Here is a 111,106-nt window from a genome sequence, read left to right on the forward strand (position 1 = left end):
ATAGTGCGGATTCCCGTGTGAAAGTAGGTCATCGTCAGGCTAATATCAAAGTCAAAACCCCCAGCTCGCGAGAGTTGGGGGTTTTTGCTTTGGGGAATTGAATTCAGCAGTCAATTCGAGGCTTGGTTTAAACACTCAAATTCCAGCGCCCCAATTCCTCGTGCCAGTGTTTGCCTGTGTGGCTGTGGATCAGTGCAAAGTCCTTGACGTGGAAGTGCAGGGGGCGAATCGCCGCTTCGGCGATCAGGTGATGATGGCTGTAGAGCAGCGTCATATGGGGAGTGCCCCCAGGGTGGGGTGGGAAGCCTTGCCGTGTCAACTCTTGCACCAAGTTCCTGCGGAAGGTGGCGAAGGGGCTTTCTCGCTTTTTGTCGCTGAACACAAAGGCACCGCTGCCCTGGAAGCTCAATGCGTGGTCGAGCTCTAGTGCGAAACTCGGCGTCCGAATGCGCGCAGCGGCTTGGAGGGCCGCCTCGATGTGCTGAACTGGGATTTGCTCCACATAGTCCCCCAGCACTTGCAAGGTGATGTGCAGGCGCTCGGCTTCGATCAACTCCTCTGTGAATCGATGCTGCTGGCGCAGGCTCTCCGCCCTTTGAAGAATGCGTCTGGCATCTTCTGGCGCAGGGAAGATGGCGAAGAATAGCTTGTGTTTGAAGCTATGTATTCCCTGCGGCCTGACCAGGGGTTTGACGGGTCTTGCAGCTTCAGGATCAAAGCCAGGCAGATTCAGCTGCGAGGGCATGGTGATGTGAATCGATGGTGGGTCAGCAGGCGGACAGTTCCATCTCGGGGCTCAGTTTCAGGGCGCCGTGATGCGACAATTCTGTCAGCAGTTCCTCCGTCCAAGCCCCGGTATCGAGGCGGGAGAAGTAGGCCCGCCACAGGGCCTGATGCACCGGTGTCTTGATCAGCCCATCAACAAAGCTGTGGCGTGGCTGTGATCCGACTTCCAACAGACGGAACATGATCAAGGCCTTGGCCGCGTGCCGCGCGTGCCGCATGGGATTTTTTCTGAAGTAGTCCAGTTTTTTGTGGGCGCGCTGCAGTGCGCCGGCAAGATCGTTGAAGGCCGGGCCGTGGCCTGGGATGACCAGGCGCGCCGGTAGGCTGGCGATCAGATCGAGGCTGGCCTCGACCTCGGCAAAGCCTTGTTCGGCCGCCAATTCTTCGCCCTTGATGGCGGGGAAGACGATGCCGAAGCCGTGTTCCCACAGCGCGTCGGCCGAGACCAGGACGCCCGACTCGGGCTCAAACAAGATGACGGAATGCGGGTCATGCCCGGGGGCTGCCATCACCTGCCATTGGCGCTCGCCTTGCTTGATGAGGGACCCTGGGTGGAGGATTTGATCAGGCTTGAAACGCGGGCACTGCTGGCCGGTGGATTCGTAGCTGAGTTTTTGCTGATCCCAGTTCAGCGCCGCGTCGAACTCGCCTGGCGGGATTGCGATCTCGCAGCCAAAGCGCTGGCTGAGCAAGGCGTTGCCACCACAATGATCGGAATGCAGGTGAGTATTTGCTATCAGGCGCAGGCTTGGCTGTGGGCGAGGGCTCAGGGCATGTTGAACCAGGGCCAGGGTTTGCTCCTGATGGCTGCCGTAGCCGCTGTCGACCAGGACGGCGCCTTGGTTCTCGTCATGCAGAAGCAGGGAATTGGATGAGAGCCAGCCGCGCTCCAGCAGGGTGATGTCTGGTGGGAGCAAGCTCGCTTGGCCTAAGGTCGGGATGCTGCTCATTCCACTCAGTTGCTGCGCAATTCGCGCCGCAGGATTTTCCCCACATTGCTCTTGGGCAGCTCGTCGCGGAACTCGATGTATTTGGGGCGCTTGTAGGCGGTCAGCTGATCGAGGCAGTAAGCACTGAGGTCTTCCTCGGCCAGGGCCGGGTCGCTCTTCACCACAAAGAGTTTGACGGCTTCGCCGGAGCGGGCATCGGGCACGCCCACCGCCGCGCATTCCAGCACGCCGGGGTGCAGGCTGATGAGCTGCTCGATCTCGGTCGGATAGACATTGAAGCCCGAGACCAGAATCATGTCTTTTTTACGGTCGACGATGCGCACATAACCCTGTGCGTCCATGATGCCGATGTCCCCGCTCTTGAAGAAGCCGTCCGCGTACATCACCAGGGCCGTCTCGTCCGGCCGGTTCCAGTAGCCCGCCATCACCTGGGGGCCGCGGATGCAGATTTCACCCCGCTCGCCCAAGGCCACATCGCGGCCCTCGTCATCGCGAATGGCGATCTCGGTCGACGGTACGGGCAGGCCGATGGAGCCATTGAAGTTCTTCAGATCCAGGCGGTTGATGGTGGCCACCGGCGAGGTCTCCGACAGGCCATAACCTTCCACCACCGGGCAGCCGGTGATGCGCAGCCACTTCTCGGCAGTGGCCTGCTGTACCGCCATGCCGCCGCCGTTGGAGATCAGCAGCTCGCTGAAGTCCAAACGGGCAAACTGCGCGTCATTGGCCAGGGCATTGAACAAGGTGTTCACGGCCGGGAAGATGTGGACTTTGTGGTTTTGCAAGGTGCTGATGAAGCCCGGGATGTCGCGTGGGTTGGGGATCAGCAGATTCATCAGCCCCAAGCGCGCGCCGAGCATATAGCAGGCCGTCAGGGCGAAGATGTGATACAGGGGCAGGGCACAGACGGTGGTCAGGGGTTTGTCGCCCAGCTCTGTGAGCGTGGGCGCGAACCAGGCCTCGCTTTGCAAGATATTCGCCACCACATTGCTGTGCAGCAGGGTGGCCCCTTTGGAAACGCCGGTGGTGCCGCCGGTGTACTGCAGGAAGGCGATGTCCTTGGGGCCCAAGGTTTCCTTCTTGAGGTTCAGGCCGCGGCCTTGTTCCAGGGCCTTGTTGAAGCGGGTCACGTTGCGGCCGCCATCCAGGGGCAGGCGGAATTCCGGCACCATCTTCTTCACGTGGCGAACGGCGAAGTTCACCAGCGGGCCGCGCCACCAACTGAGCTGATCGCCCAGCGAGGCCAGCACGACGTGGCGCAGCTGGGTCTGTGCAATGACCTCGGCCAGTGTGGCGGCGAAGTTTTCCAGCACGATGATGGCCTCGGCCCCCGAGTCCTGCAGCTGATGGGCCAATTCGCGCGGCGTGTAGAGCGGGTTGGCGTTGACCACGATGAAGCCGGCCCGCAGGATGGCGGCAATCGCCACCATGTACTGCAGCACATTGGGCATCATGATGGCCACCCGCGCACCCTTGGTCAGGCCTTGGTTTTGCAGCCAGGCGCCGAGGGCGCGGGACTGCTCATCGACCTGGCCATAGCTGAGGCGCTGGCCCATGCATTCCGCCGCATCGCGGGCGGCGTATTTGCGGAATGACTCTTCCAGCAGCTCAACCAGAGAGCCGGTAGCGCTGAGGTCTATCTCAGCGGCGACGCCAGGTGGATAGCTTTGCAGCCAGGGTTTGGCGGCCGAGCTTCTCGGTGACGGGCTTGTCTGGGCTTGGTCGAGGATTGCTTGCGTGTGCGGCACCATGGCTCCGATCTTTTCTTGTTCGGGCGATGGCGAAGCCATCTCCGGGCATGGTGGCCGGGCAGGCCGGTTGACGGCTAGGGTAATTGCCCTAGGGGATCGTCACCTGCGGGACAGCTCTTACCCGCCAGCCTGGTCAGCGCCTCCGGTGCAAACAAGGCTTGGGCCAGCAGCGTTTCGCGCTGCCGAATCGTTTGCAGAAATTCCTGCGCGCCCTGCATGGCCTTGAAGGTGTCGAAGCCGCTTTCCAGGAAGTTCTGCAGCTCCGGCAGGCCGGCCGCCGTGGCCGGACCCCGCATCATGCGCAGGGCCTGGCGTAGCAAGGGCTTGCGGGTCAGCTGCTCCAGGGATGCGCCAACATCCAGCGTTAGCGCGATCTGCCTCATGCGGCTCTCCGCCTCGCCGCAAGCCTGCCAGGCCTGGGCGTAGTGCAGCGGGTTCAGCCGCTCGCTGCCCAGCAGCTGGGCCATGCGGGTGTCCAGTGTTTCGGACAAGGCATGCAGATGGGCCAGCTTGGCGACCGTGTTCACCACCTCGCTGGGGAAGATGCGCACCAGGGCCGGCACCACGCGCGCGAACTGCGCGTCACGCCGGCTGAAGTCGCCCGGCCCGTACAACTCCTGCAGAAAGAAGCGGGTGGCTTGCGCATAGCGGCTGCTGGCCAGCAGATCGGCATAAGTCCTGGCAAAGCGCTGCTGCTGGTAGTGCTTCAGCGCCTCGACCCGCGTCGCCAGCGAGGGCTGGCACTCGCGCAGGCTGCGCTGCCTTTCGACCTCTTGCAGCTGGGTCAATATGCCGTCGGCAGAAGCATCTAATTCCATGGCTTGGGCGTCAAAGTGGTGAAGCCATTGTGCCCGCCCCTCCTACACTGCCGGCATGAACAACGCATGGATGCTCAGATCGCTGCTCTTGCTGCGCCTTGTTTTCAGTGCGGCCGTCCTGGCCTTTTGCTGGCAGGGCGGCCGGCCTGGCTTGGGTGTTTTGCTGGCCTTGCTGCTGTTCTTTGCCTACCCGATTGTCTTGCTGCCCAACTTCCTGGCCCTGCGCTGGATCAATCGTGGCAGGGGCGCGGGGCACGCTCAGGCGCCGAGCTGGGCCCAGCTCTTGCGGGCCTGGTGGCGGGAGCTGCCGGTCAGCGAGCATGTGCTGTCCGGGCTGCTGCCCTTTGCCGAGCATGCGGTGCCCGACTTCCTCCCCGCCAATGCCGCGACTCGCCGCGGTGTCTTGCTGGTGCATGGCTTTGCCTGCAATCGCGGCCTGTGGGCCGCCTGGATGCGGCGGCTGCAGGCCGAGGGCCATCCCTGCATGGCGCTGAGCCTGGAGCCGCTGTTTGGCTCCATCGACCACTATGCCGAGCCCATCGAGGCCGCCGTTCAGCGCCTCAGCGCCGCCTGTGGCGGGCAAGCGCCGGTGCTGGTGGGGCACAGCATGGGGGGCATGGCGATACGGGCCTGGTGGCGCCGCCATGGCGGGCCCGATCGGGTGCGGCGTGTGATGACCCTGGGGACGCCGCACGGCGGCACCTTGCTGGCGCAGTTCTCGCCAGCGACCAATGCGCGCCAGATGCGGCCGGACAGCCCCTGGCTGCGCGAGCTGGCCGCACAGGAGGCGGCCGAGCTGGGCGCCCAGTTCGACTGCTACTTCAGCCGCTGCGACCAGATGGTGTGCCCGGCCCAGACCGCCGTGCTGCCGGGATCGCAAGCCATGGAGCTGCAGGCCATCGGCCATCTGGCCATGGTGTTCGAGCCTCGGGTCCTGGATGATCTGCTGCAGCTCTTGCTCCGGCCCGAGCATGAAAAAACGCCCTGAGCGCGGGGCGCTGCAGGGCGTTGAAGGAGACGCCTGGGGGATTAAGCCTTCTCGTCTTCCTTCAAGACGCCGCGGCGGATCTGGTCCAGCTCGATGCTTTCGAACAATGCCTTGAAATTGCCTTCGCCAAAGCCCTCATTGCCCTTGCGCTGGATCAGCTCGAAGAAGATGGGCCCGATCACCTCCTTGGTGAAGATCTGCAGCAGCAGCTCGTTAGGTGCGTCCAGATGGGCCGCGCCGTCGATCAGGATGCGCAGGCGGCGCAGCTCGTCCACCGGCTCGCCATGGCCGGGCAGGCGCTTGTCGATCAGGTCGAAATAGGTGTCTATGGTGTCCTGGAACACCACGCCCGTGTTCTTCATGCCCTCGACGGTGCGGTAGATGTGGTCGGTGCCCAGGGCCACGTGCTGGATGCCCTCACCGCTATACAGATGCAGGTACTCGGCGATCTGGCTCTTGTCGTCGCTGCTCTCGTTGATGGGGATGCGGATCTTGCCGCAGGGGCTGGTCATGGCCTTGCTCTTCAGGCCGGTCAGCTTGCCTTCGATGTCGAAGTAGCGCACCTCGCGGAAGTTGAACAGGCGCTCGTAGAACTCCGCCCATTCCTTCATGCGGCCGCGGAAGACGTTGTGCGTCAGGTGGTCGATATAGGTCAGGCCATGGCCTTGCGGATTGGCGTCCACGGCCTTGCCATCGGCGCCGAGCAGGGGCACGAAGTCCACGTCATAGATGCTGATATTGCCGATGGCGCCTTGGGGCGCGTCATCCTTGCCTTGCCAGCGGTCCACGAAGTAGATCAGCGAGTCGCCGATGCCCTTGATGGCCGGGATGTTCAGCTCCATCGGGCCGGCCTTGTTGTCAAAGCCCCAGGCGCCTAACTCCAGGGCGCGGTGGTAGGCCTGGGCGGCGTCCTTGACGCGGAAGGCGATGGCGCAGATGGAGGGGCCATGCAGGCGCGCGAAGCGCTGGGCAAAGGAATCGGCCTCGGCATTGATGATGAAGTTGACACCGCCTTGGCGGTAGAGCGTCACGTTCTTGTGGCGGTGCCTGGCCACGGCGGTGAAGCCCATGGTTTCAAACAGCTGGCCCAGTTCGGCGGGGTTGGGGGCGGCGAATTCGATGAACTCGAAACCGTCGGTGCCCATGGGATTGTCCCAGGGAGTGAATGCCATGCTTGTCTCCAGACTTGTTTGCGATAGGTCAAGACTGTAGGCGGCAGGGGGCGCAGGAATCATGCGAACTCGGGCGCAGGCCCGGCGCCGTGCGCAGGAATACTGCGAGAATTCAGGCCATGGGAAGCGAAGTACAGCTCGATACGATTGATAGGCGCATTTTGAGGGCGTTGCAGCTTGACGGGCGCGTCACTTACGACGCCCTGGCCGAGCAGGTCAATCTCTCGGCCTCGGCGGTGCTGCGGCGGGTGCGGCGTCTGGAGGAGTCGGGCGCCATCGCCGCCTATGTGGCCCTGGTGCCGCCCGAGAAGGTGGGCCTGGGCCTGACGGCTTACATCAATGTGCGGCTGGAGAAGCTGACCGAGAGCCACAAGCGCAATCCCATGGACCTGTTCCGCGCCGCCGTGCAGACCTGGCCCGAGGTGGTGGAATGCGCGGCCCTGACGGGCGAGATGGACTATCTGCTGCGCGTTGTTGTGCAAGACATGGCGCATTACGCCCGCTTCATCACCGAGACCCTGCTCAAGCACCCCAGCGTGCAGGACTGCAAGACCAGCTTTGTGCTGGAGCGGTTGAAGAACACCACCGCCGTGCCGGTGTGATGCGAAGTTAGCGCCGGCGCAAGACCACGGCCAGCTCAAACCAGCCCTGGCTGTGCGCATGCGTGGCGTAGGGCGGTGCCGGCCAGTCCCATTGCGTGGCGGGGAAGAGAGCACGCATGGCGTTGATATCGCCGTGGTAGGGCGGGCCTTCGACAAAGCCCTGGGCGCTGCTGTCGCGCCGGGCCTGCATGAACAGCGCCAGCAGCGATCCGCCCGGCTTGAGCCAGCGGTGCAACTGCGCGGCGTAGCGTTGCCATTGATCGGGGTGCAGGGCGCACAAGCAGGTCTGCTCGTAGACGATGTCCAGCGGCTCGGGCGCCTGCCATTGCAAGACATCGGCCTGCTCCACCGCGCCGGGCAAGCGGCCCAGATTGGCGCGGGCTATTTCTACCGCAGCGGGCGTGTAGTCCAGGCCAAGCGCGGTCACACCGGCCTGGCCCAAGGCCACCAGCTCATGGCCGCGCCCGCAGCCGGGCACGACCACCCGCGGGCCTGGCTTGATCAGGCCCTCGGCCAGCCAATCCAGCAATTGTGGGTGGGGGCTGCCGCGGTCCCAGGCGGTTTGTCCGCTGGCAAAGCGCTCGCGCCAGAAGTCTTGGTTAGGGCCTGCCATGTTTGCCTCGCTTGAAATCGTGGGGTGGGCCAGTGTCGCATCAAGCTCAGGCTTGCAGCCGCCGCAATACATCGCGCAGGCTCAAGAGATTGCTCACCACATAAGGCATGTCGTTGAGCCCATCCAGAAAGCCGCGCATATAGGCGATCAAGGCATAGGCCGCGCCGGCGCTGAAGGCGGGCGAATGGGTGAAGTCCCAGAGCATGAAGGCCAGGGCCGCCACGCTGGCGCCTTCGGTGATGGCCCAGACGCCGGCCTGGCCGTCCGAGAGCGCCACTCGCCAACGCCGCAGCAGGCTGAAATGCCGGCGCAGGCGCGGCGCTTGCGCAGAGGCCAGGGCATCGACCTCGCGTTCGATCTGGCTGTTCAAGGCTCGCTGCAGGCGGGCCGCCTTGCGGCCGTTCCAGTAATTGGCCGCGCCCATGGGCAGCAGGACGCAGGCCGCGATCCAGCCCGCCTCTCTGTCATAGCCAAACACCATCACCAGCGAGCCGATCACCGCCAGCAGGTTTTGTGCGATGGCCGGTAACTCGAGCTCGAAAAACCCCACCACCTCACGCGCCAGGCCCACGCGGCCGGCAATGCGGCTGAGGCTTTCGCCGCGCTCCGACTGCCCCACGGCCGTGTGCTGCGCCAGCTCGGCATAGATGCCGCTGAACACACGGGTGTCGTAACACTGGCGGGCCCAGCCGAAGAAGAGCTGGGCCAGCCAGACCAGGACCAGGCTGAGCAGACCCCAGGGGGAGCGCTCCAGCAGGGCGTCGATGGCCAGGCCGGTCAGGGCGGGCAGGGCCAGCAGACAGACCTTCTCGGCCACGGTCAGGCCGTAACTCAGGCTGATGCTGGCGCGATGGGCGCGGAAGATTTGACTCGGTCGCATGGCTAGGTTTGGGGATGAAAGTGCGGCATGGTCGGCTGGCTCGAGGCGAGCAAGTGCCAGCCTGTCCGACGACGGGCCAAGCCGAGCGAGCCGAGATGGGGGCGGCGGCGGAGTTTGGGGAATTCGAGCTCAGTCGAATTCGTGCAGAAGCGTGAGTGTCGCCTCGGTGCTCAGATTGAGCAGCTCGGCAATCTCGCTCACATCATCGGGGATGGCCTCGTCGTCCCAGCCATCGGCCGTGTGGCGAGCCAGGCGTACGGCCAGCTTGACGCAGCGCACCTGCGGATCATGGGCGCGCTTGTCGTCGGTGATGTGTTGCAGCAGCTCGGGCAGATGCCACTCCGCCATCAAGGCCTGCTCCAGATCGCTCAGCTCGATATTCAGCACGGCGCGCTGCACCTCGGCGCTGCGCAACTGGCGGTCGGCGAGCTGGCGCTGGCGTATGTCCTGCGCCAGCTCGGGGGCATGCACCCATAGCAGCATCTCGGCAAAGTCGTGCAGCAAGGCGGCGCTGTGAATCACCGGCGCGTCTGGGTCCAGGCGATGGACGGCAAAGCCCAGCGCCAGGCGTGAGGCGCGCTCGGCGCGGCGCAGCACCCGCTGCAGGCCTTGCAAGGCCCAGGGCTGGGCGGCCAGCCTGTCCTCGACGACGGGCTGCGGGCCGAAGGCGCGGAAGAAGGGCGTGATGCCCATCAGCACCAGGGCGGCGATGACGGTCTCGGCATCGGTTTGCAGGCGGGCCGAGGGCTGCGTCGCGCGCTGCTGGGCGATATGGGCCAGGACCTTCAAGCTCATCAGCGGGTCGCTGGCAATCATCTCGCCCAAGTTATTGGCATCGGCCGCATCCTCATTGCTGCGCAGCAGCTCCAGATGGTCCGCGGTCTCGGCCAGCACGGGGATCTCGGCCGTAGCGAACTGCGCCACCCAGGCGGCCAGATCGGGCAAAGGCGCCCGCAGGGCGAGGGTGGGCAGAGGGCTTGCGGAAGAGGCGGTCATGGCGGCAGAGGTGAGTCGGCAACTGCGGGTGCTGGGCAGGCTCGGAGCATGGATGTGCATAGCTTCGCTGAGATGGATGGGCGCGGTCGGTGAAAAAGCCGGGTGGAAGCTGGGCAATCCAGGCGGCCTGCTTGGCTTGGGGCCCTGCCGCCTCAACTGGGTCGGCAGGGCGGCTTCATCACAGGCGCTTCACCCCGGGCAAGCTGCCAAACAACTGGCCGTCCACATACAAAGCCCCCTCGGGCGCGGCGGCCTCACCGTAGAACTCCAGCTCGGGGCGGCGGCCCCGGCGGCCGCTGCGCAGACTCAAGCGGCAGGCCCAACAGGTCAGGGCGGCGCTGGCCCACAGCAGGCTGCGCACCAGGCGCAGGCGCCAGGCCTCATGGCTCAGTTCACAGGCCTCGGCGCCGTCGTGTACGCCGTGCAAATCTCTCACTCTCAACATGATTACTCTCCTTTACGGCGCGCCTTGGGCGCCGTCTTGTCAGGGCCCGCCGTCCGGCGAGCCCAGGGTTTGAATTTGCTTTTGCAGATCGCGCTGGGCGCTCTGGCGCTGCTTGCCCTTGGTCTGCGGTCCGCCGTGGCGGCCGGCCAGGCGCATCAGCGCCGGGGCGACCAGGGGATTGCGAGGTTTGAGCAAGCGCTGGGCTTGGGGGCGGGGTGAGACGAATTGAGGCATAAAACAACTCCTGGCACGGGCGTGCCTGTGCGGTTTGGGCAATGCGGCAGCGCGACTGCGGCGCGGCAGCGGAAAAATACGGGTATCAGCACTCGCTAGGCCCTGGCCTGCCTGGGAGTACTTCTGATGCAAGCCCCGTGGGGCTGGGGAGCGGCGTCCGCCCAAGCTGCGCTGGAGACAAAGATGCAGCGGGTCGGCGGACGGTCAAGCCCCGCTCAGCGCAAGGCCGGAGGGGCGGTGGTGCAGGGGGAGAAACCTCGTTGCAACGAGTTTCGTCACAACTTGCGCAGATGATAAACATTTGTTTATCAAGCGCAAGTTGTTTTTATCCAAAAAGATAAAGAATGCCAGAAACCGGCATGCCGGACCGGGTTCAGCGCTTCTTGGGTTTGAGTGGCGCGATGCCTTGTTGCAGGCGCCGCCAGTCGTCCAGCTCGTCGGGGGCGGCCTTGGCCGGCTGCGCCGCAGCGCCGATGGCCACGGGCCTCTCGGTCTTGCCGGCCCGGGCCGGCGGGGTCGGGCTAGCGCTTGCTGCGGGCGGCGTCAGCACCTCGCCCAGCAGATCCAGCAGACGGCTGCGGGCGCGCTGGGGGTGGCGGCGGTAGTAGGTGAGCACCAGGCCGACGATAAAGCGTTCATCATCATCCTGCGGCATGCTGGGCGTCTGGTCTGCCGCCGCGGCGAGCGCCCCGTCCTGGCCGGATTTGGCCGCGCCATGCGGCTGATCCATCCAGTAGGGCGGCTTGTGGAAGAGCTGCTCGAACTGGCGGGCCAGGCGCTCGCCGATCTGGCGCGAGCGGCTCTTGATCTGGCTCCAATAGCTGGGCTGGATTTGCAAACGCTCGGCGAAGCGCCGCTCCAGCCCACGCAAGGTGGCGGGATCGGGGTGCTTGACGGAGACGGCGACGAATTCTTCAAACAGGAGCATCGCATTGTCCAAACGGAGCTGGGCGACGTCCACGGGCGCGGATGACATGGGCGAATGATAAAGCCTTGTTGATCCGCCCCTTTTCTCTGGCGCTTGGCTTGCCCTTACTTCAGCGGGATGGGCGTGGCCCGGTCCACCGGCACGGCGGTCACGCTGTTCTGTGGCGAGCCTTCGATCACGCGGTCGGAGTAGGTCAGATAGACCAGGGTGTTGCGCTTGGCGTCCACCATGCGGACCACGCGCAGGCGCTTGAACACCAGGCTGGCGCGCTCGCTGAACACCTCTTCCTGCCGGGGCAGGGGCTTGCTGAAGCTGATGGGGCCGGTCTGGCGGCAGGCGATGGAGGCTTCGGACTTGTCCTCGGCCAGGCCCAGTGCGCCCGAGATGCCGCCCGTCTTGGCTCGCGAGACATAGCAGCTGACGCCCTGCACCTTGGGGTCGTCGTAGGCGTCGACGACGATTTTGTGGTCCGGGCCAATCAGCTTGAACACGGTGTCGACCTCGCCCACCGCGTCGGCCTGGACTTGGCGGCACAGCAGCAGGGCGGTCAGGAACAGAATCTTTTTCATACGTGGCGTCCAAGGCTGAATCAAGAAACGCCAGTATCAGCCAGATGGTGCGGCGCCGGCGCTTGCCTTTATGCTTGCGCCATGATCAAAAAACTGCCCGCCGCCTTGCCCATCTGGACTCTGATTGCCCCGGTGCTTGCTGCGGGCTTGTTGTTGGGGCTGGGGGCCGCCAATTTGTCGGCCTGGCTCTTGGGCCTGGTGTCTCTGGCCTTGGTCGCCGCGGTGCTGGCCGCCGTCCACCACGCCGAGGTGGTGGCGCACCGGGTGGGTGAGCCGCTGGGCTCCTTGTTGCTGGCGGTGGCGGTGACGGTGATCGAGGTGGCGCTGATCGTCTCCCTGATGCTGGCCGGCGGCGAGGGCAGCAATGCCCTGGCGCGCGACACGGTGTTCTCGGCCATCATGATTGTCTGCAACGGCATCGTCGGCCTGTGCATCTTGCTGGGCGGCGTGCGCTACAAAGAGGTGGCCTTCAAGGTCGAGGGCACCAGCCCGGCCCTGGCGGTGCTGGTGGCGCTCAGCGTGCTGACCCTGGTGCTGCCCAGCTTCACCACCAGCTCGCCGGGGCCGACCTTCTCGAACGCGCAACTGGCCTTCGCCGGCGCGGCCTCGCTGCTGCTTTACGGCGTGTTTGTGTTTGTGCAGACCGTGCGACATCGCGATTACTTTCTGCCCGCCGACGGCGCGGACGGCGACGCCCATGCACCGCCGCCCTCCACGCCGGTGGCCCTGCTCAGCCTGGTCTTGCTGATGACTTGCTTGGTGGGCGTGGTGGGCCTGGCCAAATTGCTGGCGCCGGCGATCGAGGCCGGCGTGCGCCAGGCCGGCGCTCCGCTGGCGGTGGTGGGCGTGATCATCGCGCTGCTGGTCTTGCTGCCCGAGACCCTGGCGGCGGTGCGGGCCGCGCGGGCCAACCGCCTGCAGACCAGCTTGAACCTGGCCCTGGGCTCGGGCATCGCCAGCATAGGCCTGACGGTGCCGGCCGTGGGCGTGCTGTCTTTTTTCCTGCCCCAGGCGCTGGTGCTGGGCCTGTCGCCAACCCATATGATCCTGCTGCTGCTGACCTTTGGCGTCGGCACCCTGACCCTGGGCACGGGCCGCGCCACCGTGCTGCATGGCGCCGTGCACCTGGTCTTGTTCGCCGTCTTCCTGTTCCTGGCCGTCGTGCCCTAGGCCAGCTTCTTGGCCGTGCCCAGATAGGTCTCGATCACGCGCGGGTCGCGGGCCAGCTCGGCGGCCGGGCCTTGCAGGCCGATCTCGCCGGTCTCCAGCACATAGCCGTAGTCGGCCACCTCCAGCGCGGCGCGGGCGTTCTGCTCAATCAGCAAGATGGACACCCCGGTGTCGCGCAGGCGCGCGACGATGCGGAAGATCTCCTTGACGATCAGCGGCGCCAGGCCCAGCGAGGGCTCGTCCAGCATCAAGACCTTGGGCTGGGCCATCAGCGCGCGGCCCACGGCCAGCATCTGGCGCTCGCCGCCCGACAAGGTGCCCGCTAGTTGCTCGCGCCGCTCCTGCAGGCGGGGGAAGAGGGCGAAGACTTTTTCCAGGCCCTCGCGCCAGTCACGCTGGCCCAGGCGCATGGGGCGGTAGCCGCCGAGGACGAGGTTGTCCTCCACGCTCATGGTGGTGAAGAGCTCGCGCTTTTCCGGCACCAGGGCCAGGCCCTTCATCACCCGCTCCTCCAGGCCCAGGCGGCTGATGTCCTCGCCCGCCAGGCTGATACGGCCCTTGGCCGGCAGGACGCCCATCAAGGCGTTCAGCGTCGTGCTCTTGCCCGCGCCATTGGGGCCGATGACGGTGACGACCGAGCCCTCGGGCAGGCGCAGGCTCAGATTGCTCAGCACCTCGGCGCGGCCGTAGCCGGCGTGCAGGCCTTGGACTTCCAGTAAATCGTTCTTCATGCTTCAGTGCTCCGTCCCGAGGTAGGCGGCCCGCACGATGGGGCTGGCCTGGATCACCGCCGGCTCGCCCTCGATCAGCTTGGTGCCGAATTCCATCACGACGATGCGGTCGGTCAGGCCCATCACAAATTCCATATCGTGTTCCACCAGCAGCACGCTCATGCCCTCCTGGCGCAGCTGGCGCAAGACATCGCCCAGGGCCTGCTTTTCCTTGTGGCGCAGGCCGGCGGCGGGCTCATCGAGCAGCAGCAGGGCGGGGTCGGTGCACAGGGCGCGCGCGATCTCCATCAGGCGCTGCGGGCCCAGGGCGAGGTTGCCGGCCAGCTCGAACATCTGCTCGCCCATGCCTATGCGTTGCAACTGGCGCTCGGCCTCGGCGAACAGGCGTTTTTCTTCCTCGCGGTCCAGGCGCAGCAGGGCTTGCAGCGTGTCCTTGCCGCTGCGCAGATAAGTGCCCAGGGCGACGTTCTCCAGCACCGTCATATCGGCAATCATCTTCACATGCTGGAAGGTGCGCGACATGCCCAGGCGGGCAATCTCCCGCGAGGGCTTGCCGCCCACGGCCTGGCCGCGGAAGCTGACCTGGCCGCTGCTCAGCGGCAGCAGGCCCGAGATCAGATTGAAGGTGGTGGACTTGCCCGCGCCGTTGGGGCCGATCAGGCCGATGATCTCGCCGGCATGGATCTGGAAGGACACATCGTTCACCGCCACCAGGCCGCCGAACTGCTTGCGCACCTTGTCCACCTCCAGCAGCAATTCCTTGGCGGCGGGCTTGGGGCGGGTGGCCAGGGGGGCGGCGTCCTGCCAGTCGCGCTGGCGCTGCTCGGCCGGGAACCAGCGCGCCAAGGCCGCCGTGGCATAAGGCCAGATGCCTTTGGGCGCGTACTTGATGATGAGCACCAGCACGATGCCCAGCACGATGATCTCGAAATTGCCGCTGCTGCCCAGCAGGGCGGGCAGGATTTCCTTCAGCTGGTCCTCGATGATCTTGAACACGCCGGCGCCGACAAACGCACCCCATACCGTGCCCACACCGCCGACCACGGCCATGAAGAGGTATTCGATGCCCATCTTCAGGCCGAAGGGGCTGGGGTTGACGGTGCGCTGCAGATGGGCGAACAACCAGCCCGAGACCGAGGCCAGCAGGGCCGCCAGCACAAAGATCACCACCTTGTAGCGGAAGGTCGAGACGCCCATGGCCTCGGCCATGGTGGTGGCGCCGTTGAGGGCGCGGATGGCGCGGCCCGGGCGCGAGTCCAGCAGATTGCACAAACCCCAGGCCGCCAGCAGGGCGATCACCCAGATCAGGTAATAGATGGCCCGGCCGTCCTGCAGGCTGATGCCCAGGGCATGGATGGGTGGCAGGCCCTGGATGCCGTCGTACTTGCCCAGGAACTCCATATTGGCCATCGTGTAGTTCAGGCTCAGCGCCCAGGCGATGGTGGCCAGGGGCAGGTAGTGGCCCGACATGCGCAGGGTCAGCAAGGCCAGCATCAGGGCGATCACGGCGGTGATGGCCAGCCCGACGAGCAGGCCGACCCAAGGCGAGAGCGCGTAATGCGTGCACAGCACGGCGGTGGTGTAGGCGCCCAGGCCCACAAAAGCAGCCTGGCCGAAGGAGGTGAGGCCGCCGACGCCGGTCAGCAGCACCAGGCCGGCACTGACCAGGGCGAACAGGCCGATGTAGTTGAGCTGGGTGATCCAGAACTCGGGCACCGGCAGGACCGGCAGGGCGAACAGCAGGGCCAGACCCGCCAGGGGAGCGATTTTTCTCAAGTTCATTGCGGGCTCTCGTCTCAATGCTCTTCTGAATGCGGATTGCGCAGCGAGCGCCACAGCAGCACGGGCAGGATGGAGGTGAACACGATCACCTCCTTGAAGGAGCTGGCCCAGAAGGAGCTGAAGGACTCCAGCAGACCCACCAGCACGGCGCCCAGGGCGGCGCCGGGGTAGCTGGCCAGGCCGGCGAAGACGGCGGCCACAAAGCCCTTGAGGCCGATCAGAAAACCGCTGTCGTAAAAAATCGTGGTCGTGGGACTGATCAAGACGCCCGACAGCGCGCCGATAAAGGCCGCCATCGTGAAGGACAGGCGCCCGGCCGAGCTGCTGGAGATGCCCATCAGGCGTGCGCCCAACTGGTTCACGGCCGTGGCCCGCAAGGCCTTGCCGTAGAGGCTGCGCTCGAAGAACAGCCACAGCATCACGATCAGGGCCAGGGAGCTGAGGATGATGATCAAGGTCTGACCCGAGATCAGCAGCGGGCCCAGATTGAAAGACGCGTCCCAGAAGCTGGGGTTGCGCGAGCCCTCGGCGCCAAAGAACACCAGGCCCAGGCCGGTCAGGGCGAAGTGCACGCCCACCGAGACGATCAGCAGCACCAGCACCGAGGCGTCGGCCAGAGATTCATAGGCCAGGCGGTAGAGCAGGGGGCCCATGGCGGTGACGATGGCCAGGGTCAGCAGCACCTGCAGGACCAGGGGTAGCTGCTGCGGCGCGGCCCACAAGGCCAGGCCGCCGATCAGCGCGGGCGCGATGGCCGCGCGCAGCACACGGCCCAGCACATGGGCCACAGGCTTGCCGGCACGCACGCCGGCGACCAGGTCCAGCACGGCGACCAGGGCCGTCATGCTCAGCAGGAAGGCGATGGTGCCCGGCGTCTTGCCCAGTTGCAGGCCGGCCAGGGTCAGGGCGCCAAAGGCCACGAACTCGCCCTGGGGGATGAAGATGATGCGTGTCACAGCGAACACGAGCACCGTGGCCAGGGCCAGCAGCGCATAAATCGCGCCATTGGTCAGACCGTCGAGCATCAGGATGCTGGCGATTGAAAAATCCATGGAAAGACCTGTCTCCGGGTGATGGGGCGGGCGGCGTTTGACCCACTCTAATCAAAAACTCGGACTAAGCTCTTGGTGCAGCGCCGCATTGACAAAACGCAAAACTTCCGTCCGACCGGTCGGGCGAAAATACTTTGGGCCCTTGTTTGCTCCGGCGTCGTCGGGTTCGGGGGCCGGCTCCGGGCCGGATGCTAAGCTTTCGCTCCCTATGCCCGGACACGCCCCCACCCTAGAGCTCGACGGCTCCCTCGCCCGCATCACCCTGCGCCGCCCGCGCCTGGCGAACCGCCTGGAAATCGAGGATTTGCAAACCCTGCGCGAGCAATTGCGCCAGATCAACGCCAACCCCCAGATCCGTGTCTTGCTGCTGCGGGGGGAGGGGCGGCATTTCTGCAGCGGCTTCAATATCGCTGCCGTGCCCGGCGTCGATGCGGGCGCCCTGTTCGAGGCCTTGTCGGACGACTGGGAGGCCGCCCGCCCCATCACCGTGGCCGCTATTCAGGGCGGTGTCTACGGCGGCGCCACCGATCTGGCCCTGGCCTGCGACTTCCGCCTGGGTCTGGCCCGCAGCGAGATGTTTGTACCCGCGGCCAGATTTGGCCTGCACTTCTATCGCGGCGGCTTGCAGCGCTACGTCAGCCGCCTGGGCCTGCAACAGGCCAAGCGGGTGCTGCTGGCGGGCGAGACCCTGCGTGGCCCCGAGATGCTGGCCTGTGGATTTCTTGATCGCCTGCTGGAGGAGCCGGCCGATCTGGAGGCCGCCACCCAGCAAATGCTGGATCAGTTGCTGGCCATGGCGCCGCTGGCGCTGCTGGGCATGAAAAAGCATCTCAACGCCATCGCCCGGGGTGCTTTGGACCTGCAGGACTTGCAGGCCGATATCGCCCAGGCCAATGCCTCGGCCGATCTGGCCGAGGGTGTGGCCGCCTGGCGCGAGCGCCGAACCCCCCGGTTTATGGGGCGATGAGTGCAGTTTGACGGGGTTTTGGGGCTGGCCTCAGGGAATCCCCTGCCATGCCTGCGGGCAAGTCGCCCAAAGCCGTTCCCGATGCAAGCCCAGAACGTGGGAAAATAGAGGAGTTGGCACATGCGTCATGTTCCCCAGTCGAGGAAAGCTGGGCAACTGATCGTTTTGGCACTCTCATTAACTCACTATCAGGACCAACGTGGCCAAGGACAGTACTAAAACGACCATCGAAGCCGATGGTCTGCGCTACCGCTCTAAAGCACCGGGCTCGCCGTTTGCAGCGACCTCATCCTTTGGTGCAGCAACCATGTCGTGCTTTTTGTGCGGCAAACATCGTCCGCGTGCGATGCTCAAGTCCAAGAAGCTCTTGGGCAAGTCTCAACCCGTTTGCGCCCCTTCCTGCAAGGAACTGGACGAACAACTGGCCAAGCCTTGATTCAGCCCTGAATTGAGCATTCCAGCAAAACAGGCCAGCGCGTGAGCGATCTGGCCTGTTTTTTTGCCGGCGCCGCTCGTCAGCTCTGCCTGAAGCAGCGGCCGCACACCGAGCGGTAGCGCGCATTGCCGCCGATCTCGACCTGCTGGCCTTCGGTCACTTTGCGGTTATTGGCATCCACTCGCATATTCATCGTCGCCTTGCGGCCGCAGTCGCAGATGGTTTTCATCTCGTCCATCTCGTCGGCCAAGGCCAGCAGGCTGGCCGAGCCGCTGAACAACTCGCCTTGGAAGTCGGTGCGCAAGCCGTAGCAAATGACCGGCACATTGTGCAGATGGGCCAACTCATGCAGGGCCCAGACCTGGTTTTTTTGCAGGAACTGCGCCTCATCGATCAGGATGCAGGCGACCTTGCCCCCGGTCTGGAACAGGGCCAGAAAATCGGTGTCGGGCTGAAACAATTCGGCCTCGCGCTGCGGCCCCAGGCGTGAGGTGATCTGGCCGCGGCCATAGCGGTCGTCCACCTGGGCGGTGAACAGGCGCACCCGGTGGCCACGCTCCTCGTAGTTGTAAGCGACCTGCAAGAGCGCGGTGGACTTGCCGGCATTCATCGCCGCATAACGGAAAAACAGTTTGGCCATGATCGATTGGCGTTGGGCTGGGTGTCTGGAAGCATGTGCCTTGCGGGTCGGGTTGCCTGCTGCAAAAAGAGGCAATTCCGGCCGCTTGAGCCGCTGGCCGGCGACGGGTCCGCCGAATCCCCCTGTTTAAGTGGCCGGCGGCCCGCGATTGTGACAAAACCTGGGACAAGCGAGCTAGTCAAAGATCGGATCGCGAGCCTACTATTCGCGGGAGGGATGAATGTAGTCAAGGCAATCTGCGCCACTTGTGCCCCTCGCGCCGGTGGTCTGTTCCGCGAACCAGTGACATCAATGACCAAAGACACCTACACCGCCGTGAGCGACAACGGCCTGCGTTATGAGTCCAAGCTCGGTGGCTCTCCCTTCCTCGGCAGCGGCCACACCCGATCCTGCTTCAAATGCGGCAAGCACCGCACGCCCAGCAATCTGCAATCCAAGCGTGTGCTTGGGCGTACCGAGGTGGTGTGCAAGCCCGCCTGCGCCAAGCCCAAAGACGCGGCCTGAGGGCAGCGCTCCCGTCCGATTTCTCGCGCTCGGTGCGCTTGGCGCACGCGACTGAGATCTATTTCGCCAACGATGCCTTGGCCGCCCACTGCGCGGCCTTTTTGCCGTGCCGCTTCACCTAGACTCGCGCGCATGAAGCTTTTCCCCTTCCCTTATTTCGTCCGCTCCGCGCCGCCTTTCGCAAGTCTGTTACAGCCTTTGGCGCTGGCCCTGGCCGCTCTGCTGGGGGGGGCGGCAGCCCAGGCCCAGTCCTTTAGCATCGTCATCAACCCCGGTGATCAGGCCGAGCAGTCGCGCTACTCGGTGTTCAGCGACTGGAAGGCCGGCCTGGAGCAAGGCCTGCGCCGCGAGCGCGGCCTGGGCCTGCAGATCAGCCAGTCCGGCGACGCCACGGCCGACCTCAGCGCCACCCGTGCGCGCCTGAACGATTTGGTGGTGGGCCCTGCCCATGTGGTGGGCAGCGCCATCCGCTATGGCTATCTGCCCCTGGCCACGGTGGAAAAGCCGGTGCAGGCGGTCTTGGTCGCGCCGCAGAGCAGCCCCATCCACAGCCTGGCCGATGCGGCCGGCAAACGCCTGGGCCTGCCCCAGCAGGACAGCGTCGTCACCTATCTGCTGCGCGGCGAACTCAATGCCGCCAACAGCACGCTCAAAAAGCATTTCAGTGCCGTGGTGGAAAGCCGTTACCAGGATGCTTTGCTGGTCTGCCTGCAGATTCGCCGCTGCGATGTGGTGGCGGTGGAGCGCAGCGTGTTCGAGCGCTGGCAGGCCGGCGGCGAGCCGCTCAAGGCCGTCATGCAGAGCAAGGCCGTGCCCGGCCTCAGCGCGGCGATCAAGCCGGGCGTCCTGTCCTCGGTGGAGGGCTTGCGCAGCACGCTTAACGCGGCCACGGGCAACTCGCCCCTGGCCCATCTGAAGCTGCAACCGGTGGCGGCCGAGGCCTTCGAGTATGTGTCCACCCTGGGCTATTTCACGCCGCGCGCCCTGCCCGGCGCGACGGTGGTGGACGCCGCCGCCGTGGCCAAGTTGCTGCAAGGCGGCGCCCAGTTGTTCGACACCCGGCCCGAGAGCGAATACAAGGTCGGCCATATGGCCGGCGCCAAGCTGCTGCCCTATGGCGAGAAGAGCGCCAAGGAGGCGGACTTCAAGGCCGAGGACGACAAGTTCGAGCTGGCCAAGCTGCCGGCCGACAAGAGCCAGCCACTCGTGTTCGCCTGCAATGGGGCGGAATGCTGGAAGAGCTTCAAGGCCAGCCATGCTGCCCTGAAGGCCGGCCATAGCAAGGTGTTCTGGTTCCGTGGCGGCTTCCCCGAATGGCGGGCGGCGGGCTACAAGATCGAAACCACGCCCTGATCCGCGCTCGGCTCAGGCGAGCCCGGCCCTGACGATGCGTTTGACGCCGGCCTGGCCCAGCCTGTCCAGCAGGGCCTGATCGGCGCGGGCATCGGTCACCAGGCAGTCGATGTGCTGGCTGCTGCAGACCTGCACCCGGCTGCTGCCGCCCAGCTTGTTGGCATCGGCCAGCAGCAGCGTGCGGCCGGCTTGGGCAATCATGGCGCGGGCCACGGCGGCCTCCTGCCAGTCATAGTCCATCGCGCCTTGCTCGGGATGCAGGGCGGTGGGCGAGGCGATGGCCCAGTCCAGACGGTAGCGGGCAATCTCGGCCAGCGTGGCTTCACCGCAGGTGGCGGGCACATCGCGGGCCATGCTGCCGCCCAGCAGATGGACTTGCAGACCGGCGTGGCCTCGCAGGCTGCTGGCCACGGCTATGGAGTTGGTGACGATGAGCAAATCGCGCGCGTTTTGCAAGGCCTGGGCCAGGGCATGGGTGGTGGAGCCGGCGTCGATGAAGCAGGACTGGCCGGGGGCGATCAAGCCGGCCGCGGCGGCGGCAATGGCGCGCTTCTCGGGCAGGAACAAGGCCGTGCGCTCGGCATAACTGGCTTCCGGGGCGGCGCTGCAGGGCACGGCGCCGCCATGCACCCGGCTGAGCTTGCCGCTGTGCTCCAGCTCGATCAGGTCGCGGCGTATGGTTTCTTTGGAAACCCCCAGTTCGGCCGCGAAAGCGTCGGTGGTCAGGCGCTGGCGCTGGTGCAGCAGGGCGATGATTCTTTCGTGCCTTTCGGGCGTCCACATGGGGGCTTTGTGCATGGCGGGCGGGCTGACTCGGGTGTCCATCGTCCGGATTAGAAGGGCGGCTCGATGACAAGGCCGTGACGGTCTGTGGTTTTCTGTGTGCGTGTGTGGACGCCTCAGGCTGGATCGTCGCCCAGCAAGCAGGCGATGCTCGTCGGCTGCAAAGGCGTGCGCATGCCGCGCTCGGCCGTCTGCGCCGGCCAGCCCAGCACATCCTGGGCGATGGGCCCGCAGATGCGGCCCTGGCAGGCTCCCATGCCGCAGCGGGTCTGCAGCTTGGCGCTGCGCCAGTCGGCAAAGGGCTTGAGCTCGCCCAGGCTGACATCTTCGCAGCGGCAGATCAGGGTGCGGGCCTCGGCCAGCTTGAAGAGCTCGGGCCGCAGATCGAACTGTTCGGCCACGAGACGCGCGTGCCGCCGCGCCAGGCGCAGGGCGCGTGTGCTTGTACGGCCGTCCTGACCCAGCATCTGCCGCGCCGCCAACTGGCCCTCCAGCAAGGCCTTGCCCACCCCGCCCACGCCGGTGCATTCACCCGCTGCGTAAATGCCGGCCCGGCTGCTTTGCTGGCGGGCGTCCACCTTGATCGCGCCGTCTTCGATGGTGCAAGCCAGCAGCGCGGCTAACTCGGTATTCGGTTGGAGCCCAAAGCCCAGGCCCAGGGCCTCGCAGTCCAGGGTCCAGCTGGCCTGGCCATCGCTGATCTGCACGGCTTCCAGCTTGTGCTCGCCCAGGGCCTGGCTCACCCAGCAGCCGGTCTTGTAGGGCGTGCCGCGCAGACGCCAGGCCAGGCCGGCGGCCTGAGCCCAGTGCTGCGAACCCAGGCGCAAGCCAAAGCCCAGCAGGGCGCTGCGCGGCGCCTGTTCGATGATTTGCAAAACCTGGGCGCCGGCGGCCCGGGCGGTGTCGGCCGCCGCCAGCAGCAAGGGGCCGCTGCCGGCCAGCAGCAGGCGCCGGCCACGGATGGGCCAGCCGTTCTTGATCAAGGCCTGCAGGCCGCCGGCGCCGTGCACGCCGGGCAAGGTCCAGCCCGGCAGGGGCAGCAAGCGCTCGCGGGCGCCCAGGGCCAGCAGCAGCTGCGGCGCGGCGACCTGCCGGCCTGGGGCCAGCGGCTCTTGCAGACTGCTCAGCAGAAGACGCTGCTCCTGGGCCGAGCTGGCCTCGACGGCGATGACCGCGTGGCCGGGCAGAAAGCGCAGCAAGGGGCTGGCCAGGGCTTGTTCCAGGCGCTGGCGCCAGGGGGCGGCGATCTGCGCGCGCCAGATCTGGCCGCCGGCGCGCAGGCCCTGGTCCAGCCAGATGACGGAGCGGCCGGCTTTGACGAACTCGCAGACCGCGGCAATGCCGGCCGGGCCCGCGCCCACCACCAGCAGATCGGCTTTCAGAACCTGCGCCGTGCTCATGCCGCGCTGACGATCTGCATGCCCTCGGCCACCGCCGTCAGGCAGGCCAGGCGATGCTTGATGCCGTCGATCTGCACGCGGCATTCCTGGCAGACGCCCATGCCGCAGAAGGCGGCGCGGGGCTGGCCGCTTTCGGAGCGGCGGGTGGCGCCGAGGCCGGCCTGGGCCAGCGCGGCGGCCACCGTGATATCGGCCGCCACCTGCAAGGCCAGGCCGTTGATGTGCAGGGTGATGGGATTCATGTTTTGATCGAGAGGGACAAACGCCGTGGCGACCAGGCCTCGGGCGCCAAGGTACAAGGCTGTTGCAGGCTCAGCTGCACCAGCAGCTCGGCCGTGGCCAGGGCGGTGCTGATGCCCAGGCCCTCATGCCCCGTGGCCAGCCAGACGCGCGGCAGGCTGGGGTGGGCGCCGATCAGGGGCAGGCCATCGCGGCTGGCGGGGCGCAGGCCGGTCCAGCTGCGCAGCAAACTCATCTGCGCCAGTTGGGGCAGATAGCCGCAGGCATGGGCCAGCATCTGGCGCAGCAGGGGCAGATCAATCGCGGCATCGGTCTGGCCGATCTGGCGCGAGGAGCCGATCAAGAGCTGTCCCCCGGGCCGCGGCTGCACATTGAAGGACACCGTGTCCCGGTCCAGCAGATGCGCTTTTTTGATATAGCCCAGCTCCACCAGCTGGTGCTGGATCAGGCCGGGGTAGCGCTGGGTGATGGCCAGCTGCCCCTTCTTGGCGATCAAGGTGCCGGGCGGCAGCCAGGCCTGGCTGGCCAGGCCGGCGCCGAGCACGGTCAGCGCGCCCCAGAGCCGGCGGCCGTCTTGCAAAATCACTTCGCCGGCGCGGCCAAAGCCCTGCACCTGGCTCTGGATGATCTCGGCCCCTGCCTCCTGCAGCCAGGCGGCCACCACCTTGGGCGGGTAAAGCCGGGCGTCATCGGGCACGCGCAGGGCGCCGGCCAGGCCGGGGCGCAGCAGGGGCTCGGCGCGGGCCAGGGCTTGCGGGTCCAGCAGCTCGGCGCGCAAGCCGCGGGCTTGCAGCCATTGCTGCTTGCGCTGGGCCAGGGCCAGTTCCTCGGCATCGGCGGCAATCCACAGCGTGCCGCAGCGCTCGTGTTCGGCCAGGCGCGGGTGGGCCTCGGCGGCGGCCAGCCATTCGCGCCAGAGTTCGCTGCCGCGCCGTGTCAGTGCGAATTCGGCGTTTGCCCCGGCGTCGCCGTCCTGCCCCTCGGCGTCGACCACCAGCAGATGGCCCATGGAGGCGCCGGTTGCGCCGCCGCCCAGTGGGCCGGGCTCGATGACGGCCACGCTGAGGCCTTGGCGGGCGAACTCGCGCGCGCAGGCCGCACCCACGATGCCGCCGCCAACGATGAGCACATCGGCCCTGCGCTGAGCTCTCAAGCGGGAAGGCCCCAGGCAAAGGGATCGTCCGGCTGCAGCAGCAGCTGGGCGTCCAGATTGACGAAGGCGCGGCCGCTGATCTGAGGCAAGACCTGACCCTGCTCACCCCACTGGTAGCTGGCGCCGAAGCAGCTGCCGATGACGCTTTCCTGCTGCCAGAGCTCGCCTGGCGCCAGCTTGCCATCGGCCGCCAGGCAGGCGATCTTGGCGCTGGTGCCGGTGCCGCAGGGCGAGCGGTCATAGGCCTTGCCGGGGCAGAGCACGAAGTTGCGGGCGCTCTTTGTCGGGTCGTGAGCGGGGTTGCGCGAGGGCGCGATCAGTTCGATGTGGTCGATCTCGGCGCCGCCATCGCCGCGCACGCCGGCCGCGCTCAAGGCCAGGCGCAGGCGCCAGGCCAGCTCGGTGAGGGCCTCGGCATTGCTGACCTCCAGGCTTTGGCCATGGTCCTCGCAGAGGAAGAACCAGTTGCCGCCCCAGGCCACATCGCCATGCAGCCGGCCGTGGCCGGGCACATCGACGGCGACGTTTTTTGCCGCACGCCAGCTGGGCACATTGGCCAGCGTCACCTGGCCGTCGGCGGCCAGCGTCGCGCTGATGGGGCCGACCGGGGTTTCGATCTTGTGCCTGCCGGGGCCGATGCGGCCCAGATGGGCGAGGGTGGCGATCAAGCCTATGCTGCCGTGGCCACACATGCCCAGATAGCCGACGTTGTTGAAGAAGATCACGCCGCAGGCGCTGTCGGCCTGCTGGGGCTCGCAGAGCAGGGCGCCGACCAGCACCTCCGAGCCGCGCGGCTCATTGACCAGGGCGCGGCGCCAGTGGTCGTGCTGGCTTTGCATGTGCTGCAGGCGCTCCTGCATGCTGCCGTGGCCCAGCTCGGGGCCGCCGGAGACCAGCACGCGGGTGGGTTCGCCGCCGGTGTGGGAGTCGATGATGCGGATCGGGGTTGTGTTCATGTTTTCAAGCGATGACGGCCTGGGCAAAGCCGCGCAGATAATCCATCAGCGCCTCGGAGGCCAGCGCGGCCGCGTCCGGCTCGCCCTGGGCAATCGCCTGGGCCAGCGCCAGATGCAGTTGGGCGCCTAAGGCCAGATCGCCCTGGTGCTGGTAGGCATACCAGAAGCGGCGGCATTGGATGGCCATGGGGATGACGGCGGCGACCGCCGCGGGGTTGCGGCAGGCGGCGTGGATGACACGGTCCAGGGCCTGGTCGGCCGCCATATAGCCGTGCAGCTCGCCGCTCGCGGCGGCGGCCGCCATGGCCTCGGCGCAGGCCAGCAGCTCCTCGCGCTGATGCGGGGCGGCGCGGCGGGCGGCGGTGGCGGCGATCAGGCGCTCCAGTGCGCGGCGGGCCTCGATCAGGTCCAGATGCTCGGCCAGGCGGATCTCGCTGACTTGCAGGCCGCGGCGCGGCTGCTGGGTGATCAGGCCGCAGCTCACCAGGCGCATCAAGGCCTCGCGGGTGGGCGTGCGGCCCAGGCCGGTCAGGGCTATCAGCTGGGCTTCCACGATCGGCGCGCCGGGCTTGAGCCGCAGGGTGGCGATCATGGACTCCAGCGCGTCATAGGCCTGGTCGGCGTAGCGGCGCCGGCCGGCGTCCGCCGCCTCGCCGCTCTCATCCTCGCGGACCTGGGTCAAAGACTTCTTGCTCATGGCCGCATCATCGCAGGCGCCGGGCGCGCCAAATCAAAACAGGCCGCTCAGATCGGGCCGGGTCTCGATGCCGTGTTGAATGATGGCGGCCACCTGTTCGCGTTCCGCACCGGCCAGGGGCAGGCGCGGGCGCCGCACAAACTCATTGCCCACACCGACCATGGCCTCGGCCAGCTTGATGTTCTGCACCAGCTTGGCGTGCACATCCAGATGCAGCAGGGGCGTGAACCATTGGTAGATCTTCAGCGCTTCGTCGTAACGCTTTGCCTGCATCAGTCGGTAGATGGCCACGGTCTCGGCCGGGAAGGCATCACACAAGCCGGCCAGCAGGCCGTCGCAGCCAATCGCCAGGCCTTCAAAGCTGAGGTCGTCCACGCCGATGAAGAGCTGGTAGCGCGTGCCCAGGGTGTTGCGCAGATCGGTGATGCGGCGGATGTTGTCGGTCGATTCTTTGATGGCGACCAGCCAGGGGCAGTCGGCCAGCTCGGCGAAATGTTCGGGCCGTAGATCGACGCGGTAGGACACCGGGTTGTTGTAAACCATGGTGGGCAGGGCGGCGGCGTTGGCGATGGTGCGCACATTGGCCATCGCCTCGCGGGCATCGGCACCGTAGAGCAGGGCCGGCATCAGCATCAGGCCTTGCACGCCCAGCTTGGCCGCGCCCTCGACATAGCGCAGGGCGGCGCGGGTGCTGGACTCCGACACATTGGCCAGCACCGGCACCCGACCCTTGGCGACGCGCAGGGCGATGGCGGCGACCTCCAGTTTTTCCTCCAGCGTCAGCGTGCTGGCCTCGCCCAGCGAGCCGCAGGTGACCAGACCGTCCACGCCGCTCTCGATCTGGAACTCGAAATGCCGCTCCATCGCGGCCACATCCAGATCTTCATTGGCATGGAATTTGGTGGTGACGGCGGGGAAGACGCCCGTCCAGCGGGGCAGGGTGGAAGTCGCGGACATCGGAATTTCCTGTATACAGTTAATATATTAAGACGATAGTCTTGCGCTGAGCGCTTGTCAACACCAGCTATCGCTCCGCGTGCCGAGTGCAGGCCGGGCCGCCGGGCTGGGCCCCGCCTTGGCGACTGGTGCGCATGCCGGGGCGTTTGGCCGCCGCAGGGTGCGTCGGTCGAAGTTTGGCGCGCATACAATCCGCAGTTCTTTCGCCTGCCTTGCCGCTTGTGTGGCCTTGCAGCGTCTTCATTCCAAAGGGATCCGACGTGTTTATTTCCAATGCCTTCGCTCAAGCTGCCGCCGCTCCCGGCGGAGCCGAGTCCAGCCTGCTGAGCATGCTGCCCCTGGTGCTGATGTTTGTGGTGCTCTATTTCGTGATGATTCGTCCCCAGATGAAGCGTCAAAAAGAGCACAAGGCCATGATCGAAGCCATCGTCAAGGGCGACGAGGTGGTGACCTCCGGCGGCCTGCTGGGCAAGATCAGCAAGGTCGGCGAGAGCTATCTGACGCTGGAAGTGGCACCGGGTGTCGAGTTGCAAGTGCAGCGCGGCGCCGTCGTGCAAGTGCTGCCCAAGGGCACCGTCAAGTAAGCAGCCACTGCTTGCTGCCGCGGCTGCTTGATTCGCAAGCGCGGCAGCGCTGATTCCCGTCAATCCAAGACCGACGACCCCGTCTGCCGGCCACGCGCCGCGTCCCGATCTGCCCGAGCCGGCATGCAGCCCGAGTGCTGCCGCCGGCCGTGGCCCGGGGCCTGAGAGGAAGCACCATGAACCGTTACCCGCTGTGGAAATATGCGATGCTGGTGATCGCACTTCTGTTCGGCTTTATCTACACGCTGCCGAACTTCTTCGGCGAGGCCCCGGCCGTGCAGGTTTCCAGCGCCAAGGTCACGCTCAAGGTGGACGAAGCCCTGCGTGCGCGGGTCGAGAAGGCCTTGCTTGAGGCCCAGATCAAGCCCGATTTCGTCGAGCTGGACGGCAGCTCCGTGCGGGTCCGCTTCAGCGAGCTGGATCACCAGATCAAGGCCAAGGACGCGATCAACAAGGCGCTCAACCCCAACGAGGCCGAGCCCAGCTATATCGTCGCCCTGAACCTGCTGTCGCGCTCGCCCAAATGGCTGGCCAATTTGCATGCCTACCCCATGTATCTGGGTCTGGATCTGCGCGGCGGCGTGCACTTCCTGATGCAGGTCGATATGAAGGCCGCGCTGAGCAAGAAGGCCGAGTCCCTGACCGGCGATGTGCGCCTGCTCCTGCGTGAAAAGAATATCCGCCACTCCGGCATCAGCCGCGATGGCAATGCCGTGGTGATCGCCTTCCGCGACGCCGCCACCCTGGCCCAGGCCGAGGCCTTGCTGCGCGAAAAAGCGCCCGAGGCGCAGTGGACGCCCGTGGCCGATGCCACGGCCGGCGCCGAACCCCGCCTGAGCGGCGCGCTCAAGCCCGCCTCCATGATCGCGGTGCAGGACGCGGCGCTGAAGCAGAACATCACCACGCTGCACAACCGGGTCAATGAGCTGGGCACGACCGAGCCGGTGATCCAACAGCAAGGCCTGGACCGCATCATCGTGCAACTGCCCGGCGTGCAGGACACGGCCAAGGCCAAGGACATCATCGGCCGCACCGCCACGCTGGAGGTGCGCATGGTGGATGACAGCGCCGAGGCCCAGGCGGCCCTGGCCGGCAGCGGCCCCGTGCCCTTCGGCACCGAGCGCTTCATGGACCGCGGCTTCGGCCCCATCATCGTCAAACGCCAGGTGGTCTACACCGGCGACAACCTGACCGATGCCCAGCCCGGTTTCGATGAAAACCACCAGCCCTCGGTGGACCTGACGCTGGACGCCAAGGGCGCACGCATCATGAAGGACGTGTCGCGCGACAATATCGGCAAGCGCATGGCCATCATCCTGTTCGAAAAGGGCAAGGGCGAGGTCGTGACCGCACCGGTGATCCGCAGCGAGATCGGTGGCGGCCGCGTCAAGATCAGCGGCGCCATGACCACGCAGGAAGCCAATGACACGGCCCTGCTGCTGCGCGCCGGCTCGCTGGCCGCGCCGATGGAAATCATCGAAGAGCGCACCGTCGGCCCCAGCCTGGGCAAGGAAAACATCGAGCGCGGCATCCACAGCGTGGTCTGGGGCTTTGCCGCCGTGGCCGTGTTCATGTGCGTCTACTACATGCTGTTCGGCCTGTTCTCCTCGCTGGCCCTGGGCTTCAATCTGCTCTTGCTGGTGGCGCTGTTGTCCCTGCTGGGCGCGACGCTGTCGCTGCCGGGTATCGCGGCGATTGCGCTGGTGCTGGGCATGGCGATCGACTCCAATGTGCTGATCAACGAACGCATTCGCGAGGAGTTGCGCGCCGGGGTGTCGCCGCAGGCCGCCATCAACCTCGGTTATGAGCGCGCCTTCGCCACCATTCTGGACTCCAACGTCACCACCTTGATCGCCGGCGTGGCCCTGCTGGCCTTCGGCTCCGGCCCGGTGCGCGGTTTTGCCATCGTGCACTGCCTGGGCATCCTGACCTCGATGTTCTCCTCGGTGGTGTTCTCGCGCGCCCTGGCCAACCTCTGGTACGGACGCCAGAAGAAGCTGAAATCCCTGTCGATTGGGCAGATCTGGAAACCCACGGCCGAGGGCGAGCAGCCCGTGGCCAAGGCCTGACGAATTTAGGACGCCAAGAATCATGGAACTCTTCCGCATCAAACGGGACATCCCGTTCATGAAGCACGCGTTGGTCTTCAACGTGATCTCCTTCCTGACCTTTGCCGCCGCCGTCTTCTTCCTGGTCACCCGGGGCCTGAATTTCTCCATCGAGTTCAAGGGCGGTTCGGTCATCGAGGTCGAGTACTCGCAGGCCGCCGATCTTGAGAGGACTCGCCATGTGGTCGAGAAGATGGGCTTCGGCGAGGTGCAGGTGACCAATTTCGGCAGCTCGCACGATGTGATGCTGCGCCTGCCCCTGCGCGAGGACATCAAGCAGACCGAACAGGTCGGCCAGGTCTTTGCCGAGCTGTGCAAGGCCGAGTCCGGCAGCGTCAGCCAGCGCCAGATGGTCAGCGACAAGGGCGAGGCCATCAGCAAGCAGGTCTGTACCACGGCCGCCAATGCCGAACCCGTCAAGCTGATGCGCAGCGAGGTGGTGGGGCCGGCCGTCGGTGAGGAGTTGGCGCGCGACGCGGCCAAGGCCCTGGGCGCCACGGTGATCGGCATCATGATCTACTTGGCCTTCCGCTTCGAGTGGAAGTTCTCGGTCGCCGGCATCATCGCTAACTTGCACGATGTGGTGATCATCCTGGGCTTCTTCGCCTACTTCCAATGGGAGTTCTCGCTCACCGTGCTGGCGGCCATCCTGGCGGTGCTGGGCTACTCGGTGAATGAGTCGGTGGTGATTTTTGACCGGGTGCGCGAGGGCTTCCGCAAGTTCCGCAAGTTCGACACCCCCCAGGTGATCGACCACGCCATCACCAGCACCATGAGCCGCACCATCATCACCCACGGCAGCACCCAGCTGATGGTGCTGTCCATGCTGATCTTCGGCGGCCCCACCCTGCATTACTTCGCGGTGGCACTGACCATCGGCATCCTGTTCGGCATCTACTCCTCGGTGTTCGTGGCCGCGGCCATCGCGATGTGGCTGGGTGTCAAGCGCGAGGATTTGATCCAGGCCCCCGTGAACAAGGAAGACCCGGACGATCCGAACGCCGGCGCGGTGGTGTAGAGTCAGTCCGACTCCAACGTTCGGCCCGCCCTTGACCCCATGACCGACACTGCCCGCAACAAGGCTCTTGCCTCTCAGGCGCGGCGGATCTATGTCGAAGCTTTGGTGCGCGGCATGGCCGGTGTGGTGCAGACCCTCAACGAAGCCGCGGCCTTGTTGCTGCAGCAGCCCTCCGAACATCTGGTGATGATGGCGCGCCGCGACGGCGTGCAGGCCTGGAACCGGCTGGGCCCGGCCTGGTCGGTCGGCGTGGTCAGCGGCCTGCGCCATGCGGCCGTCTACGGCATTCTGGACCCGTCCCGCGCGACCGCCCATGCCGCCAAACCCGGCGTTGGCGAGGCCACAGGTGGCAGCGCCGGTCTGAGCCTGGTGGACGACGACACCATCGAGCGTGAGATCACCGCCTCCCGTCTGTCCTTGGCCATGATGGACAAGGCCACCTGGGAGTTCACCGATCTGCGCACCCGTATGCAGGTGCTGGAACGCCAGGACGATCTGGCCAGCAACGATTTGCTGCGCGCCAATGTGGTGGCCAAGCTGATTCTGGATGCCTGGTCCGGCAGCGGTCTGGGCGTGTCCGAGTGGCAGATGCTGCGCCTGTCCTTGCACGAGGAGTTCTCCCTGCTGCTGGGCGAGGCCTATCACGAGGTCAACCGCTGGCTGATCTCGCAAAGCGTGTTGCCGGATGTGGATCTGCGCCCCTTCATCCGGCGCGCGCTGAACACGGTCGCTGCGGGCGGGCCAGGCCAGGCCGTGGCCGCCGGCGGCCTGTCCGCGCAAATCCGCGCCTCCTCGGGCCTGGCCGATGTGCAAGCCGGGGCCGCCGCCGCGCCCGCAGGCCCTGCAGCCCCGGTGCAAAGCCCCAGCAGCAGCCAGGCCGAAGAGGTCCTGCAGCTCTTGCAGCGCATCGTGGGGCGCCAGGTGCCGGCTTTCGCGACCACGGCCCCGCAGATGAATGTGCAGCAAGCTGGCGCCGAGGCCGAGTTGCCGACCCAATTCGCCAGGACCGGCTCGTCCGCAGGCCAGGCGGCAACCGAGCAGCGCCGGGCCGAGGCCGCGCCACGCCTGAATGCCGCCATCAAGCACGCCCAGCACGCCATGCAGGAACAAGTGGCGCCGCTGGATCTGAATCTGTCCAGCGATGTGGCCCAGTTGCCGCCGGTGCCGCAGCTGCTGGAAGATCTGCAGCAGCGCAACCACAGCGTCAAGCAGGTGCTGAAGCAGGCCGCCGACACCCCGGCCGAGCGCGCCACCATCGAGCTGGTGGCGATGATGTTCCAGAGCATCTTGATGGAAGACCATATCCCGGCCGCGGTGCGGGTCTGGTTTGCCCGTTTGCAGATGCCGGTCCTGCGGGTCGCGGTCAGCGAACCCGACTTCTTCGCCACCACCGACCATCCGGCCCGCCAGCTGATCGACCGCATGGGCTCTTGCGTGATGGGCTTCAGCAGCAACTCGGGCAATACGAATGCCGCCGGCGATCCGCTGGAGCGCGAGATCAAGCGGGTGGTGCAGGTGGTGGAGGCCTACCCCGACACCGGCCGCCGCGTGTTCCAGACCGTGCTGAGCGAGTTCGAAAAATTTCTGGACAATTATTTCGAGCACGAAAACCAGAACACCCGCCACGGCGTCTCGCTGGCCCAGCAGGTGGAGCAGCGCGAGACCCTGGCGATCCAGTACACCATCGAGCTGCGCAAGATGCTGGCCGAGGTGCCGGTGCAGGACGGCATCCGTGAGTTCCTGTTCCAGGTCTGGGCCGATGTGCTGGCCGTCACGGCCGTGCGCAGCGGCGCACAGTCCGAGGCCATCAAGCAGATGCGACGGGCGGCGGCCGATCTGATCTGGTCGGCCAGCGCCAAGGTTTCGCGCGAGGAGCGGGCCGAGGTCATCCGCCGCCTGCCGCCCCTGCTCAAGACCTTGCGCGAGGGCATGGGCCTGGCCGGTCTGCCGCTGGACAAGCAGGACGATCATGTGCGCAGCCTCAACAACGCCTTGGCGGCGGCCTTTACCGCCAAGACGGCGGTGATCCCGCGCGAGCGCCTGGAAGAGTTGATGGATCAGCTGGAAACACTGGAGGCCATGCTGCCCGAGCCGGATGCCGAGGGGGGCGGTGAGGTGCAGATCAACCAGTCCCTGGTGCGCGATCTATCGGGCCACGAGACCGAGGGTCTGGAGGTGGTGTCCGAAGGCGGTTCGGCGCCCACCCCCGCCATGCTGGCCTGGGCGCGTGAGCTGCAGGTGGGCGGCTGGTATATGTTGGACTACCGCCATCGCAACGAGGCGGTGCAACTGGCCTGGCGCGGGCAGCGCCGTCAGATGGCTTTGTTCGTGACCACCCAGGGTCGTGGCGTGCTGTTCCCACTGAGCCGCATGGCGGCCTTTTTGCAAGCCGGCCTGCTGCTGCCGGCGCAGGATGAGGCGCTGACCGTCAAGGCCACGCGCAATGCGCTGGCCAAGCTGGATGTGGATCCGGACCGCTTATTGAACTGAACGGCTCAGCCCATTCAGTGGATCAGTCGGTCTTCCGGCGCGACGAAGAGTTCGTCCAGGATCAGGGCATCGGGCTCCTGGCCGCGGCTCCAGAACACCATCAGCACGATGATCTTCAGGTCTTCCAGATCCAGGGGTTCGCCGGGCACGACCATGGCGCGGTCGATGACCATCTCGCGCATGGGCGGGGGTAGCACGCCGGCCGATTCCAGGAAGCTGATGAAGCCCACCGAGGGCTCGCCCAGATGGTTCAGCTCGGCCTGGGAGTAGACGCGCAGGCTGTGCGGGCCTTGCGTGCCCTGGTAGGCGTTGGCGCTGGCGGCCAGGCCGTCCAGCCAGCTCAAGGCTTCCTTGATCTCCTCGCTTTCAAAGCCTACCGCCGACAGCTTGCGCGTCAGCTGGGCATGATCCGGACAGGCATCAGGCCGCCAATAGGTTTCGTAGAGATAGACCAGCACGTCGAGCATGGCGGCATGATAACCCAGGCCTGTGGGCAGCCGGCCCGTCGGCAGGGGCGCCGAAAGCCCTTGGGCAGGGCGCAAACAGGGCCTTGCGGCGAGCTGGTCAGGCCCTGGCGCGGCGCTGGAACAGCTGCCCCGCCAGACGCGCGACCTCGCCCAGCAGCTCCAGCTCTAGCAGGTGGGCGCTCAGTTCCGCGGCCGGCCAGGCGCCGCGCGCCATCAGCTGATCCAAGGAGACGGGCTCGAAGCCCATCAAGGCCAGAACCTGGGCCTGGGCGGCTGGGATGCCATCTGTTTGTGGCGTTAGCTCGGCGTCGGAACGCGTCTGACGGGCGGCGGGCAGGGGTGGCAATTCGTCCAGTACATCGGCGGTGGTTTCCACCAATTTGGCACCTTGCCGAAGCAGGGCATGGCAGCCCCGGCTTTGCGGCGAGTGGATGGAGCCGGGGATGGCGAAGACCTCGCGGCCGGCCTCGCTGGCCAGGCGGGCGGTGATCAGCGAGCCCGACTGCAGGGCGGCCTCCACCACCAGGCAACCCAGGCCCAGGCCGGCAATGATGCGGTTGCGGCGAGGGAAGTTGGGTGCCAGGGCGGGCGTGCCCAGTGTGTACTCGCTGATCAAGAGGCCTTGCGCCTTGATCTCGGCGGCCAGGCCCTGGTGGCACTTGGGGTAGATCTGGTCCAGGCCCGTGCCCAGCACGGCGATGGTGCTGCCGCGGCCGGCCAGGCCGCCACGGTGGGCGGCGCCGTCCACCCCCAGGGCCAGGCCGGAGACGATGGTCAGGCCTTGTTCGCTGAGGGCTTGCGCAAAGGCCTGGGCATTGTCCTGGCCCTGGGCGCTGGGCTTGCGGCTGCCCACCACGGCCAGGGCGGGTCCGACCAGCAGCTCGCGCCGGCCTTCCAGATAGAGCAGCAGGGGCGGGTCGGCGGTGGCCAGCAGGGTGGCCGGGTAGTCCGCGTCGCCGAGGATCAGCAGGCTGCGGGCCTCGTCGTCCTGCAGCCAGCGCCAGGTGCGCGCCAGCAGGTCCTGCAGGTGCGCGGGCTCCTGGCTGAGGGCCTGGCGCTGCCTGGCGCTCAGCAGCGTTTGCAAGGCGGTGCCGGGCAACTCGAACACGGCCTGGGGCGAACCCAGGGCTTGCAGCAGGCGGTGGGCGCTCTCCCAGCCTATGCCGGGGGTTTCCAGCAGGCGCAGCCAGGCGGCCAGTTCCGTGTACTCAAGGTTTGAGTGCACCTTAGTTGTCCCTGATGCTTACCGGCCACCCGCTGCGCATGAAATGCCGTTCGGGCCGAGCGCCGGGCCGCTCCCAAGCCGGCCCGCCCGAGGCTGTATGCGGCTCAATGCCGCATACAGCCTCGTCCCCTCGGGGGACCGACCAGGCTCGCCCGCGTTCAGCGTGGCGAGATTGGGCGAGGGGCGCTTCATCTCAGGGTTGGCTGAACCGGTCGCCGGCCCTGACCGGCTCCTGCACCGAGATGATCAGCGCATAGGACACGCGCGAGTAGGTCTGGAAGACAAACAGCACGCCGTGCTTTTCATCGGGCAGCTGGATCTCTTCCTTGCGCTCGCCGGTACGGTCGACGGCCGTGCGGCCCTTCTGCCACAGGGCCAGCACATGGCCACGCTCCAGCCCGTCCTGGCTGCCGCGGTTGAGGGCCACGATCTGGTTCTGGCCGGCGTTGAGGCCATCGCCGTAGATGGAGACGATCTGGCCCGCGATATTCTTGCTGGGCGCGTGCGGCACATAGCGCAGGAAGCTGCGTTGCAGCACCGGCGCCAGCCGGTCGCCGACGCCGATTTCCTGGCGCACCGTCTTGATCTTCAGGGTGCTGGGCACGATCTCGGTCTTGCCCTTGGCATCGGTTCTTTGCTCGCCCGGCCGGGTCAGCTCGGCCGTGCCCAGGTAACGGGCCTCGTAGCCGAGGATTTCTTGGGTCGTTGGGTCGCGCAGCGGCTGGGTATTGCGGAACACGCGGTAATCGCTGGCCTGGCTGAAGTCGCCGCGTGCGTAGGCGATGTCGCCGTTGGACAGATTCACCCGGCCCTCGGGCGCCGCCACGATGCGGGGGGCTTTGGCCAGGGCGTCGGTGTCGAACACCACGGCGTCGTTGAGAAAAGGCTCGATCAGATTGAGCGGGATGGCCGCGATCGCCGCCAGCAGATTGTCGGAGGCGCGGATGCGCGGCGAGAGCTTGGCCGCGGCCCCGGTGCCGCCACTGCCGGCACCGGCCTGGCCAAATTCCTGGGCCAGTTGCAGGCGGGCCATGCCGTCTTGCTTGACCAGCATCAGGATCTGGCCGGGGTAGATCAGATGGGGGTTGGCGATCTGCTCGCGGTTCATGCCCCAGAGCTCGGGCCAGCGCCAAGGGCTTTTGAGAAAGAGCTGGGAGATGTCCCACAAGGTGTCGCCGGTCTTGACGGCATAGGTCTCGGGCGCGTTCGCGGCCAGTTCCGACAGCGGTACGCCGGCCTGGGCCACCCGTTCGGCCGTGGCGCGCTGGGCGTCGCTGACGGGCAGGGGTGCGGCTTGCGCGGTGGTCGTGACTGCCAGATTGAGCAGCAGGGGGATCAGGAGGGCGGGACTCAGCTTGGAGCGGGGCATCAAGGGCTCTCTACCGCAAGACATCGCGGCTTTTATGTGGGGCCGAGTCCTGCTTTGTTGATTCAGCAAGACCCTGGCTTGTTGGGTTTTGGGCAGCGATCCATGGGGCCGATCCGCTGCCGTCGTGCCGCTGCGCGGCAATTCGGCGAAAATCGGGCTCATGCGCGGCGATTCTGCCCCCAAAAAAGGGTGCTCGCAACGAACAAAGCGGGGGCTTTTGCGCTCTTGCAGTCTCTTACAAACTCATTCGCGTTGTGCCGAGTCCACATCGCCCCCTCCATGGCCATTCTGAATATTCTTCGTTATCCCGATCCCCGCCTGCACATCGTGGCCAAACCCGTGGCGCAGGTGGACGAGCGCATCCGCCGCCTGGTGGACGATATGCTGGAGACCATGTACGACGCCGAGGGCGTGGGCCTGGCCGCCACCCAGGTGGATGTGCACGAGCGGGTGCTGGTGATCGACACCTCCAATGAGCGCGACACCCCGCGCGTGCTGATCAACCCCGAGCTGGTCAAGACCAGTGCCGAGTTCACCGAGGGCGAAGAGGGCTGCCTGTCGGTGCCGCAGATCTACGACAAGGTGCCGCGTTATTCGCGCGTTACCGTGCGTGCCCTCAACCGTGAGGGCGAGAGCTATGAGTTCGAGGCCGAGGGCTTGCTGGCCGTCTGCGTCCAGCATGAGATGGACCATCTGATGGGCAAGGTCTTCGTCGAGTATCTGAGCCCGCTCAAGCGCGAGCGCATCAAGACCAAGCTGGCCAAGAAGGCCCGCGAAGACGCGCAACTGGCCCAACGCCGATGAGTTTGCGCGTCATCTTTGCCGGCACGCCGGAGTTCGCCGCCGCCGCCCTGGCCGATTTGCTCAAGGCCGGTTTCAGCGTGCCCCTGGTGCTGACCCAGCCCGACCGCCCGGCCGGCCGCGGTATGAAATTGCAGGCCTCGCCCGTCAAGGCCCTGGCCCTGCAGCAGGGCATCCCGGTGGCCCAGCCGCGCAGCCTGCGTCTGGACGGCAAATACCCCGAGGACGCGGCCGCCGCCCGCCAGGCCTTGCTGGACGCGCGGGCCGATGTGATGGTGGTGGCGGCCTACGGCCTGATCCTGCCACAATGGGTGTTGGACATGCCGCCGCGCGGCTGCCTCAATATCCACGCCTCCCTGCTGCCGCGCTGGCGCGGTGCCGCGCCCATCCACCGTGCCATCGAGGCGGGTGACGCCGAGACCGGCATCACCATCATGCAGATGGATGCGGGCCTGGACACCGGCGATATGCTCTTGATCGAGCGTTTGAAGATTGCCGCCGATGACAGCACGGCCAGCTTGCACGATCGCCTGGCCCGGCTGGGCGGCCGCATGATTGTGGAAGCGCTGGAGCTGGCGGCCTGCGGCGGCCTGACTCGCACGGTGCAGCCCGGCGAGGGTGTCTGCTATGCACACAAGATAGAAAAGGCCGAAGCGCAGATCGATTGGGCGCAAGATGCGGCGCAGATCGAGCGCCGCCTGCGCGCTTTTGATCCTTTTCCCGGCGGCCTGAGCCAGTTGGACGGCGAGGCCATCAAGATCTGGCGGGCCGAGCCGGCCGAGGGCAGCGGCCCCGAGGGTCAGGTCTTGCGGGTGGACGAGGCGGGCCTCGTCGTGGCCTGCGGCCAGGGCGCGCTGCGGCTGACGGAGCTGCAACGCGCCGGTGGCAAGCGTCTGTCGGCGGCGGCGTTTTTGCAGGCCCGGCCGATTGCTGTGGGAGCGGTCTTCAAAAACGCTTGAGATTTGCGCTCGCGCCATCATCTGGCTTGAGTGACTGGCAAAGGAGTATCCATGTTCAATCTGCTGAAAACCGCTGTTTTGATGGCGGCCATCACCGCCTTGTTCATGGCCCTGGGCGCGATGGTGGGTGGCCGCTCCGGCATGATGCTGGCCCTGCTGGTGGCGCTGGGCATGAACTTCTTCAGCTACTGGTTCTCCGACACCATGGTGTTGAAGATGTACCGCGCCCGCGAGGTGGACGCCGGCAGTGCCCCGCAGTTCTACGCCATGGTTGCCGAGCTGGCGCAAAAAGCCCAGCTGCCCATGCCGCGCGTCTACCTGATCGACGAGGACGCCCCCAATGCCTTTGCCACCGGCCGCAACCCCGAGCATGCGGCCGTGGCCGCCACCACGGGCATTCTGCGCACGCTGTCCGAGCGCGAGCTGCGCGGCGTGATGGCCCATGAGTTGGCCCATGTGAAGCATCGCGACATCCTGATCAGCACCGTCAGCGCCACCATGGCCGGTGCGATTTCCATGCTGGCCAATTTCGCCATGTTTTTTGGCGGGCGCGATAGCGAGGGCCGCAGCAGCAATCCGCTGGTGGGCATTCTGGTGGCCGTGCTGGCGCCCATCGCGGCCAGCGTGATCCAGATGTCCATCAGCCGGGCGCGCGAGTTCGAAGCGGACCGCGGCGGGGCCGAGATCTCCGGCGACCCCGCCGCCCTGGCCTCGGCGCTGGAGAAGATCCATCGCATCGCCCAGGGCATCCCCCTGGAGGCGGCCGAGCGCCACCCCGAGACGGCGCAGATGATGATCATGAACCCGCTGTCCGGCCGCGGCCTGGCCGGCTTGTTCAGCACCCACCCGGCCACCGAGGAGCGGGTGGCGCGCTTGATGGCGATGGTGAGGCGCTGAATTCAAGAGCGAGCGAGGGCTGCCGATATTGGTTGCATGAGATCACGCCATCTTTTCTTGCTGTTTGCCGCCGCCTTGCTGGGCCTGGCAGGCTGCGACCAATTGGGCATCGAAGACCCCGCCAAGATCCAGGCCGCCAAGGAGGCCGAGGGCAAGGCCGTCGGCAGCGCCTGCCGCCATGCCATGCGCGCCATCGAGGACTGCTACACCCTCAACCCCAAGGCCCACAAGGCCTCGGTGTTCGCCGGCTGGCGCGAGATGGACGAGTACATGCGCGAGAACAAGCTGGAGGGCGTGGTGCCGGTGGTGCCCAGGCCCGAGCCGCGCAAGCCGGCCAATGCCAATGCCGATGAGGCAGACGGTCATGGCGCCGACAAGCCGGCCGACAAACCCGCCGACAAGGCCGCCAGCAAGGAAGAAGGCAAGCCCGCCGCCAAGCCAAAGCATTGACCCCCAAGCAAGCTTGGCCGAACACCGCGCTGAATCGTCCCCGGTGACCGTTCAGCGCGGCGTTTTTGCATTTGGCGCCGCCTTTCCGGCAAGCGGTCGAATGCGCTTTGCCCGGGTGAGCGGCGCTGGCGAAGATGCCTGCACATCAACAAGCTTGCGCTGCAGGAGGCTCCCATGTTTCAACGCCGTTTCTTCTTGATCGCCGTCATTGCCGGCGCCCTGGCCGCCGCCGCACCGGCGCAAGCCTGGACCTGGAACTGGAACTCGGAGCAGGTGCGCGGTTCCGGCGAGGTGGTCAGCGAGGCGCGCGAGCTGGGCAGCTTTGACGCGCTCAGCATGTCCGGCGGTTTTGTGGTGACGGTGCGGCAAAGCCGCAATCCCAAGGTGGAGGTGCGCACCGACAGGAATCTGCAGCCCCTGCTGGAGACCCGTGTGATCGAGAACAGCAAGGGTCGCACTCTGGAGATCGCCGCCAAGAAAGGCTACAACCTCTCCGGCTCGGTGCGGCCGCACATCATCGTGGAGCTGCCCGAGTTGCGCGCCGTCACCATCGGCGGCTCGGGGGATATCCGGGTCGAGGCGATGAAGAGCCCGCGCATCGACGCCAGCGTGGGTGGCTCCGGCGACATCAAGTTCACCCAGCTGGAGACCGAGCAATTGATGCTCAGCGTGGCCGGCAGCGGCGATATCTCGGCCAGTGGCAGCGCCCAGGTCCTGAAGCTGTCGGTGGCCGGCTCCGGCGATGTGCATGCTCGGGAGATGCAGGCCGATGAGGTCAAGGCCAGCATCGCCGGCAGCGGCAGCGCCCAGGTGAATGCGCGCAAGACCTTGAGCATCTCCATCGCGGGTTCGGGCGATATCGGCTACGTCGGCAATCCCCAGCTCAGCAGCTCGGTGGCGGGCAGCGGCCGCATCAAAAAGCTGGACTGAATCGTCATCTTGCAATGCCTGGCTCGGGCCTGATGCAATCCCCTGGGCCGGAGCAGATTTGGGGCCCATAGGACAATCGCGTCCATGGGCCCTTCTTTTTCCCCTTCTCCTTCCTCCCTGCCGCGGCCGGCTACGCCGATGTGGCGCGACCCCGAATTCAAGCGAGGGGCCCGCGAGATGGCCGCCATCAGCCTGGGCATCTCGGCCTGGGGCCTGGTCACCGGCGTGGCCATGGTCAAGAGCGGCTTGAGCATCTGGCTGGCCTTGCTGATGAGTTTTGTGGTCTTTGCAGGCAGCTCGCAGCTGGCGGCCCTGCCTCTGATCGCCAGCGGCGCGCCGCTGTGGGTGCTGTGGGCCACGGCCTTTTGCGTCAATCTGCGCTTTGTGATCTTCAGCGCCCAGTGGCGCATGTATTTCGGCCATCTGCCGCTGCTGCGCCGCATGTCCATCGGCTACTTTGCCGCCGACCTCAACTACGTCGCCTTTCTGAAGCGCTGGCCCGAGGGCCGGCCCGCGCCCGAGCAGCAGCCTTATTACTGGGGCGGGGTGTCGCTGAACTGGCTGGCCTGGCAAGTGCCTTCGGTCGCCGGCATTTTGCTGGCCGAGCGCGTGCCCACCGAATGGGGCCTGGGCTTTGCCGGCGTGCTGGCCTTGCTGGGCCTGGCTTGTTCCCTGCTGCACGACCGCAAGTCCTGGGTCTCGGGGGCGGTGGCCGGCTGCGCGGCGGTGGCGGCCTACGGCCTGCCCCTGCGGCTCAATATCCTGGTGGCCATCGCGGCCGCCGTGGCCATGGGCTTGCTGATGGAGCACAGCTTTCCTGAGAAGAGGGGGCGGCCATGAGCAGCTGGGAGATTGTTTTGGGCATCGTCGGCATGGGCTTGATCACCTTGCTGACCCGCTGCTTCTTCCTGCTGCCGAAAAACGAGCTGCCCATGCCCGATTGGGCCAAGCAAGGCCTGCGCTATGCACCGCTGGCGGCGCTGGCGGCCGTCATCGTGCCGGAGATCGTGATGAGCCATGGCGAGCTGATCTCCACCTGGAAGGATGCTCGCCTCTACGCCACGGCCGTGGGCACGGCCTGGTTCTTCTGGCGGCGCGACATCCTGGGCACCATACTCAGCGGCACGGCGGTGATGCTGGCGCTGCGCATAGGCCTGGGTTGGTAAGCTGCGCATCCTTCTTGCTAGTCTTGGCCGGTATTTCTTTTTTCAAAACCAACCCGACTCACCACCACCATGAACGTCATCCGTTTCAATGATTTGATCAGCAGCGGCCAGGTGGCCGACAAGCGCGTCTTCATCCGCGCCGACCTCAATGTGCCGCAGGACGAGGCCGGCCAGATCACCGAAGACACCCGCATCCGCGCCTCCATCCCCTGTATCGAAGCCGCTCTGAAGGCCGGCGCGGCCGTGATGGTGACCTCGCATCTGGGCCGCCCCACCGAAGGCGAGTTCAAGCCCGCGGATTCGCTGGCCCCCGTGGCCAAGCGCCTGGGTGAGCTGCTGGGCCGCGAGGTGCCCGTCGTCAAGGACTGGGTGGACGGCGTGACGGTGGCGCCCGGCCAGTTGGTGTTGCTGGAGAACTGCCGCGTCAACAAGGGCGAGAAGAAGAACGACGAAGCCCTGGCCCGCAAGATGGCGGCGCTGTGCGACATCTTCGTCAACGACGCCTTCGGCACCGCCCACCGCGCCGAGGGCACGACTTATGGCATCGCGCAGTTCGCGCCCATCGCCTGCGCCGGCCCCTTGCTGGCGGCCGAGATCGATGCCATCGGCAAGGCCTTGAGCGCGCCCAAGCGCCCGTTGGTCGCCATCGTTGCTGGCTCCAAGGTTTCCACCAAGCTGACCATTCTGAAAGCCCTGTCCGAGAAGGTGGACGGCCTGATCGTCGGCGGCGGCATCGCCAACACCTTTATGCTGGCGGCCGGCCTGAAGATCGGCAAGTCCCTGGCCGAGCCCGATCTGGTGGGCGAGGCCCAGGCCGTCATCGAGGCCATGAAGGCGCGCGGTGCCGCCGTGCCCATCCCCGTCGACGTGGTGGTGGCGCAGAAGTTCGCCGCCGATGCCCCGGCCACGGTCAAGGCCGCCAGCGAGGTGGGCGATGATGACCTCATTCTGGACATCGGCCCGCAGACCGCCGCCTTGCTGGCCGAGCAGTTGAAGGCCGCCGGCACCATCGTCTGGAACGGCCCGGTGGGCGTGTTCGAGTTCGACGCCTTTGCCCAGGGCACCGAGACGATTGCCCGCGCCATCGCGGCCTCCAGTGCCTTCTCCATTGCCGGTGGCGGCGACACGCTGGCGGCCATTGCCAAATACGGCATCGAGGGTGATGTGGGCTATATCTCCACCGGTGGCGGTGCCTTCCTGGAAATCCTCGAAGGCAAGACCTTGCCGGCCTTCGAGATCCTGGCCAAGCGCGCTGCCGCAGCGGCCTGAGCCCCAGCCTTGCCGATGAGGCGCCGGAGTCGCTGGACTCCGGCGCTTTTTTCTTGCCGCATCGGCATACCTTCTTGCGTTCTTTGCATGGCTGTACGGGGTGTCCGCAGTCGTGGGCGAGGGTGGGCGGGGTAAATTCGACCCCCCGAGTTTGGGCCTGCCGCCTGGCAGGGCCCGACCCACCCGACGGAGACCCCGATGAGCGAGATCACCAAGAAGAACCAGTCCCTCACCCCGGCCGAAGCGGCCTTGCGCGAGGCCGCGCTGGACTACCACCGCTCACCCACGCGCGGCAAGATCGCCGTCACCCCCACCAAGGCCCTGGTCAACCAGCGCGACCTCTCGCTGGCCTACTCGCCCGGCGTGGCCTATGCCTGCCTGGCCATCGAGGAAGACCCTGGTCTGGCGGCCGACTTCACCTCGCGCGCCAATCTGGTGGCCGTCATCAGCAATGGCACGGCCGTGCTGGGCCTGGGTGATATCGGCCCGCTGGCCTCCAAGCCGGTGATGGAGGGCAAGGGCTGCTTGTTCAAGAAATTCGCCGGCGTCGATGTGTTCGACATCGAGCTGGCCGAGCGCGACCCCGACAAGCTGGTGGACATCATCGCCGCCATGGAGCCCACGCTGGGCGGCGTCAATCTGGAGGACATCAAGGCGCCCGAATGCTTCTATATCGAGAAGAAGCTGAAGGAGCGCATGAATATCCCCGTCTTTCACGACGACCAGCATGGCACGGCCATCATCTCAAGTGCCGCCCTGCTGAATGGCCTGGAGCTGGTGGGCAAGGACATCGCCGCGGTCAAGCTGGCCGTGTCGGGCGCCGGTGCGGCGGCCACCGCCTGCCTGGACCTGATGGTGGGCCTGGGCGTGCGGCGCGAGAACATCTTTGTGGTGGACTCCAAGGGCGTGATCCAGGACCAGCGCGAGGACGCCCGCGCCGGCAAGCTGGACGAGAGCAAGCAGCGCTACTGCCAGCTTACGTCGGCGCGCACCTTGGCCGATGTGGTGGCCGGTGCCGATGTCTTCCTGGGTTGCTCGGCGGCCGGTGTGCTGACGCAGGACATGGTCAAGACCATGGCGGCCAAGCCCATCATCCTGGCCTTGGCCAACCCCGAGCCCGAGATCCGCCCCGAGCTGGCCAAGGCCGTGCGCCCGGACTGCATCATCGCTACCGGCCGCTCGGACTACCCCAACCAGGTCAACAACGTCCTCTGCTTCCCCTATATCTTCCGCGGCGCGCTGGACTGCGGCGCAGCCAAGATCACCGAGGAAATGAAGCTGGCCTGCGTGCGCGAGATCGCCGCCCTGGCCAAGGCCGAGACCAGCGACGAGGTGGCGGCCGCCTATGCCGGCGAGGTGCTGGCCTTCGGCCCCGACTATCTGATCCCCAAGCCTTTTGATGCCCGTTTGATTTTGCGCATCGCCCCGGCCGTGGCCCAGGCGGCCGAGGCCTCGGGCGTGGCGGCGCGGCCGATCAAGGACCTGGAGGCCTACCGCCAGTCGCTGGAGCGCTTTGTCTACCAGACCGGCATGTTTATGCGGCCGGTGTTCGCGGCTGCTAAAGCCCATCCTGCACGGGTCATTTATGCCGAGGGCGAGGATGAGCGCGTCTTGCGTGCCGTGCAGGTGGCGCTGGACGAAGGCATCGTCAAGCCCACGCTGATCGGCCGGCCCGAGGTGATACAGGCCCGCATCGAACGGGCGGGCTTGCGCCTCAAGGTGGGCGGGGATGTGGCGGTGATCGACCCCGACAACGATGCCCGCTTCCGCCAGTACTGGGAGGCCTACCACCAGGTGATGGGCCGCCGCGGCGTGACGCCGGACATGGCCAAGGCGGCGGTGCGCCGCTCGGCCACCACCATAGGCGCGCTGGCCATCAAGCTGGGCGACGCGGACGCGATGATTTGCGGCATGGTGGGGCGCTTCGACAACCATCTGGAGCATGTCGGCGATCTGATCGGCCTCAAGCCCGGTGCCAAGACCCTGGCCACCATGAATGCGCTGATGCTGGAGCAGCACACCCTGTTCCTGACCGACACCTTTGTCAACGACAGCCCCGACGCCGAGCAACTGGCCGAGATCGCCGCCATGGCCGCCGAGGAGGTGCAGCGCTTCGGCCTGCCGCCCAAAGTCGCCTTTGTGTCGCACGGCATGTTCGGCTCCAGCAAGCGTCCCTCGGCCGTCAAGATGCGCCAGGCTTACGAGTTATTCGCGCAGGCCAATCCCGATATCGAGGCCGATGGCGAGATGCATGGCGATGCCGCCCTGTCGGAGTCGGTGCGCAATAGCTTTCTGCCCGACAGCCGCCTCAAGGGTGCGGCCAATCTGCTGGTGCTGCCCACGCTGGATGCCGCCAACATCCTCTTCAATGTGCTGAAGATCAGCAGCGGCCATGGCGTCACCGTGGGCCCCATCCTGCTGGGGGCGGCGGCGCCGGTGCACATCCTGACGCCCTCAGCCACGGTGCGCCGCATCGTCAATATGACGGCGCTGGCGGTGGCGGATGTGCTGGCGGCCAAGGAGGTGGGGGCGCAGGGTCAGTAAGCAGGGTCTTGGGGGCGCTCATCCGGCGCGGTCAGCGTCCCTCTTGCCTGCGCCGGCCAGCAGGGACTTGCGTCGTGCCAGTTGCTCGCGCGCGCTGGCCAGCAGGGCATGGATCTTCCTCTCGAACACCGAGCGCTCTGGAAATACCGTCCAGTACTCGGCCACCATGATCTTGTCCTTGTCCAGCTGCAGCAGTTCGATCTGCTCGCGGCTTTTCTCGGCGCAGAGAATCAGGCCTATGGGTGCGTTTTCGCCCTCCTGCCGTTCGTGACGGTCGAGCCAGCCGAGGTAAAGCTCCATCTGGCCCTTGTAGCCGGCCTCAAATTTGCCGAGTTTCAGCTCCTCCGCCACCAGGCGCTTGAGTTTGCGATGGAAGAAGAGCAGATCGAGATGGAAGTCTTCGCCATCGATGATCATGCGCTTCTGCCGTGAGACGAAGGTGAAACCGCCACCCAGTTCCAGGATGAAGCGTTCCAGCTCCCGCAGTATGGCGGCCTCCATATCCGCTTCCAGATATCCGTCATGCAGGCCCAGCACATCCAGCAGATAGGGGTCTTTGAAGGTGTCCAGCGGAATGGCGGAGGCCTCGGCCAGTTGGGCGTTGGCGATCTCCTTGCGTTCATAGGTTTTGCGGCTGATGAGCTGGCGCAGCTCACGCTTACCCAACTGCCGGGTAGCCACCTCGCCAAGATAGAACAAACGGGCCTGCTGCGTCTGCAAGGGCAGCACCTCGACCACATGCGCCCAGCTCAATTGTGTCGCCAGCGGCGACACAATTTCGAAATCCGGGAACAGCTCGGCGAACTGCATCATCCGCCGCAGGTTGCGGGCCTCGAAGCTGCGCCCATAGCTGGTGACCAACTGTGTCGCCAGCGACGCCACAATCTTCTGCCCGTATTCCGCGCGCTGCTGATTCAGGACTTCAAGCCTGATCTGCAGCCCGATGCGCCAGAACAGAAACACGGTCGTGCGATTGGCCTGCTGCGCCAGCGTGCGGCGGCCCTCCTCAATCAGGCGGCAGATCGTCGCGAAGAGATCATCCTTCGACGCAAGCAAGGCCGTCGCCTGGGTCTTTTCGGTTTTCGCCATTGCCTTCCTTCCACTGGGCTGCGGCCTATTCGGCCACGCCGGTCTGCCAGCTTGGTCTCGGCCGCTTTGGTAACTCGCTGTAATCGACTTTCCGTCGATTTGCGCTCCATAATCGCCCGCCTGTAACTTTATTCCAGCGAGAGCCCGCCATGTCCCGTGCCACCAAGATTGTTGCCACCCTCGGTCCTGCGTCCTCGTCGCCCGAGGTGCTGGCGCAGATGATCGCCGCCGGCGTCGACGTGGTGCGGCTGAACTTCTCGCATGGCAAGGCGCAAGACCATATCGACCGCGCCAAGCTGGTGCGCGATGTGGCGGCGGCGGCCGGCAAGTCGGTGGCCATCATGGCCGATCTGCAAGGCCCCAAGATCCGCGTCGGCAAGTTCGAAAACGGCAAGATCGAGCTGGTCAACGGCCGCCCCTTCATCCTCGATGCCGACCGCACGGAGCTGGGTAACGAAGACGTCGTGGGCCTGGATTACAAGGAGTTGCCGCGCGATGTGAAGCCCGGCGACACCTTGCTGCTCAACGACGGCCTGCTGGTGTTGACCGTGGAGGCCGTGCGCGGCGCCGCCGTCCACACCATCGTCAAGATGGGCGGCGAGCTGTCGAACAACAAGGGCATCAACAAGCAGGGCGGCGGCCTGACCGCCCCGGCCCTGACGGGCAAGGATATGGAGGACATCAAGACCGCCATGAGCTTCCAGTGCGAGTACCTGGCCGTCAGCTTCCCCAAGAACGCCACCGATATGGAGATGGCCCGCCAGCTCGCCAATGTGGCCGGCGAGCCCTATCGCCACAAGCCCGGCATGATCGCCAAGATCGAGCGCTACGAGGCCATCCCGCACCTGGAAGCGATTCTCAAGGCCAGCGACGGCATCATGGTGGCGCGCGGTGACCTGGCCGTGGAAGTGGGCAATGCCGCCGTGCCGGCCTTGCAAAAACGCATGATCAAGCTGGCCCGTGAAATGGACAAGGTGGCCATCACCGCCACCCAGATGATGGAGTCCATGATCGTCAACCCGGTGCCCACCCGCGCCGAGGTGTCCGATGTGGCTAACGCGGTACTTGATGGCACCGACGCCGTGATGCTGAGCGCCGAGACTGCCGCCGGCAAGTTCCCGGTCGAGACCATAGCGCAGATGGCCGCCATCGCCCTGGAGGCCGAGCGCGCCGAGTTCGTCACCCTGGACACCGACTTTGCCGGCCGCCAGTTCGCACGGATCGATCAGTCCATCGCCATGGGCGCGCTGTTCACCGCCCATCACCTGGGTTGCAAGGCCATTCTGGCGCTGACCGAATCGGGCTCCACCGCGCTGTGGATGAGCCGCCACCGCATCCAGGTGCCCATCTTCGCCCTGACCACCACGGCGGTCAGCCAGCGCAAGATGGCGCTGTACCGCAATGTGCGCCCCTTGCTGATGCCGAAATACGAGGATCGCGACACGGCCCTGGCCGCCGCGGAGCAGATCCTGGTCGACAAGGGCGTGCTGATGCCGGGCGACACCTATGCCATCACCTGCGGCGAGCCCATGGGTTATCCGGGCGGCACCAATATGCTCAAGGTCTGCCGGGTCAACTAAAGGCCTACATCATTGCAGCGCCATGCCCAGCCCAACAGCCGCCAATCCCGCCAGGCGTCGCTTGTTGAGCCTGCTGGGTTTGGTTTTGGCCGATCCAAGCCTGGCAGGCTCCAACCCGTTCACGGTCCTGCCCATAGCCATCAATGAGCAGGCCAATCAGCGCTTTCTGCAGGCGCTGCTGGCCTTGCTGGCGGCGCAGTTGCAGGTGCGCTGGGATCTGCACAGCCTGCCCTGGGCGCGGGTGCTGCGAGGGGCGGACGAGGGGCGGTTCCTGGCTCTGGGTTTGTCTCGCGACGCCGAGCGCGAGCGTCGGCTGGCCTTTAGTGCCCCCGTGTTCGCCAATCATTTGTGGCTGGTGGTCCGTCAGGGCGAAGAGCCGCTTCCGCGGCGGCTTGCCGATCTGCGCGGGCAAAGTCTGTGCGTGCCGAATCAGGTGCATTACGGCCCGGCCCTGGTGCAGGAGTTGGCGCGCTTGGAGATCCAGCTGCAGCCCGGGGTGGGGGAACTGGAGGCGCGGGTGGCCATGTTGCAGCGTGGCCGCTGCGCGGGCTTGCTAACCTCGTATCGCGGCGCCAGCGCAGCATCCATGCGTCAGCGCCTGAATCGCCTGGTGCCCGAGGCGAACCTGCTGGTGCTGGACGAGCCGGTCGATATCTCCCCCGTTCATATTGTGGCGGCCCGCAATTCCGAATGGGCGCCCTGGCTAGGTCGCATCGACCGGGCATTGGCAGGGCTGGAGGTGCCTCTGCGGGCATTGGTGGACAGCGAGCTGTGAAAGGTTCAGCCAGGCTCCACATGTGCGCAGCATGGCCGGCCATCGCCATGGGCTATCCGGGTGGCAGCAATATGCTGAAAGTCTGCCGCGTGGGCGGTTGATCGACTTTTTGTGCCTTGACGCGGGCCTTGCAGGGCGAGAATAGGGCCATTCTTCTGTAAAAGCCTCACGCTTTGGGGCTTGCGACCATGAACCCTGTGCCCGCATTGGCCGGACTCGCCCCCCTGCTTGGGCGGCGCCAACTGCTTGGCGCGGCCCTCGGCTTGGGGCTGGGGGCTGCCGAACTGAAGGCCCAGCCAGCCGAGCGCCTGCAAGTCCCGATTGGCTTGGGCGGCAAGGGCCGCCTGCCTTTTGTCGTCAAACTGCTGGAGCTGATCGGCCAGGCCGCCCATATCGAGTGGCAGCCCCAGTATCTGCCTTTTGCCCGCCAGGTCTTGATGGCCGAGCGTGGTCAGTCCCTGGCCTTCGGCCTCTCGCGCAGCGAGCAAAGAGAGGCGGTGCTGGAGTTCTCCGACGCCTTGTTTGCCAACCATGCCTGGATCGTGGTGCGGCGTGACAAGGTTTTCAATTACCGCAGCGTCGAAGACTTGCGGGGTCGGGTCGTCTGCCTGCCGCGCGGCATGCTGATGGGGGCCGAGTTGGAGGCCGCACGCGGGAGCGTGCTTCAGGTCAAGCAGACCGATGGAGATATGGCGGCGCGCGTGCGCATGCTCGTGGCCGGCCGTTGCGATATTTTGCTGGCCTCCTACCGCAGTGCCCGGCCCGAGTCATTGGCGCGCATGCTGGGCCTGCCGCCCGGCGGCGCGGCCGAGCTGAGCTATTTGCCCAGGCCGGCGGAGGTCAGCCCGGTCTATCTGGCCGCGGCGCGCGGCAGTGAGTTGGCCGCGCGGGTGCTGCCGCGCATCAACGCAGCCTTGCGCCAGCAGGCCAAGGCCATCGAGGCCTTGGTCAATAGCGATATCTAAGCCCCTGCCGTTGCGCTCGCTCTTGCGCTCTTGATCAGGGCCGCGATGCGCGGCGTCATCTGGGTGGGGCAGAGCTCCACGCCGGGATTGGCACGGGCGAAGACGCGGAACAACTCGTCGATAAAGCCGTGGCCCACGTCCTCGACCCCGCTGAAATTGATCTCGGCATGGCGGAAGGTGGCCAAGCGGGCGGCCACCCGGCGCGCCTGGGCGCGGCTGTCCAGGGGCTGGCCGGGGCCGGCCAGCAGTTGCAGGGCAATCACCGTCCGATCGAATTCGATGCCACTGCCGTCCAGGCTCCAGGCGCTCAGCACCTGGTCCAGGCTGCGCTGGGTGTCCAGGGCGATGGCCATATAGATGGAGCTGCCCTGGCGCGGCATGGGTCGGCCCGGCCGCCAGCCGCAGGACTCCCAGGCGCGGCGCTGGAAGGCCGTGCCATTGGCGTGGATGTCGAACACATCGGCCAGTTGCGAGCTGAAGAAGAGGCCGCGGCCGGTGTGCGCCTCGGGCTGGCTGCTCAGCCGGCCCTTGCTGAGCTCCAGCATGGCGTGTTGTGCGTCCTCGGTCCCGAAGGCCTGGCAGATCTTGTCGAACACGCCGCAACCGTCGTCCGAGACCAGCAATTGCACATGGCTGGGCGTTTGGCGCAGCGAGACGGTGACGCTGCTGCCGCCGCTGTGATCGGCCGCGTTATTGACCAGCTCGGTGAAGCCATGGCGAATCATCCGGCCCACATGGGCGGGCAGGGCGAAGTGGGGGGCGAAGTCGCGCTGCCAGGGCAGGTCTTCCTGCAGGCCGTACAAGGTGTAGCAGCGCGCCACCTGGCGCAAGGTGCCGGGGGCGTAGATGGGGTGGCGATCGCTGCCGCTGCGACTCAGCCATTGGGCCTCGACCAGACGGCGCAGGGCGGCCAGCGCGGCGCGCCGGCTGGCGCCGGTGCGCTCCTCGATATGGCTGGCCAGATCCAGCGAATGCTCGTGGGCCGCGGCGGTGATCCAAAGCGTCAGGTGATCGATCGAAAGGCGGGTGGACATCCAAGGCTCCGTGGCTGCGCATCCCGGCCCACGCGGCAAGCCCCGGGAAAAAAGTGCGTCGCGGCAGCCTAATCGCTTGCCTGGGCGGTAGCAATAGTCGTTGCCCCCGTCCGGGCGTCTGGAGCCGACACGCGCTGCCGCTAGAATCAAGCGAGTTACAGAGCGGTTACAGCGGCAGACGGGTGAGGTGCCGCCGCGGCCTGCGCCTGAAAAAGCATTTCAAACTCCCGGAGAACTTCATGGCTCTCGTTTCAATGCGTCAATTGCTGGATCATGCGGCCGAGCACGGCTACGGCATCCCGGCCTTCAACGTCAACAATCTCGAACAGGTGCAGGCCGTCATGGCCGCGGCCGACGAGGCCGGCGCGCCGGTGATCCTGCAGGCCTCGGCCGGCGCCCGCAAATACGCCGGCGAAAGCTTCATCAAGCATCTGATCCAGGCCGCCGTCGAGGCCTACCCCCACATCCCCCTGGTGATGCACCAGGACCATGGCCAGACCCCGGCCATCTGCCAGGGCGCCATCGATCTGGGCTTCAGCTCGGTGATGATGGACGGCTCCCTGCAGGCCGATGGCAAGACGCCGGCCGACTTCGCCTACAACGTCGACGTGACCCGCCAGGTCGTCGCCCTGGCCCACAAGGTCGGCGTCACCGTGGAAGGCGAGTTGGGCTGCCTGGGTTCGCTGGAAACCGGCGAGGCTGGTGAGGAAGACGGCATCGGCGCCGTCGGCAAGCTGGACCACAGCCAGATGCTGACCGACCCCGAGGAAGCGGCCCAGTTCGTCAAGGCCACCGGTCTCGATGCCCTGGCCATCGCCATCGGCACCAGCCACGGCGCCTACAAATTCACCCGCAAGCCCACCGGCGACATCCTGGCGATCTCGCGCGTCAAGGAAATCCACGCCCGCATTCCCAACACCCATCTGGTGATGCACGGCTCCTCCAGCGTGCCGCAGGAGCTGCTGGAGCAGATCCGCCAGTACGGCGGCGCCATGAAAGAGACCTATGGCGTGCCGGTGGAAGAGATCCAGGAAGCCATCAAGTACGGCGTGCGCAAGATCAATATCGACACCGATATCCGCTTGGCCATGACCGGCGCGGTGCGCAAGTTCCTGGTCGAGAACCCCGACAAGTTCGACGCCCGCGAATGGCTCAAGCCCGCTCGCGAGGCCGCCAAGGCGGTCTGCCTGCAGCGCTACCGCCAGTTCGGCTGCGAGGGCCAGGCCGGCAAGATCCAGGCGCGCAGCCTGGTCGATGTGGCCGCCGCCTATGCACGGGGCGAGCTGAATCAAGTCGTTCAGTAAACCCGGCCGCCGGCAATAGCGCCGGCCCCTCCGTGTGAGCCCAGCCCGCCCGCAGCCCGCGGCCGGGCTTTTTGCTTTGAATGCGGCCTAAAATCCCTCCTCTTTTTGCCCTCCCGCCCATCATGACCGCAGCTCTCCTGAATTCCTCGCTGACTTCCTTGCCCCTGATCGCCCGCGGCAAGGTGCGTGAAAACTATGCGGTCGGCGAGGATCGCATCCTGATGGTGGCCAGCGACCGCATCTCGGCCTACGACGTCATCATGGGCGAGCCCATCCCCGGCAAGGGCGCCTTGCTGACCCAGATGGCCTTGTTCTGGTTCCAGAAGCTGGACGGCATCGTGCCCAATCATCTGACCGGCGAAGACCCGCTGTCGGTGGTGGGCGAGGCCGACCGTGCGCAGGTCAAGGACCGCTCCATGCTGGTCAAGCGCCTCAAGCCCCTGCCCATCGAGGCGGTGGTGCGCGGCTATCTGGCCGGCAGCGGCTGGGCCGAGTACAAGCAGAACGGCCAGGTCTGCGGCGTCCAGTTGCCGGCGGGCCTGCAAAACGCCAGCAAGCTGCCCCAGCCCATCTTCACCCCGGCCACCAAGGCCGAGATGGGCGACCACGACGAAAACATCAATTTCGAGCGCTGCGTTGAAATCATCGGCCAGGACCTGGCCGAACGCGTGCGTGACATCTCTATCCAGCTCTACCAGCGTGCGGCCGATTTCGCGCTGAGCAAGGGCATCATCATTGCCGACACCAAGTTCGAGTTCGGCCTCGATGCCGACGGCACCCTGACCCTGATGGACGAGGTGCTGACGCCCGACTCCTCGCGCTACTGGCCGGCCGAGAGCTATGCGGTGGGCAGCAACCCGCCTAGCTACGACAAGCAATTCCTGCGCGACTGGCTGGAGCAGGCCCAGGTGGACGGCAAGCCCTGGGGCAAGGTCGCGCCGGCACCGGCCCTGCCGGCCGAGGTGATCGAGAACACGGCCGCCAAATACGGCGAAGCTCTGCAGCGCCTGACCCAATGAAGGCCATCAAAAGCCGCCTGCTGAAGCGTCTGGAGGCCGAGATCGCCGCCTCCAAGACCCTGGCCAAGACCTCCTGCCTGCGGGCCCAGCGGGCGCTGCTGTTTGCCCGCCACGGCCATATGGCCGAGGCGCGCGAGCAACTCACCGATCTGCATCAGCTGGCCTTCCAGCATCCGCATCCCGAGGTCGGCGCCTGGCTGCATTTCGCCGAGGGTCTGATGAGTTATTACACCGACTTCAGCAGCGCCGCGCAGGAGAAGATTGCCCGCGCGTATGCGATTGCCAAGTCGGTGGGGCTGAACAATCTGGAGGCCTTGAGCGCTGCCTGGCTGGCTCAGCTGGCCTATGTGCGCCATGATTTGCCCGAGATGCTGCGGCAGGCCCAGGCCTGTGACGAGGCCGCGGCGGGCACCGATTTCAGCGCCCGCTACCGCCTGTGCACCGTGCTGGGCCTGGCCCATCATTTCGCCAATCAGCAAGAGCAGGCCCGGCACTGGTATGCCAAGGCCCGCACCCATGCGCAGGCCGAGGGCGATGACGCGGCCCTGTCGGCCCTGATGTACAACATGGCGGAGATGCGCACGGCCCAGGCCCGGCGCGAATCCCTGGCCAGCCGCTTTGCACCGGGGGCGGTGGCGGGCTCGGGCCTGTTGCTGGGGGCGGATTCGATCAAGCATTACGACGAGGCCGTCGGTGGCTCGGTCAAGCCCGACCTGACGCCGGTGCTGCGGGCCCAGATCCTGACGGTGGAGGGCGACTTCGAGCAGGCGCGGCGCTTGTTCGAGTCTCATCTGCCGCAAGCGATGTCCACCGGCCTGGCGCGCCTGGGCAGCAGCTTGCTGGCCGATCTGGCCTGGTGCCGTGTCAACACCGGCCAAGCCGAGCACGGCCTGCAGCAGGCCAAGGAGGCGGAGATCGAACTGGATCCGCTCTGCGATGTGGACGACCGTGCCATCACCCACAGCCGGCTGGCGCAAATCTACGCCTTCCTGGGCGATGCCGCGGCGGCGGAGTGTCATGCGCAGAGCGCGGCCGCCGAGTGGCAGGAGTTCGCCTCGCAGCAAAGCGCCTGGGCCACGGCCCTGGCCGCCGCCCAGCTACAGCCTCGCTAAGGCTTGCTTAGAACTTATCCGCAAATAGCCGGGGTCGGCTGGCGGACGCTTTGAACGCATGGCTGCGTTACAAATCCTCGCGATACCGCCGGGTATCGCTGTGGTTTGCGCCTTGCCCTGCGCCCAAATCGCCTCGCCATCCTCAACCCTGCTATTTACGGACAAGTTCTTAGTTGAGCGCCATGCTCAGCTTGCGGCGGTACTGGTCCAGCAGCGGGTCGGAGGGCGGCAGCACCGTGTGGCCGGCCAGCTGCAGGCCGCTCTTGGCATCGTCCCCGCTGGCTTTGCCGGCCGGGGCCTTGGGCTGGGGCTTGGTCATCAGCTCAAGAATCGCCACATAGCTGAGGCGGGCCAAGCCTTCGTTCCAGCTCTTGTCGCGCATGATGATTTCCAGCAGATCGTCCATCGCGCCGGTGAAATCATGGGCGGCCCAGCGGGCCTGGGCGAGCGTGAAGCGGGCCTCGAAATCGCGCTTATTGCTTGCGATGGCGGCCTGCAGAGTGGCCGCATCAATGCCCTCGCTGGCGCGCTGGCAGGCCTTGAGCCAGTGGCCCAGGGCGGCAAAGCGGGCGTGGCGGGTGATGGTGTCGGCGGCCTTGGCGGCCACCGGCTCGAAGGCTTGTTGGGCCGCGGCCAGCTCGCCCAGCTCCAGCAAGGCCTTGATGTAGTCGAAACGGGCGACCTCATTGCTCGGGTCGGCCTCGACCGCGCGCTGCAGCTTGACCAGGGCGGATTCCACATCGCCTTCGGCCAGCAATTCCTCGGCCGCGGCCACTTCTTCCTGCGCCTCCAGGGCTTCGCCGCTGGGCACATGCTTGTCCAGGAATTCGCGGATCTGGGCCTCGGGGACATTGCCCACAAAACCGTCCACCGGCTGGCCGCCGGCGAACATCACGCAAAAAGGAATGCTGCGCACGCCAAACATCTGGCTCAGCTGTTCGGTGATCTGCGGCACCTCGTCGGCATTCACCTTGGCCAGCTTGAAGCGGCCGGCATAGGCCACTTCCAATTGCTCCAGCACCGGGCCCAGCACCTTGCAGGGGCCGCACCAGGGCGCCCAGATGTCCAGCAGCACCGGCTGCTGCAGAGAGCTTTCGATCAGCTCGGCTTGGAAATTCTGTAGGGTGATATCGATCATGCGGGCGTCAAGAGATGTAAATGCGAGGGGGCCAGGAGCCAAATGGCGCCGGCGGCCTACAATTCAAGGTTTTCCAGCCCCCGCAACCGGCGGGGAGGGTAGAGCGGTAGAGCGGATTGAATCAATGAGTGCAACTCCTGTGATCGGCGTGGTGATGGGTTCCAGCAGCGACTGGGACACCATGAAGAATGCCGCCGATATTCTCGCCGAGTTCGGCATCGCCTTCGAGGCCAAGGTGGTCAGTGCCCACCGCATGCCGGACGAGATGTTCGCCTATGCCGAGTCCGCTGCGGCACGGGGTTTGCAGGCCATCATTGCCGGTGCCGGCGGCGCCGCCCATCTGCCCGGCATGCTGGCGGCCAAGACCGTCGTGCCCGTGCTGGGCGTGCCGGTGGCCAGCCGCCATCTGCAAGGGGTGGACTCCCTGCATTCCATCGTGCAAATGCCCAAGGGCATTCCGGTGGCGACCTTTGCCATCGGCACCGCCGGTGCGGCCAATGCGGCCTTGTTTGCCGTGGCCATGCTGGCCAATCACAACCCGGCCCTGCGCGAGCAGCTGACGGCCTACCGGGCCCGCCAGACCGAAGTCGCCCGGGCCATGAGCCAGGATCTGGTCTGATGAGCGAGACGGTCTTGTTGCCCGGCACCGCCAGCCTGGGTGTGATGGGCGGCGGCCAGCTGGGCCGCATGTTTGTGCATGCGGCGCAAGCCCTGGGCTACCGCAGCGTGGTGCTGGACCCCGATGCCGACAGCCCGGCCGGCCTGGTCGCGCATCAGCATATCCGCGCCGACTATCTGGACGAGGCCGCCCTGGCCGAGCTGGCGGCCCAGTGCGGCGCCATCACCACCGAATTCGAGAACGTGCCCGCCCAGGCCCTGGCCCGGCTGGCCGAGCGCCGCGTCGTGGCGCCGGCCGGTGCGGCCGTGGCCATCTGTCAGGACCGCGCCGACGAGAAAGCCCATTTCAAGGCCAGCGGCGTGGCCTGCGCGCCCTATGCCGAGATCACGACGGCCGCCGACCTGGCCGCGGTCAGCGATGACTTGCTGCCCGGCATCTTGAAGACCGCCCGCATGGGTTATGACGGCAAGGGCCAGATGCGGGTGCGCAGCCGCGCCGAGCTGGTCGCCGCCTGGGATGAGCTGAAAAACGTGCGCTGCGTGCTGGAGCAGATGCTGCCCCTGGCCCTGGAGCTGAGCGTGATCAGCGCCCGCAATGCGGCCGGCGAGATCGTGCAATTCCCGGTGCAGCAGAACCTGCATATCGATGGCATTCTGGCCCTCACCCAGGTGCCGGCGCCCGCGGTCGGGCCCGAGCTGGCGGCCGAGGCCCTGGCGTCCGCCGCGCGCATCGCCGCCTCCATGAACTATGTGGGCGTGCTCTGCGTGGAGTTCTTTGTGCTGCAGGACGGCCGCCTGATCGTCAACGAGATGGCGCCGCGCCCGCACAACTCCGGCCACTACACGATGGATGCCTGCGATGTCTCGCAGTTCGATCTGCAGGTGCGGGCCATGGCCGGCCTGCCGCTGCGCCAGCCGCGCTTGCATTCGCCCTGCGTGATGCTGAACCTGCTGGGCGATCTGTGGTTTGGCACCGACGGCGCCGAGCGCAGCCCCGTCTGGGACCAGGTGCTGGCCCTGCCCTGCACCCATCTGCATCTCTACGGCAAGGCCAGTGCCCGGCCGGGTCGCAAGATGGGCCATCTGAACATCAGCGCCGCGACCGCCGCCGAGGCCGCGGCCACGGCCCGGGCCGCCGCCGCCCTGCTGGGCCTGCCCACGCAGTGGTGAGCGAAAAGCGCCACGCCATGCTGCTGGACGGCCAAGACCCCCAAGCCATCGCCCAGGCCGCCCAGGCCTTGGCGGCGGGCGAGCTGCTGGCCTTGCCGACCGAGACCGTTTATGGCCTGGGCGCGCGGGCCGATGCCGACGCCGCCGTGGCCAAGATCTTCGCCGCCAAGGGCCGGCCGGCCGATCACCCCTTGATCGTCCATGTGCTGGACGCCGCCGATGCGGCCCGCTTCGCGGCCGAGCTGCCGCCGGTGGCTTTGGCCTTGATGGCTGCTTTCTGGCCCGGCCCGCTGACCGTCATCGTCAAGCGCGCGCCCGGCATGGGCGCGGCAGCGGCCGGCGGCCAGGACAGCATAGGCTTGCGCAGCCCCGCCCATCCGGTGGCGCGGGCGCTGCTGGCGGCCGCGCGCGCGCTGGGGGTGAACGGCGTGGCCGCGCCCAGCGCCAACCGCTTCGGTCGGGTCAGCCCGACCCTGGCCCGCCATGTGCTGGATGAATTCGAGCCCGGCCTGCTGGTGCTGGACGGCGGCGAGTGCGAGGTGGGCATCGAGTCCAGCATCGTCGATTGCAGCCGCGAGCACCCGGTTCTGCTGCGCCCCGGCGTGTTGACGCCGGCCGAGATCGAGGCCGTCATGGGTCAGCCCCTGTGGGCGCCCGACGCGGCGGCGCCACGGGCCTCGGGCACCTTGGCCGCGCATTACGCGCCTGCGGCCACGGTGCGCCTGCTGGATCCCGCGGCCTTGCAAAAAGGCCTGGAAGCGCGCTCGCCCCAAGCGCGGGCAGGGCTGGCGGTATATTCACGCACGCTGCTCGCGCCGACCTCGAGCGTGGCGCAAGGCTTGCTCTGGCGCAAGATGCCGGAGGACGCGAGGGCCGCGGCGCATGAGTTGTTCGCCGTTCTGCGTGATCTGGATGCGGCGGGTGCTGGCGAGATTTGGATTGAGTTGCCCCCTGCCGGGGCGGCCTGGGACGGGGTCAGAGACCGCTTGTCCCGTGCCGCCGCGGCATTTCAGGCGGTGCCATGAGGATTGAGGGCTCCAGGTGGAGCGCTTGATCCGGTTTTTTGAGTCAGGACTTACGCAAAGCCGGTGCAGCAAGGCAGAGCGCCGAAGACAGTACACCTGGTACGGCGAGGCGCTCGAACGCAGCTGTGGCGGTTTTGCGTAAGTCCTATGAGTGTTCGGAGAGTTCATGAAGCGTTTCACAGCAGGCCCGCGTGGTTTTGCCCATCTTGCTCAATTCGTCCTGTCGCTGGCCGCCCTGGCCGGTCTGAGTGCCTGCGGTGGGGGGACTTCGCAGATCGAACCCTTCGCCCCCACCCGCATCATCACCTTTGGCGATGAGAGCAGCCTGATCAAGGCGGACGGCAAGAAGTACACCATCAATGCCGTGGACTCCATCACCGGCGCGATCGATTGCACGGCCAATCCCATCTGGGTGCAGCAACTGGCCCGCCGCTTCGGCCTGGTGTTCAAGGAATGCAACCCCAGCCAGATCGCCATCACCTCGGGTGTGATGTATGCCGAGCCCGAGGGCAATGTGGCCAGATTCCAGGCCCAGTTGGACAAGCACTTCGCCACCGGCGGTTTCGGCCCCAAGGATCTGGTCACCGTGATGGTGGGGGCCAATGACATTGTCGAGCTGTACAAACAGTATCCGGCGCAGAACAAGGACTCCTTGCTGGACGAGGCCCGTGCCCGCGCCCGCCTGCTGGCGGCCCAGGTCAACCGGATTGCCGATGCCAATGGCCGGATCGTCCTGGCGACGGTCTTCGACCAGGGGGCAACGCCCTATGCCTTGCAGGAGAACATCGACAAGCTGGACAGCAGCCGCACCGTGTTCCTGAGCGAGCTGACCAAGGAATTCAATGAGGAAATGCGGGTCAGTATTCGCAACGATGGCCGCTTGATCGGCCTGGCGCTGGCGGATGAGCAGATCAAGTTCGCCGTCAAATACCCTTCGAGTGAAGTGAGCAAGCCGGCCTGCCTGAACACCGTCTCGGTGGACAACTGCACCACCAACACCCTTGTGGACAGCTCGGCGAGCGCCTGGCTGTGGGCCAATGACAAGCTGCTGAGCCCCACGGGGCAAGAATTGATTGCCCGCGTCGCCCTGCAACGGGCCACCACCAACCCCTTCTGACCCGGCGCTTCGTTTTGCCCTAAAGGCCCGGCCGCGCCTCGCTGCCGGGCCTTTGCGTTCCCACCCCGCCCGTTTCCTGCCTCTGACTACACTTGTTCCATGACTGTTTTGTTGGCTCTTGATAGCTCCACCGAGGTGATGGCCATCGCCCTGAGCAGCCCCGCTGGCGAGTTCCATTTCGAGGCCGAAGGCGGGCCGCAGGCCTCGGTGCGGCTGCTGCCCGAAACCCAGGCCCTGCTGGCCCAGGCCGGCCTGCGCCTGGGCGATGTCGATGCCATCGCCTTCGGCCGCGGCCCCGGCGCCTTCACCGGCCTGCGCGCCGCTTGCGCCGTCGTGCAAGGCCTGGCTTTTGGCGTGGGCAAGCCGGTGCTGGCGATCGACAGCCTGATGCTGGTGGCCGAAGACGCGCGCCAGCAGGCGGCCGCGCAAGGTCAGGCCTTGAGCGGCCTGGTCTGGGTGGCGATGGATGCACGCATGGGCGAAATCTATGCGGCGGCCTTCCGCGTGCCGGCGCCGACCGGCCCGCTGCTCGAGGTTCAGCCCGCCGCGCTGTACAAGCCCGCGGCCTTGGCCGAGCTGTTGGATGCGCAGACCGAGGACTTTGCCCTGGCGGGCTCTGCCCTGGCCCTATTCGCCGAGGCCTTGGCCGCGCCCGAGGGGGGGCGGCCCCGCCGCGTCTGGCCGCAGACGCATTCGCGTGCGCGCGCCCTGGCCGCCCTGGCACGCCAGGCCTGGGCCCAGGGCGGTGCCATGGACGCGGCCCTGGCCATGCCCGTCTATGTGCGCGACAAGGTGGCGCAGACGACGCAGGAGCGTCTGGATGCGCGGGCGGCGCAAGCCACCGCGGGCCGGCCATGAGCGCCACGGCCGCCCAGCTCGCCATGCCTGCCGCGCCCTCGTCCGCGGGCCAGGCCTGTTTGCGGCCCCTGCGCCTGATCGATCTGCCCGCCATCATGGCGATCGAGAGGCGGGTCTATGCCCAGCCCTGGACCGAGGGCAATTTCATCGACTCCCTGGCCTCCGACTATCCAGGTTTTGGCCTGTGGTTGGCGGGCGACCCAGGCAAAGAGCCCTTGCTGGCGGCCTATTTTTTAGCCATGAAGGGCGTGGGTGAGATGCATTTGCTGAATATTTCGGTGCGCCCCGAGAACCAGGGCCAGGGCCTGGCCCGGCGGATGCTGGACGCCCTGGTGCGGCTCTGCCGCAGCGAGGGCTGCGAGCAGCTGTGGCTGGAGGTGCGCACCAGCAATACCCGGGCGCGCGAGGTCTATCGCCGTTACGGCCTGCAGGAGGTGGGCCTGCGCCGTGCCTACTACCCGGCCCACCAAGGCCAACGCGAGGATGCGGTGCTGATGAGTCTGCCGATTGATTTGATGGACCTGGGCCAGAACCCTGGCAGCGAAGAGGCCAGGCCATGAGCTGGGATGCACGTCAGATGGCCATGCTGGCGGCCATGGGCTTGCGGGTCTGGCCGCGGCAGCCGCTGCAGGCGCAGCCGCCAAGCCCGCCGCCGGATGAGGCGCAGCCCCAGGCCGCGGCAGAGCCGCCGCGGCCCATCCCGCGCCAGGCCCTGGCCCGGCCCAGTCTGCCGGAGGCCGCCGCCCCGCAGCCGCAAGCTCCACAGGAATTGGCCGCCCAGCGCCTGCCGGTGCTGGGCGAGGGGGTCTCGCAGATACGCTGCCTGGTGGTGCTGGACAGCGAGGACGGCCAGCCCCTGGACGGCGAGGCCGGCCTGCTGCTGGCCAATCTGCTGCGCGCCATGGGCCTGGACACCACGGGCGACACGCCCCAGGACCTGCTCTGCAGCCCGCCCAGAGCCCGGCTGCAAGCCGAGCTGGCCCAGCAGATCGAGCGACTGCGGCCGCGGCTCATCCTGACCCTGGGGCCGCTGTCCAGCCAGGCCCTGCTGCAAAGCAGCGAGCCCCTGGGCCGCCTGCGCGGCCGGGTGCACGACTACCGCGGCATTCCCCTCGTTCCCAGCTATCACCCGGCCTATCTGCTGCGCCAGCAGGCCGACAAGCCCCGCGCCTGGGCCGATCTCTGCCTGGCCCTGGCGGCCTTGGACGGCAAGCTCACGACATGACCTCCCCCAGCCCTCTGCAAGCCCTGATCCAGCAACACATCCGCGATGCCGGCGGCTGGATAGGTTTCGACCGTTTCATGAGCCTGGCCCTGTACGCGCCGGGCCTGGGTTACTACAGCAATGAGCGGCAGAAATTCGGCCTGATGCCGCAGAGCGGCTCCGACTTCGTCACCGCGCCCGAGCTCTCGCCCCTGTTCGGCCAGGCCCTGGCCGCCCAGCTGGCCCAGGCCCTGGAGGCCACCGGCACCCGTACAGTTTGGGAGTTTGGGGCCGGCACCGGCGCGCTGGCGGCCCAGTTGCTGCAAAGCCTGGGCGAGCGCATTGACCGCTACTGCATCGTCGACCTGTCCGCCAGCCTGGCCGCCCGCCAGGCCGAGCGCCTGCAGGCCCTGGGCCCGCTGGCCGACAAGGTGGAATGGGTGCAAGCCCTGCCGCCGTTTTTTGAAGGCGTGGTCATCGGCAACGAGGTGCTGGACGCCATGCCCGTGCAATTGCTGAGCTTTGATGGCCAGCGCTGGATGGAGCGCGGCGTGGCCCTGGGCGGCGAGCAGGAGGCGCAATTCGTCTACGCCGATCGACCCACCCATTTGCGGCCCTCGCTGATCTGCGACAGCGATGCCGCGCATTTCCCGCCCGGCACCGTCACCGAGATCCACAGCCAGGCCGAAGCCTTTGTGCGCACCCTGGCGGCCCAGCTCAAGCGCGGCGCCATCTTTCTGATCGACTACGGTTTCCCCGAGGGCGAGTACTACCACCCGCAGCGCGCGGGCGGCACCCTGATGTGCCATCACCAGCACCGGGCCGACCCCGATCCGCTGGTGCTGGTGGGCGAGAAAGACATCACCGCCCATGTCAACTTCACCGGCATCGCCCTGGTGGCCCAGGACGCGGGCCTGAGCGTGCTGGGCTATACCAGCCAGGCCAATTTCCTGATCAACTGCGGCATCGTCGACCTGATGGCTGCGGCCTCACTGCCGCAACGCAGCATGGCCCACAAGCTGATCGCCGAGCATGAGATGGGCGAACTCTTCAAGGTCATAGGCCTGGCGGTGGGGCCGGAGTTCGAGGCCCTGGGCTTTGCCCAGGGGGATCGAAGCCACATGCTTTGACATGCGCACGTCTTCAACCCGTACGCACAAGCCAGCCGTGGAGACTTGGCTTGGCGCGCGGATGAGGCTAACTGCGAGCCATCAAACTGACGCAACTATTTGCCCAAGAATCTTGGACTCATGTGAGCCTGGGCTGCCGAAACTTTCGCCTTCGGCATTTGATCGCTTGAATGTGGCCATCGCAGAAATAAGAGACGAAACACTATGTTCAGTTGTTGCGGATAGAGCTGGGGCCAGACCGTCAAGCTGACCATTAGATTGGATGGATAACCAATTGATTGAATTTTCTCGGGTTGTGGAAAAAGTTTGGTCAATTCGAATTTCGTCCGCCGTCGTCGGAAGAACCTCATTTGAGACCTGCCAATTCTCTGACGAATTTTTGAGAATTGAACGAGCCATGTCAGAGAGGTTGAATTCCTGAGTGAGTTTGTCCAAAACCTCGTCTGCGCTCAGTCCATCATATTTTGACTGTTCCTGATGCGACAAGAAGTCGTCTCCTGCTGACATGGAATAGAGATTGCCGCCGACGAGAGCAGGTGGCTCCCAAGGTTCTGGTTCGAGCTTTTGTTTGTCTGAGCCGCCGCCTTCCCAAATCACGCCATTCCAGGGTTGCCAGCCGCCATTGCCACTGGACGTCAAGCCAAGATACTGTTGAAAATTCTCAGAAAAACCAGCGTAAGGGGTGCGAATTGCCTCGGAAATTGCACCTATTGAACCCGAATTTCCAACAGGACTGCTGTCAGGTGGTGTTGGCTCGTCTGGAGGAACGTACTTTGGGGGTGAGCCGGTAGTCGCAGCATCCTTGCAGGCCTTAATAAATCCAGGGTCCTGTGAAAAGAACTGGCTTGTGCTTTTGATGACAAATTGGTCGAGAGCCATTCCCTTTAGTCCTTGCCAAGTGGCTGCCATTTCCGCTGCCAGAATGACATTGCTCAATTCCAGTTGACCCTTTACGCCTGCAACCCCCATGGCCACACCATTTGCACCAGCTTCGTTTGCTATGGTGTAGGCGGTATATGCTGCCATACCTTCGCTGGTAAAACAGACTGAGTTTCGATCCTCGAATGTTTGTGCGCGGCTCCAGGCTGCCTTGTATGTGGAGGTATTGCTGGCATGGCCTAACTCGTGAGAAATAATCTCATTGAGCGCACGGTCAATTGAAATATTTTTTTGTCTTGCAAGAATTGCGGCGTCGTTTTCATTAATGTAGATCACTCCGCCCTTTATTACTCCTCTCTCGGTGTCTAGGGCTGTATTGCTTTGGAAGGCGGTGGTGCTTTTAAAAAGCAACGTTCGCAGTTTTTAGCCCCGTGTATATGGCGGCTGCTGTGTTGGATCTCATTGATTTAACCTGATTTTTGATGCGATCTTCGAATGTGCTCATGATTAATTGGCGTCAATACTTGTGTGATTGAAGGGTGAAATTTTTACTAAGTTCTATTTCCCGAAAGATAGGTAAAAAGAGCTTGTGCAGCTATTTTTGATGGTAAAACCTAATTCTGTATTTTTTACCCCAATTGGATTGATGATTGTGTATTGGTTGGGTGGGGTGACAGTGTATTTCTTCTCTCCTCCGTACGTGTGGGGAATTGGTGGTGGATGTCGAGTGCTGGGTGAGTCTGCTATTTTTTCAATTTCAAACTTGGTGAGGCATATGCCATCTTTTGGGGTTGCATTAAATGAAAATGTATTTGTTTCATCGGAGTCGATTGGTGATGATGTTGAAATTTGTATTTTCTTAATGGATGTGCTTGCGAAATTTTCGTAATTGGTGTTACAAAACTTGTAGCTTGGAATGAATGGTATATTCTTGATATTGAATTCTCCGCAAGAATTTGTTGAGTTAATTGAATTTTTCTTGCTGTCAAGATCGAAATGTTTTTCAATTGATTCTCTGTTGGGGATATCTTCTGAGTTGAATTTGTTTAGCAAGAATTTAATTTCTTGAATGAGGTGTTCTTTTTTGTGGTCAAGCTTTTGTTGATTTGCAAATGTGCGCTGTTGGCAGGTGAGTGCAATCAAGAAAATGCAGATAAACTTTAAATGTGTGATTGGTTTCATTCTGAATATATTGGTGTGTTGTATTTTCCAGAGAGTGAACGAGCGACATTTGAGAATTTGGCGGTAGGCGGAATTCAATCGCGCAGACGATCAACGCTCTTTTAGACTCTCATCCACATGTTTCTGCACCGGACTGAGCAAAAAGTCGATCACTCGTCGCTTGCCTGTCTTGATCTCAGCCGTCAGATTCATGCCGGGCGCCAGCTTGATGCGCTTGCCGTCCACGTTGAGCTTGGTTTGCTCAAGCACGAGAGTGGCAGGGAATATCGCTCCGCGCTTCTCGTCATTGACCGCATCCGCACTGATGCTGCTGACCGTGGCGCTGACCGTGCCGTAGCGGGTGTAGGGGAAGGTTTCCAGCTTGACGGTGACCGCTTGGCCCTCTCGGACGAAGCCCATGTCTTTGTTCTCCAGCACGACCTCGGCGGTGACTGCCGCGTCGTCAGGCACCAGCACCAGCAGCACCTGCGCTTCGGTGACCACGCCGCCGGAGGTGTGCACGGCCAGTTGCTGCACAGTCCCTGCAACCGGCGCGGTGAGTTGGGTCAAAGCGTTACGCTTGTCGGCCTTGATGCCTTCTTCACCCAGTTGCCTCGTCTTCAGTTCGGCTTGCGCTGAGCGGTCGCGTAGAAGGCGTTCGGTTTCCGCGCGATAGGCGAGGCGCGACTGCTCGCTTTCTTTCAAGGCAGCCTGCGCCTCACTTCGTCTGGCCAAGGCGGTGGCCAGGTCTCGCTCCAACTCGACGCGCTCACGCCGGCGGTCTTGTTCGGCGTGGCCGGCCATAAAGCCTTGCTCGGTTAGCGACTTGAAGTCGCTTTCACGTTGCTGGGCCATGGGCAAGGTGGTTTGCAGCTTGCCCACCAATTGCTCGGCGGTCGCAATCTCGGCCCGGCGGCGGGCGGCCTCGGCGTCAAACTTGGCGAACTTGGCGCTGATGTCGGCCCAATCGCTTTGCAGCTGGATGCGGCTGGTGGCGAGATCGGCTGGATTCAGCGCGCGGTTCTCGGTGAGTAGCGGCGGTACGCCGCTGGCCAAGCTTTTGAGCAGGCTTTGCGAGCGCAGCAGCTCGCTCCAGGCGGCACTGCGCTCCTCAATCACCCGATTGGCGTCGGCCTGGGTGGCGGTGGCGTCCAGCGAGATCAACAACTGCCCGGCCTTGACGCGGTCACCATCTTTCACGTGGATGGCTTTGACCACGCTGGTTTCCAGCGGCTGGATGGTCTTGCTGCGCTGGCTGATGATGATGCGGCCTTGGGACACGGCCACGATGTCGATCTGGCCGAAGATGGACCACAGCAGCGCGATGACGAACAGGCTGCAGATAGCGATTGCTGCCCGGCGTGGAGCCGGATGCGGTGGCGTCTCCTGCAAGGCCAGGGTCGCCGGCAAAAAAGCGCGCTCGTCAGCCAAACGTTTGGGGCCAGCGAGTTGATCGCGAACCGCCCAGGCCGCCTTGAAGGTCGCGCCATAGCGCGCCAAAAGCTCGCTGACGGGGTGACGGCGGGACGGGCTTGTTTCAGCAGCGGTCGTCATGCTGGCGCGCCTTCAGATTGGCCCGCGTTCTGCTGCATGCGCCACAGATGAGCATAGAGGCCTTGTGGTTTTGCAAGCAGTTGCTCGTGGCTGCCTATCTCGACAATGCGGCCTTTGTCCATGGCGACGATGCGATGTGCTTGGCGCACCGCGCTGAGGCGGTGGGCGATGATGAAGACGGTGCGGCCTTGGCAGATGGCGCGCATATTGCGTTGGATGATGGCCTCGCTTTCGTAGTCCAAGGCACTGGTGGCTTCGTCGAAGATCAGGATGCGGGGTTGGCTGAACAAGGCTCGCGCGATGGCGATGCGTTGGCGCTGCCCACCCGAGAGGCTGGAGCCCTGTTCGCCAACTACCGTGTCATAGCCCTCGGGTAGCTCGGCGATGAAGTCGTGGGCACCCGCTTGCTTGGCGGCATGGATCACCGCCTCCAGCGGCGCTGCTGGGTCGGCCACGGCGATGTTCTCTCGCACGCTGCGGTTGAACAGCATGTTCTCTTGCAGCACCACGCCCACCTGGCGGCGCAGTTGGGCCGTGTCGACCATGGCCACGTCATGCCCATCGACCAACACCCGCCCACTTTCGGGCACGTACAAGCGCTGAATCAGCTTGGTTAGCGTGCTCTTGCCGGAGCCGCTGCGGCCGACGATGCCAATCACCTCGCCGGGTTGAACATCGAGACTGATGCCGTTCAGCACAGGTTGAGCATCGGGGCGGTAACGAAAGCTCAGCTTGTCGAGCGTCACCCGGCCTTGGATGCGGGGAAGCGGGCTGGCGCTTTGCGACGCAAGCTCGGTGCGGGTGTTGAGAATGTCCCCCAGGCGCGCCATGGAAAGCCCGGTTTGCTGGAAGTCGGTCCACATCTGCGCGATGCGCATGATGGGCTGGGCCACTCGGCCCGCAAACATATTGAAGGCGACAAACATGCCGACCGTCAGTTGCCCGTCCATGACCAAATGCGCGCCATACCAAAGCGTTGCAGCGTTCACCAGCTTGCCAACCAGGTTGACGCCCTCGTGGCCGTACTGCGCCAAGGTTTGGGTCTTGAAACTGGCCGAAACGTAGGCCGCTAACTGCTGGTCCCAGCGTCGTGCCATCTGCGGCTCCAGCGCGCTGGCCTTGACGGTCTGGATGCCGGTGATGGTCTCCACCAACAGGCTTTGGTTCTCGGCACCCCGGGCAAGCTTCTCGTTCAGTCGGCCACGCAAGACCGGAACTATTGCCAGGCTCAGGCCCAGGTACAGCGGGAGCGAACATAAAACAATCAGCGTCAGTGGCACGCTGTAGACGAACATCACGGCGATGAAGATCACCGAGAACAGCACATCCAACACCAGAGTCAAAGCATTGCCGGTGAGGAACTGGCGGATGTTCTCCAGCTCACGCACCCGCGCCACTGAGTCGCCCACACGGCGGGCCTGGAAGTAGGCCAGCGGCAGGTTCAGCAGGTGGCGGAACAGGCGTGCGCCTAACTCGACATCGATGCGGCTGGTGGTATGGCTAATTACATAGCTGCGCAGCACATTGAGCACGCTCTCGAACAGCATGATCACCACCAGGCCGATGACCAGCACGTCCAGGGTGCTCAAGCCCCGGTGTACCAGCACCTTGTCCATCACCGCCTGGAAGAACAGCGGCGAGACCAGGGCAAAGAGCTGCAGGAACAAGGAAACCGTTAAAACCTCTCCCAGCAGCTTGCGGTGCTTGACGATGCTGGGGATGAACCAGCTGAAATCGAACTTGGCCAGCTCGCCGGTGAGGCTGGCGCGACTGGCAATCAAGATCAACTCGCCGGTCCACTGGGAGGCAAAGATTTCGATGGGTTCGATGGTGGGCCGGCCTGCCTGCCCATTCGCAAGGCCAGCGGGATCCAAAAAAAGCACGCGTTGCCCGTCGCATTGGGCCAGCACGACCACCCGACCGTCAGTAAAAAAGGCCAATGCGGGCAGGGGTTGCAAGCTCAGGCGATCCGCGCTGCTGCGCGTGGATTTGCCCTTGAGCCCCAGGTGCCGGGCCGCCAGCAACAAATCTTGGCGCGAGGCGATGTCGGCGTCGCCCAGACCGAGTTCGTGCTTGAGGGCGGCAGGCTCGCTGGCGATGTGGTGGAGGCGGGCAATTACAGCGAGGGCTGCCAGCCCTAAATCTGCAGACAAAGAAGGGTTGGCTTGCGGACGGGGACTATCCGGCAGCTCAGCGGTACTTGAGTCTTCACCCGGTCCAACCTCGCGCTCATGGGCGTTGGCCGGCAGGTCGCTCAACAGAGTCTGCTTGTTGTTATTGTTTTTCAAAAAAAGTCCCTCGGCTGGCAGGGCTCTATGGCCCGTTGGTTGGCACTATTTCAAGCCGCCGGGGTGGGGGGGTGGCAATTCCCCCGTATGGGGGTGGGGTTAGAGCGTGATCCGAGCCTTGGGCGATCGCCAGATTGAACGCGCGCGAGTAGCTTTTTGGGGCCGTGGCAGGTATCTGTCAGAGTTGACAGGTTCGATGGTTGATTGCGTTCAAGCCATCAGCGCCGCCAACCTTGCCGCCTGCACCGCCCGCCCAATCGCCGGGCCGGTCTTGCCTTCGGCCAGGGCCTGGGCGCTGACGGCGCTCAGGTCCAGGGCCTGCAGCCGGGCCAGATCGTTCAAGAATTGCTGGCGCTGCGGGTAGTCACGGTCTTCCAGGCCTAAACGCCCGCGCGCATCGCATTCGCAGGCCCAGAGCATCAGCGCAAAGCGTTCGGGCCGGCGCCAGGCGTCGCAGCGTTCCATCAGGCGCAGGCGGGCCTCGGGGCCGAAGCCGGTGCTTTGATGCACATGAGTGTGCTCGCGTGCCACCAGCTCGGCCAGTTCCTTGCACTCGTTCGGCACCCGCCAGCGCTCGCTCAATTGCTTGGCCAGTTTGGCGCTCAAGCCCTCGTGGCCGATGTGGCGGGGCAGCAGCTCGGGCGCCGTCAAGCCCTTGCCGAAGTCGTGGCAGAGGCAGGCGTAGCGCAGCTCCAGCGGGCTTTGCTCTTGGGCGGCCCGGTCTATCACCATCAAGGCATGGACGCCGCTATCGATCTCGGGGTGGTGCTGGGCCGGCTGGGGCACGCCGAAGAGGCGGTCCAGCTCGGGGCAGAGCCGGGCCAGGGCGCCGCAGTCGCGCAAGACCTCGAACATGCGCGAGGGTTTTGCTTCCATCAGGCCGCGCGAGATTTCCTGCCAGACCCGCTCGGCCACCAGCGCGTCCACCTCGCCCTGGGCCACCATGGCCTGCATCAGGGCCAGGGTTTCGGGGGCGACGCTGAAGTCCGTGAAGCGGGCGGCAAAACGGGCCAGGCGCAGGATGCGCACCGGGTCTTCGGCAAAGGCGGGCGAGACATGGCGCAAGACCTTGGCGGCCAGATCGCGCTGGCCGCCGTAGGGGTCGATCAGCCGACCCTGCGCGTCCTGCGCCATCGCGTTGATGCTCAGGTCGCGGCGGGCCAGGTCCTGCTCCAGCGTCACATCGGGCGCGGCGTGGAAGGCAAAGCCGTGATAGCCCGGCGCCGTCTTGCGCTCGGTGCGGGCCAGGGCGTATTCCTCATGGGTCTGCGGGTGCAGAAAGACCGGGAAGTCCTGGCCCACGGGGAGAAAGCCGGCGGCCAGCATGGAGGCCGGGTCGGCGCCTATGACCACCCAGTCACGGTCCTGGACCGGGCGGCCCAGCAGTGCGTCGCGGACCGCGCCGCCAACGAGGAATGTTTGCATGAGTCAGAAAACCATCAAGAAAGAGTCACAAAGCGCGCTTACATTCAGATTCGATTGCGCCGGCCTAATCCCCAAAGCTAGGGGAATGATTGTGGGCAAGTGGCAGGTAAATTCTCAGCGACTGGCATGTACGGAAAGAGTTAGGGCCGGGTTGGTGCTGCTTTTTCCTAACCAAGGATACCCATGAAATTGAAAATCATCACCGCCGCAGCCGTCCTGGCCGTGTCTTCGCTGGCCGCAAGAGCAGCGACCATAGACCTGGGCCCCCTGGATGGCAGCAGCCCCGACAGCAGCTCCGGCGTGTCGTCCAAGTTTGCGCTGAATGCTTCCATCGCCGACACCTGGACCTTCACGCTGGACACCGCCTCCCAGGTGTCTTTCGGCGCCCAGCAGTCCTTCAGCGCCCTGAGCAATGCCATCCGCAATTTCTCCGGCGTGTTGCTGGGTTATGGCCCGCTGAGCCTGACGACCTCGTCCACCCAGGCCAATCTGAGCTGGTCGGGTACCTTGGCGGCCGGCAGCTACACGGTGAATATCAGCGGCCTGTCGGCAGCCAGGAATACCCAGTACACCACCACGCTGGCGGCCGCGCCGGTGCCTGAGCCCGAAACCTATGCGCTGCTGCTGGCCGGCCTGGGCGTGGTGGGTTTCGTGGCTTTGCGCCGCAAGCAGGGCTGACCGCAAGAGTCATCAGCATTCCGGCCAAGAAAAAGAGCGCCACGGTGCTCTTTTTTCCTGCCGGCTTGGTCCTCAGGTGGCTGAACCGGCTTGGCGATAGGGCTCTTCAAAGTCCAGAAAGTCTTTTTCCGCCACCGCGTCGGCCACCCAGGCGGCCACCGCCGGGTGCGCCTGCACCGCTTGCGCATAGGCTTTGGCGGCGGCATCGAGAGGCAGGCCGTAGCGGCTAACCCGCATCACCATCGGGGCGAAATAAGCGTCCACATTGCTGAACTCGCCGAACAGAAAAGGCCCGCCGCTGGCCGCCAGGGCCTCGCCCCACAGCGCGTTCAGGCGCCCGAGGTCTTCATGCAGCTTGGGTTCGGTGCTCAGCAGGCGCTGGCCCACGGCCGCCAGATCGGCGTCGATATTCATCGGGCACAAATTGCGCAATTGGCCGAAGCCCGCGTGCATCTCGGCGCAGAGGCTGCGGGCCCGGGCGCGCTGGCGCGCGTCGCGTGGCCATAAATTCAGCGCCGGGTATTGCTCGGCCAGGTACTCGGCGATGGCCAGGGTGTCCCAGACCACGAAGCCGTCGTCCGCCACCAGCACCGGCACCTTGTGGGTGGGGCTGACGGGGGCCAAGGCCTGGTAGAAGGCCGAGCCGGGCGTGAAGTCAAAACGCAGCTTGAGCTCCTCGAAGGCGATGCCGAAGGCCTTCATCAGCACCCAGGGGCGCATGGACCAGGAGGAGTAGTTCTTGTTGCCGATATAGAGCTTCATGCTTGGGCTGCGGTTTGGGTTGGGATGCGTCCAGCATAGCCGCCGGGGCCGCTCTGCGGCATGAGCAATGCGCAAGGCATTCTTGCCGCGCGCGCATCAGCGCGGCCTTCTCAAGGCTGCTTATCGTCCTCCTTGGGGCCGATCTGTCCGCCCAGCCTGGCCCGCAAGCTGCCGCCGCGGGCGCTGCTATCGCCCAGCAGGGGGGCGTAGATGCTGGCATTGGTCAGCACTTTTTTGACGTAGTCGCGGGTCTCGGTGAAGGGGATGTTCTCCACCCAGATGGCGGCGTCCAGCGTGGCACCCTCGCGCCAGCGCCGTGGCCGTCCAGGCCCGGCGTTATAGGCCGCCGCCGCCATGGCCATGGAGCCGCCGAAATCGTCCAGCACCAGCTTCAGATAGTGGGTGCCGATCTTGATATTGAAGTCGCGGTCCGTCATCAGCTCGGGGCGGAAGTCCAGGCCTATCTTCTTGGCCGTCCAGCGCGCCGTGGCCGGCATCACCTGCATCAGGCCCGAGGCGCCCACATGGGAGCGGGCGTCCATCACAAAGCGCGACTCCTGGCGGATCAGGCCGAAGACGTAGGCGGGGTCGATGCCGGCCTCGCGCGACTTGGCCAGCAGCTCGCGCGCATGCGGGGCGGGGTAGCGCTGGCTCAGATCGAACTCGCCGCGGGCGCGCTCGCTGGTGTTGATGCAGCGGTCCCAGATCTCGCGCTCGCAAGCCTCTTGCGCGGCGGCGCGCAGGCTGCGGTCGTTCAGGCCGCGCAGGCTGTAATTCCATTCGCGCACGCCCTCGTTGCGCAGGCCGCGGTCTATCAGCAGCAGGGCGCGCTTGAGGCCGGCATGGCCTTGCGCCTGGCCGCGCTCGGCCGGGCTGAGCGGGCTGGGTGCGGCGGGCAGGGCGGGCTTCTCGCCCAGATCTTCGGCGGCCAGGCGGCCGTAAAAAGTCCAGGGCGAGGCCAGGGCTTGCAGCAGGCCGCGGGCTTCCGCGCGCAGGGCCTCTCCGCTGGCACCGTCGGCCGCGGTGGCCAGCAGGGCGCGGGCGCGCCAGTACTGCCAGCTGGGATCGCGCTGCTCGGCCGCCGTCATCAGCTCCATGCTTTTGAGCGCCTGGGGCCAGCGTCCGCTGCGCAGGGCCGCGCGGGTGGACCAGGCCAGGGTGTCGTCGCTCCAACTCAGGGACTGCTTGTTTTTCTCCGCCAGCTTGAGGGCGCGCTCGAAGTAGTCGGCCGCCTCGGGGCCGAGCTTTTGCGCGGCCTGACGGCCGATCTGGGCCCAGGCCCAGGCGTCCAGCTCGCCGGGCAGCTCGCGTTGCCAGCGGCTGCTCATCAGCTCGGCGGCCACGGCGGGGTCGCCCGCGGCCACACGCATCAGGGCCAGCGTGGCTAACTCGGTATGTGTGCGCGCGCCGCCCTTGGCCTTGCGGGCGAGGTAGCGGGCCGGGTTGTCCTGGATCTCGGCCAGGGCCAGCTCCACCGGCTTGCCCAGCAGGGCGGCGGCCTGCCTGGCCGCGCGCGACTTGTTGGCCTCCACCGCCAGGCGCAGCTTGAGCCAGGCGTCGGCGCTGTTCAACTGCTTGGCTTCGTACAGCGTGGTGGCGAGCAGATGGCAGCCGTCGTCGCCGTCGCGCTGGGCCAGCCAGGCGCTGCGGGCGGCGTCCAGCACCTTGCGGCCGGCCAGATGCTCGGTCAGCAGGCCGTAGCAGGCGACCTCGCGGTCGTCGCGCATCTGGAAACGCGGGTAGTCGGCGGCAAAGTTGGGCCAGTCGCGCCGGCGGCCCAGCTCCAGCAGCCAGTCATTGCGCAGGCGGTCTTCCACATAGCTGCCGGGCCAGCGGCCGTAGAAGGCCTCCAGCTCGGGCTGTGTGGCTTCGTTCAGGCGCAGGCCGAGCTGCCAATAGTCCATCCAGGGCGCCAGCGGGTGGGCTTGCTCGATGGCGGCGCTGGCCGCGGCGGCGGCGCGCTTTTTGTCCTTGAGGCGCAGGGCCTCCTGGGCCTCGGCCAGCAGGGGGTCAGGTTTTGCCTGCCCGCTGCCGGCCGCGTTCTGCGCCTGGCAGAGGGGCAGGCTGCCCAGGCCCAGCGTCAACGAAAGCGCCAGCATCAAGGCCGCGGGCTTCAGGGCTTTGCGCAGCCAGGGGCGTGATTCATATACTGCCAAAACTCGTTCCTCAAAGGTCAAACCGTGCCAACTCTGCCAACTTCACGCCCCGAACTGCGCGCCCATTTGTTGGCCGCGCGCGCCGCCTGGCTGGCCACGCCCGCAGCGCATGCGGCCGCCGCCGGCCTGGGCGCACGCCTGCAGCAATTGCTGGCCCAGCTGGAGCCGCAATGCCTGGGGCTTTACTGGCCGCTTGAGGGGGAATTTAACGCAGCCGAGGCCTTGCGGGGCAAGGCCTTGACGCAAGACCATGCGCTGAACGCCCCGCCGATGCCGGATGCCGATGAAGACGCGGGTTTGGATGAGGACGAGGAGGCGCCCCGCTCGCCCACGATCTGGGCCTTGCCCTATGCCTTCAAATCGCCGCGCCGCATGGATTACCGGCGCTGGGACGGCGGAGCGCCCGGCTTGAAGGACGAATGCGGCATCGCCAGCAGCAGCGGTGGGCCGGTCGTGCCCGATGTGGTGCTGGTGCCCTGCGTGGGCTTCACCCGCGAGGGCTATCGCCTGGGCTATGGTGGCGGCTATTTCGACCGCTGGCTGGCCGCGCACCCCGGCGTCACCAGCATAGGCCTGGCCTGGTCCATCGGCGAAGTGCACTTCCCCGTCGAGGCGCATGACCAGGCCCTGACCCTGATCCTGACCGAGAAGGAAGCGATCATGCCCTGAGAGGCTGAGAACTTTTTACTGCGCGGCCGTCATGCGTCGTTGGGCGGTGCTCGGAATCCTCACGTACAGGGAGTACGTTCCGGTTCCTGTGCTCCGTCCGCCTAGCCTGACGACCGCTCGCTACAAAAGTTCTCAGCCTCTGAGCGCAGCGCAGGGGCGGCCGGCAGAAAAACTGGGGCGGCGGCTCAGCAAAACTTGCGGGTCGCTGGTGTGACGGCGGCGGGCCTTGGCTTCTAATCAAGGCCATGAAGCGCACCCATCCCTACCCCAATTTCCGCGACCCCCAGGTGCTGGACGCCCATGTGCGCCACACCCTGGGCTTCTATCACCCGCGGGCCATCGATGCCAGCGGCGGCTTCTTCCACTTCTTTCGCGATGACGGCGCGGTCTACGACGCCCACACCCGCCATCTGGTCAGCAGCACCCGCTTTGTTTTCAATTACGCCATGGCCTGGCGGCGCTTTGGCCAGCCTGAGCACCAGGCCGCCCTGCGCCACGGCCTGAGGTTTTTGCGCGAGCAACACCGCCAGGCCGACACCGGCGGCTACTGGTGGTGCCTGGACTGGCGGGACGGCCGGGCCCGCCCCGTGGATGCCGACAACCACTGCTACGGCCTGGCCTTTGTGATGCTGGCCTATGCCCATGCGCTGATGGCCGGCGAGGCGGAGGCGCGCAGCTGGCTGGCCGAGACCTGGCATTTGATGGAGGCCCGCTTCTGGGAGCCCGAGCATGGCCTCTACGCCGATGTGGCCAGCGCCGACTGGGCCCTGCTCGACCCCTACCGCGGCCAGAACGCCAATATGCATGCCTGCGAGGCCTTGCTGGCCGCCTTTGATGCCACTGGAGAAACGCGTTATCTGCACCGCGCCGAGACCCTGGCCCGCAATATCACCCAGCGCCAGGCGGCCCTGGCCGGCGGCCTGGTCTGGGAGCATTACCGCAGCGACTGGCAGCCGGACTGGGACTACAACCGCGAGGACAAAAGCAATATCTTCCGCCCCTGGGGCTACCAGCCCGGCCATCTGACCGAATGGGCCAAGCTGCTCTTGATCCTGGAGCGGCATGGCGCGCAGCTGCAAGAGGGCAGCGACTGGCTGCTGCCGCGCGCCCGCCAGCTCTTCGACACCGCCATGGCCCGCGCCTGGGATGCCGAGCATGGCGGCCTGGCCTATGGCTTTGCGCCCGATGGTTCGATCTGCGACGGCGATAAATACTTCTGGGTCCAGGCCGAGAGCCTGGCCACGGCCGGCCTGCTGGCCCTGCGCAGCGGCGAGCCGCAGTACTGGGACTGGTACCAGCGCCTGTGGGAATACAGCTGGACCCATCTGGTCGATCACCAGCATGGCGCCTGGTACCGCATCTTGCGCGCCGACAACAGCCCGATCAGCGATGAGAAAAGCCCGGCGGGCAAGACCGACTATCACACCATGGGTGCTTGCTACGAGCTGATGCAGGCGCTGGAGCGGCGGACGTGAGCGCCGCCCGGCCCCTGCCCCAGGTCCTGTCTTTTGGCGAGGCCTTGACCGACCTGATCCGCAGCGGCCCGCAGAGCTGGACCTCGCTCTGCGGTGGCGCGCCCTGGAATGTGGCGACCGCCCTGGCGGCCCTGGGCCTGCCCAGCGCTTTCGGCGGCGCCATCAGCTCCTGCGTGTTCGGCCAGGCCCTGTGGCAGGCCAGCGAGGCGGCGGGCCTGGACCTGCGCTTTCTGCAGCAGCAGCCGGCCACGCGCCCGCCCTTGCTGGCGATCGTGCATGAGCTGGACCCGCCGCAGTACTTCTTCATCGGCGAGGGCGCGGCCGATCTGTTCTTCGAGCCCGCGGCCCTGCCCAAGGGCTGGCGCGAGGCGCTGCGCTGGGCGCATTTCGGCGGCATCAGCCTGGCGCGCGAGCCCCTGGCCGGGCGCTTGCTGGCGCTGGCGGCGGAGCTGAAGGCGCAGGGCGTGCGCATCAGCTACGACCCCAACTTCCGCCTGCTGATGGACAGCCGCTACGACGCCACGCTGGAGCGCATGAGCCGCCTGGCCGATGTGATCAAGGTCTCGGACGAAGACCTGCAAGGCCTGTTCCGCTGCAGCGATCCGCAGCAAGGTCTGGCCCAGCTGCGCGAATGGAACCCCCAGGCCCTGCTCCTGCTAACGCAGGGCGCCGCCGGTGCCCGGCTCTATCACCCGGGCGGCGACTGCTCGGCCAGGCCGCCGCAGATCAAGCTGGTGGACAGCGTGGGCGCGGGCGACGCCGCCATGGCCGGCCTCTTGTTCAGCCTGTTGACGCAGCCCGCGGCCGGGCCGCAAACCCATCTGCGCTGGGCCGTGGCGGCGGGGGCGGCGGCCTGCGAGGTGGCCGGCGCCGCCAGGCTCTCGTCAGCGCGGCTGCGGGCGCTGGCCGAGCCGGGCTCATAGCCCGTATTTGGTCCTCAAGGCCTCCAGCCGGCCCTGGGCGCGCAGGCCGTCCAGGGTTTGCTGCAGGCTTTGGGCCAGCCAGGGCGGGCCGTTGGGATTCAGGGCAAACCAATAGCTCGTGCTCCGGTCGAACTCGCCCACCACCTTGAGGGTGTCGGGCGGCAGCTGCAGCTGCTGCAGGCTCCAGAGCGCGGCCGTGTCATTCATCACCATCAGCTCCATGCGCTGGGCCAGCAGCATGCGCAGCACGCCGAGGTAGTCCGAGCCCAGCTCCAGCTCCTTGCCCACGCGCAGGCCCAGGGCCTGCAACTGGCTCAGCGTGGCCGTGCCCTTTTTGGCGCCAAGGCGCAGCCCGTTCAGGTGCTGGAGGTCCTGGAAGCGGATGTCCCGGCGCTGGGCCAGGCGGTAGATCAGCACCCGCCGCGGCAGCACCGGCCCGACCCAGCGGTACAGCGACTCGCGCTCGGCCATGCGGGCATAGGGGAAGAGCAGGCCCAGCGGGTTTTCGCTGAGCGATTGCTGGGCCCGCAACAGGGGTTGCATCTCGAGGTTGATCTGCAGATTCAGGCGCGGCAGCATTTCGCGCAGCAGCTCGATGAACAGGCCGCTCAGGCCGCCCGTGTCCTGATGGCTCAGCGGTGGCAGCTCATGGGTGAAACCCTGCAAGACACCCTGGCCCTGCTGGGACTCGGCCGCCCCGGCCAGCAGGGGCGAGCCCAGCAGGCCCAGCAGCAGATGTTGAAACTCGCGGCGGCACGGCATGTCTACCCTTGGACTCTTGTTGCATGCGGGCCAGTCTACTGGGCTTGGACGCTAGGTCCACTGACAATATGCAAGCTCTTTCAACACCAGTCACGCGGCTTGGCCCGGCGACTCCACATCCACGAACTGCCACCAGTCGCTCCAGAACAGCGGCCGGCGATAGCCCTGCACCCAGGGCTGGGCGATGTCATTGCTGAACAGATGGGCGACGATTTTGTAGGGCGCGTAGGCCACGGCCAGGCGCTTGGCCTCGCGGAATTGGGCCTCGCGCTCGGGCCCGTCGGGCAAGGCCTCCAGGCGCTGGTAGAGCGCGTCCAGCTGGGGCAGGGCAAAGCGCGAGACGTTTTGCGAGCCGGCCTGCGGGCCGTTGTAGCGGGCCAGGGCGGCCAGGCCGTCGGGCACATCGGACTGCACGGCAAAACCCCAGACCATCAGCTTGCCGGCCCGGGCCGATTTCAGATGCTCGGGGAATTTGGCGGTGATGAACTTCACCCGCAGGCCCAGGCGCTGCAGATTGATGCGCCATAACTCATCACTCTGGCGGGCTGCCTGGTCCGGCGTGGTGGCGATTTCTATGCTCAGGCTGGCGCCGTCGGGCTGCAGGCGGTAGCCCTCGGCATCGCGCCCGCCCCAGCCGTAGGCGTCCAGCAAGGCGTTGGCGCGCTGCGGGTCGAACTCGCCCATCTCGCTGCGGAAGGCCGGCTCATAGCCGCTGGTGTGAGGCACGATGGGGCTTTGCGCGGGGATGCCCTGGCCGCGCCGCAGCAAGGCGATATTGCGGCCTACGTCGTAGCCCAGCGAGATGGCGCGACGCAGGGCGATGCGCTCCGGGCTCAGCCCGCCCACCACCGGGTGGGTCATGCCGAAGTAGATCAGCGAGCAATCGGCATTGAGCTGGCGGAACAGCCGCATGCCGCGCTTGGCCAGAAAGGGCGCCAGGTGGCCACGCGGCGCGGCCTGGCTGATGAAGGGCGGAGGCACGCCGTCGCCCGGCGCGGCGAGGAGGTCCAGCTGGCCGTTCAGAAAGGACAGCCAGCGCGGCTGGTCTTCCTCGATGATGGCGATCTCCACCCGCTCCACCATGGGCAGCAGACGGCCCTGGAAGCGCTGGAGCAAGGCCTGGCCCTCGGCGTCGTCGGCGGCCGGCGTGACCTCGTAACGCCGTTCTCGATAGACCGGGTTTTTCTCGAGCACGATGCGCGAGCTGCGCCGCCACTCGGCCAGGCGGTAGGGACCGGTGCCCACGGGGTGGGCGTCCACATCCCGGCCATAGGCCTCCACCACCTCGCGCGCCAGGGCGCCGAAGATATCGCTGCTGGCCAGGCGCTCCAGCAGGCGCGGGCGGGGCTCGGCCAGGCGGATCTGCAAGGTGTGGCGGTCCAGGGCGCGCAGGCCGGGGATCTCGCGGTTGTAGTCGAAGGGGCGGCCGCTGGCCAGGGCTTCTTCGCGCAGCTCGTTCAGGCCGAGCATATTTGCCGTTAGCAAGAAGGGCAGCATGGGCGACATATTCGCCGGGTCGACGATGCGCTTGAAGCTGTAGACATAGTCGGCCGCCACCAGCTCACGGGCTTGGCCTTTGAAGGCCGGGTCGGGCGCGAACAAGATGCCGGGCCGCAGGCGGATGGTGAAGGTCTTGAAGTCGGCGCTGGTCTCGGGCAGGGCGGCGGCCGTCAGCGGCTTGATCAAGACCGGCCGGGCCAGGTGGTCGTAGCAGTACAAGGCCTCGAAGATATGGCCGGTGACGGCGCGCGAATAGCCGTCGGAGATGCGGGCCGGGTCGAAGCCGGTCTCGGCCGCCTTGAAGGCCAGGCGCAGGGTTTTGGGGCCTTGCTGGGCCTGGCTGAGCTGGGGTCTGGCCAGCAGGGGGAGGGCTAGGCCGGCGCCTAGCAACTGGCGGCGGTTCAAGGGGCTTTTTTCGTTGTTCATGCCTTAGGACTGTGCGAGTACTTTGCGGAGTTTGGCCTGGCGGCGCATGGCGCCGTGTCCCTCTTGTATTGTTTGACGGCCCAGCGGGGATTTCGCCCCCGCAGGCGACTTACTTTTCTTGCGTCGCCAAGAAAAGTAAGCAAAAGAAGGCGACCCGACGCCTGGCCCCTTCGGGGTGCGTTGCGGTGCTCAGGTTTACCGGGCCGCGCCCAACTCACTGCGCTACGCTCCGTTCAGACAGGGGGCGCGAGTCAGTCAACGAAGTCGCTTCGCGACGCCCAGCAAACCTTCCGCTCCTCACCCAGGCTCGACGGGACTGAACCCCGACACGCCTCGCTTCGCATCGGCTTGAAGGGCTGCGCGCAAGCGCGCAGCGGATGTTGGTATTTGACCGAGGCGACGCGCAGCGAGCCGAGTGGTTTTGGCATTCCCCGTTTTGCCTGGGCGAGGCGCGCAGAATTCGGCGGGCGTCGCGCAGCGACTTCGTGATCTGACTTCGCGCCCCCTGTTTGAACGGAGCGTAGCGCAGTGAGTTGGGCGCGGCCCGGCGAATTCGAGCACAGAGCGGACCCCGAAGGGGCCAGGCATTCGGGGCGGTTTCTTTGCCTTCTTTCTTGGGCGTCCAAGAAAGAAGGTCGCCCGCCGGGGCGAACTCCCGGCTGGGCCTTGGCAAAGGGAGAAGCTCCGACAACAGTTCAGACAAGAATAAAGCTTCCACTGACCGTCACTTTTTCTGCGTCGGGATCCACGCCTGGTACTCGCCCCACAGCTTTTTCACATCACCGCCGCCGGCACAGGCGCCGATGGCGTTTTCCCAGCTCCAGGGGAATTTGCTGCCGGGCTTGGCCGTGGCGTTGAAACAGGGGCCGAAGTCCCGATAGCCTTTTTGCTCGACCAGATAGGCAAAGAAGAAGGCGCCGGTCTTGTAGGGGGCGGTATAGCTGCCGCCCACTTTGCGGTCCTTGGCATAGCCGAAGCCGGCCTGGTAGCGCACCAGATCGGCCAGGCTCTCCAGCGCCGCCGGGTGCATGCCCTCGTAGTGCTGGTAGGCATGCACCATCTCGTGGAAGAGGATGCCCTTGACCTCATCGGCCATATTGCCGCCCTTGGCCGCGTACTGCTGCAACCAACGGGTGTTGACGTTGACGATGATGCGCTCGGGCGGATCGCCGGCCTTCCAGGCAATGCCGTCTCTGGCCTCCTCGCTGCCCTTCTCGCCATTCCACTCGCGGATGCGCAGCTCCAGGGTCTGGAAGGCGGGCACATCGGCCGGGCTTTTGTAGAGGCGCTGCACCACGCCGCGCGCGATCTCGTGCACATAGCTGTTGATGTCGGGCACCAGGGCGGCAAAGGCCTGGGCGCCGGCGGAGCCATCGTTCTTGTAGTCCACCACAGGCGAGGCGACGCGGGCCCAGCCGGCGTCCTCGGCCGCGACCGTGGCCGAGAGCTGGGGCGCGGCCGGCAAGGCCTTGGCCTTGGGGGCGGCAGATGCCGCGGCGCAGGCCAGCAGCAGGGGGGTGAGAAGGCAGTGTGATTTCATCGTTATGGGCTTTCAGTAACGGTATTTGGCCGAGACTTGCAGATAGCGGCCCATGGCGCTGTGCAGGCCGCCAAAGATGTGCGAGCCGGAGTCCGCCACATTGAAGGGCGGCACGGCGTTCAGCAGATTGTCGACATTGAGCTGCAGGTCCAGGCCCTTGAGCAGGCCTTTGTAGCCCGCGTTCAGATTGATGACCGAGTGCGGCCGGATCTCGCACAGGCTGGCGGGCCGGGGCGGCGTCTTGTTGGTGGCGATGCTGCAGTTGTCCTCGCGGCTGGTGGAGAAGAAGCCCCCCACCGTGTTGCGGCTCAGGCCCAGGCTCAGCGGCCCCTGTTCCCAGCGCAGGCCCAGGGTGTGGCGCAGGCGCGGCGTGGCGTCAAAGCCGGCATAGCTATAGGGCGCTTGCTCGGGGTCGTACTGGAACTCGATATGGGCGAGATAGCTGCCGCTGAAGTCGGCCGAGAAGCGGCCCCACTCGGCCGTGCGCCAGACCTTGTGGATCTCGAAGTCCAGGCCGTCCGTCATGGTGCTGGTGGCATTGCGCTTGATGGCCTGGATCAGGGTGATGGGGCCGGCGCTGAAGGAGGCTGGATCGCCCGGCTGCCTGGGGCCGCGAACCACGGCGTCGGGGTAGCGCTCCGGGTGGTCCACCAGGGTTTGCGGATCGGGGTCGCCGATTTCGTTGAAACGTTGGAAGCGCCAGTAGTCCAGGCCGAAGCTCAGGTCCTTGATGGGCTCGGCCATAAAGCCCAGGAAGTAACCCTTGGACTGCTCGGGCTTGAGGGCCGGATTGCCGCCGGTGCGGATCTCGACGCCGGTGCCGCAGTCATTGCCATCGCAGCGCTTGGGATCGTTCACATTGACGTAGCCGCCGCTCGTGATGGGCGCGACCTCCAGCACATTCGGGGCGCGGAAGCCTTCGGCATAGGAGCTGCGCAGCAGCAGCTCCTTGGTGGGGCGCCACAGCAGGGCCAGCTTGGGCTTGCTGACGCCGCCGACATCGCTGTAGTGGTCGTGCCGCAAGGCCACTTGTGCCTCCAGGGTCTTGTGCAGGGGGACGGACAGTTCGCCGTAGACGGCGCTGACGCGGCGGCCCACATCCCAGCCGCCGGACTGGCCGGTGATGCCCAGGATGGCGCCGCTGCTGGCCAGCGGGCTGAGCGCGGAGAAATAACTTTCATTGCGGGTCTCGGCGCCCACGGCCAGGCCCACATCGCCCGTGGGCAGGCGGAACAGATCGGGCTTGCTGGCGCGGAAATCGGCCACCGTCAGCGTGGTCTTGAATTTGTCCGTCGTGCCGGCCAGCAAGGAGGCGAGCAGCTCCGGCGAGTTGGGGCCGCCGAAGCGGTATTTGCCCGTGGCGATGGCCTCGAACACCGGCGCCTTCAGCAGCTCGCCGCGACGCGTGGCGTCGGCCGTCTGCACCTGGTGGTTGAGGGCGGCTTCCCAGTCCCAGCCCTGGAACCTGCCCTTCAGGCCGGCGATGGCATTGGCCGATTGGCTGACGGTGTGCGAGCCGGTGCCGCCGGTGTCCTGGAACATATAGGTGATGTCGGCGCGCACGATATTGGCGAGGCTGGCGCCGGGCGGCAGCATGGCCTGGGTCGGGTACTGCGGGTGGCTGGGCAGCAGGATGGGGTCGGGGTGCAGATAGGGGCCGAAGGGCTGGCCGATGCCGATGGAGTTGGTGGTATTGCGCAGCAGGCTCAGGCGCGCAAAGGCCTCGGTCTCGGCATTGAGGGCCAGGGTCGCGCCGCTATTGAAGGCCAGGCGTTGCGAGTCGGCACCGGCCTGCGTCTGGGTGGTCTTGAATTCATCGTGCCAGCACACCAGGCCACCGTAGGAGGCGGCGGGATGGGCGCCCAACATCTCGGGGGCGCAGGCCTTGTCCAGCGGCACGATGAAGCGCGAGGCCGTGCGGCCGGTGGCGGGGTCCAGAAAGGGCTTGTCCAGGGTGATCTGCAGATTGCCGGCCGGGCTGTAGCGGCTGCGATCATCCTGCCAGCCCCAGGGCCGGGTGTCGCGATTGCCCACATAGCTGTCGCTGCGCTTGCCCTGGAAGTAAGGGTCGCGCTGGATCAGCTCCAGATTGCCCCAGAGGTTGTAGCGATCACGCGCCACATCGCCCATGCCGGCCGTCAAGGCCAGCGTGCGGCGACCGGCGTCGCCGTATTTGGAGCGGCCGGCCGAGGCATTGAGCTCCAGGCCGCTGAACTCCTTGCGCAGGATGATGTTGACGACGCCGGCAATCGCGTCCGAGCCGTAGATGGCGGAGGCGCCGTCCTTGATGATGTCGACCCGGTCGATCACGCTGACCGGGATGCTGTTGAGGTCGCCGAAGAAGGCGGCACCGGCGGCGCGCGGGTAGGCGGCCAGGCGCCGCCCGTTGACCAGCAGCAAGGTGGACTGCTCGCCCAGATTGCGCATATTCAGGGCCTGCGCGCCGGGCGTGTAGGTGCCCAGCGAGTTCTCGTTGATATTGCTGGCGCCATTGGACGTGAGGTTGCGCAGCAGATCGCCGATGGACGTGGCGCCGCTGGCCTCGATGTCCTTGCGCGTCATCACCTCGATGGGCGAGGTGGTCTCGGCGTCCAGGCGGCGAATGCGGCTGCCGCTCACCTCCACCCGTTTGAGCACGGCGTCGGGTTTGGCGTCTTCCTTGTCGGGGCCTTGGGGCTTGGCCTCTTGCGCCAGGGCCGGGAGGGGGGCGCCGCCCATCATGAGGCCGAGCAAGGCGGCGGCCACGGCCGTCTGAGTCTTCTTCATCGTTTTTTGTCTCCTGTTTTTTTGATTGCCGCTGCCAAGCTTGTGGCTTGGTCGGGCCTCTGCTTGCCGAGGATGGGCAGGCGAATTTTTCTTGCGCCGGGCCGCGAAAGCGATGGAGGAGAACTGAGCCAGGCCTACAGCTTTTCTGCGTTAGGGGTTTGTTCTGACCCCAGTTTTCTTGGCGGCTGGCCGCAGCTTTGCTCGCTTGTGGGGGCGCAAGGCGCCCACCACACTGCGCCGCTCGGCTCGGCATATGACTTTTGGATCGGCGCAGCTTGGCTGCTTGCGGGGCCGCAGCGTGCAAAGAATCTTTTGACCCCAGAGGAGACCCAAGACATGTTCCATCCCACATATATCGCGCGTGCGCTGGCCCTTCTGGCCACGGCCTGCACTTCACTGAGCGCGGCCCAGGCGCAGACCAAGACCGAGGCCGCCCAGCTGGAGCGGGTGGAAATCACCGGTTCCTCCATCAAGCGCATCGCCTCCGAGGGTTCGCTGCCGGTGCAGGTGCTGACGGCCAAGGAAATCGCCCGCAGCGGTGCAGCCTCGGCGGCCGAGGTGATCCAGCGCCTGCCGGCCATGCAGGGCTTTGCGGTGATAGACAGCGCGGTCGGCGGCGGCGGTGGCCGGGCCGAGGCCAGCATCCATGACATCGGCGCCTCCTACACCCTGGTGCTCTTGAACGGCCGCCGGGTGGCGCCGGCCGGCTCGGGCAATGCGGTGGACTTGAACGCCATTCCGCTCAGCGCCATCGAGCGCGTCGAGGTGCTGACCGATGGCGCCTCGGCCCTTTACGGTGCCGACGCGATTGCCGGCGTCATCAACTTCGTGCTGAAGAAGAATGCGCGCGGCGTCCACTTGGAGGCCGGCCTGGGCCTGCCGCTGGAGGGCGGCGGCCGCAGCGGCAATGCCAGCATCACGGCCGGCTTTGGCGACCTGGCCAAGGACCGCTTCAATGTGATGCTGTCCTACCGCCACGACGAGCAGCGCCAGCTGGCCGCCACCGAGCGCAAATTCGGCAGCACCTCCTACCTGCCCGTCAGCAAGGACGGCAAGAACTACATCTACGACCAGACCAGCGGCTATGCCGTGCCGGCCAATGCCCAGGTGGATTTCGACCCCGCCGCCAATCTCAAGAGCTGGATCTTCAACCCTTATTACAAGGCCCATGGCGACAAATGCGCGCCCGGCAATTTCTACAGCCTCAGCAATGGCGAGACCAAGACCGCCTTGACCGAGCGCTGTGCCTACGACTTCGCCAGCACCATCGAGATCTATCCCGAGAACAAGCGTGACACGCTCTTTGTTTCGGGCCAGTGGCAGGCCACGGAGGCGCTGCGCCTGTACTCGGACATCGCGCTCTCGCGCTTCCAGATCACCTCGCGGGTGGCGGCCAATCCGGTGCCGGTGGACATCCCGCTGGACTCGCCCTATTTCAAGCAATCCATCCAGCCCTGGCTGACGCCCGCCCAACTGGCCGCCGCCACCGATGTGACGGCCTTCTACCGCGGCCAGGACTTCGGCCTGCGCACCACCCGCCAGCATTTCGACACCCAGCACATCGTGCTGGGCGCCGAGTGGGAGCTGGGCAGCTGGACCCTGGGCGGCGGCCTGACCTATTCCGACAGCCGCAGCGACGAGGTCTACGACGGCGGCTATTTCCGCACCGACAAGTTCGAGGACATGCTGAAGAATGTGCGCTTCGACCCCTTTGTGGAGGCCGGCAAGCAGACCCCCGCTGTCCAGCAACTGATGCAGGACGCCATCTTCCACGGTGCCACGCAGACGGCCAAGACCACGCTGACCGGCGTGGATGTGCGCGCCTCCGGCGAGCTCTACAAGCTGCCGGCCGGCCCGCTCAGCCTGGGCCTGGGCGGCGATCTGCGTAACTACGCCTACGAGCAGAGCCCCTCGGCCGCGGCCTTGCAGGGCGAGATCTACAACTACAACCCGGCCAAGGCCTATAGCCTGGAGCGCAAGACGGCCGGCCTCTTCGTCGAGGCCTTGATCCCCCTCATCAAGAACCTGGAGCTGACCACCGCCTGGCGCTATGACAAGAACAGCGCGGTCAAGGACAAGCTCAACAACACCACGGTGGGCCAGAGCGGGGGCGCCAGCACCTACAAGGTCGCGGGTCGCTACCAAGTGCTGCCCACGCTGCTCTTGCGCGGCTCCTATGGCACCGGCTTCAAGTCGCCCTCCATGCTCTCCATTGCCCAGCCTGAGGTGCCGTTTGGCGTGACCGGCAACCGCTGGCCCTGCCCCTTCCCCGACACCCCGGCCTGCAAGGCCGGCCAGGACCAATACACCCAGATGAGCGGCGGCAATGCCAATCTGCGCCCCGAGACCTCGACCCAGGCCGCCTTCGGCCTGCGCTTCGAGCCCAATGCCCAGTTCGGTGCGGGCCTGGACTATTGGCAGGTCAAGCTCAAGGACGCCGTCTCCGGCGTCTCGGAGGAGCAGGCCTTCGCCGACCCGGCCAAGTACAAAGAGCTGTTCACCACCTATCAGCAGCCCAAGGAGAAAAAGGCCTACTACGCCTTCCGCAATGTGGCCACCAATATCGGCCAGGCCGTCTACCGCGGCATCGACTGGAACTTCATCGCCCGCGCCCATATGGATTTTGGCCGCGTAACGGGGGAGATCAGCGGCACTTATATGATCGAATCCTCCTACACCCGCGCCGGCACCACCGACGATTTCACCGACAGCCTGGGCCGTTATGGCGAGAACGGTGCCGTCACGGCGCGCAATATCTCGCGCGCCACGCTGACGGTGGACTCGGGCGCGCTCAGCAATGCCCTGACCCTGAATATGCGTTCGGGCTACCAGGACCGCAAGGCGCCGGTGCGCGATCTGCAGACCGGCAAGAACACCACGCTGACGCTGGACGTGCCCGCCTACTACACCGTGGACTGGCAAGGCCTGTACAGCTTCAACAAGCAGCTGGAGCTGCGCCTGGGTGTGAAGAACCTGCTCAACCAGGCGCCGCCGCTGAGCCTGCGCTCGGGCTCGGGCCACCAGGTCGGCTATGACTCGCGCTATGCCAGCCCGATGATGCGGACGGTTTACCTGAGCGGCAGCTACCGTTTCTGAAAAACTGGCCACAGCCCCCAGAAACAATCGCAGCAAGCAGCCGTGCGCTGGGGCCCAGTCGCCACTAGCATGGCTGCACCTTGAAATTCCCATGGGCCGCTCGCGGCCCTGCATTCCCGACCATGTCTATTTTCAACACGCCCTCCCAGCCCCAAGGCCTGGCTGGCCAGTTCGCGGCTGATTCGGCCTATGCCGCGGTTGATGTCTTCATCGGCACCGGCGGCGACGGCCACTGCCACCCCGGCGCCACCCGGCCCTTCGGCATGGTGCAGCTGGGCCCGGACACCCAGCACCGCCACCATCGTCAGGCCTATCCCTGGTGTGCCGGCTACCGCTACGAGGACGATTCCATCCTCGGCTTCTCGCACACCCATTTCTCCGGCACCGGCCATGGCGATCTGGGCGATGTGCTGCTCATGCCCTTCACCGGCCCCACCCGCTTGGAGCCTGGCTACCCCGAGCGCGCGCTGAGCGGCTATCGCTCGCGCTTCTCGCACGAGCAGGAGCGCGCTCAACCTGGCTATTACGCCGTGCGCCTGCTGGACCATGAGGTCGATGTGGAGCTGACCTGCTCGGACCGCGTCGGCCTGCACCGTTACCACTTCGAGCCCGGCGCCCAGCCAAAGCTGCTGCTGGACCTGCGCAGCAGCGTCTACCACCACCCCGGCAAAAACCTCTGGTCGCGCCTGCGCCTGCGCACGCCCCAGCTGCTCACCGGCATGCGCGAGACGCGTGGCTGGGCGGCGGGCCGCCAGCTCTTCTTCGCCATCGAGTTCGCCCGCCCGCTGGCGCGCCATGAATTCCATAACACCGAGACCGATGTGGAGTACCGCGGCTTCCGCACCCCCGGCCGCGAGCCGCATCAGAAGCGCGTGCTGGAGGGCCGCGCCCTGGTGGCGGCCTTCGAGTTCGACATCCCGGCCGACCAGCAACTGCTGCTCAAGGTCGGCATCTCGGCCGTCAGCGAGGAGGGCGCCATCGCCAATCTGGCCGAGCTGCCGGGCTGGGACTTCGAGGCCCAGCGCCAGGCCGCCGCCCAGGCCTGGGCCGACACCCTGGCCGTGCTGGACATCGCGGCCGATCCCGCCCTGCGCAGCAGCCTCTACACCGCCCACTACCACGCCTGCCAGGCACCCAGCCTGTTCATGGACCTGGACGGCCGCTACCGCGGCCCCGACAACGCCGTCCACCAGGCTCAGGACTTTGGCCCCGGCTTCCGCTACCACTCGACCTTCTCCTTGTGGGACACCTACCGCGCCCTGCACCCCTGGCTGCTGCTGACGCAAAGCGGCGAGCGCAACAGCGACTTCATCAACTCCCTGCTGGCCTCGCAGCGGCACAGCCCGCATGGCATCTTGCCGGTCTGGCAATTCCATGGCCTGGAGACCTGGTGCATGATCGGCTACCACGCCCTGCCGGTGATCGCCGACGCCTACCTCAAGGGCTTGCGCGGCTTTGACGCCCAGGCCGCCCTCGCGGCCATGCAGGCCAGCGCCGAGTACGCGCCCTACGGCGGCATTGGCGACTATCTGCAATACGGCTATGTGCCCTTCGACAAAGAGGGCGAGGGCGCCTCCAAGACCCTGGAATACTCTTTCGACGACTGGACCCTGGCCCGCATGGCCGAGGCCCTGGGCGAGGACTCGCTGGCGGCGCGCTACTACCTGCGCGCCCAGAGCTTCCGCCAGTTGCTGGACCCGGCCACCGGCTTTGTGCGGGGCAAGAGCAGCGAGGGTCAGTTCCGCCTGCCCTTCGACCCCACGGCCGCCGGCTACGGCAGCGACTACACCGAGGGCAGCGCCTGGCAGTACAGCTGGTATATGCCGCATGACTGCGCGGCCCTGGTCGGCAATCTGGGCGGTGACGCCGGCCTGGTGCAGCGCCTGGACCAGATCTTCGAGGCCGAGACCAATCCCAAGATGTACTCGCATATGGAGGACATCTCCGGCCTGATCGGCCATTACGCCCATGGCAACGAGCCCAGCCACCACATCGCCTACCTCTACGCCTATGCCGGCGCGCCCTGGAAGACGCAGCAGCGCCTCAGCCAGATCCTGCCCATGCAATACGCCAGCGGCCCGGCCGGCCTGGCGGGCAATGACGATCTGGGTCAGATGTCGGCCTGGCTGCTGTTCACCGCCTTGGGGCTGTACCCGGTGGCGCCGGGCAGCAACGAGTATGTGATCGGCCGGCCCTTTGTGCAGCGCGCCAGCCTCACCCTGCCCAATGGCCGCGTCTTCACGGTGCGCGCCGAAGGCCTTGGCCCGGGCCATGACTACATCGGCGCCGTCCATCTCAATGGCCAGGCTCATGATGTGAGCTATCTGCGCCACGCGGACTTGATGGCCGGCGGCGAGCTGGTCTTCAGCATGCAGGCCGAGCCGAACCGGGCCTGGGCCAGCGCGCCCGCCGCCCGGCCCTATAGCCAGACGCCTTACCCCGCAGCATGAGCAGCCAGCGCGCCAGCCTCGAATCCCTGCGCCCGGTGCTGAAAGAGCGCCTGCCGCCGCTGAACGCCTTGCGCGCCTTCGAGGTGGCGGCGCGCAAGCTCAGCTTTACCGCGGCGGCCAAGGAGCTGTTCGTCACGCCGGGGGCGGTCAGCCTGCATGTCAAACAGCTGGAGGATTATCTGGACGTGCAGCTGTTTGTGCGCGAGGTCAAGCGCCTGCGCCTGACGGCCGAGGGCGAGCGCTATCTGCCCCTGGTCAGCGAGGCCTTCAGCATCCTGCGCCAGGCCACCCAGGGCCTGCGCGGGCGCCAGCTGGAGAGCGTGCGCCTGTCGGTGCGGCCCATGCTCTGCCATCGCTGGCTGCTGGCGCGCCTGCCAGCCCTGATGGACGCCTTGCCCTTCTGCCATCTGGAGATCGAGACCGAGCTGGACCGCGACCCCGAGCGCCAGGACCTGCTGCTGGACTACCAGCCCGGCGTGGGCGCCGAGGTCTGCAGCCATGAGCTCTTCCGCAGCGAGATCCTGCCCGTCTGCAGCCCGGCCTATCTGAAGGCCTTGGGCGTGACGAAGCTGGGCGCGCACAGCGACTGGAGCCGCCTGCGCCTGCTGCACGACCGGCCCTTGCAAGGCATGGCCGACTACCCCGGCTGGTCCGCCTGCCTGCAAGGCCTGGGCGTGCAGGAGCAGGTCCTGGCCGGCAGCGCCAGTTTTGCCAACAGCCTGATGTGCATCGAGGCCGCCCGCCTGGGCCTGGGCCTGGCGCTGGCGCCGCGCGAGCTGGTCGAGCAAGACCTGCAGGCCGGCCACCTCGTCGCCCCCCTGAGTCTGCCCGAGGCGGCCCTGCCGGCGCCGCAGATCTACTACCTCAGCTATCGCAAGCCGGTGCTGGAAAAGCCTTTTGTGCGCCAGCTGCTGGCGCAGCTGCTGCCTCAGTCCGGCTGAGCTTGGCTCTCGCGGCAGGGGGCTAACAGGCCCTAGTCAAGCCCATTGAGGGATAGTCCTAGCCGCGGATTTCTCTAGACCAGGACGAGCTATTGCTCATCGCCAAGACCGGGCGGTCTCCGCAGAATTTGGGCGCTTTGCGACTTGTTCGCAAAGCTTTTTACCAATACCAAATCATCGGAGACTGCAATTGGCTAACTTTATATTCAAACGTCATATTGGGCCCGCCTGGGCACTCGCGCTATTGACGAGCGCAGGCGCGCAAGCGCAGCAAGCCACGGCTACGCCCAGTCCGGCCGATCTGGGTTTGCTGCAAGCCCATGCGCCGGGCTGCAGTGCCGCCCAGGTGAAGGCGCGCCTGGCCTCGGTCAGTGGCAAGCGTGCCAATGCCCTCAGCCTGGCTCAGGCGCAGGCCCAAGCCTTGAGTGGTCTGCAATGCCAGGCCTCCGCGGCAGCCCCGGCGGCAAGTGCTCGCGGCTTGCTGGCCCAAGCCAGACCTGCGCTCGCGGCCGCTGCTGTCGCTGCGCCTGCGGACTTGAGCGCCCCCATCGCCGCGCAGATCCAGGCCTCGGGCGAGAACCTGCCGAACGAAGGCAGGGTGCAATTGTTCGACAACAACACCAGCAGCAAATGGCTGACTTTTCAGCCCACCGGCTGGGTGTCCTACAACTTGGGAGCAGGCAAGAAGGCCAAGCTGAGCAGCTACAGCCTGATCAGCGCCAATGATGAGCCGGGGCGAGACCCGCTGGATTGGCAGTTGCAGGGCTCCAGCGACGGTCAGAACTGGGCCTTGCTGGACAGCCAGCGAGGCCAGACCTTTGCGGGCCGCCTGCAGCGTCGGGTGTTTGCCGTGGCGAACGCTCCCGCCTATCAGTACTTCCGCCTCAATATCACCCGCAATAACGGCGCCGCCGAGTTGCAACTGGCCGAGGCCGAGTTGATCGGCAGCCTGGATGCGGCCGGCGACAGCATCACACCGCTGGCCCTGGGCGTGGCGCAGGGCGGCCTGGCCGATGCCAGCGGCGGCAGCAAGCAGTTCCGCATCGATGTGCCGGTGGGCGGCGCGGCATTGAATGTGACCCTGAGCGGCGGCAGTGGCGATGCCGATCTGTATCTGCGTTATGGACAGCCGGCCAGCACCAGCAGCTACGACTGCAAGAGCGAGGGCCAGACCAATAACGAGCAGTGCAGCGTCAACCTCAGCCAGGCGGGGCGCTACTTTGTCCTGCTCAAGGGCTATAGCGCCTACAGCGGCGCCAGCCTGCTGGCCACGCTGGCGCAAAGCGGGGCCAATTGGTCGGCGGTGAGCTCGCCCAATCTGAGCTTTGTCAACGACGGCTCGCCCGGTGGCAATTTGTTCAATCAACTGGTGCCCGATCCCACCGGCTATATCCGCGCGATTGCCCAGAGCGTGGTCAAGACGCTTTACAAGACGCCCGGCGAGGTGCCGGCCTTCGACACCCTGGAGCTGCGCATCGAGCGCTGGGCCCAGGACCCCACGGGCGTTGCCTGGAAGGCGGGCGACCCGCCGCGCATCACGGTGGCGGTGAATGCCTTTCATCTGGAGCGCATCGCGGCGGCCGGCGGCAATGTGGCCGAGGAGGTGCGCGGCATCCTCTTCCACGAGATGACGCATGCTTATCAGCATTCGACCGGCATCGACTTGCCCGCCATCGAAGGCCTGGCCGACACGGTGCGCTATCTGAATGGGTACATCCCCTTGTCGGAGCGGCACTCGGGCGGCAGCTGGACCGACAGCTACAAGACCACGGCCTTCTTCTTCGCCTGGATTCAGCAGCAAAAGGGTTTTGGCAACTTCACCTATTGCGCCAATCAGCTGGGCAAGCCCGGCACGACCACGCCTTGGAGCTGGGACCGCCTGACCCAGGTCTGCGCCGGTGGCAGCCCGGTGGCGCCGCTGTGGCAGGAGTACCAGGCCTGGTTGATCGCCAACGGCGTTCGGTGAGGGGGCTCTAGGGCCTGTTAGCGCTAACAGACCCTAATCCGGCTCGCCGATCTGCTGCCGGCTGAGCCGGGCTTCTTGCAGGATCCAGTCGCAAAACAGCTGCACCTCGGCGCGCGGCTGGCTCTGCCTGGCCTGCAGCAGCCAGTAGGCGTAAGGGCTGTGGGTGCGGGCGGCGGGGCCGAAGGGCTCGACCAGATCGCCGCTGCGCAGCTGCTCCGACACCAGGGCCAGCCGGGCCAGGGCCACGGCCTGGCCGGCCAGTGCCGCTTGAATCTGCTGGTAGGTGAAGTTGAGGTACATCCAGCGCCGCGGCTGGGTCTCGGCCGCGCCCTGCAGGCGCAGCCAGTGGCGCCAGCTCAGGTATTCGGCGCTGGGGCGCTGGTCGTCTTCCTCGGCCAGGGTGTGGGCCTGCAGATCGCCGGGCGCCTGCATGCGGGGCGCCGCGCCGGCCGCGATCTGGCGCGCCAGCATGGCGCTGATCACCGGCGTTAGCGTTTCGCCGAACAGGCGCTGGGCCTCGGCCGGCATGCGCTCGGCCACGGCGTAACGCAGGGCCACATCGACCTCGCCATCGTCCAGGTCCTGCACGATATCGTGGGCCGAGACGCGGATGTCGATGTCCGGGTGCTGGCGCTGGAAGGCCTCCAGCCGCGGGATCAGCCATAGCGAGGCGAAGGAGGCGAAGGTGGTGACGTTGACGACCCGCCGCCCGCGCGCCTGGCGGATCTGCCGCACCGTCTGGTCCAGCCGCTCCAGCAAGGCCTGGGCGCTCGCTTTCAGCACGGCGCCGTCGCTGGTCAACTCCACGAAACGGGTGCCGCGCAGGAACAGGCTGCAGCCTATCTCTTCTTCCAGCGAGCGGATCTGACGGCTGATGGCCGATTGGGTCAGATGCAATTCATCCGCCGCCGCCCGGAAGCTGAGGTGGCGGGCGACCGCCTCGAAGGCCCGCAAAGGGCCGATGGACAAGGGGCGCTGGCGCAGGCCGGGGCTGGGCTGATTCATGCGCAAATGGTATCAATCCGGCGCGGCGAACTCATTGGACGCTGCTAGGGGTCGGCCCTAGTATTCAGCCATGCCAAGCCAGGAAACCAGAGCGTGTGCCGGTGGCAGACGAGGGGCGGCTGGCGGCAAGACGGGGGTGAACAATCATGAGCAATCTGCAAGAAAAACAAATGCCATCAACAGCATCATCGAGCCCGGCCCTGTGGCAGTTGCGGCCCGGCCAAGCCCTGGCCTTCATCGTTGGCCCCGGCCCGCGCGAGCTGGTCGTGACCTCCGGCCGGGTCTGGCTGACACAAAAACCGAGCCGGCTCGGTGTGGTGCCGCAAGACTTGTGGCTGGAGCCGGGCACAAGCCTGCGCCTGGCCTCGGGCGAGGAGGTGGTGCTGGAGGCCTGGCCTTCGGCCCAGTTCCAGCTATTGGTGCCGCCCTGTGCTGCGCCGCAGGCGCGCAAGCCAGTGCTTAGGACTTCGTCCGCGCCTTGGTCCTGGCTGAAGAAGACGCTGCGGCCGGCGCTCGGCTGGAGCCGCCAGCTGGCCGCTTGACGCTGGCGGCCTTGCCCGGCTGTTGCTTCTTCACTGGCTTGGCCAGCTTGGCCGCCTGGGCCCGCAGGGCCGCTTCCTGGGCCAGGCGGGCCCAGGGGCGCAGCAGGGCGGGGGAGTCGATGGCTTCTTCGGGCGGGCGGTAGTAGCCCAGGCTGTGGGTCTCGCCCTCGCGCTGGTAGCGGAAGGGCTGGCAGCCCTGGGCCTCGAACTGCGGGCGACTCTGGGCGTCGGTCTTCAGATAGAGCTGCTCGTCGATGATGATGGCGACGAACAAATCGTCCACATAGACGCCGTGGCCGCCAAACATGCGGCGGGTGCGCACGGGGCCCAGGCCCTCCAGCAATTCGGCACAGTGGCGGGTGAATTCGTCTTTGGCGTTCATGGCTTGCGGGCCTTTGCGATGTAGTGAGCCGATTATTTGCGCAAAACCCCTGCCTGCGCCGGCGGGCGTGTCCTGCACAATGAGGCCCAGCCCGGCTGTTGGAGACCTCTGTGGATTTGAACGATCGCAGCGCCCTGCGTCACAAACTGATTCAGGAACGACTGGACATGCCCGACCGCCTGGAGCGGGCCGAGGTCTTGCAAAGCGTCTTGCGCGCCTGGCTGATTCCGCGCCGGGAGTTGACCATTGGCGCTTACTGGCCCATCAAGGGCGAGTTCGACCCCTTGCCGGCCCTGTACCGCTGGAGCGAATCTGACCCTGCGAGACGCATAGGCCTGCCGGTGGTGGACAAGGCCCATGGCACGCTGAGCTTTCGGGTCTGGTACCCCGGCTGCCCGATGGAGGAAGACGCCTACGGCATCTTGAAACCCAAGGACACCGAGGAATTCCAACCCCAGTTGCTCTTGGTGCCCTGCCTGGGCTACGGGCCTTGCGGCCTGCGCCTGGGTTATGGCGGCGGCTTCATGGACCGCACCCTGGCCGCCCTGCAGCCGCGCCCCGCCACCGCCGGCCTGGCTTATGCCCACGGCTTCCAGATGCTTTTGAAAGCCCAGCCCCACGATATGCCGCTGGACGCCATGCTGACCGAGGAGGGCGTGGTCTGGGACAAACGGGGCTGAGGCTCAGGGACAGGAAGAGGGCTCCCGCCATCTCAAAGGGGCGGCCTGTTCGCCCAGCAAGCCCTGGGCGAGCTTGATTCGAAGCAGGCGCTGGGCCGAGTCGAACTGCTGGATCAGGGCCTGGTCCTGCATCTCCACAAAGGCTAGGCCGCTCAACCACAGCAGGCTGCCGCTGTGGAATTCGATGAACAACAGGCCGACCCGCTCCTGCACCAGCACATTGCCCAGGGTGTTGAACAGCTGATTGCCGGGGTAGTCGGGCACGTCCAAATGGCAAGCGCCCTGCGCATCCTGGCTCAAGCGCACAAAGCCTGGCGGGCCGGCCCGGTGGGAGACATCGACGCCCTCGCTGGCCGGAGCCGCAACGTCGCCGGCTTGCGCCGAGGCGCTGGCGATGAAGAAGGTGTCGGCCGAGCGGATGATCTGGCGGGCCCGCTCGTTCAGGGCCGGCCCCAGCTTGATGGGCGGGGCATTGCGGGCTTCTTGCGCCGGTGCAAAAAAAGCCTCGCGGGGGTGGATGTATTTGGGGCAGTTGCCAAAGCTCTGGCTGACGCCGATGCTCAGGCGCCCGGCCTCGGCGGCCAGCAGCCTGCCGTTCAGGCGGTTGCGCCGTTTGGTATGGGCCTGCAGGCCCAGCAGGCCGATGGGGGCGCCGAGCTGCCAGCTTGCCGCCAGGGGATCGCCGACCAGCGGCTCGGCGTCGAGCTGCAGGCAGTCGGGCGAGGGCGAATGGGCGAAGCCCGGCGGGCCCGCCAGCAAGCTGGCCCAGGGCTGGGCCTGTGCGTCCAGGCCGCCGATTAGCAGCCAGGGCAGCAGTTCGAAAAAGGCCCGGTGCTGCTCCGGCATTTCGCGCCGAATCATCAGCGGCGCTCTTTGGGCCATGAATTCCTCCAGGCCCAGTTGCTGGTGCATGCGCCGCTCGCCGGCATGGATGGGCGATGGGCTGGCGTTCATGGCCGAGCCTCGCCGGGTGTTGCTGGCAGGGCCGCGCGGGGCATGGGGATGAAGTCCGGCAGCGCTTCGATGCGGCCCAGCCAGGCCTGGATGGCGGGGTAGTCGTCCAGCAGGATGCCGCCCTCGGGCGCGGCGGCCGTGTAGCCGTAGAGCGCCAGATCGGCGATGGTGGCATGCGCCCGGGAGGCGATGAAGGCCTGCTCCCGCAGCCGCTCTTCCATGGCCGTGAACAGCTTCTGGCTCAGCTCGTAGGCACGGGCCTCGATGGGCAGATTGAACAAGCGGCCGACCCGGGCGTGGGCCGGGCCGAAAGCCAGCGGGCCGGCCGCCGCGCTGAGCCAGCGCTGGACTTCGGCATTGGCCTGCGCCGCCTCGGGCAGCCACTGCCGGCTTGGGTCGTAGCGCAGTGCCAAGTACACCAGGATGGCCTGGCTGTCGGCCAGAACCAGCTCGCCATCCTCCAGCACCGGCACCTGGCCAAAGGGATTCAGGCGCAGAAAGGCGGGGCTTTTTTGCTGCCCGCTCGGCAGATCCACCGCCCGCAGTTCCACCGGCAGCCGCAGCAGGCTGAGGAAGAGGTGAACGCGGTGGGAGTGGCCCGAGAGGGCGTAGTGATGCAGGCGCAAGGACGGGCTTGGGGCGCTGGACAGGGTGTTTCCGTTCATGGTTTGACGCTGATGGGTTGCGGATGGCTAGAGCGTAAAAGCGGGCTTGCCTGACTGGAATAGGTCTGGGTCGCAATTGATTGTTGCGGCGGATGCAATACTGAGCCTATGGACAAGCTGAATGCGATGCGTGTTTTTGTGGCCGTGGCCGAGGCGCAGAGCTTTGCCTCTGCCGCGCGTTTGCTGGGCCTGAGCGCCTCGCAGGTGACGCGCGCCGTGGCGGCCCTGGAAGAGGAGTTGGGCGTGCGGCTCTTGCACCGGACGACCCGCCAGCTGCGGCTCAGCGAGGTCGGTGCCCGCTATCTGAGCGATTGCCGCCGTTTGCTGGGCGATTTGCAGGAGGCGGAGGCGCAGGCCAGCGGCGCCCATCTGCTGCCCCAGGGCCATCTGACCGTCACCGCCCCGGTGCTGTTCGGCCGCCTGCATATGGCCCCCGTTTTACTGGAGTTTTTGCAGGCCCAGCCGCAGCTGACGGCGCAGGCCTTGCTGGTCGATCGGGTGGTGCATTTGCTGGAAGAGGGCGTGGACCTGGCCTTGCGCATCTCCCACTTGCCCGATTCCAGCCTTTGTGCGCTGCGGGTGGGCGAGGTGCGGCGTGTCATCGTGGCCGCGCCCGACTATCTGGCCCGCCATGGCGAGCCCGCCTGCCCGGCCGATCTGGGCCGGCACCAGGCCCTGGGTGTGGCGCATAACGGCGGGCCGCCCGCGCCCTGGCTGCTGGCGGCGCAGGCCTCGCGGCCGGACCGGCTGGTGCAGGGGCCGCAGCCTCGCATGCCGCTGAGTTTCAGCGGTGTCGAACCCTGCATCCAGGCCGCCATCGCCGGCCATGGCCTGGCGCGGGCCTTGTCCTATCAGGTGGCGGAGGCGGTCGAGCGCGGGCAGTTGCGGGTCGTGCTGGCCGCTTATGAGCCCTTGCCCCTGCCGGTTTCCCTGGTCCATCCGGAGGGCCGCCGCGCCTGCGCCAAGGTGCGCAGCTTTGTGGATTTTGCGGCCCAGCGCCTGCAGGCCAGGCTCGCAAGAGCGCGTCTGGACGCCACCGCTTGAGCTTTTGATATGCATGACAATGGCCCGCATGAGCACCACCTACCAGCAACACCTGACCCTTCTGCAAACACAGGCCGAGCAGGCCCTGGCGCGTTGCGGCTTCGATGCCCTCTTGATCGCCTCCGGCGTTGAGAAGCTCGCCTTTCTGGACGACAGGCCCTATCTCTTCGCGCCTAACCCGCATTTCAAGCATTGGCTGCCCCTGGTCAATCACCCGGACAGCTGGTTGCTGATCCGCCCCGGCCACAAGCCGCGCCTCGTGTACTACCAGCCGGATGATTTCTGGCATGTGCCGCCGGCCGACCCCAGCGGCGAATGGCTGGCGCATGTGGAGCTGGTGCTGATCCAGCGTGCCGAGGACGCTGCCGCCCATCTGCAAGTGCCGGGCCGCCTGGCCATCATCGGCGAGGCCGATGCCGCCCTGGCCGGTGTGCTGCCTAACAACCCGCCCGAGCTGCTGAACATCCTGCACTACCAGCGCGCCTACAAGACCGAGTACGAGCTGGCGCAGATGCGCGCCGCCTCACGCCGCGCCGTGCCCGCCCATCTGGCCGCGCGCAAGGCCTTTCTGGCCGGTGCCTCCGAGCTGGACATCCACCGCGCCTATCTGGCCGCCAGCGGCCACACCGACCGCGATCTGCCCTATACCAATATCGTTGGCCTCAACGAGCATGGCGCCGTTCTGCACTACCAGTACCAGGACGCGCAAGCGCCGGCTGAGTCGCGCTCCCTGCTGATCGATGCGGGCGCTCAGGTCAACGGTTATGCCTCCGACATCACCCGCACATGGGGCGCCGGCGACGCGAACTTCCAGGCCTTGCTGGACGCGATGGAGCGCGCCCAGCTGGCCCTGGTGGACGAGGTGCGTGCCGGTGTCGACTACCGCAGCATCCATCTGAGCACCCATGCCAAGGTGGCCGGCATTCTGCAAGAGCTGGGCGTGGTCAAGCTGAGCGTGGAGGAGCAGCTGGCGCAGCGCGTGACCTCGACCTTCTTCCCCCATGGCATCGGCCATCTGATCGGCCTGCAGGTGCACGATGTGGGCGGCTTCATGGCCGACGACAGGGGCGCCGTCGCGCCCAAGCCCGAGGGCCACCCCTATCTGCGCCTGACCCGCCCGCTGGCCGCCGGCATGGTGGTGACCATAGAGCCCGGGCTTTACTTCATCCCGACCCTGCTGGACAAGCTCAAGGCCACGCCGGCCGCCGCGGCGGTGGACTGGAGCCTGGTCGCCCAGCTCAGCAAATTCGGCGGCGTGCGCATCGAAGACGATGTCGTCTGCCGCGCCCAGGGTGGTCCCGAGAACATGACGCGGGATGCGTTTGCGGCGCTGGCTTCGTAAGCATCCATTCAGGACCCGGCATCGTTGGCCTGCTCCCGCAAGGCCGGCGCCGGGCCGTCCACCACATTGATGGTGCCGCCCGTGATCTGGGTGTTGGTGAATCCCGAGGGACAGTTCATCGAGGTGTAGCTCACCTCCTTGCCCATGGCGCATTTGCGCAAGGTGCCGGGGGCCGGTTCGGCGGTCTTGGCGACTCGTTTGGGCTGAGCGGCTGGGCTGGCTGGGGGGGCGGGCTCGTCGTCGCGCCGGCTGCCGTTATTGAACACAAAAGGCTTGGCCGCCTGCACCTCGATCTGCGGCACGGGCTGGCTCGGCGCAGGCTTGCCGTAACGCCAGTGATAGCCCAGGGCCAGGGAGAGGAGGGCGGTCCAGAAAATGAGTCGCAGCGCCATATGAGGGAAATCAGCTAGGGGTTTGTGCTGAAATTCTCTGGCATAACCTCCAATTTCTTGTGTATGTTTTGGCACGCTCCTTTTGGGGGAGGGGTGGGGGGGCTTGCGAGACTTCTGTTTTTGGATTTGCGATTCCGATGCCGCAAAAAGCCAAAAAAAAGCCGCCGGGCTTGGCCGGCGGCTGAGGCGATCTGACTGCGATCAGAAGCGGGTGCCGATGCCCACGCCGATCAGCAAGGGGTCGACCTTGAAGTCGCCGACTTCAGTGCCGTTGGAGTAGACCTTGGTGCCGATTTGCACCTTCTTCACGTCCACATTCAGATACCAGTTCTTGGCGATCTGGATGTCGGCGCCGATCTGGGCCGACAGGCCCCAGCTGCTGTGCTTGATGCTGGGATGCAGGGCGGTGTCGACGGCGGCGTCAAACTTCACTTCCGAGAAGTTGGTGTAGTTCACGCCCAGGCCCACGTAGGGACGGAAGGTGCCGGTGGGGATGAAGTGGTACTGCAGCGACAGGGTCGGGGGCAGGTGCTTCAGGGTACCGATCTTGACGTCGTTGGACTTGATGTCATGGCTTTGCGGATAGGTCAGGATCAGTTCGGCCGCGATATTGGGGGTGATGAAGTAGCTGATGTCCAGCTCGGGGATCACCTTGTTGTTGACGCTCAGCTTCAGGTCGGGGTTGGTGGAGCCACCGTTGGCCGAATCCAGGTTCACGGCGCGGGCGCGCACCAGCCAGTTGCCTTCTTGTTGGGCTTGGGCGGCGAGGCTGGTGCAGGCCAGAGCGATGACAGCGAGGGAGGTAGCGAGCTTGTTCATGTTTGCAGCGTTTCCAAGTGATGGGATCCAGTCCCGATGTCGCTATTGAAGCGGCCGGCAAGGGGTTAACCCTTGATCTCGCGCAAACTTGAAATCGCTCCAAATCCAGGCCCGGGGCCTGTTTGAGCTAGCTCAAGAAAGCCCTCGGCAGCTGCGGCGTTTGCGCAACGCGGGGCCACGGTGGGTGGGAACAGGCGTATGGGTGGGGTGGGGCGGGGTGGATCCAGCCTCCACAGCACCGGCGTGGGCGTGCCCGTGCTCGATGCGGTGGCGGTGTTCGGTGGCACGGTCGAGTACATCGCCCTGTGCCTCAAGCAGGCCGGCAATGAACGCGGCTTCTACGGGTACGCCACCGCCGTCATCGCCTGCGTTTTAGCGCTTTACCGGCCCTCGGACTGGATGGCGCGCTCCATGATGCGCTGGCGCAGTTGCTCATCGGGCTTGAGGTCCAGCGCCTGCTGCAGCCGGGCATGCGGGCCCGAGGCCGCGCCGCTGGCCGCGGTGGCGGCCTTGGGCGCCGCTTGGGCCTGATCACGCACTACATTGAGCGTGCCGCCCGACACCCCGGCCTGCGTGTAGCCGCGCGGGCAGGCCACATCGGTGTACACCGTCTCGCCGCCGCGTTGGCATTTGCGCAGGGCACCCTGGGGCAGGGCGGGAGGCTGGCCGGGCTTGGCCTGAACCGGCTCGGGGAATTCACGCCGCGTGCCGTTGTCGAACTGGAAGGGCTTGGCTTTCTGTTCACCGGGGCCGAGCAGGCCGCGCACGAATTCAGAGTTTCTGGCGCTCCAGGCCGCTGTCAGCAGGAGCAGGGCGGCGACAAACCAGGCAAGGCGACGAAGAATCATGATGAGGCTTCAGGGCAGGCCGCAGGGCCTGCCAGCAATTCGTAACGAATTGAAATTCTCGCCGCAAGCCCAGGCGCTGGCTAGCGTTGGGGGCTCGTACTTTTGGGGGTGGTCGGCAGGGCGTTCTTGCTGTGGGTCGGCTGGGGTGGTGGGTTGTCTGTATGTTTGGTAAGTTATGTACGTGGTGTCTTGTGGCGTGCCTGGCGTCTTTGCGAGCGCGGGTGGTGCGGCTGAGTACGTTTCCTATTCATGGAAAATGCCAGACCCTTGAGGCGTCCGGCATTTTGTTTTTTGGTCGTGGGTCTGGCGAAGATCAGCCTGGCTTCACCCGCTTGTATGGGGCAGGCGTCAGGGGGACTGGCAAGGTGGATGGCGGCTCAAGGCTGAAGCCGGTCATTCACCAGCGGCGGCTTTGCGGCTGACCAGCCACCTCCGGACGGTGTTCATTCGGCTGCGCGCTGCGCTGCGGCCGACTCAGGGTCGATGCCCGTCCATCGCGAGTTGCTCACGTCGCTCGACGAGGAAATCCATCAGCGCTCTGACCTTGGCTGGCATCTGCGCGCGCGACGCAACGTAGAGATAGAAGCCCGGAAACGGTCGGCACCAGGAAGCAAGGACCCGGACCAGCCGCCCATCTGCCAAGTGCTGGCGGATGCAGATGTCCAGGTACTTGATCAAACCCACACCCTGCAGCGCAGCGTTGAGCATGTTCTCGTCATCATTGAAGACGGCGCTGCCTCTGGGATCGAACACCACCGTGCAGCCTTCCGCGTCCGGTGACGTGAACGACCAGCGGTCCAGCGTGCCACTTGAAGTGAAGCGGTAGGCGAGGCAGTTGTGGCGCATCAGGTCGGCCGGCGATTCCGGCAGGCCATACCGCTCGAAGTAGGCCGGAGAGCCCACCACCGCCATTTCAATCGGCGGTGTGACCGGCACGGCCACCATGTGTTCGTCCAGGCTCCCGCCCAGTCGTAGGCCCGCGTCCATGCCGTCGGCAACGATGTTCGACAAGCCATCGTTCATCACGAGTTCCAGTCGCAGCTTGGGATAGCGCCCCAGCAACTCGCCCAGGTACGGCTCGATGAGCAGACGGGCGGCAATGCGGGATGAGTTCATGCGGATCAGCCCGGACGGCTCTTCGTGCGCTTCGCCCAGTTCGGAAACGGCCCTTTCAACGGCGGTCAGCGCGGGTTGCAGCACGTCCAACAAGCGCTGGCCTTCATCGGTCAGAGACATGTCCCGCGTCGTGCGGTTCAGCAACCTCACGCCCAGACGCTCCTCCAGCCCCTTCAGGTGCTGCGAAAGCGCGGCCCGCGTCACCTCCATTTCTGCTGCTGCCTTGGTGAAGCTGCGGTGGCGGGCGATGTGCGCAAACCAGGTCAGCGAGGACAGCAATGACGGCTCGATGGGCATATTGGTTAGTTTAACTATGCAGTCATGTTCGGAAAAGGCCGTTTATCAAAGTCAATCCAGTTCCTAGGATTCACTCACGTCGCAGCAATCAGACGACGTCTTCAACCTCCCCCGGAGCGAATCCATGTCTACCAACGTCACCTTCAAGAACCTCAACGGCCAGGGCATCACGATGGCTGCCACCATCCACTTCCCTGCCGGCTTCGACGAATCGAAGAAGTACGCGACCGTCGTCGTCTCCCATCCGGGCGGTGGTGTGAAGGAGCAGACCGCCGGCCTGTATGCCAGCAAGCTGGCCGAGAACGGTCTGGTCGCCATCGCGTTCGACCGCTCCTACCAGGGCGCGAGCTCGGGCGAACCGCGCCAGCTTGAGAACCCGTATGTCAGCGCCGAAGACGTCAGCGCCGTCATCGACTACCTGACCACGCTGCCCTACGTCGATCCCGCCAAGATCGGCGCCATGGGCATCTGCGCCGGCGCGGGCTACAGCGCCAACGCGGCCATCAACGACCGTCGCATCAAGGCACTGGGCATGGTGAGTGCCGTGAACATCGGCCAGATGTTCCGCAATGGCTGGGAGAACAACGTCAAGGACGCCGATGCCGTGGGCTATCTGGACTTCGGCTCCAACGCTCGCACCTCGGACGCCGGCAAGCCTGAGCTCGTCACCATCCCGCTGGCCCCGCTGAAGAAGGAAGACGCGCCCAACGCTGAGCTGGCCGAGGCCTGGGAGTACTACCACACGTCCCGCGCCGAGCACCCGCGTGCACCGGGTTATGCGCTGGCCCGCAACCTGAACCAGATCATCACCTACGACGCCTACCACCTGGCCGAGGCCTTCCTGACCCAGCCCATCCTGGCCGTCGCCGGCAGCGTGGCGGGCAGCAAGTGGATGAGCGACAACCTGCTGGCGCGTGCCGCGAGCACGGACAAGACGCTGCACGTCGTCGCAGGCGCCAACCACATGTCGCTGTACGACGTGCCCAAGTACGTGGACGAGGCGGTGTCGGTGCTCGCCCCTTTCTTCCGCGCCAAGCTGGGTGGCTGAGCCACCCCAAAGCCAGTCCGACTGTCACGCTTTGATCAGGAAAACATCATGGAAACCGTCAGCATTCGCAATCCCGGCATGACCTGGGACATCGCCGCCAACGTCCACTTTCCGCCGGGATTCGATGCGGCACGCCGCTATCCGGCCGTCATTTCCAACCACCCCATCGGCAGTTGCAAGGAGCAGACGGCAGGCAACGTCTACGGCGCAGCACTGGCCGAGGCCGGCTTCGTCGTCGTCGTGCCCGATGCCAGCTTCCAGGGCGGCAGCGGTGGCTCGCCGCGCTGGATCGAGGACGCGGAGCAACGCGTCCGCGACTATCGCGACGTGATCGACTACATGCAGCGCCTGCCCTACGTCGACCCGGAGCGGATTGGCATCCTCGGCATCTGTGGTGGGGGTGGCTATTCGATCAAGACTACCATCATCGACAAGCGGATCAAGGCGCTGGTCAGCATCACCGGCGTCAACTTCGGCCGTCTCTTCCGTGAGGGCTTCAGCGGCTTCAATCCGGTCGGCACGCTGGAGGCGATGGCCGCGCAGCGCACGGCCGAGAACGCCGGCAGCGAGCAGCGGGTCGACGTCTTCCTTCCCGAGAGTGTGGAAGCGGGCAAGGCCGCAGGCATCGCCGACATTGATGTGCTGGAGGCGACCGACTACTACCGCAACCGCAACCCGCAAGCGAACTCGGGCACGCGAATGCTGTTCTCGCACGCGGCCACCAACATCGCCTGGGACGCCTTCGCCTTTGCCGAGACCCTGCTGACGCAACCGATGATGGTGGTGTTCGGCGACAAGCCGGGCGGTTTCGGCGCCTATCGCGACGGCATGGAAATCTATGGCCGTGCAGCCTCCAAGGACAAGCACCTCGTCGTGGTCGAGGGCTGGTCGCACTACGACCTGTACGACCAGCCCGAGCCGGTTGGCATAGCCCTGGCCAAGGTCATTCCCTTCCTCAAGGAGAGGCTGTGAAGAACGTCCTCATCCTCGGCGCCAGCGGGCAGATCGCGCAATGGGTGGTCCGGTCGCTGGCCGGTGACAAGAGCGTCCAGCAGACCCTATTGCTGCGCGATCCCAGGAAGCTCACCGGCCAGGAGCCGGTGAACGCCAAAGTCGTCATCGGCAGCGTGCTGGACAAGAAGCTGCTGAGGCAAGCCGTGACCGGCCAGGATGTCGTCTATGCCAACCTCACAGGCGACGATCTGGACAAGCAGGCCAAGGCGGTCATCGCCGCCATGGAGGCTGAAGGCGTCAAGCGCCTGGTCTTCGTGCTGTCGCTGGGCATCTACGACGAGGTGCCGGGCAAGTTCGGTGAATGGAACCGCGTCACCATCGGCGAGGACCTCAAGCCTTTCCGCCGCGCAGCAGACGCTATCGAGGCCTCCGGTCTGGTGTACACCATCGTGCGCCCGGCCTGGCTGACAGATGAAGACGAGGTCGACTACGAGCTGACGACGAAGGGTCAGCCCTTCAAGGGCACCGTGGTTTCTCGAAGAAGCGTGGCCAACCTGATTGCGCAGATCGTCACGCACCCGGAGCTGCGCGTCTGTGAAAGCCTGGGCGTCAACAAGCCGGGCAGCGACGGCGACAAGCCGTATTTCATGTGAGCTGCGTCGGATCGTCGGTCTCTACTGGAGGGCGTCGTGTGCTCAGACAACAAACAACTTCTGGACGACTTCGACAGTTCGTCCGGTGCAGTAGCTTTGGATGCCCGCCGCATCGTCCGCCATGCGCGCGAGCTACTGGCTGCCGACGAGGTCAGCTACTGGTGTGTGGAGTCTGAGGGTCGAGGACTGGCGGCGCGTCGAATGGCAGTCAGCGACTCCAACGCAAACAGTGTCCCAGCGCCGCTGCGGCTGAGTACGGAACAGTGCGCCGACTACTTCGCTGCCACGCAGACCACGGGCCTGCTCATCAGCTAGGACGCGCTTCGTGATGACCGGATCGCCGGCACGCGCGAGAGCTACCTGGCACCTCGCGATCTCCAGTCAGTGTTCAGCATCAACGTATCTGTCGACACCCGGTTGGTTGGCATCATCAGTTGCGCGCAGCGTGGCCGGCACCGTCATTGGAGCGCCGGCGACGTCGCAGTGATGCAGCAACTGTCTGCCGATCTTGCCGCTGAATATGGGCGGCGCCACGAGACGCAGGACAGGATGAGTCGTTGCCGACGCCTTGGCCTTCGTCGGGCATATCGGTTCGAGCTTCTCAATGCCTGGAAGGACACTCCATGCTGACGATCAATTTGTGGCCCTGGTGGAAGTGGGGCGCTGCGGTGCTGGCTCTGGCGGCGTTCGCCGTCTTCGCCGTGCTCTTCGCGGTCACCCGAGTGGAGATGCACCAGGCGAGGGAGTCCGCCGAACGGCTCGCGTCGAGTGCCCCGCAGGCCCGCCCAGTGAGCCGCATTGCGGTCGTCTATTTCTCGCGATCCGGCAACACAGCCGTCGCAGCGGCCCACATCGCTCAGCGTATGGGCGCAGGCCTGTTTCGCCTGGACGCGCCCGCGTACGACGTGGGACTGCCCGGCATCCTCCACGCACTACACGACGCGCGGTCGCCTGAAGCGGTCATCGCACCGACTACGCTGGACCTGCGAGGGTTCGATACCGTCTATCTCGGCTCGCCCATCTGGCTCTACAGCCCTTCGCCGCCGATCTGGGAGTTCGCCAGGCGCAACCGATTCGATGGCAAGGACGTCGTATTGTTCAACACCTTCAACAGCAAGTTCGAGCAGCGCTTCATCGACGAGTTCCGGCAGGTCGTGCTCGCCCAGGGCGCGCGCTCGTTCAGGCATCTCTTCGTCAAACGCGGCCGCATGGGACAGCAACTCAGTTCGGGCGAGTTGCTCGGCACAATCGACACGGCGTGGACACTGACGATGCCGGCATCTGCCCCGCCGGCCTTCCCCTGAGAGGTGCGAATGAGTGAGCATGGCCCGGTTGTCGAGACCCACCGCACGCACCGCGTGCGCCGCATGGCCGGCCGCGATCCCCATGAGGTGGGGCGCACTACCACCACCTTGGAGTTGCTTTACGACCTGGTCTTCGTCGTGGCCATCGGACAGGCCGCCAACCAGTTCGCCCATCTCCTGGCCGAGGGGCACTTCGGCGCCGCCATCGGAGCTTTCGCGTTTGCCATGTACGCCGTGCTCTGGGCGTGGATCAGCTTCTCGTGGTTCTCGTCGGCCTTCGACACCGACGACTGGATTCACCGGCTCGCGACCATGGTGCAAATGGTGGGCGCGACCATCATGGCGTTGGGCCTGCCGCCGGTTTTTCATTCCATTGACGAAGGCCACAGCCTCGACAACCGCCTGGTGGTCGCCGGCTATGTGGTGATGCGCATCGCCATGGTCTTCATGTGGCTCAGGGCTGCGTCCCAGAGTCCCAAGCACCGCGCGACGTGCATGACCTATGTCTGGACCATCGTCATTGCCCAAGTCGGCTGGATAGCGACCGCGCTGCTGCCGATGACGCTGACTCAGACGCTGCTCGCCGGAGGCCTGCTGCTCGCCATAGAGCTGCTCGGGCCCTATCTTGCCGAGACACGCCACGGCAGTACGCCCTGGCATGCGCACCACATCGCGGAGAGGTATGGCTTGCTGGCCATCATCGCCCTGGGCGAGGGTGTCGTGGGGACCGTCGCCTCGCTGTCGGCCGTCGTGGAGTCGCATGGTTGGACCCTGGACGCGGTTCTCGTCGCATGCGCGGGAATGGGCCTCACCTTTGGCATGTGGTGGGCCTACTTCCTGATTGCGGCTGGCGATGTGCTGCACGCTCGGCGCGAGCGGGCGTACAAATGGGCTTACAGCGGCATGCCGATCTTCGCAGCCATTGCGGCGACGGGAGCTGGCCTGCACGTCGCAGCGCTAGTTTTGGAGGGCAAGGCCCACATCGGGCCCGTCGCCGCTGTGCTCGCCCTCGCTGTTCCGGTTGCCGTGTATCTGTTGGGAATCTATTGGCTCTACAGCGTCCTTTATGACGAATACCACTGGTTCCATGGACTCCTGCTGGTGGTCACTGCGGCGGTTCTCGCTGCAGGTCCCACGGCGGCGTATCTCGGGCTTTCAGTGCCGATGTGTCTGCTCATCGTGATGGCGGCACCGGCGGTAACCGTCGTCGGCTATGAGGTCTTCGGGTACCGACATGTCGGCGATGCGTTGAGGCGGGCGACTGGCGCGTAGCGAGCAAGTTCACAGAACCGATGGTCCTGACGGCAAGTGGCGTTGAACGGCCGCTTCCGGGCATCGAGTTCGCCTAGTCGAAGGACGGCACCCGCTGCACAGCAGTCGGTCACGGACTGCAACAACTTGGGGATCGCCCCTTGCCGTACGACTCACAGAGTCGGACTTGTTGATCGACCGATTACCTCCGTCTGGCCACGTATCTCTGTCCTAGTCCGGTTCAGCTCATTCCAACTTCAAGAGCATGTACAGTTTCAGCGTTATGCCTGATTGCTTGCTTGCTCGTGTTGAAGTGGATGCCCCGCGCGAAGGGCGCCTCCACGCTCAAATCGTCTAACGAAATTTACAGGCGGTATCTGTGCCGCCGGACAGATCACCGCGCAGCCCAATAGTGCAGCGGATTTTCACGCCCCGGCAAGTGCCCAAGATCCCGACATTTTTTCGCAGTTGGAGCTGCACACCCCCCACCCCTGCAAGATTCTGCACAGCCGCCTGCACAAGGTTTCGATGGCGCTGCCTGCCGCCCCTGCGTAAGGTCGTGATCTCTTCCACAAGGACATGACACGATATGCACAGCAACTTTGAACTCATCAGCAATATCCTTTGCCCCTACACCCAGCGGGCGGCGGTCCAGTTGGCCGAGAAGGGGCTGGAGGCCAGACGAAGCTATATCGACCTTGCCAACAAGCCGGACTGGTTTGTGCAGCTGTCGCCGCTGGGCAAGGTGCCGGTGCTGCGCGTGGGTGATGGCGACGACACGGCGGTGTTCGAGACCGCCGTCATCTGCGAGTACATCGAGGAGGCGGCCGCCGGCCGGGTGCCGATGTGGCCCGCCGACGCGCTGGAGCGGGCTCGCCACCGCGCATGGGCCGAGTTCGCTTCGACCCTGATCGGCGATGTGTTCGGCTTCTATATGGCGCCGGACGAAGCATCGTTTGAGCGCAAACGGGCGGAGCTCGCCAGCCGCTTCGCGCGGCTTGAGGGCCAGTTGGCCGGCGCGGGGCCCTACTTCGGCGGCGCGCGTTTTGGCCTGGTCGATGCCGCGTTCGCGCCCATCTTCCGCCTGCTGGAAACCTTCGATCAATTGGCGGACTTCCGCCTTCTCCAAGGCTTGCCGGCCACCGCCGCCTATCGGCTCAATCTGGCATCGAGGCCTAGCGTGCGGGCGGCCGTTGTGCCCGATTACGGGCAGGTCTTTCTGCGCTATCTGGCCGGGCGCGGCTCCCATATGGCAGGCATCGCCGAGGCCGCCATTCGGGCGGGCTCAGTCCAGGCCTGACATCAGCCGGGACGAGCTGGCGATCTCCTCGGACAGCGCCGCGCTGGCGCGGCGCATGCGCGGCACGCGCGCCACGTCTTCGTGCATCAACAGCCACAGGGGCTGTGCCAGCTCGTCCAGCGGCGGGCCGAGGCGAAGGAGTTCAGGGATCGAGCCGCCGACGAAGCAGGGCAGGACGGCGCAACCTATCCCGGCACGCGCGGCCTGCGCAGCGCCGAGCAAGGTGTTTGCGCGGAAGCGCACCGCGTCGGTCGCGACATTGCGCGCCAGCCAGTTGCCGGGCGCGCTGCAGGCCAGGCCGCCATCAAAGCCGACCCATGGCAGGCGCAGGGGCTGGGCCGCGGCCTCGCCCGCCTCGGCCAACTGGCGCGGTGCATAGATCGCCATCGCAACGGTGCCGACCTCGCGGCCGCGCAAGGTCTCTTGCGGCGTCCGCGTGACGCGGAGCGCAATATCGGCCTCCCGCCGCGCCAGCGAAACAATATCGTTGGACACATGCAGCTCCAGCTGCAAGCCGCTATGCGTTCGGCATACCGCGGCCAGCACGCCGGGCAGCAGGTACTCGGAGACCGCATCGGGCGCGGTGACGCGCACGGGCCCGTCATGCCCATCGTCGCGCCCGCCGACGCGGCGCTCCAGGCCGGCGATCTCGTCACGAAAGCGCAGCGCCAAGGCCCTGACCTCTTCTCCCGCCGCCGTCGGCCTGAGGCCGCCCGGGCTGCGCTCGAACAAGCGTGTCCCGAGGCGCCGCTCCATCAGCTGCAGCCGGCGGGACAGCGTGGGGTGGCTGATATGCAAGGCGGCCGCCGCGCCGGACAAGGTGCCGCTCTCCGTGATGGCGAGGGCGATACGTAGGTCATCCCAGTCGATGGCGGCGTTGCGGCTCATGGCTGCGATTGTCGCCGCTTGTTTCCGCCCGGGCGCTCTTCAGCCCAGCTTCAAGCGCTTGCACAACTCCAGCGTCAAGCCCGACTGATTGAGCGTGTAGAAGTGGATGCCCGGGGCGCCGCCTTCGATCAGGCGTTCGCAGACCCGCGTCATCACGTCCAGGCCGAAGGCGCGGATGGAAGCGGCGTCGTCCATAAAGCCCTCCATCTTCAGCGCGATCCAGCGTGGGATCTCGATGCCGTCGCGGGCCGCGAACTGGGCGATGCGGGCGTAGTTGTGGAAGGGCATGATGCCCGGCACGATGGGCGCGCTAACGCCCAGTTTGCGCACCTCGTCCACGAAGTTGAAGTAGGCGTCGGGGTTGAAGAAGAACTGGGTGATGGCGGCGTTGGCGCCCGCCTTCATCTTGGCGGCGAAGTGCTGCAAGTCCTTGGCGGCGTAGCGCTGCTGCGGGTGGTACTCGGGGTAGGCGGCGACTTCGATCTGCCAGTCCGGGCCCTGCGTTTCGCGGATGAAGCTCACCAGCTCGGAGGCATAACGGAATTCACCGGCGGTGGCCGTGCCGCTGGGCAGGTCGCCGCGCAGGGCGACGACGCGGCGGATGTTCTGGGCCCGATAGGTAGCCAGGATTTCGGCGATGTTCTCGCGCGTGGAACCCACGCAGCTGAGGTGGGGCGCGGCCTCATAACCGCTGGCGGCGATGTCCATCACCGTGGCCAGGGTCTTCTCGCGGGTGGAGCCGCCGGCGCCGTAGGTGACGCTGAAGTAATGCGGATTCAGGACGCTCAGGTCCTGCACCACGGTCTTGAGCTTTTCGGTGCCCACCGGTGTGTTGGGCGGGAAGAACTCAAAGCTGACCGGGGTCTTCTTGTTCGTGCTCATGCTTTTTATTCCTTGTCTCCGGGCGCAGGCGCGGCCCAGAGGAAAAATTCTTTATTGCCGTCGCCACCGGTGATGGGGCTGTCGAAATAGCCGCGCACGCTCAAGTCCAGGGCGGCGCAGGCCTCGCGGGCCTTGGCCTCCAGCAGCGGGTACTGGCCGGCGTCCTTGACCAGGCCGCCGCGCGCCACGGCCTTGGGGCCCAACTCGAACTGCGGTTTGATCAGGAGCAAGACTTGGCCTTGCGCCGCAAGCCAGGGCAGCAGCTCGGGCAAGGCGCCCAGCATGGAGATGAAGCTGAGGTCGCCGACGATGAGGTCGAAGCCGGCCGCCGGCTTGTGCTCGGCCAGCGCCGAGGCCGCCAGCTCACGCACATGCAGGCCCTCCAGCGCGACGAGGCGGGCATCGCTCTTGAGCTGCTCGTGCAGCTGGCCATGGCCCACATCCACGCCGACCACTCGCGCCGCGCCACTCTTGAGCAGGCAGTCGCTGAAGCCGCCGGTGCTCTGGCCCATGTCCAGCACCGTCAGCCCGGCGACGCTCAAGCCGGTGTGCTTCAGCGCCCCTTCCAGCTTGAGCCCGCCGCGCGAGACATAACGCGCTTCGGCATCGTCATTCAGGCGCAGTTCCACGCCCTCGATCAAGTCCAGGCCGGCCTTGTTCACGGCCGCCCAGCCTTTGGCCGAGCGCCACTCCACCGAGCCCGCCGCGATCAGCCTTTGGGCGATCGAGCGGGTGCTGCAGAGGCCTTGGGAGACCAGGAGTTGATCAGCGCGCATGGAGAAAATGAGTCAGGTGAGCAAGGCCCGGTGTTCACGGGCCTCGCCATAGCTACTTAGTAGCGGTAGGTGTCGGGCTTGAAGGGGCCTTGCTTGGGCACGCCGATGTAGGCGGCCTGCTCTTCCGTCAGCTCGCTCAGCTGCGCATTCAGCGTGGTCAGCTGCAGGCGTGCCACCTTTTCGTCCAGATGCTTGGGCAGCACATACACCTTGCCGATGTCGTAGGCGTCCTTGTGGGCGAACAGCTCGATCTGTGCAATCGTCTGGTTAGCAAACGAGGAGCTCATCACATAGCTGGGGTGGCCGGTGCCGCAGCCCAGGTTCACCAGGCGGCCCTTGGCCAGCAGGATGATGCGCTTGCCATCCGGGAAGATCACGTGATCCACCTGCGGCTTGATCTCTTCCCACTGGTACTTCTCGATCGAAGCGATGTCGATCTCGTTGTCGAAGTGGCCGATATTGCAGACGATGGCGTTGTTCTTCATCGCGGCCATGTGCTCGTGGCGGATCACGCCCTTGTTGCCGGTGGTGGTGACGAAGATGTCGGCCTTGTCGGCGGCGTATTCCATCGTGACGACG

At 65.9% G+C, this 111,106-nt stretch carries 104 protein-coding genes, 1 other RNA gene and 1 pseudogene (1 of these 106 cut by a window edge); 54 read left to right on the forward strand and 52 right to left on the reverse strand.

All coding sequences use genetic code 11. The features are described from left to right. Nucleotides 1–127 precede the first annotated feature (127 nt). The 4 genes from HNP55_RS20165 to HNP55_RS20180 form a co-directional block, all read right to left on the reverse strand. On the reverse strand, nt 128–745 hold the full coding sequence (locus tag HNP55_RS20165) for a 2'-5' RNA ligase family protein (protein WP_184303591.1): 618 nt from the start codon (nt 743–745) through the stop codon (nt 128–130). Between the two features lie 22 nt (nt 746–767). Continuing rightward, nucleotides 768–1,736: an MBL fold metallo-hydrolase gene (locus HNP55_RS20170; protein ID WP_184303593.1), complete on the reverse strand. Its 969-nt coding sequence runs from the start codon at nt 1,734–1,736 to the stop codon at nt 768–770. 5 nt (nt 1,737–1,741) lie between these two features. Next, on the reverse strand, nt 1,742–3,487 hold the full coding sequence (locus tag HNP55_RS20175; RefSeq protein WP_184303595.1) for a long-chain-fatty-acid--CoA ligase: 1,746 nt from the start codon (nt 3,485–3,487) through the stop codon (nt 1,742–1,744). Nucleotides 3,488–3,561: 74 nt separating this feature from the next. After that, nucleotides 3,562–4,305 (reverse strand): FFLEELY motif protein, encoded by a 744-nt coding sequence (locus HNP55_RS20180; protein WP_184303597.1) that lies wholly within the window; start codon nt 4,303–4,305, stop codon nt 3,562–3,564. Nucleotides 4,306–4,360: 55 nt separating this feature from the next. Here HNP55_RS20180 and HNP55_RS20185 point away from each other — a divergent pair, with 55 nt between their 5' ends. Then, on the forward strand, nt 4,361–5,293 hold the full coding sequence (locus tag HNP55_RS20185) for an esterase/lipase family protein (RefSeq protein WP_184303599.1): 933 nt from the start codon (nt 4,361–4,363) through the stop codon (nt 5,291–5,293). Nucleotides 5,294–5,334: 41 nt separating this feature from the next. On the opposite strand, the gene hppD is transcribed toward HNP55_RS20185, so the two are convergent. Beyond that, the gene (gene hppD, locus HNP55_RS20190) at nt 5,335–6,465 is read right to left on the reverse strand and encodes a 4-hydroxyphenylpyruvate dioxygenase (protein WP_184303601.1); all 1,131 of its coding nucleotides are present in this window, start codon (nt 6,463–6,465) and stop codon (nt 5,335–5,337) included. Between the two features lie 119 nt (nt 6,466–6,584). Between hppD and HNP55_RS20195 the strand changes: the two genes are divergently transcribed. Next, a complete protein-coding gene (locus HNP55_RS20195) occupies nt 6,585–7,067 on the forward strand; it encodes an Lrp/AsnC family transcriptional regulator (RefSeq protein WP_184303603.1) in 483 nt (160 codons plus the stop codon). Between the two features lie 7 nt (nt 7,068–7,074). On the opposite strand, the gene HNP55_RS20200 is transcribed toward HNP55_RS20195, so the two are convergent. The 7 genes from HNP55_RS20200 to HNP55_RS20230 form a co-directional block, all read right to left on the reverse strand. Next, complete coding sequence (locus tag HNP55_RS20200; protein WP_184303605.1) at nt 7,075–7,680, reverse strand: methyltransferase domain-containing protein; 606 nt, start codon at nt 7,678–7,680, stop codon at nt 7,075–7,077. Between the two features lie 46 nt (nt 7,681–7,726). Continuing rightward, a complete protein-coding gene (locus HNP55_RS20205; protein ID WP_184303607.1) occupies nt 7,727–8,560 on the reverse strand; it encodes an ABC transporter six-transmembrane domain-containing protein in 834 nt (277 codons plus the stop codon). A gap of 129 nt (nt 8,561–8,689) precedes the next feature. Next, nucleotides 8,690–9,556: an HDOD domain-containing protein gene (locus HNP55_RS20210; RefSeq protein ID WP_184303609.1), complete on the reverse strand. Its 867-nt coding sequence runs from the start codon at nt 9,554–9,556 to the stop codon at nt 8,690–8,692. Nucleotides 9,557–9,734: 178 nt separating this feature from the next. Beyond that, nucleotides 9,735–10,001 carry a hypothetical protein gene (locus HNP55_RS20215; RefSeq protein ID WP_184303611.1) on the reverse strand — a complete coding sequence of 89 codons (267 nt, stop codon included), beginning with the start codon at nt 9,999–10,001 and terminating at the stop codon, nt 9,735–9,737. Between the two features lie 39 nt (nt 10,002–10,040). Continuing rightward, on the reverse strand, nt 10,041–10,235 hold the full coding sequence (locus HNP55_RS20220; RefSeq protein ID WP_184303613.1) for a hypothetical protein: 195 nt from the start codon (nt 10,233–10,235) through the stop codon (nt 10,041–10,043). A 373-nt stretch (nt 10,236–10,608) separates the two neighbouring features. After that, nucleotides 10,609–11,211, reverse strand: a complete 603-nt coding sequence (locus tag HNP55_RS20225; RefSeq protein WP_184303614.1) for a hypothetical protein — start codon at nt 11,209–11,211, stop codon at nt 10,609–10,611. Nucleotides 11,212–11,267: 56 nt separating this feature from the next. Further along, nucleotides 11,268–11,732, reverse strand: coding sequence for a CreA family protein (locus HNP55_RS20230; protein WP_184303616.1), 465 nt, complete (start codon nt 11,730–11,732; stop codon nt 11,268–11,270). A gap of 81 nt (nt 11,733–11,813) precedes the next feature. Here HNP55_RS20230 and HNP55_RS20235 point away from each other — a divergent pair, with 81 nt between their 5' ends. After that, entirely contained in the window at nt 11,814–12,902 is a 1,089-nt protein-coding gene (locus HNP55_RS20235) for a calcium:proton antiporter (protein WP_184303618.1), read from the forward strand. On the opposite strand, the gene HNP55_RS20240 is transcribed toward HNP55_RS20235, so the two are convergent. From HNP55_RS20240 to HNP55_RS20250, 3 genes are read right to left on the reverse strand one after another with little or no spacing between them, the layout of a single operon-like run. Further along, a complete protein-coding gene (locus tag HNP55_RS20240) occupies nt 12,899–13,633 on the reverse strand; it encodes an ABC transporter ATP-binding protein (RefSeq protein WP_184303620.1) in 735 nt (244 codons plus the stop codon). The two genes, HNP55_RS20235 and HNP55_RS20240, sit on opposite strands and share 4 nt — an antisense overlap. Nucleotides 13,634–13,636: 3 nt before the next feature. Then, nucleotides 13,637–15,415 (reverse strand): ABC transporter permease subunit, encoded by a 1,779-nt coding sequence (locus HNP55_RS20245; RefSeq protein WP_184303622.1) that lies wholly within the window; start codon nt 15,413–15,415, stop codon nt 13,637–13,639. 14 nt (nt 15,416–15,429) lie between these two features. Continuing rightward, entirely contained in the window at nt 15,430–16,467 is a 1,038-nt protein-coding gene (locus tag HNP55_RS20250; protein ID WP_184303624.1) for a branched-chain amino acid ABC transporter permease, read from the reverse strand. A gap of 208 nt (nt 16,468–16,675) precedes the next feature. Between HNP55_RS20250 and HNP55_RS20255 the strand changes: the two genes are divergently transcribed. After that, nucleotides 16,676–17,434, forward strand: a complete 759-nt coding sequence (locus HNP55_RS20255) for an enoyl-CoA hydratase/isomerase family protein (RefSeq protein WP_184303626.1) — start codon at nt 16,676–16,678, stop codon at nt 17,432–17,434. A 199-nt stretch (nt 17,435–17,633) separates the two neighbouring features. Continuing rightward, nucleotides 17,634–17,870, forward strand: coding sequence for a hypothetical protein (locus tag HNP55_RS20260; RefSeq protein WP_124454629.1), 237 nt, complete (start codon nt 17,634–17,636; stop codon nt 17,868–17,870). 79 nt (nt 17,871–17,949) lie between these two features. Here HNP55_RS20260 and HNP55_RS20265 read toward each other — a convergent pair whose 3' ends face one another. Next, nucleotides 17,950–18,510 carry a thymidine kinase gene (locus tag HNP55_RS20265; protein ID WP_184303628.1) on the reverse strand — a complete coding sequence of 187 codons (561 nt, stop codon included), beginning with the start codon at nt 18,508–18,510 and terminating at the stop codon, nt 17,950–17,952. A gap of 291 nt (nt 18,511–18,801) precedes the next feature. Between HNP55_RS20265 and HNP55_RS20270 the strand changes: the two genes are divergently transcribed. Beyond that, nucleotides 18,802–19,014 carry a hypothetical protein gene (locus HNP55_RS20270; RefSeq protein WP_124454633.1) on the forward strand — a complete coding sequence of 71 codons (213 nt, stop codon included), beginning with the start codon at nt 18,802–18,804 and terminating at the stop codon, nt 19,012–19,014. A gap of 132 nt (nt 19,015–19,146) precedes the next feature. After that, nucleotides 19,147–20,367, forward strand: coding sequence for a rhodanese-like domain-containing protein (locus HNP55_RS20275; protein WP_184303630.1), 1,221 nt, complete (start codon nt 19,147–19,149; stop codon nt 20,365–20,367). Nucleotides 20,368–20,379: 12 nt separating this feature from the next. Here HNP55_RS20275 and HNP55_RS20280 read toward each other — a convergent pair whose 3' ends face one another. From HNP55_RS20280 to HNP55_RS20310, 7 genes are all read right to left on the reverse strand, one after another. Further along, entirely contained in the window at nt 20,380–21,165 is a 786-nt protein-coding gene (locus HNP55_RS20280; protein WP_246448560.1) for a DeoR/GlpR family DNA-binding transcription regulator, read from the reverse strand. Between the two features lie 101 nt (nt 21,166–21,266). Beyond that, on the reverse strand, nt 21,267–22,550 hold the full coding sequence (locus tag HNP55_RS20285) for an FAD-dependent oxidoreductase (RefSeq protein ID WP_184303632.1): 1,284 nt from the start codon (nt 22,548–22,550) through the stop codon (nt 21,267–21,269). Beyond that, nucleotides 22,547–22,792 carry a 2Fe-2S iron-sulfur cluster-binding protein gene (locus HNP55_RS20290; RefSeq protein WP_221439709.1) on the reverse strand — a complete coding sequence of 82 codons (246 nt, stop codon included), beginning with the start codon at nt 22,790–22,792 and terminating at the stop codon, nt 22,547–22,549. The genes HNP55_RS20285 and HNP55_RS20290 overlap by 4 nt, the downstream gene beginning before the upstream one ends. Beyond that, nucleotides 22,789–23,919, reverse strand: a complete 1,131-nt coding sequence (locus HNP55_RS20295) for an FAD-dependent oxidoreductase (RefSeq protein ID WP_184303634.1) — start codon at nt 23,917–23,919, stop codon at nt 22,789–22,791. Before HNP55_RS20295 ends, HNP55_RS20290 begins: the two co-directional genes overlap by 4 nt. A gap of 20 nt (nt 23,920–23,939) precedes the next feature. Then, complete coding sequence (locus HNP55_RS20300) at nt 23,940–24,899, reverse strand: proline racemase family protein (protein WP_184303635.1); 960 nt, start codon at nt 24,897–24,899, stop codon at nt 23,940–23,942. A 4-nt stretch (nt 24,900–24,903) separates the two neighbouring features. Then, nucleotides 24,904–25,596, reverse strand: a complete 693-nt coding sequence (locus HNP55_RS20305; RefSeq protein ID WP_184303637.1) for a GntR family transcriptional regulator — start codon at nt 25,594–25,596, stop codon at nt 24,904–24,906. 33 nt (nt 25,597–25,629) lie between these two features. After that, on the reverse strand, nt 25,630–26,553 hold the full coding sequence (locus HNP55_RS20310) for a dihydrodipicolinate synthase family protein (protein WP_184303639.1): 924 nt from the start codon (nt 26,551–26,553) through the stop codon (nt 25,630–25,632). Nucleotides 26,554–26,813: 260 nt separating this feature from the next. On the opposite strand from HNP55_RS20310, the gene yajC reads away from it, so the two are divergent. The 4 genes from yajC (at nt 26,814) to HNP55_RS20330 (ending at nt 32,753) form a co-directional block, all read left to right on the forward strand. After that, nucleotides 26,814–27,137: a preprotein translocase subunit YajC gene (yajC, locus tag HNP55_RS20315; RefSeq protein ID WP_184303641.1), complete on the forward strand. Its 324-nt coding sequence runs from the start codon at nt 26,814–26,816 to the stop codon at nt 27,135–27,137. Between the two features lie 176 nt (nt 27,138–27,313). Continuing rightward, nucleotides 27,314–29,206: a protein translocase subunit SecD gene (gene secD, locus HNP55_RS20320; RefSeq protein WP_184303643.1), complete on the forward strand. Its 1,893-nt coding sequence runs from the start codon at nt 27,314–27,316 to the stop codon at nt 29,204–29,206. A gap of 22 nt (nt 29,207–29,228) precedes the next feature. Next, a complete protein-coding gene (gene secF, locus HNP55_RS20325) occupies nt 29,229–30,263 on the forward strand; it encodes a protein translocase subunit SecF (RefSeq protein WP_184303645.1) in 1,035 nt (344 codons plus the stop codon). A 39-nt stretch (nt 30,264–30,302) separates the two neighbouring features. Beyond that, a complete protein-coding gene (locus tag HNP55_RS20330) occupies nt 30,303–32,753 on the forward strand; it encodes a DUF1631 family protein (protein WP_184303647.1) in 2,451 nt (816 codons plus the stop codon). A 14-nt stretch (nt 32,754–32,767) separates the two neighbouring features. Here HNP55_RS20330 and HNP55_RS20335 read toward each other — a convergent pair whose 3' ends face one another. The 3 genes from HNP55_RS20335 to HNP55_RS20345 form a co-directional block, all read right to left on the reverse strand. Continuing rightward, nucleotides 32,768–33,220, reverse strand: a complete 453-nt coding sequence (locus tag HNP55_RS20335; RefSeq protein WP_184303649.1) for a DUF494 family protein — start codon at nt 33,218–33,220, stop codon at nt 32,768–32,770. 97 nt (nt 33,221–33,317) lie between these two features. Then, a complete protein-coding gene (gene dprA / locus HNP55_RS20340; RefSeq protein ID WP_184303651.1) occupies nt 33,318–34,445 on the reverse strand; it encodes a DNA-processing protein DprA in 1,128 nt (375 codons plus the stop codon). A gap of 193 nt (nt 34,446–34,638) precedes the next feature. Next, nucleotides 34,639–35,814 (reverse strand): LysM peptidoglycan-binding domain-containing protein, encoded by a 1,176-nt coding sequence (locus tag HNP55_RS20345; RefSeq protein ID WP_184303653.1) that lies wholly within the window; start codon nt 35,812–35,814, stop codon nt 34,639–34,641. A gap of 279 nt (nt 35,815–36,093) precedes the next feature. Here HNP55_RS20345 and def point away from each other — a divergent pair, with 279 nt between their 5' ends. The 9 genes from def to HNP55_RS20390 all read left to right on the forward strand — a co-directional run bounded on the left by def (nt 36,094) and on the right by HNP55_RS20390 (nt 44,830). Further along, the gene (gene def / locus HNP55_RS20350; protein ID WP_184303655.1) at nt 36,094–36,618 is read left to right on the forward strand and encodes a peptide deformylase; all 525 of its coding nucleotides are present in this window, start codon (nt 36,094–36,096) and stop codon (nt 36,616–36,618) included. A gap of 2 nt (nt 36,619–36,620) precedes the next feature. Further along, nucleotides 36,621–37,574, forward strand: coding sequence for a methionyl-tRNA formyltransferase (gene fmt / locus HNP55_RS20355; protein WP_184303884.1), 954 nt, complete (start codon nt 36,621–36,623; stop codon nt 37,572–37,574). A 51-nt stretch (nt 37,575–37,625) separates the two neighbouring features. Continuing rightward, on the forward strand, nt 37,626–38,471 hold the full coding sequence (htpX, locus tag HNP55_RS20360; protein WP_184303656.1) for a zinc metalloprotease HtpX: 846 nt from the start codon (nt 37,626–37,628) through the stop codon (nt 38,469–38,471). Between the two features lie 36 nt (nt 38,472–38,507). Continuing rightward, nucleotides 38,508–38,921 carry a hypothetical protein gene (locus tag HNP55_RS20365; protein WP_221439711.1) on the forward strand — a complete coding sequence of 138 codons (414 nt, stop codon included), beginning with the start codon at nt 38,508–38,510 and terminating at the stop codon, nt 38,919–38,921. A 174-nt stretch (nt 38,922–39,095) separates the two neighbouring features. Beyond that, a complete protein-coding gene (locus tag HNP55_RS20370) occupies nt 39,096–39,851 on the forward strand; it encodes a head GIN domain-containing protein (protein ID WP_184303658.1) in 756 nt (251 codons plus the stop codon). Between the two features lie 138 nt (nt 39,852–39,989). Continuing rightward, on the forward strand, nt 39,990–40,691 hold the full coding sequence (locus HNP55_RS20375) for an AzlC family ABC transporter permease (RefSeq protein ID WP_184303660.1): 702 nt from the start codon (nt 39,990–39,992) through the stop codon (nt 40,689–40,691). Continuing rightward, nucleotides 40,688–41,017, forward strand: coding sequence for an AzlD domain-containing protein (locus HNP55_RS20380; RefSeq protein WP_184303662.1), 330 nt, complete (start codon nt 40,688–40,690; stop codon nt 41,015–41,017). The genes HNP55_RS20375 and HNP55_RS20380 overlap by 4 nt, the downstream gene beginning before the upstream one ends. Before the next feature lie 69 nt (nt 41,018–41,086). Further along, entirely contained in the window at nt 41,087–42,286 is a 1,200-nt protein-coding gene (locus tag HNP55_RS20385) for a phosphoglycerate kinase (protein WP_184303664.1), read from the forward strand. Between the two features lie 198 nt (nt 42,287–42,484). Beyond that, the gene (locus tag HNP55_RS20390; RefSeq protein WP_184303666.1) at nt 42,485–44,830 is read left to right on the forward strand and encodes an NADP-dependent malic enzyme; all 2,346 of its coding nucleotides are present in this window, start codon (nt 42,485–42,487) and stop codon (nt 44,828–44,830) included. Nucleotides 44,831–44,848: 18 nt separating this feature from the next. On the opposite strand, the gene HNP55_RS20395 is transcribed toward HNP55_RS20390, so the two are convergent. Further along, nucleotides 44,849–45,919 (reverse strand): YhcG family protein, encoded by a 1,071-nt coding sequence (locus HNP55_RS20395; protein WP_184303668.1) that lies wholly within the window; start codon nt 45,917–45,919, stop codon nt 44,849–44,851. Nucleotides 45,920–46,068: 149 nt separating this feature from the next. On the opposite strand from HNP55_RS20395, the gene pyk reads away from it, so the two are divergent. The 3 genes from pyk to HNP55_RS20410 all read left to right on the forward strand — a co-directional run bounded on the left by pyk (nt 46,069) and on the right by HNP55_RS20410 (nt 49,239). Next, nucleotides 46,069–47,499 (forward strand): pyruvate kinase, encoded by a 1,431-nt coding sequence (gene pyk, locus HNP55_RS20400; protein WP_184303669.1) that lies wholly within the window; start codon nt 46,069–46,071, stop codon nt 47,497–47,499. A 22-nt stretch (nt 47,500–47,521) separates the two neighbouring features. Then, on the forward strand, nt 47,522–48,274 hold the full coding sequence (locus HNP55_RS20405) for a substrate-binding periplasmic protein (RefSeq protein ID WP_184303671.1): 753 nt from the start codon (nt 47,522–47,524) through the stop codon (nt 48,272–48,274). A gap of 188 nt (nt 48,275–48,462) precedes the next feature. Next, the gene (locus HNP55_RS20410) at nt 48,463–49,239 is read left to right on the forward strand and encodes a substrate-binding periplasmic protein (RefSeq protein ID WP_184303673.1); all 777 of its coding nucleotides are present in this window, start codon (nt 48,463–48,465) and stop codon (nt 49,237–49,239) included. Here the strand turns inward: HNP55_RS20410 and HNP55_RS20415 are convergent. After that, nucleotides 49,236–50,273, reverse strand: coding sequence for an ATP-binding protein (locus HNP55_RS20415; RefSeq protein WP_184303675.1), 1,038 nt, complete (start codon nt 50,271–50,273; stop codon nt 49,236–49,238). The two genes, HNP55_RS20410 and HNP55_RS20415, sit on opposite strands and share 4 nt — an antisense overlap. Nucleotides 50,274–50,512: 239 nt before the next feature. Here HNP55_RS20415 and fba point away from each other — a divergent pair, with 239 nt between their 5' ends. From fba to HNP55_RS20430, 3 genes are all read left to right on the forward strand, one after another. Continuing rightward, nucleotides 50,513–51,577 carry a class II fructose-bisphosphate aldolase gene (fba, locus tag HNP55_RS20420; RefSeq protein ID WP_184303677.1) on the forward strand — a complete coding sequence of 355 codons (1,065 nt, stop codon included), beginning with the start codon at nt 50,513–50,515 and terminating at the stop codon, nt 51,575–51,577. A gap of 122 nt (nt 51,578–51,699) precedes the next feature. Beyond that, nucleotides 51,700–52,596, forward strand: coding sequence for a phosphoribosylaminoimidazolesuccinocarboxamide synthase (locus HNP55_RS20425; RefSeq protein WP_184303679.1), 897 nt, complete (start codon nt 51,700–51,702; stop codon nt 52,594–52,596). Continuing rightward, on the forward strand, nt 52,593–53,708 hold the full coding sequence (locus HNP55_RS20430; RefSeq protein WP_184303681.1) for a hypothetical protein: 1,116 nt from the start codon (nt 52,593–52,595) through the stop codon (nt 53,706–53,708). Before HNP55_RS20425 ends, HNP55_RS20430 begins: the two co-directional genes overlap by 4 nt. Before the next feature lie 169 nt (nt 53,709–53,877). Here HNP55_RS20430 and HNP55_RS20435 read toward each other — a convergent pair whose 3' ends face one another. Further along, entirely contained in the window at nt 53,878–54,846 is a 969-nt protein-coding gene (locus HNP55_RS20435; RefSeq protein ID WP_184303683.1) for a tetratricopeptide repeat protein, read from the reverse strand. Between the two features lie 124 nt (nt 54,847–54,970). On the opposite strand from HNP55_RS20435, the gene purE reads away from it, so the two are divergent. From purE to HNP55_RS20475, 8 genes are all read left to right on the forward strand, one after another. Then, on the forward strand, nt 54,971–55,465 hold the full coding sequence (gene purE, locus HNP55_RS20440) for a 5-(carboxyamino)imidazole ribonucleotide mutase (protein WP_184303685.1): 495 nt from the start codon (nt 54,971–54,973) through the stop codon (nt 55,463–55,465). Continuing rightward, nucleotides 55,465–56,634 carry a 5-(carboxyamino)imidazole ribonucleotide synthase gene (locus HNP55_RS20445; RefSeq protein ID WP_184303687.1) on the forward strand — a complete coding sequence of 390 codons (1,170 nt, stop codon included), beginning with the start codon at nt 55,465–55,467 and terminating at the stop codon, nt 56,632–56,634. Before purE ends, HNP55_RS20445 begins: the two co-directional genes overlap by 1 nt. A 17-nt stretch (nt 56,635–56,651) precedes the next feature. Next, entirely contained in the window at nt 56,652–57,659 is a 1,008-nt protein-coding gene (locus HNP55_RS20450) for an L-threonylcarbamoyladenylate synthase (protein ID WP_184303886.1), read from the forward strand. A gap of 166 nt (nt 57,660–57,825) precedes the next feature. Next, nucleotides 57,826–58,776, forward strand: a complete 951-nt coding sequence (locus HNP55_RS20455) for an SGNH/GDSL hydrolase family protein (protein ID WP_184303688.1) — start codon at nt 57,826–57,828, stop codon at nt 58,774–58,776. A gap of 99 nt (nt 58,777–58,875) precedes the next feature. After that, nucleotides 58,876–59,634 carry a tRNA (adenosine(37)-N6)-threonylcarbamoyltransferase complex dimerization subunit type 1 TsaB gene (gene tsaB / locus HNP55_RS20460; RefSeq protein ID WP_184303690.1) on the forward strand — a complete coding sequence of 253 codons (759 nt, stop codon included), beginning with the start codon at nt 58,876–58,878 and terminating at the stop codon, nt 59,632–59,634. Beyond that, nucleotides 59,631–60,194, forward strand: coding sequence for a ribosomal protein S18-alanine N-acetyltransferase (rimI, locus tag HNP55_RS20465; protein ID WP_246448562.1), 564 nt, complete (start codon nt 59,631–59,633; stop codon nt 60,192–60,194). The genes tsaB and rimI overlap by 4 nt, the downstream gene beginning before the upstream one ends. Continuing rightward, complete coding sequence (locus HNP55_RS20470; RefSeq protein ID WP_184303692.1) at nt 60,191–60,859, forward strand: uracil-DNA glycosylase; 669 nt, start codon at nt 60,191–60,193, stop codon at nt 60,857–60,859. Before rimI ends, HNP55_RS20470 begins: the two co-directional genes overlap by 4 nt. After that, nucleotides 60,856–61,968: a class I SAM-dependent methyltransferase gene (locus HNP55_RS20475; RefSeq protein ID WP_184303694.1), complete on the forward strand. Its 1,113-nt coding sequence runs from the start codon at nt 60,856–60,858 to the stop codon at nt 61,966–61,968. Before HNP55_RS20470 ends, HNP55_RS20475 begins: the two co-directional genes overlap by 4 nt. Before the next feature lie 81 nt (nt 61,969–62,049). Here HNP55_RS20475 and HNP55_RS20480 read toward each other — a convergent pair whose 3' ends face one another. The 5 genes from HNP55_RS20480 to HNP55_RS20500 form a co-directional block, all read right to left on the reverse strand. Next, nucleotides 62,050–63,183, reverse strand: a complete 1,134-nt coding sequence (locus tag HNP55_RS20480) for a hypothetical protein (protein ID WP_221439712.1) — start codon at nt 63,181–63,183, stop codon at nt 62,050–62,052. A gap of 222 nt (nt 63,184–63,405) precedes the next feature. Continuing rightward, nucleotides 63,406–64,029, reverse strand: a complete 624-nt coding sequence (locus tag HNP55_RS20485) for a hypothetical protein (RefSeq protein WP_184303698.1) — start codon at nt 64,027–64,029, stop codon at nt 63,406–63,408. A 90-nt stretch (nt 64,030–64,119) separates the two neighbouring features. Then, a complete protein-coding gene (locus HNP55_RS20490) occupies nt 64,120–65,562 on the reverse strand; it encodes an HlyD family type I secretion periplasmic adaptor subunit (RefSeq protein ID WP_184303699.1) in 1,443 nt (480 codons plus the stop codon). Next, complete coding sequence (locus tag HNP55_RS20495; RefSeq protein WP_184303701.1) at nt 65,559–67,715, reverse strand: type I secretion system permease/ATPase; 2,157 nt, start codon at nt 67,713–67,715, stop codon at nt 65,559–65,561. The genes HNP55_RS20490 and HNP55_RS20495 overlap by 4 nt, the downstream gene beginning before the upstream one ends. Before the next feature lie 345 nt (nt 67,716–68,060). Then, complete coding sequence (locus HNP55_RS20500; protein ID WP_184303703.1) at nt 68,061–69,275, reverse strand: multifunctional CCA addition/repair protein; 1,215 nt, start codon at nt 69,273–69,275, stop codon at nt 68,061–68,063. A 216-nt stretch (nt 69,276–69,491) separates the two neighbouring features. On the opposite strand from HNP55_RS20500, the pseudogene HNP55_RS20505 reads away from it, so the two are divergent. Then, a pseudogene (locus HNP55_RS20505) lies at nt 69,492–69,953 on the forward strand (FxDxF family PEP-CTERM protein); the annotation flags it as partial. Nucleotides 69,954–70,025: 72 nt separating this feature from the next. Here the strand turns inward: HNP55_RS20505 and HNP55_RS20510 are convergent. Next, on the reverse strand, nt 70,026–70,715 hold the full coding sequence (locus tag HNP55_RS20510) for a glutathione S-transferase (protein WP_184303707.1): 690 nt from the start codon (nt 70,713–70,715) through the stop codon (nt 70,026–70,028). A gap of 110 nt (nt 70,716–70,825) precedes the next feature. Continuing rightward, on the reverse strand, nt 70,826–72,814 hold the full coding sequence (locus tag HNP55_RS20515; RefSeq protein WP_184303890.1) for a lytic transglycosylase domain-containing protein: 1,989 nt from the start codon (nt 72,812–72,814) through the stop codon (nt 70,826–70,828). Between the two features lie 81 nt (nt 72,815–72,895). On the opposite strand from HNP55_RS20515, the gene HNP55_RS20520 reads away from it, so the two are divergent. From HNP55_RS20520 to HNP55_RS20535, 4 genes are all read left to right on the forward strand, one after another. Then, nucleotides 72,896–73,540, forward strand: coding sequence for a 5-formyltetrahydrofolate cyclo-ligase (locus HNP55_RS20520; protein WP_184303709.1), 645 nt, complete (start codon nt 72,896–72,898; stop codon nt 73,538–73,540). 61 nt (nt 73,541–73,601) lie between these two features. Continuing rightward, nucleotides 73,602–73,678: non-coding RNA, sX9 sRNA (locus HNP55_RS20525), on the forward strand. A gap of 107 nt (nt 73,679–73,785) precedes the next feature. Beyond that, nucleotides 73,786–75,015, forward strand: coding sequence for an AGE family epimerase/isomerase (locus tag HNP55_RS20530; protein WP_184303711.1), 1,230 nt, complete (start codon nt 73,786–73,788; stop codon nt 75,013–75,015). Continuing rightward, complete coding sequence (locus HNP55_RS20535; RefSeq protein WP_348648736.1) at nt 75,012–75,938, forward strand: carbohydrate kinase; 927 nt, start codon at nt 75,012–75,014, stop codon at nt 75,936–75,938. Before HNP55_RS20530 ends, HNP55_RS20535 begins: the two co-directional genes overlap by 4 nt. Here HNP55_RS20535 and HNP55_RS20540 read toward each other — a convergent pair. The 4 genes from HNP55_RS20540 to HNP55_RS20555 form a co-directional block, all read right to left on the reverse strand. Continuing rightward, nucleotides 75,933–76,700, reverse strand: a complete 768-nt coding sequence (locus tag HNP55_RS20540; RefSeq protein WP_184303712.1) for a substrate-binding periplasmic protein — start codon at nt 76,698–76,700, stop codon at nt 75,933–75,935. The two genes, HNP55_RS20535 and HNP55_RS20540, sit on opposite strands and share 6 nt — an antisense overlap. A 90-nt stretch (nt 76,701–76,790) precedes the next feature. Further along, entirely contained in the window at nt 76,791–78,626 is a 1,836-nt protein-coding gene (locus tag HNP55_RS20545) for an ABC transporter substrate-binding protein (RefSeq protein WP_184303714.1), read from the reverse strand. A 724-nt stretch (nt 78,627–79,350) separates the two neighbouring features. Next, a complete protein-coding gene (locus HNP55_RS20550; protein WP_184303716.1) occupies nt 79,351–80,166 on the reverse strand; it encodes a basic secretory protein-like protein in 816 nt (271 codons plus the stop codon). Nucleotides 80,167–80,178: 12 nt separating this feature from the next. Continuing rightward, nucleotides 80,179–82,932, reverse strand: a complete 2,754-nt coding sequence (locus tag HNP55_RS20555) for a TonB-dependent receptor plug domain-containing protein (protein ID WP_184303718.1) — start codon at nt 82,930–82,932, stop codon at nt 80,179–80,181. Between the two features lie 336 nt (nt 82,933–83,268). Here HNP55_RS20555 and HNP55_RS20560 point away from each other — a divergent pair, with 336 nt between their 5' ends. The 4 genes from HNP55_RS20560 (at nt 83,269) to HNP55_RS20575 (ending at nt 91,385) form a co-directional block, all read left to right on the forward strand. Next, a complete protein-coding gene (locus HNP55_RS20560; protein ID WP_184303719.1) occupies nt 83,269–86,028 on the forward strand; it encodes a TonB-dependent receptor in 2,760 nt (919 codons plus the stop codon). A gap of 122 nt (nt 86,029–86,150) precedes the next feature. Then, nucleotides 86,151–88,478, forward strand: a complete 2,328-nt coding sequence (locus tag HNP55_RS20565; RefSeq protein WP_184303721.1) for a GH92 family glycosyl hydrolase — start codon at nt 86,151–86,153, stop codon at nt 88,476–88,478. After that, on the forward strand, nt 88,475–89,419 hold the full coding sequence (locus tag HNP55_RS20570) for a LysR family transcriptional regulator (protein ID WP_184303723.1): 945 nt from the start codon (nt 88,475–88,477) through the stop codon (nt 89,417–89,419). Before HNP55_RS20565 ends, HNP55_RS20570 begins: the two co-directional genes overlap by 4 nt. 244 nt (nt 89,420–89,663) lie before the next feature. After that, on the forward strand, nt 89,664–91,385 hold the full coding sequence (locus HNP55_RS20575) for a basic secretory protein-like protein (protein ID WP_184303725.1): 1,722 nt from the start codon (nt 89,664–89,666) through the stop codon (nt 91,383–91,385). A gap of 33 nt (nt 91,386–91,418) precedes the next feature. Here HNP55_RS20575 and HNP55_RS20580 read toward each other — a convergent pair whose 3' ends face one another. Continuing rightward, nucleotides 91,419–92,390: a LysR substrate-binding domain-containing protein gene (locus HNP55_RS20580; RefSeq protein ID WP_184303727.1), complete on the reverse strand. Its 972-nt coding sequence runs from the start codon at nt 92,388–92,390 to the stop codon at nt 91,419–91,421. A gap of 146 nt (nt 92,391–92,536) precedes the next feature. On the opposite strand from HNP55_RS20580, the gene HNP55_RS20585 reads away from it, so the two are divergent. After that, nucleotides 92,537–92,932, forward strand: coding sequence for a DUF2917 domain-containing protein (locus tag HNP55_RS20585; protein ID WP_184303729.1), 396 nt, complete (start codon nt 92,537–92,539; stop codon nt 92,930–92,932). Here HNP55_RS20585 and HNP55_RS20590 read toward each other — a convergent pair. Then, a complete protein-coding gene (locus HNP55_RS20590; RefSeq protein WP_184303731.1) occupies nt 92,850–93,314 on the reverse strand; it encodes a TfoX/Sxy family protein in 465 nt (154 codons plus the stop codon). The genes HNP55_RS20585 and HNP55_RS20590 overlap by 83 nt on opposite strands. 110 nt (nt 93,315–93,424) lie before the next feature. On the opposite strand from HNP55_RS20590, the gene HNP55_RS20595 reads away from it, so the two are divergent. Further along, nucleotides 93,425–93,994 (forward strand): 5-formyltetrahydrofolate cyclo-ligase, encoded by a 570-nt coding sequence (locus HNP55_RS20595; RefSeq protein ID WP_184303733.1) that lies wholly within the window; start codon nt 93,425–93,427, stop codon nt 93,992–93,994. 3 nt (nt 93,995–93,997) lie between these two features. Here the strand turns inward: HNP55_RS20595 and HNP55_RS20600 are convergent, their stop codons facing one another. Beyond that, nucleotides 93,998–94,948: a pyridoxamine 5'-phosphate oxidase family protein gene (locus HNP55_RS20600; protein ID WP_184303735.1), complete on the reverse strand. Its 951-nt coding sequence runs from the start codon at nt 94,946–94,948 to the stop codon at nt 93,998–94,000. Then, nucleotides 94,945–95,613 (reverse strand): glutathione S-transferase family protein, encoded by a 669-nt coding sequence (locus HNP55_RS20605; RefSeq protein WP_184303737.1) that lies wholly within the window; start codon nt 95,611–95,613, stop codon nt 94,945–94,947. Before HNP55_RS20605 ends, HNP55_RS20600 begins: the two co-directional genes overlap by 4 nt. A 108-nt stretch (nt 95,614–95,721) precedes the next feature. Between HNP55_RS20605 and HNP55_RS20610 the strand changes: the two genes are divergently transcribed. Continuing rightward, nucleotides 95,722–96,657: a LysR family transcriptional regulator gene (locus tag HNP55_RS20610; RefSeq protein ID WP_184303739.1), complete on the forward strand. Its 936-nt coding sequence runs from the start codon at nt 95,722–95,724 to the stop codon at nt 96,655–96,657. 28 nt (nt 96,658–96,685) lie between these two features. Continuing rightward, nucleotides 96,686–97,999, forward strand: coding sequence for a Xaa-Pro dipeptidase (gene pepQ / locus HNP55_RS20615; protein ID WP_221439713.1), 1,314 nt, complete (start codon nt 96,686–96,688; stop codon nt 97,997–97,999). Between the two features lie 8 nt (nt 98,000–98,007). On the opposite strand, the gene HNP55_RS20620 is transcribed toward pepQ, so the two are convergent. The 4 genes from HNP55_RS20620 to HNP55_RS20635 all read right to left on the reverse strand — a co-directional run bounded on the left by HNP55_RS20620 (nt 98,008) and on the right by HNP55_RS20635 (nt 101,471). After that, on the reverse strand, nt 98,008–98,391 hold the full coding sequence (locus HNP55_RS20620; protein WP_184303741.1) for a hypothetical protein: 384 nt from the start codon (nt 98,389–98,391) through the stop codon (nt 98,008–98,010). 201 nt (nt 98,392–98,592) lie between these two features. Then, nucleotides 98,593–99,210 (reverse strand): OmpW/AlkL family protein, encoded by a 618-nt coding sequence (locus HNP55_RS20625; protein WP_184303743.1) that lies wholly within the window; start codon nt 99,208–99,210, stop codon nt 98,593–98,595. A 380-nt stretch (nt 99,211–99,590) separates the two neighbouring features. Next, on the reverse strand, nt 99,591–100,058 hold the full coding sequence (locus tag HNP55_RS20630) for a hypothetical protein (RefSeq protein ID WP_184303745.1): 468 nt from the start codon (nt 100,056–100,058) through the stop codon (nt 99,591–99,593). Between the two features lie 474 nt (nt 100,059–100,532). Continuing rightward, complete coding sequence (locus HNP55_RS20635; RefSeq protein WP_184303746.1) at nt 100,533–101,471, reverse strand: LysR family transcriptional regulator; 939 nt, start codon at nt 101,469–101,471, stop codon at nt 100,533–100,535. Between the two features lie 124 nt (nt 101,472–101,595). Between HNP55_RS20635 and HNP55_RS20640 the strand changes: the two genes are divergently transcribed. The 7 genes from HNP55_RS20640 (at nt 101,596) to HNP55_RS20670 (ending at nt 107,981) form a co-directional block, all read left to right on the forward strand. Further along, on the forward strand, nt 101,596–102,519 hold the full coding sequence (locus HNP55_RS20640; RefSeq protein WP_184303748.1) for an alpha/beta hydrolase: 924 nt from the start codon (nt 101,596–101,598) through the stop codon (nt 102,517–102,519). Between the two features lie 48 nt (nt 102,520–102,567). After that, a complete protein-coding gene (locus HNP55_RS20645; RefSeq protein ID WP_184303750.1) occupies nt 102,568–103,491 on the forward strand; it encodes an alpha/beta hydrolase in 924 nt (307 codons plus the stop codon). After that, nucleotides 103,488–104,126, forward strand: coding sequence for an NAD(P)H-binding protein (locus tag HNP55_RS20650; RefSeq protein WP_184303752.1), 639 nt, complete (start codon nt 103,488–103,490; stop codon nt 104,124–104,126). Before HNP55_RS20645 ends, HNP55_RS20650 begins: the two co-directional genes overlap by 4 nt. Before the next feature lie 36 nt (nt 104,127–104,162). After that, complete coding sequence (locus tag HNP55_RS20655) at nt 104,163–104,441, forward strand: hypothetical protein (RefSeq protein WP_184303754.1); 279 nt, start codon at nt 104,163–104,165, stop codon at nt 104,439–104,441. A 308-nt stretch (nt 104,442–104,749) separates the two neighbouring features. Further along, nucleotides 104,750–105,430, forward strand: coding sequence for a flavodoxin family protein (locus HNP55_RS20660; RefSeq protein ID WP_221439714.1), 681 nt, complete (start codon nt 104,750–104,752; stop codon nt 105,428–105,430). A gap of 9 nt (nt 105,431–105,439) precedes the next feature. Continuing rightward, on the forward strand, nt 105,440–106,702 hold the full coding sequence (locus HNP55_RS20665; protein WP_184303758.1) for a low temperature requirement protein A: 1,263 nt from the start codon (nt 105,440–105,442) through the stop codon (nt 106,700–106,702). Between the two features lie 568 nt (nt 106,703–107,270). After that, nucleotides 107,271–107,981: a glutathione S-transferase family protein gene (locus HNP55_RS20670; protein ID WP_184303759.1), complete on the forward strand. Its 711-nt coding sequence runs from the start codon at nt 107,271–107,273 to the stop codon at nt 107,979–107,981. Here HNP55_RS20670 and HNP55_RS20675 read toward each other — a convergent pair. The 4 genes in view from HNP55_RS20675 to ahcY are tightly spaced (at most 56 nt apart) and all read right to left on the reverse strand, a layout consistent with a single transcriptional unit that may run on beyond the window. After that, nucleotides 107,967–108,869, reverse strand: a complete 903-nt coding sequence (locus HNP55_RS20675; RefSeq protein ID WP_184303761.1) for a LysR family transcriptional regulator — start codon at nt 108,867–108,869, stop codon at nt 107,967–107,969. The two genes, HNP55_RS20670 and HNP55_RS20675, sit on opposite strands and share 15 nt — an antisense overlap. Nucleotides 108,870–108,908: 39 nt before the next feature. Beyond that, nucleotides 108,909–109,751 carry a methylenetetrahydrofolate reductase [NAD(P)H] gene (gene metF, locus HNP55_RS20680; protein WP_184303763.1) on the reverse strand — a complete coding sequence of 281 codons (843 nt, stop codon included), beginning with the start codon at nt 109,749–109,751 and terminating at the stop codon, nt 108,909–108,911. 5 nt (nt 109,752–109,756) lie between these two features. Next, nucleotides 109,757–110,527, reverse strand: coding sequence for a TlyA family RNA methyltransferase (locus HNP55_RS20685; protein ID WP_184303765.1), 771 nt, complete (start codon nt 110,525–110,527; stop codon nt 109,757–109,759). 56 nt (nt 110,528–110,583) lie between these two features. Continuing rightward, nucleotides 110,584–111,106: the 3' end of an adenosylhomocysteinase gene (gene ahcY, locus HNP55_RS20690; protein ID WP_184303767.1), read on the reverse strand. It continues 905 nt past the right edge of the window; the window shows 523 of its 1,428 coding nt (coding positions 906–1,428); its start codon lies off the right edge, out of view — the gene reads right to left on this strand; it ends in the stop codon at nt 110,584–110,586.

This window comes from Roseateles oligotrophus, from assembly GCF_014204525.1.
GTDB lineage: Bacteria > Pseudomonadota > Gammaproteobacteria > Burkholderiales > Burkholderiaceae_C > Paucibacter_A > Paucibacter_A oligotrophus_A.

Bases quoted from the DNA above. Each gene is read 5' to 3' on its own strand.
- HNP55_RS20165 (WP_184303591.1), bottom strand. From the start codon at position 745: ATGCCCTCGCAGCTGAATCTGCCTGGCTTTGATCCTGAAGCTGCAAGA.
- HNP55_RS20170 (WP_184303593.1), bottom strand. From the start codon at position 1,736: ATGAGCAGCATCCCGACCTTAGGCCAAGCGAGCTTGCTCCCACCAGAC.
- HNP55_RS20175 (WP_184303595.1), bottom strand. From the start codon at position 3,487: ATGGTGCCGCACACGCAAGCAATCCTCGACCAAGCCCAGACAAGCCCG.
- HNP55_RS20180 (WP_184303597.1), bottom strand. From the start codon at position 4,305: ATGGAATTAGATGCTTCTGCCGACGGCATATTGACCCAGCTGCAAGAG.
- HNP55_RS20185 (WP_184303599.1), top strand. From the start codon at position 4,361: ATGAACAACGCATGGATGCTCAGATCGCTGCTCTTGCTGCGCCTTGTT.
- hppD (WP_184303601.1), bottom strand. From the start codon at position 6,465: ATGGCATTCACTCCCTGGGACAATCCCATGGGCACCGACGGTTTCGAG.
- HNP55_RS20195 (WP_184303603.1), top strand. From the start codon at position 6,585: ATGGGAAGCGAAGTACAGCTCGATACGATTGATAGGCGCATTTTGAGG.
- HNP55_RS20200 (WP_184303605.1), bottom strand. From the start codon at position 7,680: ATGGCAGGCCCTAACCAAGACTTCTGGCGCGAGCGCTTTGCCAGCGGA.
- HNP55_RS20205 (WP_184303607.1), bottom strand. From the start codon at position 8,560: ATGCGACCGAGTCAAATCTTCCGCGCCCATCGCGCCAGCATCAGCCTG.
- HNP55_RS20210 (WP_184303609.1), bottom strand. From the start codon at position 9,556: ATGACCGCCTCTTCCGCAAGCCCTCTGCCCACCCTCGCCCTGCGGGCG.
- HNP55_RS20215 (WP_184303611.1), bottom strand. From the start codon at position 10,001: ATGTTGAGAGTGAGAGATTTGCACGGCGTACACGACGGCGCCGAGGCC.
- HNP55_RS20220 (WP_184303613.1), bottom strand. From the start codon at position 10,235: ATGCCTCAATTCGTCTCACCCCGCCCCCAAGCCCAGCGCTTGCTCAAA.
- HNP55_RS20225 (WP_184303614.1), bottom strand. From the start codon at position 11,211: ATGTCATCCGCGCCCGTGGACGTCGCCCAGCTCCGTTTGGACAATGCG.
- HNP55_RS20230 (WP_184303616.1), bottom strand. From the start codon at position 11,732: ATGAAAAAGATTCTGTTCCTGACCGCCCTGCTGCTGTGCCGCCAAGTC.
- HNP55_RS20235 (WP_184303618.1), top strand. From the start codon at position 11,814: ATGATCAAAAAACTGCCCGCCGCCTTGCCCATCTGGACTCTGATTGCC.
- HNP55_RS20240 (WP_184303620.1), bottom strand. From the start codon at position 13,633: ATGAAGAACGATTTACTGGAAGTCCAAGGCCTGCACGCCGGCTACGGC.
- HNP55_RS20245 (WP_184303622.1), bottom strand. From the start codon at position 15,415: ATGAACTTGAGAAAAATCGCTCCCCTGGCGGGTCTGGCCCTGCTGTTC.
- HNP55_RS20250 (WP_184303624.1), bottom strand. From the start codon at position 16,467: ATGGATTTTTCAATCGCCAGCATCCTGATGCTCGACGGTCTGACCAAT.
- HNP55_RS20255 (WP_184303626.1), top strand. From the start codon at position 16,676: ATGCCCGGACACGCCCCCACCCTAGAGCTCGACGGCTCCCTCGCCCGC.
- HNP55_RS20265 (WP_184303628.1), bottom strand. From the start codon at position 18,510: ATGGCCAAACTGTTTTTCCGTTATGCGGCGATGAATGCCGGCAAGTCC.
- HNP55_RS20270 (WP_124454633.1), top strand. From the start codon at position 18,802: ATGACCAAAGACACCTACACCGCCGTGAGCGACAACGGCCTGCGTTAT.
- HNP55_RS20275 (WP_184303630.1), top strand. From the start codon at position 19,147: ATGAAGCTTTTCCCCTTCCCTTATTTCGTCCGCTCCGCGCCGCCTTTC.
- HNP55_RS20280 (WP_246448560.1), bottom strand. From the start codon at position 21,165: ATGCACAAAGCCCCCATGTGGACGCCCGAAAGGCACGAAAGAATCATC.
- HNP55_RS20285 (WP_184303632.1), bottom strand. From the start codon at position 22,550: ATGAGCACGGCGCAGGTTCTGAAAGCCGATCTGCTGGTGGTGGGCGCG.
- HNP55_RS20290 (WP_221439709.1), bottom strand. From the start codon at position 22,792: ATGAATCCCATCACCCTGCACATCAACGGCCTGGCCTTGCAGGTGGCG.
- HNP55_RS20300 (WP_184303635.1), bottom strand. From the start codon at position 24,899: ATGAACACAACCCCGATCCGCATCATCGACTCCCACACCGGCGGCGAA.
- HNP55_RS20305 (WP_184303637.1), bottom strand. From the start codon at position 25,596: ATGAGCAAGAAGTCTTTGACCCAGGTCCGCGAGGATGAGAGCGGCGAG.
- HNP55_RS20310 (WP_184303639.1), bottom strand. From the start codon at position 26,553: ATGTCCGCGACTTCCACCCTGCCCCGCTGGACGGGCGTCTTCCCCGCC.
- secD (WP_184303643.1), top strand. From the start codon at position 27,314: ATGAACCGTTACCCGCTGTGGAAATATGCGATGCTGGTGATCGCACTT.
- secF (WP_184303645.1), top strand. From the start codon at position 29,229: ATGGAACTCTTCCGCATCAAACGGGACATCCCGTTCATGAAGCACGCG.
- HNP55_RS20330 (WP_184303647.1), top strand. From the start codon at position 30,303: ATGACCGACACTGCCCGCAACAAGGCTCTTGCCTCTCAGGCGCGGCGG.
- HNP55_RS20335 (WP_184303649.1), bottom strand. From the start codon at position 33,220: ATGCTCGACGTGCTGGTCTATCTCTACGAAACCTATTGGCGGCCTGAT.
- HNP55_RS20345 (WP_184303653.1), bottom strand. From the start codon at position 35,814: ATGCCCCGCTCCAAGCTGAGTCCCGCCCTCCTGATCCCCCTGCTGCTC.
- def (WP_184303655.1), top strand. From the start codon at position 36,094: ATGGCCATTCTGAATATTCTTCGTTATCCCGATCCCCGCCTGCACATC.
- htpX (WP_184303656.1), top strand. From the start codon at position 37,626: ATGTTCAATCTGCTGAAAACCGCTGTTTTGATGGCGGCCATCACCGCC.
- HNP55_RS20365 (WP_221439711.1), top strand. From the start codon at position 38,508: ATGAGATCACGCCATCTTTTCTTGCTGTTTGCCGCCGCCTTGCTGGGC.
- HNP55_RS20370 (WP_184303658.1), top strand. From the start codon at position 39,096: ATGTTTCAACGCCGTTTCTTCTTGATCGCCGTCATTGCCGGCGCCCTG.
- HNP55_RS20375 (WP_184303660.1), top strand. From the start codon at position 39,990: ATGTGGCGCGACCCCGAATTCAAGCGAGGGGCCCGCGAGATGGCCGCC.
- HNP55_RS20380 (WP_184303662.1), top strand. From the start codon at position 40,688: ATGAGCAGCTGGGAGATTGTTTTGGGCATCGTCGGCATGGGCTTGATC.
- HNP55_RS20385 (WP_184303664.1), top strand. From the start codon at position 41,087: ATGAACGTCATCCGTTTCAATGATTTGATCAGCAGCGGCCAGGTGGCC.
- HNP55_RS20390 (WP_184303666.1), top strand. From the start codon at position 42,485: ATGAGCGAGATCACCAAGAAGAACCAGTCCCTCACCCCGGCCGAAGCG.
- HNP55_RS20395 (WP_184303668.1), bottom strand. From the start codon at position 45,919: ATGGCGAAAACCGAAAAGACCCAGGCGACGGCCTTGCTTGCGTCGAAG.
- pyk (WP_184303669.1), top strand. From the start codon at position 46,069: ATGTCCCGTGCCACCAAGATTGTTGCCACCCTCGGTCCTGCGTCCTCG.
- HNP55_RS20405 (WP_184303671.1), top strand. From the start codon at position 47,522: ATGCCCAGCCCAACAGCCGCCAATCCCGCCAGGCGTCGCTTGTTGAGC.
- HNP55_RS20410 (WP_184303673.1), top strand. From the start codon at position 48,463: ATGAACCCTGTGCCCGCATTGGCCGGACTCGCCCCCCTGCTTGGGCGG.
- HNP55_RS20415 (WP_184303675.1), bottom strand. From the start codon at position 50,273: ATGTCCACCCGCCTTTCGATCGATCACCTGACGCTTTGGATCACCGCC.
- fba (WP_184303677.1), top strand. From the start codon at position 50,513: ATGGCTCTCGTTTCAATGCGTCAATTGCTGGATCATGCGGCCGAGCAC.
- HNP55_RS20425 (WP_184303679.1), top strand. From the start codon at position 51,700: ATGACCGCAGCTCTCCTGAATTCCTCGCTGACTTCCTTGCCCCTGATC.
- HNP55_RS20430 (WP_184303681.1), top strand. From the start codon at position 52,593: ATGAAGGCCATCAAAAGCCGCCTGCTGAAGCGTCTGGAGGCCGAGATC.
- HNP55_RS20435 (WP_184303683.1), bottom strand. From the start codon at position 54,846: ATGATCGATATCACCCTACAGAATTTCCAAGCCGAGCTGATCGAAAGC.
- purE (WP_184303685.1), top strand. From the start codon at position 54,971: ATGAGTGCAACTCCTGTGATCGGCGTGGTGATGGGTTCCAGCAGCGAC.
- HNP55_RS20445 (WP_184303687.1), top strand. From the start codon at position 55,465: ATGAGCGAGACGGTCTTGTTGCCCGGCACCGCCAGCCTGGGTGTGATG.
- HNP55_RS20450 (WP_184303886.1), top strand. From the start codon at position 56,652: ATGCTGCTGGACGGCCAAGACCCCCAAGCCATCGCCCAGGCCGCCCAG.
- HNP55_RS20455 (WP_184303688.1), top strand. From the start codon at position 57,826: ATGAAGCGTTTCACAGCAGGCCCGCGTGGTTTTGCCCATCTTGCTCAA.
- tsaB (WP_184303690.1), top strand. From the start codon at position 58,876: ATGACTGTTTTGTTGGCTCTTGATAGCTCCACCGAGGTGATGGCCATC.
- rimI (WP_246448562.1), top strand. From the start codon at position 59,631: ATGAGCGCCACGGCCGCCCAGCTCGCCATGCCTGCCGCGCCCTCGTCC.
- HNP55_RS20470 (WP_184303692.1), top strand. From the start codon at position 60,191: ATGAGCTGGGATGCACGTCAGATGGCCATGCTGGCGGCCATGGGCTTG.
- HNP55_RS20475 (WP_184303694.1), top strand. From the start codon at position 60,856: ATGACCTCCCCCAGCCCTCTGCAAGCCCTGATCCAGCAACACATCCGC.
- HNP55_RS20485 (WP_184303698.1), bottom strand. From the start codon at position 64,029: ATGAAACCAATCACACATTTAAAGTTTATCTGCATTTTCTTGATTGCA.
- HNP55_RS20490 (WP_184303699.1), bottom strand. From the start codon at position 65,562: ATGACGACCGCTGCTGAAACAAGCCCGTCCCGCCGTCACCCCGTCAGC.
- HNP55_RS20500 (WP_184303703.1), bottom strand. From the start codon at position 69,275: ATGCAAACATTCCTCGTTGGCGGCGCGGTCCGCGACGCACTGCTGGGC.
- HNP55_RS20510 (WP_184303707.1), bottom strand. From the start codon at position 70,715: ATGAAGCTCTATATCGGCAACAAGAACTACTCCTCCTGGTCCATGCGC.
- HNP55_RS20515 (WP_184303890.1), bottom strand. From the start codon at position 72,814: ATGCTGGCGCTTTCGTTGACGCTGGGCCTGGGCAGCCTGCCCCTCTGC.
- HNP55_RS20530 (WP_184303711.1), top strand. From the start codon at position 73,786: ATGAAGCGCACCCATCCCTACCCCAATTTCCGCGACCCCCAGGTGCTG.
- HNP55_RS20540 (WP_184303712.1), bottom strand. From the start codon at position 76,700: ATGCCGTGCCGCCGCGAGTTTCAACATCTGCTGCTGGGCCTGCTGGGC.
- HNP55_RS20545 (WP_184303714.1), bottom strand. From the start codon at position 78,626: ATGAACAACGAAAAAAGCCCCTTGAACCGCCGCCAGTTGCTAGGCGCC.
- HNP55_RS20550 (WP_184303716.1), bottom strand. From the start codon at position 80,166: ATGAAATCACACTGCCTTCTCACCCCCCTGCTGCTGGCCTGCGCCGCG.
- HNP55_RS20555 (WP_184303718.1), bottom strand. From the start codon at position 82,932: ATGAAGAAGACTCAGACGGCCGTGGCCGCCGCCTTGCTCGGCCTCATG.
- HNP55_RS20560 (WP_184303719.1), top strand. From the start codon at position 83,269: ATGTTCCATCCCACATATATCGCGCGTGCGCTGGCCCTTCTGGCCACG.
- HNP55_RS20565 (WP_184303721.1), top strand. From the start codon at position 86,151: ATGTCTATTTTCAACACGCCCTCCCAGCCCCAAGGCCTGGCTGGCCAG.
- HNP55_RS20570 (WP_184303723.1), top strand. From the start codon at position 88,475: ATGAGCAGCCAGCGCGCCAGCCTCGAATCCCTGCGCCCGGTGCTGAAA.
- HNP55_RS20580 (WP_184303727.1), bottom strand. From the start codon at position 92,390: ATGAATCAGCCCAGCCCCGGCCTGCGCCAGCGCCCCTTGTCCATCGGC.
- HNP55_RS20585 (WP_184303729.1), top strand. From the start codon at position 92,537: ATGAGCAATCTGCAAGAAAAACAAATGCCATCAACAGCATCATCGAGC.
- HNP55_RS20590 (WP_184303731.1), bottom strand. From the start codon at position 93,314: ATGAACGCCAAAGACGAATTCACCCGCCACTGTGCCGAATTGCTGGAG.
- HNP55_RS20600 (WP_184303735.1), bottom strand. From the start codon at position 94,948: ATGAACGCCAGCCCATCGCCCATCCATGCCGGCGAGCGGCGCATGCAC.
- HNP55_RS20605 (WP_184303737.1), bottom strand. From the start codon at position 95,613: ATGAACGGAAACACCCTGTCCAGCGCCCCAAGCCCGTCCTTGCGCCTG.
- HNP55_RS20610 (WP_184303739.1), top strand. From the start codon at position 95,722: ATGGACAAGCTGAATGCGATGCGTGTTTTTGTGGCCGTGGCCGAGGCG.
- pepQ (WP_221439713.1), top strand. From the start codon at position 96,686: ATGAGCACCACCTACCAGCAACACCTGACCCTTCTGCAAACACAGGCC.
- HNP55_RS20620 (WP_184303741.1), bottom strand. From the start codon at position 98,391: ATGGCGCTGCGACTCATTTTCTGGACCGCCCTCCTCTCCCTGGCCCTG.
- HNP55_RS20625 (WP_184303743.1), bottom strand. From the start codon at position 99,210: ATGAACAAGCTCGCTACCTCCCTCGCTGTCATCGCTCTGGCCTGCACC.
- HNP55_RS20630 (WP_184303745.1), bottom strand. From the start codon at position 100,058: ATGATTCTTCGTCGCCTTGCCTGGTTTGTCGCCGCCCTGCTCCTGCTG.
- HNP55_RS20635 (WP_184303746.1), bottom strand. From the start codon at position 101,471: ATGCCCATCGAGCCGTCATTGCTGTCCTCGCTGACCTGGTTTGCGCAC.
- HNP55_RS20640 (WP_184303748.1), top strand. From the start codon at position 101,596: ATGTCTACCAACGTCACCTTCAAGAACCTCAACGGCCAGGGCATCACG.
- HNP55_RS20645 (WP_184303750.1), top strand. From the start codon at position 102,568: ATGGAAACCGTCAGCATTCGCAATCCCGGCATGACCTGGGACATCGCC.
- HNP55_RS20660 (WP_221439714.1), top strand. From the start codon at position 104,750: ATGCTGACGATCAATTTGTGGCCCTGGTGGAAGTGGGGCGCTGCGGTG.
- HNP55_RS20665 (WP_184303758.1), top strand. From the start codon at position 105,440: ATGAGTGAGCATGGCCCGGTTGTCGAGACCCACCGCACGCACCGCGTG.
- HNP55_RS20670 (WP_184303759.1), top strand. From the start codon at position 107,271: ATGCACAGCAACTTTGAACTCATCAGCAATATCCTTTGCCCCTACACC.
- HNP55_RS20675 (WP_184303761.1), bottom strand. From the start codon at position 108,869: ATGAGCCGCAACGCCGCCATCGACTGGGATGACCTACGTATCGCCCTC.
- metF (WP_184303763.1), bottom strand. From the start codon at position 109,751: ATGAGCACGAACAAGAAGACCCCGGTCAGCTTTGAGTTCTTCCCGCCC.
- HNP55_RS20685 (WP_184303765.1), bottom strand. From the start codon at position 110,527: ATGCGCGCTGATCAACTCCTGGTCTCCCAAGGCCTCTGCAGCACCCGC.